The organism is Saccharibacillus deserti (genome assembly GCF_013618475.1).
Lineage (GTDB): Bacteria > Bacillota > Bacilli > Paenibacillales > Paenibacillaceae > Saccharibacillus > Saccharibacillus deserti.
The window spans coordinates 287,926-403,268 of the sequence record NZ_JABJVN010000002.1; the positions used below are offsets into that span (position 1 = coordinate 287,926).

95 protein-coding genes and 1 riboswitch (1 of these 96 running past the window's edge) are annotated in these 115,343 nt (G+C 57.0%); of the genes, 69 read left to right on the forward strand and 26 right to left on the reverse strand.

The genetic code is table 11. The features are described from left to right. Positions 1-228 precede the first annotated feature (228 nt). The 9 genes from HOP44_RS07385 to chrA all read left to right on the forward strand — a co-directional run bounded on the left by HOP44_RS07385 (position 229) and on the right by chrA (position 14,945). Entirely contained in the window at positions 229-2,643 is a 2,415-nt protein-coding gene (locus tag HOP44_RS07385; protein ID WP_172252020.1) for a hypothetical protein, read from the forward strand. Then, positions 2,640-3,569, forward strand: a complete 930-nt coding sequence (locus tag HOP44_RS07390; protein ID WP_172252022.1) for an ABC transporter ATP-binding protein — start codon at positions 2,640-2,642, stop codon at positions 3,567-3,569. The genes HOP44_RS07385 and HOP44_RS07390 overlap by 4 nt, the downstream gene beginning before the upstream one ends. Beyond that, positions 3,566-4,552, forward strand: a complete 987-nt coding sequence (locus tag HOP44_RS07395; RefSeq protein ID WP_172252024.1) for an ABC transporter permease — start codon at positions 3,566-3,568, stop codon at positions 4,550-4,552. The genes HOP44_RS07390 and HOP44_RS07395 overlap by 4 nt, the downstream gene beginning before the upstream one ends. A gap of 58 nt (positions 4,553-4,610) precedes the next feature. Beyond that, entirely contained in the window at positions 4,611-6,320 is a 1,710-nt protein-coding gene (locus tag HOP44_RS07400; protein ID WP_172252026.1) for a phage tail tape measure protein, read from the forward strand. Positions 6,321-6,365: 45 nt separating this feature from the next. Next, complete coding sequence (locus HOP44_RS07405; RefSeq protein WP_172252028.1) at positions 6,366-7,355, forward strand: AAA family ATPase; 990 nt, start codon at positions 6,366-6,368, stop codon at positions 7,353-7,355. Next, positions 7,352-8,254: a DUF58 domain-containing protein gene (locus tag HOP44_RS07410; RefSeq protein ID WP_172252030.1), complete on the forward strand. Its 903-nt coding sequence runs from the start codon at positions 7,352-7,354 to the stop codon at positions 8,252-8,254. The genes HOP44_RS07405 and HOP44_RS07410 overlap by 4 nt, the downstream gene beginning before the upstream one ends. Before the next feature lie 73 nt (positions 8,255-8,327). Next, positions 8,328-10,427, forward strand: a complete 2,100-nt coding sequence (locus HOP44_RS07415; RefSeq protein WP_172252032.1) for a vWA domain-containing protein — start codon at positions 8,328-8,330, stop codon at positions 10,425-10,427. After that, on the forward strand, positions 10,411-13,482 hold the full coding sequence (locus HOP44_RS07420; RefSeq protein WP_172252034.1) for a VWA domain-containing protein: 3,072 nt from the start codon (positions 10,411-10,413) through the stop codon (positions 13,480-13,482). The genes HOP44_RS07415 and HOP44_RS07420 overlap by 17 nt, the downstream gene beginning before the upstream one ends. Before the next feature lie 248 nt (positions 13,483-13,730). Continuing rightward, complete coding sequence (chrA, locus tag HOP44_RS07425) at positions 13,731-14,945, forward strand: chromate efflux transporter (protein ID WP_172252036.1); 1,215 nt, start codon at positions 13,731-13,733, stop codon at positions 14,943-14,945. 102 nt (positions 14,946-15,047) lie between these two features. Here the strand turns inward: chrA and HOP44_RS07430 are convergent, their stop codons facing one another. After that, positions 15,048-15,260, reverse strand: a complete 213-nt coding sequence (locus HOP44_RS07430) for a hypothetical protein (protein ID WP_172252038.1) — start codon at positions 15,258-15,260, stop codon at positions 15,048-15,050. Positions 15,261-15,473: 213 nt separating this feature from the next. On the opposite strand from HOP44_RS07430, the gene HOP44_RS07435 reads away from it, so the two are divergent. The 13 genes from HOP44_RS07435 to HOP44_RS07495 all read left to right on the forward strand — a co-directional run bounded on the left by HOP44_RS07435 (position 15,474) and on the right by HOP44_RS07495 (position 35,428). Continuing rightward, the gene (locus HOP44_RS07435; protein WP_172252040.1) at positions 15,474-16,277 is read left to right on the forward strand and encodes an alpha/beta hydrolase; all 804 of its coding nucleotides are present in this window, start codon (positions 15,474-15,476) and stop codon (positions 16,275-16,277) included. A 534-nt stretch (positions 16,278-16,811) separates the two neighbouring features. Beyond that, positions 16,812-17,822, forward strand: coding sequence for a LacI family DNA-binding transcriptional regulator (locus tag HOP44_RS07440; RefSeq protein WP_172252042.1), 1,011 nt, complete (start codon positions 16,812-16,814; stop codon positions 17,820-17,822). Positions 17,823-18,049: 227 nt separating this feature from the next. Then, complete coding sequence (locus HOP44_RS07445; protein ID WP_172252044.1) at positions 18,050-19,009, forward strand: ABC transporter permease; 960 nt, start codon at positions 18,050-18,052, stop codon at positions 19,007-19,009. Between the two features lie 18 nt (positions 19,010-19,027). Next, positions 19,028-19,936, forward strand: a complete 909-nt coding sequence (locus tag HOP44_RS07450) for a carbohydrate ABC transporter permease (RefSeq protein ID WP_172252046.1) — start codon at positions 19,028-19,030, stop codon at positions 19,934-19,936. Between the two features lie 69 nt (positions 19,937-20,005). Next, positions 20,006-21,622: a type 2 periplasmic-binding domain-containing protein gene (locus HOP44_RS07455; protein WP_172252048.1), complete on the forward strand. Its 1,617-nt coding sequence runs from the start codon at positions 20,006-20,008 to the stop codon at positions 21,620-21,622. Between the two features lie 209 nt (positions 21,623-21,831). Next, the gene (locus HOP44_RS07460) at positions 21,832-24,000 is read left to right on the forward strand and encodes a glycoside hydrolase family 3 N-terminal domain-containing protein (RefSeq protein WP_172252050.1); all 2,169 of its coding nucleotides are present in this window, start codon (positions 21,832-21,834) and stop codon (positions 23,998-24,000) included. Between the two features lie 64 nt (positions 24,001-24,064). Continuing rightward, complete coding sequence (locus HOP44_RS07465; protein ID WP_172252052.1) at positions 24,065-27,418, forward strand: GH36-type glycosyl hydrolase domain-containing protein; 3,354 nt, start codon at positions 24,065-24,067, stop codon at positions 27,416-27,418. A gap of 99 nt (positions 27,419-27,517) precedes the next feature. Continuing rightward, positions 27,518-28,495, forward strand: a complete 978-nt coding sequence (locus HOP44_RS07470; protein ID WP_172252054.1) for a LacI family DNA-binding transcriptional regulator — start codon at positions 27,518-27,520, stop codon at positions 28,493-28,495. A 202-nt stretch (positions 28,496-28,697) separates the two neighbouring features. Further along, the gene (locus HOP44_RS07475; RefSeq protein WP_172252056.1) at positions 28,698-30,164 is read left to right on the forward strand and encodes a carboxylesterase/lipase family protein; all 1,467 of its coding nucleotides are present in this window, start codon (positions 28,698-28,700) and stop codon (positions 30,162-30,164) included. Between the two features lie 131 nt (positions 30,165-30,295). Continuing rightward, complete coding sequence (gene tkt, locus HOP44_RS07480; protein WP_172252058.1) at positions 30,296-32,314, forward strand: transketolase; 2,019 nt, start codon at positions 30,296-30,298, stop codon at positions 32,312-32,314. A 315-nt stretch (positions 32,315-32,629) separates the two neighbouring features. Then, on the forward strand, positions 32,630-33,985 hold the full coding sequence (locus tag HOP44_RS07485; protein WP_172252060.1) for a glucose-6-phosphate isomerase: 1,356 nt from the start codon (positions 32,630-32,632) through the stop codon (positions 33,983-33,985). Between the two features lie 202 nt (positions 33,986-34,187). Then, positions 34,188-34,820 carry a YigZ family protein gene (locus tag HOP44_RS07490; RefSeq protein WP_172252062.1) on the forward strand — a complete coding sequence of 211 codons (633 nt, stop codon included), beginning with the start codon at positions 34,188-34,190 and terminating at the stop codon, positions 34,818-34,820. A gap of 5 nt (positions 34,821-34,825) precedes the next feature. Then, positions 34,826-35,428, forward strand: a complete 603-nt coding sequence (locus tag HOP44_RS07495; RefSeq protein ID WP_172252064.1) for a TetR/AcrR family transcriptional regulator — start codon at positions 34,826-34,828, stop codon at positions 35,426-35,428. Between the two features lie 90 nt (positions 35,429-35,518). Here the strand turns inward: HOP44_RS07495 and HOP44_RS07500 are convergent, their stop codons facing one another. Continuing rightward, positions 35,519-35,920 (reverse strand): secondary thiamine-phosphate synthase enzyme YjbQ, encoded by a 402-nt coding sequence (locus HOP44_RS07500; RefSeq protein WP_172252066.1) that lies wholly within the window; start codon positions 35,918-35,920, stop codon positions 35,519-35,521. Positions 35,921-36,199: 279 nt separating this feature from the next. On the opposite strand from HOP44_RS07500, the gene cysT reads away from it, so the two are divergent. From cysT to HOP44_RS07520, 4 genes are all read left to right on the forward strand, one after another. Next, entirely contained in the window at positions 36,200-37,018 is an 819-nt protein-coding gene (gene cysT / locus HOP44_RS07505) for a sulfate ABC transporter permease subunit CysT (protein WP_172252068.1), read from the forward strand. 2 nt (positions 37,019-37,020) lie between these two features. After that, positions 37,021-37,818 carry a sulfate ABC transporter permease subunit gene (locus HOP44_RS07510; RefSeq protein ID WP_172252070.1) on the forward strand — a complete coding sequence of 266 codons (798 nt, stop codon included), beginning with the start codon at positions 37,021-37,023 and terminating at the stop codon, positions 37,816-37,818. Between the two features lies 1 nt (position 37,819). Then, the gene (locus HOP44_RS07515) at positions 37,820-38,887 is read left to right on the forward strand and encodes an ABC transporter ATP-binding protein (protein ID WP_172197784.1); all 1,068 of its coding nucleotides are present in this window, start codon (positions 37,820-37,822) and stop codon (positions 38,885-38,887) included. 79 nt (positions 38,888-38,966) lie between these two features. Next, positions 38,967-40,181: a sulfate ABC transporter substrate-binding protein gene (locus tag HOP44_RS07520; protein WP_246369681.1), complete on the forward strand. Its 1,215-nt coding sequence runs from the start codon at positions 38,967-38,969 to the stop codon at positions 40,179-40,181. Between the two features lie 212 nt (positions 40,182-40,393). On the opposite strand, the gene HOP44_RS07525 is transcribed toward HOP44_RS07520, so the two are convergent. After that, positions 40,394-40,600: a hypothetical protein gene (locus HOP44_RS07525; protein ID WP_172252072.1), complete on the reverse strand. Its 207-nt coding sequence runs from the start codon at positions 40,598-40,600 to the stop codon at positions 40,394-40,396. A 149-nt stretch (positions 40,601-40,749) separates the two neighbouring features. On the opposite strand from HOP44_RS07525, the gene HOP44_RS07530 reads away from it, so the two are divergent. The 3 genes from HOP44_RS07530 to HOP44_RS07540 all read left to right on the forward strand — a co-directional run bounded on the left by HOP44_RS07530 (position 40,750) and on the right by HOP44_RS07540 (position 43,316). Continuing rightward, positions 40,750-41,529: an MBL fold metallo-hydrolase gene (locus HOP44_RS07530; RefSeq protein ID WP_172252074.1), complete on the forward strand. Its 780-nt coding sequence runs from the start codon at positions 40,750-40,752 to the stop codon at positions 41,527-41,529. A gap of 81 nt (positions 41,530-41,610) precedes the next feature. Continuing rightward, complete coding sequence (locus tag HOP44_RS07535) at positions 41,611-41,913, forward strand: hypothetical protein (RefSeq protein WP_172252076.1); 303 nt, start codon at positions 41,611-41,613, stop codon at positions 41,911-41,913. 188 nt (positions 41,914-42,101) lie between these two features. Then, positions 42,102-43,316: a hypothetical protein gene (locus HOP44_RS07540; protein ID WP_172252078.1), complete on the forward strand. Its 1,215-nt coding sequence runs from the start codon at positions 42,102-42,104 to the stop codon at positions 43,314-43,316. A 125-nt stretch (positions 43,317-43,441) separates the two neighbouring features. Here HOP44_RS07540 and HOP44_RS07545 read toward each other — a convergent pair whose 3' ends face one another. Next, positions 43,442-44,242 carry a Cof-type HAD-IIB family hydrolase gene (locus HOP44_RS07545; protein WP_172252080.1) on the reverse strand — a complete coding sequence of 267 codons (801 nt, stop codon included), beginning with the start codon at positions 44,240-44,242 and terminating at the stop codon, positions 43,442-43,444. A 42-nt stretch (positions 44,243-44,284) separates the two neighbouring features. Continuing rightward, complete coding sequence (gene lplA / locus HOP44_RS07550; RefSeq protein ID WP_172252082.1) at positions 44,285-45,289, reverse strand: lipoate--protein ligase; 1,005 nt, start codon at positions 45,287-45,289, stop codon at positions 44,285-44,287. A 258-nt stretch (positions 45,290-45,547) separates the two neighbouring features. Between lplA and HOP44_RS07555 the strand changes: the two genes are divergently transcribed. From HOP44_RS07555 to HOP44_RS07575, 5 genes are all read left to right on the forward strand, one after another. Next, positions 45,548-45,736, forward strand: coding sequence for a hypothetical protein (locus tag HOP44_RS07555; protein ID WP_172197802.1), 189 nt, complete (start codon positions 45,548-45,550; stop codon positions 45,734-45,736). A 37-nt stretch (positions 45,737-45,773) separates the two neighbouring features. Next, positions 45,774-45,998 (forward strand): hypothetical protein, encoded by a 225-nt coding sequence (locus HOP44_RS07560; protein ID WP_172252084.1) that lies wholly within the window; start codon positions 45,774-45,776, stop codon positions 45,996-45,998. 170 nt (positions 45,999-46,168) lie between these two features. Beyond that, positions 46,169-46,382, forward strand: a riboswitch (cobalamin riboswitch). A gap of 197 nt (positions 46,383-46,579) precedes the next feature. After that, positions 46,580-47,617, forward strand: coding sequence for an ABC transporter substrate-binding protein (locus HOP44_RS07565; protein ID WP_172252086.1), 1,038 nt, complete (start codon positions 46,580-46,582; stop codon positions 47,615-47,617). Beyond that, on the forward strand, positions 47,614-48,657 hold the full coding sequence (locus HOP44_RS07570; RefSeq protein ID WP_172197811.1) for a FecCD family ABC transporter permease: 1,044 nt from the start codon (positions 47,614-47,616) through the stop codon (positions 48,655-48,657). The genes HOP44_RS07565 and HOP44_RS07570 overlap by 4 nt, the downstream gene beginning before the upstream one ends. Continuing rightward, positions 48,654-49,574 carry an ABC transporter ATP-binding protein gene (locus tag HOP44_RS07575; RefSeq protein WP_172252087.1) on the forward strand — a complete coding sequence of 307 codons (921 nt, stop codon included), beginning with the start codon at positions 48,654-48,656 and terminating at the stop codon, positions 49,572-49,574. Before HOP44_RS07570 ends, HOP44_RS07575 begins: the two co-directional genes overlap by 4 nt. Positions 49,575-49,816: 242 nt before the next feature. Here HOP44_RS07575 and HOP44_RS07580 read toward each other — a convergent pair whose 3' ends face one another. After that, complete coding sequence (locus HOP44_RS07580) at positions 49,817-51,505, reverse strand: methyl-accepting chemotaxis protein (RefSeq protein ID WP_172252089.1); 1,689 nt, start codon at positions 51,503-51,505, stop codon at positions 49,817-49,819. 411 nt (positions 51,506-51,916) lie between these two features. Between HOP44_RS07580 and HOP44_RS07585 the strand changes: the two genes are divergently transcribed. The 3 genes from HOP44_RS07585 (at position 51,917) to HOP44_RS07595 (ending at position 54,683) form a co-directional block, all read left to right on the forward strand. Then, positions 51,917-53,317, forward strand: a complete 1,401-nt coding sequence (locus HOP44_RS07585) for an L-cystine transporter (RefSeq protein WP_172252091.1) — start codon at positions 51,917-51,919, stop codon at positions 53,315-53,317. Positions 53,318-53,579: 262 nt separating this feature from the next. Further along, complete coding sequence (locus tag HOP44_RS07590; protein ID WP_172252093.1) at positions 53,580-54,320, forward strand: queuosine precursor transporter; 741 nt, start codon at positions 53,580-53,582, stop codon at positions 54,318-54,320. A 60-nt stretch (positions 54,321-54,380) separates the two neighbouring features. Further along, entirely contained in the window at positions 54,381-54,683 is a 303-nt protein-coding gene (locus HOP44_RS07595; protein WP_343059810.1) for a Dabb family protein, read from the forward strand. A 102-nt stretch (positions 54,684-54,785) separates the two neighbouring features. Here the strand turns inward: HOP44_RS07595 and HOP44_RS07600 are convergent, their stop codons facing one another. Together HOP44_RS07600 and HOP44_RS07605 are read right to left on the reverse strand one after the other, a co-directional pair. Next, positions 54,786-55,880: a M24 family metallopeptidase gene (locus HOP44_RS07600; RefSeq protein WP_172252095.1), complete on the reverse strand. Its 1,095-nt coding sequence runs from the start codon at positions 55,878-55,880 to the stop codon at positions 54,786-54,788. Continuing rightward, positions 55,877-56,620, reverse strand: coding sequence for an MBL fold metallo-hydrolase (locus HOP44_RS07605; RefSeq protein WP_172252097.1), 744 nt, complete (start codon positions 56,618-56,620; stop codon positions 55,877-55,879). The genes HOP44_RS07600 and HOP44_RS07605 overlap by 4 nt, the downstream gene beginning before the upstream one ends. A gap of 603 nt (positions 56,621-57,223) precedes the next feature. Between HOP44_RS07605 and HOP44_RS07610 the strand changes: the two genes are divergently transcribed. From HOP44_RS07610 to HOP44_RS07620, 3 genes are all read left to right on the forward strand, one after another. Continuing rightward, positions 57,224-58,624, forward strand: coding sequence for an RtcB family protein (locus HOP44_RS07610; protein ID WP_425501828.1), 1,401 nt, complete (start codon positions 57,224-57,226; stop codon positions 58,622-58,624). 112 nt (positions 58,625-58,736) lie between these two features. Beyond that, the gene (locus tag HOP44_RS07615) at positions 58,737-59,963 is read left to right on the forward strand and encodes an ATP-binding protein (RefSeq protein ID WP_172252997.1); all 1,227 of its coding nucleotides are present in this window, start codon (positions 58,737-58,739) and stop codon (positions 59,961-59,963) included. A gap of 193 nt (positions 59,964-60,156) precedes the next feature. After that, positions 60,157-61,632, forward strand: a complete 1,476-nt coding sequence (locus tag HOP44_RS07620) for an alanine/glycine:cation symporter family protein (RefSeq protein ID WP_172252099.1) — start codon at positions 60,157-60,159, stop codon at positions 61,630-61,632. Positions 61,633-61,719: 87 nt separating this feature from the next. Here the strand turns inward: HOP44_RS07620 and phnE (HOP44_RS07625) are convergent, their stop codons facing one another. The 4 genes from phnE (HOP44_RS07625) to HOP44_RS07640 form a co-directional block, all read right to left on the reverse strand. Further along, on the reverse strand, positions 61,720-62,517 hold the full coding sequence (gene phnE, locus HOP44_RS07625; protein WP_172252101.1) for a phosphonate ABC transporter, permease protein PhnE: 798 nt from the start codon (positions 62,515-62,517) through the stop codon (positions 61,720-61,722). Next, positions 62,514-63,368, reverse strand: a complete 855-nt coding sequence (gene phnE / locus HOP44_RS07630; RefSeq protein WP_172252103.1) for a phosphonate ABC transporter, permease protein PhnE — start codon at positions 63,366-63,368, stop codon at positions 62,514-62,516. Before phnE (HOP44_RS07630) ends, phnE (HOP44_RS07625) begins: the two co-directional genes overlap by 4 nt. After that, entirely contained in the window at positions 63,365-64,156 is a 792-nt protein-coding gene (gene phnC, locus HOP44_RS07635; protein ID WP_172252999.1) for a phosphonate ABC transporter ATP-binding protein, read from the reverse strand. The genes phnE (HOP44_RS07630) and phnC overlap by 4 nt, the downstream gene beginning before the upstream one ends. Positions 64,157-64,357: 201 nt before the next feature. After that, the gene (locus tag HOP44_RS07640; protein ID WP_172252105.1) at positions 64,358-65,314 is read right to left on the reverse strand and encodes a phosphate/phosphite/phosphonate ABC transporter substrate-binding protein; all 957 of its coding nucleotides are present in this window, start codon (positions 65,312-65,314) and stop codon (positions 64,358-64,360) included. A gap of 394 nt (positions 65,315-65,708) precedes the next feature. Between HOP44_RS07640 and HOP44_RS07645 the strand changes: the two genes are divergently transcribed. Beyond that, positions 65,709-67,643 (forward strand): bifunctional 2',3'-cyclic-nucleotide 2'-phosphodiesterase/3'-nucleotidase, encoded by a 1,935-nt coding sequence (locus HOP44_RS07645; RefSeq protein WP_172252107.1) that lies wholly within the window; start codon positions 65,709-65,711, stop codon positions 67,641-67,643. Between the two features lie 122 nt (positions 67,644-67,765). Here HOP44_RS07645 and HOP44_RS07650 read toward each other — a convergent pair whose 3' ends face one another. The 4 genes from HOP44_RS07650 to HOP44_RS07665 form a co-directional block, all read right to left on the reverse strand. After that, positions 67,766-68,848 (reverse strand): FAD:protein FMN transferase, encoded by a 1,083-nt coding sequence (locus HOP44_RS07650; RefSeq protein WP_246369683.1) that lies wholly within the window; start codon positions 68,846-68,848, stop codon positions 67,766-67,768. A gap of 114 nt (positions 68,849-68,962) precedes the next feature. Continuing rightward, complete coding sequence (locus tag HOP44_RS07655; RefSeq protein ID WP_172252109.1) at positions 68,963-70,534, reverse strand: glycine betaine uptake BCCT transporter; 1,572 nt, start codon at positions 70,532-70,534, stop codon at positions 68,963-68,965. 102 nt (positions 70,535-70,636) lie between these two features. Further along, on the reverse strand, positions 70,637-71,620 hold the full coding sequence (locus HOP44_RS07660) for a Gfo/Idh/MocA family protein (RefSeq protein ID WP_172252111.1): 984 nt from the start codon (positions 71,618-71,620) through the stop codon (positions 70,637-70,639). A gap of 531 nt (positions 71,621-72,151) precedes the next feature. Next, on the reverse strand, positions 72,152-73,978 hold the full coding sequence (locus HOP44_RS07665; protein WP_172252113.1) for an ABC transporter substrate-binding protein: 1,827 nt from the start codon (positions 73,976-73,978) through the stop codon (positions 72,152-72,154). Positions 73,979-74,137: 159 nt separating this feature from the next. Here HOP44_RS07665 and HOP44_RS07670 point away from each other — a divergent pair, with 159 nt between their 5' ends. After that, a complete protein-coding gene (locus tag HOP44_RS07670) occupies positions 74,138-75,079 on the forward strand; it encodes a DMT family transporter (RefSeq protein WP_172252115.1) in 942 nt (313 codons plus the stop codon). Positions 75,080-75,096: 17 nt separating this feature from the next. Here the strand turns inward: HOP44_RS07670 and HOP44_RS07675 are convergent, their stop codons facing one another. Then, positions 75,097-75,999: an ABC transporter permease gene (locus HOP44_RS07675; protein WP_246369687.1), complete on the reverse strand. Its 903-nt coding sequence runs from the start codon at positions 75,997-75,999 to the stop codon at positions 75,097-75,099. A 45-nt stretch (positions 76,000-76,044) separates the two neighbouring features. After that, positions 76,045-76,854: an ABC transporter permease subunit gene (locus HOP44_RS22750; RefSeq protein WP_172252117.1), complete on the reverse strand. Its 810-nt coding sequence runs from the start codon at positions 76,852-76,854 to the stop codon at positions 76,045-76,047. 331 nt (positions 76,855-77,185) lie between these two features. On the opposite strand from HOP44_RS22750, the gene HOP44_RS07685 reads away from it, so the two are divergent. The 3 genes from HOP44_RS07685 to HOP44_RS07695 all read left to right on the forward strand — a co-directional run bounded on the left by HOP44_RS07685 (position 77,186) and on the right by HOP44_RS07695 (position 80,132). Next, positions 77,186-77,830, forward strand: coding sequence for a cyclodeaminase/cyclohydrolase family protein (locus HOP44_RS07685; protein ID WP_172252119.1), 645 nt, complete (start codon positions 77,186-77,188; stop codon positions 77,828-77,830). A 175-nt stretch (positions 77,831-78,005) separates the two neighbouring features. Continuing rightward, entirely contained in the window at positions 78,006-78,482 is a 477-nt protein-coding gene (locus tag HOP44_RS07690; protein WP_172252121.1) for a hypothetical protein, read from the forward strand. A gap of 6 nt (positions 78,483-78,488) precedes the next feature. Next, positions 78,489-80,132, forward strand: a complete 1,644-nt coding sequence (locus HOP44_RS07695) for a hypothetical protein (RefSeq protein WP_172252123.1) — start codon at positions 78,489-78,491, stop codon at positions 80,130-80,132. Between the two features lie 137 nt (positions 80,133-80,269). Here the strand turns inward: HOP44_RS07695 and HOP44_RS07700 are convergent, their stop codons facing one another. Beyond that, positions 80,270-81,259: an RluA family pseudouridine synthase gene (locus HOP44_RS07700; protein WP_172252125.1), complete on the reverse strand. Its 990-nt coding sequence runs from the start codon at positions 81,257-81,259 to the stop codon at positions 80,270-80,272. A 158-nt stretch (positions 81,260-81,417) separates the two neighbouring features. Beyond that, on the reverse strand, positions 81,418-81,855 hold the full coding sequence (locus HOP44_RS07705; protein WP_172252127.1) for a carboxymuconolactone decarboxylase family protein: 438 nt from the start codon (positions 81,853-81,855) through the stop codon (positions 81,418-81,420). Between the two features lie 418 nt (positions 81,856-82,273). On the opposite strand from HOP44_RS07705, the gene recQ reads away from it, so the two are divergent. After that, the gene (recQ, locus tag HOP44_RS07710; protein ID WP_172252129.1) at positions 82,274-84,223 is read left to right on the forward strand and encodes a DNA helicase RecQ; all 1,950 of its coding nucleotides are present in this window, start codon (positions 82,274-82,276) and stop codon (positions 84,221-84,223) included. 169 nt (positions 84,224-84,392) lie between these two features. Here recQ and HOP44_RS07715 read toward each other — a convergent pair whose 3' ends face one another. The 3 genes from HOP44_RS07715 to mnmL all read right to left on the reverse strand — a co-directional run bounded on the left by HOP44_RS07715 (position 84,393) and on the right by mnmL (position 87,330). Continuing rightward, positions 84,393-85,496 (reverse strand): alpha/beta fold hydrolase, encoded by a 1,104-nt coding sequence (locus HOP44_RS07715; protein ID WP_172252131.1) that lies wholly within the window; start codon positions 85,494-85,496, stop codon positions 84,393-84,395. Positions 85,497-85,751: 255 nt separating this feature from the next. Then, entirely contained in the window at positions 85,752-86,363 is a 612-nt protein-coding gene (mnmM, locus tag HOP44_RS07720; protein WP_172252133.1) for a tRNA 5-(aminomethyl)-2-thiouridylate-methyltransferase MnmM, read from the reverse strand. A gap of 4 nt (positions 86,364-86,367) precedes the next feature. Further along, entirely contained in the window at positions 86,368-87,330 is a 963-nt protein-coding gene (gene mnmL, locus HOP44_RS07725; protein ID WP_172198820.1) for a tRNA modification radical SAM protein MnmL/YtqA, read from the reverse strand. Positions 87,331-87,594: 264 nt separating this feature from the next. Between mnmL and HOP44_RS07730 the strand changes: the two genes are divergently transcribed. Both HOP44_RS07730 and trmB read left to right on the forward strand, forming a co-directional pair. Beyond that, on the forward strand, positions 87,595-87,780 hold the full coding sequence (locus HOP44_RS07730) for a hypothetical protein (RefSeq protein ID WP_172252135.1): 186 nt from the start codon (positions 87,595-87,597) through the stop codon (positions 87,778-87,780). Positions 87,781-88,140: 360 nt separating this feature from the next. Further along, positions 88,141-88,941, forward strand: a complete 801-nt coding sequence (trmB, locus tag HOP44_RS07735; RefSeq protein ID WP_172252137.1) for a tRNA (guanosine(46)-N7)-methyltransferase TrmB — start codon at positions 88,141-88,143, stop codon at positions 88,939-88,941. Between the two features lie 414 nt (positions 88,942-89,355). On the opposite strand, the gene HOP44_RS07740 is transcribed toward trmB, so the two are convergent. After that, positions 89,356-90,498 (reverse strand): MGDG synthase family glycosyltransferase, encoded by a 1,143-nt coding sequence (locus HOP44_RS07740; protein ID WP_172252139.1) that lies wholly within the window; start codon positions 90,496-90,498, stop codon positions 89,356-89,358. Positions 90,499-90,614: 116 nt separating this feature from the next. After that, positions 90,615-91,142, reverse strand: coding sequence for a phosphatase PAP2 family protein (locus HOP44_RS07745; protein WP_172252141.1), 528 nt, complete (start codon positions 91,140-91,142; stop codon positions 90,615-90,617). A 225-nt stretch (positions 91,143-91,367) separates the two neighbouring features. Between HOP44_RS07745 and HOP44_RS07750 the strand changes: the two genes are divergently transcribed. The 13 genes from HOP44_RS07750 (at position 91,368) to HOP44_RS07810 (ending at position 105,291) form a co-directional block, all read left to right on the forward strand. Then, entirely contained in the window at positions 91,368-91,574 is a 207-nt protein-coding gene (locus tag HOP44_RS07750; RefSeq protein ID WP_172252143.1) for a hypothetical protein, read from the forward strand. Positions 91,575-91,690: 116 nt separating this feature from the next. Continuing rightward, positions 91,691-92,929: a glycosyltransferase family 2 protein gene (locus HOP44_RS07755; RefSeq protein WP_172252145.1), complete on the forward strand. Its 1,239-nt coding sequence runs from the start codon at positions 91,691-91,693 to the stop codon at positions 92,927-92,929. Positions 92,930-93,226: 297 nt separating this feature from the next. After that, positions 93,227-93,724, forward strand: coding sequence for a translation initiation factor IF-3 (gene infC, locus HOP44_RS07760; RefSeq protein ID WP_172198829.1), 498 nt, complete (start codon positions 93,227-93,229; stop codon positions 93,722-93,724). A 12-nt stretch (positions 93,725-93,736) separates the two neighbouring features. After that, on the forward strand, positions 93,737-93,937 hold the full coding sequence (gene rpmI, locus HOP44_RS07765; protein WP_172198830.1) for a 50S ribosomal protein L35: 201 nt from the start codon (positions 93,737-93,739) through the stop codon (positions 93,935-93,937). Positions 93,938-93,970: 33 nt separating this feature from the next. Further along, the gene (rplT, locus tag HOP44_RS07770) at positions 93,971-94,330 is read left to right on the forward strand and encodes a 50S ribosomal protein L20 (protein WP_172198831.1); all 360 of its coding nucleotides are present in this window, start codon (positions 93,971-93,973) and stop codon (positions 94,328-94,330) included. A gap of 395 nt (positions 94,331-94,725) precedes the next feature. Next, positions 94,726-95,763, forward strand: a complete 1,038-nt coding sequence (locus HOP44_RS07775; RefSeq protein WP_172252147.1) for a BMP family lipoprotein — start codon at positions 94,726-94,728, stop codon at positions 95,761-95,763. A gap of 109 nt (positions 95,764-95,872) precedes the next feature. Beyond that, positions 95,873-97,414 (forward strand): ABC transporter ATP-binding protein, encoded by a 1,542-nt coding sequence (locus HOP44_RS07780; protein WP_172252149.1) that lies wholly within the window; start codon positions 95,873-95,875, stop codon positions 97,412-97,414. Further along, positions 97,411-98,487 (forward strand): ABC transporter permease, encoded by a 1,077-nt coding sequence (locus HOP44_RS07785; protein ID WP_172252151.1) that lies wholly within the window; start codon positions 97,411-97,413, stop codon positions 98,485-98,487. The genes HOP44_RS07780 and HOP44_RS07785 overlap by 4 nt, the downstream gene beginning before the upstream one ends. Before the next feature lie 3 nt (positions 98,488-98,490). Then, a complete protein-coding gene (locus HOP44_RS07790; RefSeq protein ID WP_343059834.1) occupies positions 98,491-99,462 on the forward strand; it encodes an ABC transporter permease in 972 nt (323 codons plus the stop codon). A gap of 742 nt (positions 99,463-100,204) precedes the next feature. Further along, entirely contained in the window at positions 100,205-101,965 is a 1,761-nt protein-coding gene (gene ilvB, locus HOP44_RS07795) for a biosynthetic-type acetolactate synthase large subunit (RefSeq protein ID WP_172252155.1), read from the forward strand. Between the two features lie 2 nt (positions 101,966-101,967). Beyond that, positions 101,968-102,465 carry an acetolactate synthase small subunit gene (gene ilvN / locus HOP44_RS07800; RefSeq protein ID WP_172198865.1) on the forward strand — a complete coding sequence of 166 codons (498 nt, stop codon included), beginning with the start codon at positions 101,968-101,970 and terminating at the stop codon, positions 102,463-102,465. Between the two features lie 177 nt (positions 102,466-102,642). Then, on the forward strand, positions 102,643-103,635 hold the full coding sequence (ilvC, locus tag HOP44_RS07805; RefSeq protein WP_172198867.1) for a ketol-acid reductoisomerase: 993 nt from the start codon (positions 102,643-102,645) through the stop codon (positions 103,633-103,635). Positions 103,636-103,743: 108 nt separating this feature from the next. Then, a complete protein-coding gene (locus tag HOP44_RS07810) occupies positions 103,744-105,291 on the forward strand; it encodes a 2-isopropylmalate synthase (protein ID WP_172252157.1) in 1,548 nt (515 codons plus the stop codon). A 207-nt stretch (positions 105,292-105,498) separates the two neighbouring features. Here the strand turns inward: HOP44_RS07810 and HOP44_RS07815 are convergent, their stop codons facing one another. Continuing rightward, the gene (locus HOP44_RS07815) at positions 105,499-106,479 is read right to left on the reverse strand and encodes an aldo/keto reductase (RefSeq protein WP_172252159.1); all 981 of its coding nucleotides are present in this window, start codon (positions 106,477-106,479) and stop codon (positions 105,499-105,501) included. A gap of 336 nt (positions 106,480-106,815) precedes the next feature. Here HOP44_RS07815 and leuB point away from each other — a divergent pair, with 336 nt between their 5' ends. The 8 genes from leuB to HOP44_RS07855 form a co-directional block, all read left to right on the forward strand. Next, positions 106,816-107,895, forward strand: a complete 1,080-nt coding sequence (gene leuB, locus HOP44_RS07820; RefSeq protein WP_172252161.1) for a 3-isopropylmalate dehydrogenase — start codon at positions 106,816-106,818, stop codon at positions 107,893-107,895. Between the two features lie 129 nt (positions 107,896-108,024). Beyond that, on the forward strand, positions 108,025-108,570 hold the full coding sequence (locus tag HOP44_RS07825) for a peroxiredoxin (RefSeq protein ID WP_172198875.1): 546 nt from the start codon (positions 108,025-108,027) through the stop codon (positions 108,568-108,570). 234 nt (positions 108,571-108,804) lie between these two features. Beyond that, on the forward strand, positions 108,805-109,224 hold the full coding sequence (locus tag HOP44_RS07830; RefSeq protein WP_172198877.1) for a hypothetical protein: 420 nt from the start codon (positions 108,805-108,807) through the stop codon (positions 109,222-109,224). Between the two features lie 217 nt (positions 109,225-109,441). Further along, positions 109,442-110,416, forward strand: a complete 975-nt coding sequence (locus HOP44_RS07835) for an AAA family ATPase (RefSeq protein WP_425501829.1) — start codon at positions 109,442-109,444, stop codon at positions 110,414-110,416. Beyond that, entirely contained in the window at positions 110,417-111,568 is a 1,152-nt protein-coding gene (locus HOP44_RS07840; RefSeq protein ID WP_172252165.1) for a DUF58 domain-containing protein, read from the forward strand. Further along, positions 111,565-112,854 (forward strand): DUF4129 domain-containing protein, encoded by a 1,290-nt coding sequence (locus HOP44_RS07845; protein WP_172252167.1) that lies wholly within the window; start codon positions 111,565-111,567, stop codon positions 112,852-112,854. The genes HOP44_RS07840 and HOP44_RS07845 overlap by 4 nt, the downstream gene beginning before the upstream one ends. 128 nt (positions 112,855-112,982) lie before the next feature. After that, positions 112,983-114,125, forward strand: a complete 1,143-nt coding sequence (locus tag HOP44_RS07850) for a DUF58 domain-containing protein (protein WP_172252169.1) — start codon at positions 112,983-112,985, stop codon at positions 114,123-114,125. After that, positions 114,122-115,343, forward strand: the 5' portion of a protein-coding gene (locus HOP44_RS07855) for a hypothetical protein (protein WP_172252171.1). Its footprint extends 26 nt past the window's final position; the window shows 1,222 of its 1,248 coding nt (coding positions 1-1,222); the start codon lies at positions 114,122-114,124; its stop codon lies beyond the right edge, outside the window. Before HOP44_RS07850 ends, HOP44_RS07855 begins: the two co-directional genes overlap by 4 nt.

Genomic DNA, 115,343 nt, shown 5'->3' on the forward strand with positions numbered 1-115,343 from the left:
CAGATTTGATTCGGTCAAGGTACTGGGCGACAATAATTATTTTCGTAACAAAAGAACGCGCGGGACCGTCTTAGTAAGGGGACGTCCGTGCGGAGTGCTTGTTTCCATATTTCGCAGCCGCAAGGCGCACATTCGGCCTGTTGAGTGCTCAACAGGCCGCTGTCGTTGTTCGGGATGTAAAATTTAGCTATTTAAGGGTCTGAACTTACGAAACGAAAGGGGAATATTATGTTGGGATGGATGATGCGCGCGGCCAGAAGCGGCTTGGCGCTGCTGCTGCCTCTGGCGCTGATCGCGGCGCTGCTGCCGATTTTTCCGGCCGGGGCGAATGCCGCGGCCGACACAACGGGCGGACTTCGGGTATCGGCCGAATTCGGTTACGGAGGCAAGATCAACGACGGCCGTTGGAATCCGTTGAAAGTAACATTGACCAGCGATACCGATCTGACGGGAGATTTGGTCGTCCAGGTATCGCCGCAGAACGGCATGGGAGAAAGTACATATGTACGCCGCGTCGAAATTCCGGCCGGAACGTCGAAGGAAGTGACCTTTGCGGTACCCGGAGGCTCCTACTCGCGCAATACGAGCATGCTGCGCTTTTATCCGGGTTCGGTCGAGAAAGGAGAATCGCTGCCGTTTCGCGAAGGCCGCGCGTACTTGTCGAGTTCGAGTCAGTTCGGCGGGATTGTCGGCGTTCTGTCGTCCGATCCCGATACGATGAATTTCTTGAGTCTGCTGCAGGGCAGCGGGCAGACCGTCAGCATGGTGCCGCTTGAAGCGGGCGATATCGGGGAAAATCCGCTGCTGCTGGACGGGCTCGACGTCCTGGTCATGAACGACTTTGCGGCGGATACGCTGAACGAGAAGCAGGCGGACGCCATCCGCACCTGGGTAGAACGGGGGGGATCGCTGCTGCTTGGCGGAGGAGCCGGCTATGCCAAGACGGCGGCGGGGTTCGAAGACCTGTCGCCCGTCGAAGCGTCCGGCGGTACCTCCTCCGTATCCGCGGCGCCGCTGGCATCCGGAGGCGAAGGCAAACCGCTGCCTGCCGGATCGTCGCTGACGGCGGCCAACGCTGCGGCCAAGCCGGAAGCCGATGTGCGCTACGGCACGCCGGATCGGCCGCTGGTTGCTTCGATGCCGCTGCAGGCGGGACAGGTCTGGTACGCGGCGTACGATCTGTCGCTCGAACCGCTGTCTTCCTGGGCGGGAAGCCCGGCGCTGTGGGGCAAGCTGCTGCAGCCCGATCTGAACGCTGCGGGAACGGGGAGCACGGGCGTTCCGAATACGTCTTTTGCTTCCTCTTCGTACAATGTCTCGAGTGCGCTCGATTATTTCCCTTCGCTGCATATGCCGAAACTGAGCGTGCTGGTCTGGATGCTGCTGATCTATCTGGTGGTTGTGGCGCCGCTGCTGTATCTGCTGCTCCGCAAATTCGATAAACGGGAATGGGCCTGGGTGTTTATCCCGCTGGTTGCGATCGTCTCGAGCGGGGCGATCTATATGACGGGTTCTTCCGACAAAACGAACGAGATCGCGCATACCTTGAGCTATGTGACGCTTGACGGCGAAGGCCAAGGCGTGCGCCGGAGCGCAACGGCGCTGTTCGTACCGAGCAGCGGCGAGTATACGGTCGATTTCCCGGCAGGCACGCAGTTGGGAATCATGACCACGAACGGCGGCTGGACCGTCAACAACGGCGAAGTGACCGGGCAGCTGGACAACTTTGTCCGCGAAGAACCGGAGGCCAGCCGCCTGCGCCTCGGAAACATGTCGTATTGGTCCGTCGCCAAGTTTACGGTGGAAGAACCGGGCAGCCTGGATGAAGGCAAATGGACACCGAACCTGACGGTCGACGCAAAAGGAGAGATCAGCGGCGTCATCGTCAACGAGACGGACCGGCGGATGGAAGATATGGCTCTGGTGGCCGGCGGCAAACTGTACAAGATCGGCACGCTTGAGCCCGGCAAGGAAGCTTCGATCGGCAAAGGGTCAACGATGTCTTCCAACTATTACGATCTGGGCAGCATGCTGTTCGCTTATCCGACAACGGGAACCGATGCCTATAACCGCCAGCGTTCGATGACGCAGAATATTTCGGTAAACGGACCTCTGGTCGGAAGCGGCATGCAGAATGCTTTTTTGATCGCTTTCAGTGAAGATTCGGAAGATATTCTCAATGTCGGCGGCAAAAAGGTCGCAAACGACCGGCTCAGCATGTATACCCAGCCTGTTTCGATCGACATTTTGCAAAACGGAGAAGTCAATATCCCTTACGGATACACGGGGGGAACGGTCATTCATACGAATACGACGCAGGTGTCCGATGACGGCATGGGGCGTATGAGCGCTTCGCCGGGAACGATGACACTCGGCTATACGCTGCCCGATTTGGGAGACGTCGATTACAAGCAGCTCGATATCCGTCTGCCGGACGGCGTACAGCCGACGACCCGGCTTGAAATATGGAACGAAGCCGCAGGCGAATGGCGTTCGATCAATTGGAAAAGCGGGTCGGCCTCTTATAAGAAAGCCTCCGATTACGTAGCGAACGGCGACCTGGTGCAGATTCGCGTAAGAGTCAGCGAATGGACGACCATGGCGCTGCCGGAGATCAAATTGAAAGGATCGGTGCAGCCATGATCGAAATCAGTGAACTGAGCAAGCGCTACGGCAGCTTCCAGGCGCTCGACAAAATCAGCATGACGATCGGAGCGGGTACGGTATTCGGCTTCGTCGGCCCCAACGGAGCGGGCAAATCGACCACCATGTCGATTCTGGCGACGCTGCTGCTGCCCGATTCCGGTACGGCCAAAGTCAGCGGCTACGACGTTACGCGCCATCCCAAAGAAGTTCGGCGGCGGATCGGCTATATGCCCGACTTCTTCGGCGTCTATGACCGGTTCAAGACCGACGAATACCTGCATTTCTACGGAGCGAGTTACGGGATCGCACGGACCGAGCGGGAGAAATTGATTCCCCAGCTGCTCGAACTCGTCAATTTGTCGGACAAAAAAGAAGCTTATGTGGACGGCTTGTCGCGCGGCATGAAACAAAGATTGTGTCTGGCGCGCAGTCTTGTGCATGATCCGGAAGTGTTGATTCTCGACGAGCCGGCTTCCGGACTCGATCCGCGGGCGCGGATCGAAATGCGCGAAATCCTCAAAGAACTTAAACGCATGGGCAAAACGATCATTATTTCCTCGCATATTCTGCCGGAACTTGCGGAAATGGTAGACGAGATCGGAGTGATCGAACACGGACGCATGGTCGCTCAGGGCAAAGTGTCCGATATTCAAAGCCGGATGCGGGTCAACCGGGTGCTGCATATCCGTACGCTCGGCCGGCAGGAAGAGCTGGCGGTCCGTCTTCGCGACGAAGAGCATGTGAGCCGTGTACTCGACGATGCCAACGGGATTCAGGTGCACTTCAGCGGAGAAGATGCCCAGCAGATGCATCTGCTGCGCCGCATCATGGACTGGGAATACGAAGTGGTTTCTTTTAACGAAGCCCAAACCAACCTGGAAGACGTCTTTCTCGAAATCACGAAAGGAGGGGCGGCGACATGAGTACTCCAAAAAGACCGGGCGGACTGGGAAGCCTCTGGATCAACCCGGTGCTCGACAAAGAATTCCGGCTGAGAATGCGCACACCGCGTTCGTTTATCGCGCTGCTTGCCTATGTGTTCGTATTGGGCGGGCTTGCCATCGGATTTATTTATGTGACGATGGGCTTCCAGAATTCCCAGGCGGGGATGCGCTTCGATCCGACGACAAGCCGTCTGCTGTTCTATGTGCTCAGTATCGCGCAGCTGGTGCTGATCGCTTTTATGACTCCGGCATTGACTGCGGGAGTCATCAGCGGAGAACGGGAAAAGCAGACGCTGAACATTCTGCTGACTACGCAGCAGAGTTCGTCCGCTATCGTGCTGAGCAAGCTGGCGTCCTCGCTGGCGTTTATGGTACTGATCGTGCTCGCCACGCTTCCGATCTACAGCGTCGTGTTTCTCTACGGAGGCATCTCGCCTTCGCAGCTGATCCTGGTGTTTCTGTTCTATCTGTTTACGATGCTGCTGCTTGGCGCGATCGGCATTTTGTGTTCGACGCTGTTCAAACGTACGATTATGGCGGTCATTATGGCTTACGGCATGACGCTGTTTATCTTTGTGGTGACAGGTGTCGCCTATCTGCTGCTGTTCGCCGTCGTTCAGCAGACTTATTACAGCGGAACGGTGCCGCCCAAATACTCGTGGGTTGGATTTATCCTGGGGCTTAATCCGGCCGGAGCCCTGATCAGTATTTTCGAACCGGGTATCTCCAAGCAGGCTTTCCTCGTCAACAGCGGCAATCTGCAGGACGATGCGCCGATTGCATTGTGGCTGGAATTCCTGCTGGTCTATGCGGTCGTAACCGCCGGAGCGCTGTGGATCGCGATTCGCCGTATCCGGCCGGTACGCCGCAGAAAAGCGGAAGACGAGGAAACGGTGCAGGGCGAAGAAGAATCCGCCGTGGCCGAAATGAAATCCGTACCCGGCAAGTCCGATCGGTCATAGGCGTACGCAGCGGGGGACCGAACCGTTAAGCCGCGAAGGAAAAAGGAGGGACACCGATATGGAAAACATCTTGTCCGCGATCGCAAAGGTAAGGTTGAGGCTTCAGATCTTCCGGATGTGTACTTTCGCGCTGCGCGGCTTGACCGCCGGACTGGCCGCGGCCGCTCTGGTGTTGGCCTTCGCACGGTTCGTACCTATGGCGTACGCTCTTCCGGGCGCGCTGGCCTGCCTTCCGATCGGCGCGCTGCTCGGCGCGGGCGCTGCCTGGATCCGGCCGGTGCGGACGGAAGAAGCCGCGCGCGCGATGGACCGTGCCGATCCGGCGGAAGAACGCCGCGATCTGATGACGACGGCTCTTGAATTTGCGGACCGGGATTCGGCTGCGGCGAACTGGCAGCGGGCACAGGCCGAGACGTACGGCCGCGAATTTGCGGCCAAACGCAAAGAACGGCTGCCTTTTGCGGTGAAGAGCGGGCGAGCCTCCGTTTCTTCGGCCGCTCTGCTGGTTGTATGCGCCGTTCTGCTGCTGCTTCCGAATCCGATGGAGGGCGAACTGCGTCAGCGGGAACGCGAACAGGCGCTGATCGACGCCCAGCAGAAAAAAGCCGAAGCGCTGGCGAAAGAATTGGAGCAGGCGCCGATCGAGCCCGAAGCCCGGGCTCCGCTGGCCGAAACGGCGGCGAAACTCGCGGAAGGGCTGGACGATTCGCGCCGGTCCGAGCAGGCGCTCAAACAGATGGAGCAGGCGATGAAGGAACTCGGACGCCAGGCGGACGAAGCGGCCGAGAGCCAGCGGGAACTTCAGGACTGGGGCCGCCGCCTCGCCGCCCAGCAGGCGCTGAAAGAAGCCGCCCAGCAGGGAGAAGAGGCGCCGAAACGTGCGGAGGCGCTGAAGAATGCGATCGACAAACTCTCCAACTCGCAGAAAAAAGAACTGGCGGATACGCTGAAGAATTTGGCCGAACAGGCTCCTGCGGAAGGGAAAGAAACGGCTGCGCTTCAGGAGGCGATGAAGCGGGCGTCCGAAGAACTGTCGAAATCGCTCCAGCTGTCGGATGAACAAATCCGCGAGCTGGCCGAGAAACTTGCGGCGGCGGCCGGCGAATCGGGAGAACTTGGCAAACAGAGCGATCTGGCTGCCGCCGCTGCGGCGCAGATTGCCCAAAGCGGGATGGAAATAGCCGGAGAACTTGCGGCATCCGGCGTATCGCTGTCCGATGCCTGGGGCAGCGGCGGCACGGCCGAGGCGTTGGCCGACGCCGGGGGCTCCGGCGAAGCCGGTGCGGGAGAACCGGGCGATTCCGAAGGTTCTCCCGGTGAAGGAACCGGCGGCGAAGGTTCGGGAAGCGCCGCGGCCGCAGGCGGTCAGGGCTCGGGGTCGCAGGGAAGCGGATCCGGCCAGGGATCAGGCCAAGGGGCGGGTCAGGGCTCGGGCGGAGGTTCGGGTTCCGGAGGCGGCTCCGGAGGTAGCGGTTCGGGCCAGGGCGGAAGCGGAGCCGGCTGGGGCAGCGGCGGCCGCGAGCAGGTCGCCACACCGCGCGATCTTCAAGGCAGCGGCAATATCCAGTCCGACAGCGGGCCTTCGAGCGGCGGAGACAAACAGACCGGAGGCGTATCGCCGACGATCGACGGGGTCAGCCGTCCGTACGAGGAAGTATACGGCGAGTATTCCGAACGCGCCAAGGAATCGCTCGGGCGCAGCGACCTGCCGCAGAGCGTGCAGGGATTGGTCGAAAGTTATTTTACGGAAATTCAGCCGGAATCCTGAGAAAATCCGCTTGTTCCCGTTTCACGAGTTGAAAGGAGAGAAAATATGCTGCAGCAAACCGATCGAATCGAGGCTTGGAGAAAAACGATGGAGGACGTGCGCGAGGAAATTGCGCAGGTGATCGTCGGGCAGAGCGAAACCGTCGAACAGATGTTGTGGTGCGTATTTGCAGGCGGCCATGCCCTGCTTGAAGGTATTCCCGGACTGGGCAAAACCATGCTGGTCCGTTCGACGGCGGACGCGCTGGATCTTCCGTTCTCGCGGATTCAGTTCACACCCGATCTGATGCCAAGCGACATCACGGGCACCGATATGATCCATTTCGAGAATGCCGGCGGGGTAACGAGCGAGTTCCGGCAGGGACCGCTGTTCGGCAGCATCGTACTGGCCGACGAGATTAACCGGGCCACGCCCAAGACGCAGAGCGCACTGCTCGAAGCGATGCAGGAGAAGACGGTCACGATCGGCGGCGTCACGCATCGTCTGCCGGAACCGTTCTTCGTCCTGGCTACGCAGAATCCGCTGGAGAACGAAGGCACGTATCCGCTGCCCGAAGCGCAGTTGGACCGTTTCCTGCTCAAGCTGGATGTCGACTACCCGTCGCCGGACGAGCTGAAAGAAATCATTCGCCGCACGACCGCACCGCATCAGCGGCAGGCGGTCAAGCGTGCGGACGCCGCTGCACTGATGGAGATCCAGCGCGGTGCCAAAGAGGTGCTGGTGGCCGAAGACGTACTCGATTACGCGGTGCGTCTGCTGATGATGACCCATCCGGATCAGGCGGATGCGCCGGAATCGGTCAAGCGCTATGTCCGGTTCGGTTCGGGACCGCGCGGGCTGCAGGCGATGATCGCCGTATCCAAAGTCCGCGCGGTCATCCAGGGCCGCATGCACGTCTCGAGCGGAGATATCCGGGCTTCGGCCAAGCCCGCCATGCGCCATCGCCTGCTGCTGAATTTCGAAGGACAGGCCGAAGGCGTCTCGCCGGACACGCTGGTCGACGATGTTCTCGCCCGGCTGGAGTCTTCGAGATGAAGCCCGAGGAACTGCTTAGCGCGCAGTGGACTTCGCAGTTGGACCGGTTGACCTTGTCAACGGCAAGACGGGTCCGGGGGACAAGGCAGGGAAGACGGCGTTCAAGAGAACTTGGCGCTTCGCTCGAATTTGCGGATTATCGGGAATACTCGCCGGGCGACGATGTGCGGCGTTTCGATTGGAGTGTCTACGGCAGGACGGGACGCAAAGTGGTCCGGCAGTATCTGGATGAGCAGGAGCTTCAGGTGACGCTGTATGTGGACTGCTCGCAGTCGATGGATTTTGCCGACGAATCTTCGCCATCCAAGCTGCTGCATGCCTCGAGGCTTGCCGCCAGTATCGGCTATATGACGCTTGCGGCGTATGACCGGCTTGGCGTCTACCGGATCGGAGAAAAGGTCGGCGAAGGGCTGCCGCTGCTTCGTGGCCGTCCCGCCGTATATCGCATGCTGAACTTTTTGGCCGGATCGGAGGCGCAGGGCCGGGGCGATCTAGCCGAAGCATTCGCCGAGCGTTCCCGGCTGCCGAAGCTGCCGGGCATGACCTGGATCTTCTCCGACTGCTGGACCGAACGCGGGGAAGAAGAAATGGAAGAAGCGCTGGCGCGGCTTCAGGCCGCCCGGCAGGAAGTGGTCCTGGTGCAGGTCGTAACCCGCGGGGAAATTCAACCCAAGCTGCGCGGCGATCTCAATCTGATCGATGCGGAGCTTGGGACATCCAAGGAAGCCGCGCTTACCGGCCGGCTCGTGGAAGCGTACGAACGGGAATTCGCCGCGTATCGGGGACGTTTGGCCGAATACTGCGCACGTCGGGGAATCGCCTATATACTCGCGCCGACCGATGTTCCGGTCCGGGAAACGGTGCTCGGTACGCTGCGGGAGCAGGGGCTGGTCCGCTAGGCTGGCTGCAGGTTTCCGGCAGGGAGCCAGGTATCGACGCCAAGGCGACCACGAATGAAAGGAGGTGCGGGGAATGGGAATCGGTTCTTGGGCGGGGCTCTGGTTTGCACTGGGGATTCCGGTCATCATCATCATGTATTTGTTCAAACGCAAGTTTATCGACACTCCGGTTTCCAGTCATTTGTTATGGCGGAGGGCGCTGGAAAATACCGAAGCGAACCGTCCCTGGCAGAAGCTGCGCAGCCGTCTGCTGATGTGGCTGCAGCTGCTGGCGGCGGCTCTGCTCGCTTTTGCGCTGATGCGGCCTTTTCTGTGGACGGAAGCCGGAAGCGGGGGGCATACGATCGTAGTGGCCGACGTTTCGGCAAGCATGAATGCCCGTTACCCTGCGGGGCCAGGCGGCGATTCGCTTGAAGCTTCCGCCGCGGCGGCAACGAGGCTCGATGAGATGAAGCGCAGCATTCTGGCGGATACGCGGCAGTCGGGAAGCGGGCTAACGCTGATCCGGATGGGAGGCAGTCCCCAGGTTGTCGAATCGGGCGCTTCGGACCGGACATCCTGGGAACGTGCAGTCGAATCGCTGTCGGCCGATTACGGCCGGACCGCTTACCGCGAAGCGATCTCGCTCGCGTCGGCGGTGGCCGAAGGGCAGGAAGAGGCCCGAATCGTCGTCTATACGGATGCGCAGTGGAATGAGCGTACGGACGATCTGCCGGTTTCGGCGCCGATCGAAGTGCGCCGGATCGACGGAGCGGGCTACCGCAACGCGGCGGTCGAACAGTTCGGGACGGACGGGAGCGGCCGGTTCGTCGGCGTTATCGCGAACACCGGCAGCGCGGCGCTCGAACTTCGGGCGGAACTGTCCGGGGACGGACGCCGGCTGGCGGAAGAGAGTCTGAAGCTTGCGCCGGGCCAGCGGAAGACGGTCACGTTCGGCGCAGCGGAAAAGGCCGACGTATACCGGTTGGGCCTTGCGGATGCGCCGGACGATTATGCGGCGGACGATGACGCTTTCGCTTTTGCGGAAACGGGCGGTACGGTAAAGGTACTGCTGCTGTCGGACGGCAATTTGTTTCTGGAAAAAGCGCTGCGGCTCTCGGGGGCCGAAGTGACCCGCTTCGATCTGTCGGGCGGCGCGCCCACAGCGCAGAGTGCGGAAAATACATCCGGAAATTCGGAAAACGCAAACGGAACAGACGCGGGAACAACGGAAAAAGCAGCGCCTCCGCTGCCGGAAATCCGGCCGGATCTGGTGGTGGTCGAAGGCCAGCTTCCGTCCGCCCTGCAGAGCGGCGAATGGAAACGGCTGCTGGCCGGCGCTGCGGTCTGGACGATCGGCGGCGCACAGGATACGCAGCAGCCGGCCGGGCGGCGGGTGGAAGTATCCGCGCACCCGGTTACCCGGTATTTGACGCTCAGCGAACCGTATTTCGGTCCGCTGACCCGGGACAAGCCGGCCGGACTGACGCCGGTCATGAAGATTGAAGAACGCCCGGCTATCGCGGCGGGCATGGAGAACGGCCGGCGCGCCCTGTGGTTCGGTTTCGATCTGCAGAGCGGCGACCTGCCGCTAAACAGCGAATTCCCGGTACTGGTCAGCAACGCGGTCACTTGGTTGTCCGGCGGCCGCGGAGGGGGTCTCGGCCGCGTCGTATCCGGGGCGGCCGTGGATGTGCCGATTGTGCCGGGCGCTGAAGACGCCGTCTGGCGTCCTCTGCAGGGACTCGCGTTCGCAGCCGGAGCCAAGATGATCGAAGCCGAAAAAGGAGTAAAAGCCGCAGGCGGATCGACGGAAAGCGAAGCGGGTTCGAACGAGCGGCCCGGTGCTTCGGAGCCTGCCGGGAACGCGGCGGGATCTTCGACGCTTCCCAGTTCTTCGCAGCCGGCTCCCCCGGTTCCGGGTTTGTATGCTTTTGAACAAACGGGCCGCGGACTCGGCGACGCTCCGGTCTATCTGCTTGATGTACGGCCGGATGCGTCGGAGTCTGCGGCACCCGCCGGAGAAAATCCGATATTCGGCGGTGCTGCGGTCGATTCGGACGGAGCGGCGCCCGACCGGGCGGCGTCCGGAGACAATCGGGGGCGCTTTGCCCTTACGGCTCTGCTGGCGGCGCTGATCGCCGCGATTATGCTGACGGAATGGGGGGTGTACCGACGTGGGCGTTCAATTTGATCATCCCTGGCTGCTGCTTCTTCTGCTTCCGCTTGCGGGATTTGCCGTATTCGCGCTGCGGGGCCCGGCAAGGATCTCGATGTTTCGGCATCGGCTGGCCGCCTCGCTGCGGACATTGTCCCTGCTGCTGCTCGTGCTGCTGCTGGCCGGCGTGCAGCTGTACACCGTCCAGCGGGAGCACGAAGTGGTCTATGCCGTCGACCGTTCGTCCAGCGCTTCTTCCGCAGACGACGACCGGCAATGGATCGAATCTTCGCTGCGGGAAAAAGGAGCGGATGACCGATTCGCCCTGCTCTCTTTCGGCCGTGACGCTTCGGCGGAGCAGACGATGAGCGGCACTTCGCCGCTTGGGGGGCTGGATGCCGCCGTCGATGAAGATTATACGAATGTACAGCGCGCACTCCAGCTGTCTTCGGGAATGCTCGGCACCGGCGATCCGCGTATTGTGCTGATCAGCGACGGCGAAGAAAATATAGGCAGCATGATCGAGACGGGGCGTCTGTTGAAAAACAGAGGCATCGCGGTGGACGTTCTGGACAAGCCGGATCAAGTTGAGCGCGATGCCTCCGTGGACTCGCTTACCCTGCCGGGCAAGCTGTATCTCGGCGAAGCGTTTACGGTCGAAGCGCAGCTGCGCAGTACGTTCTCGGGAACAGGAGAAATCCGCCTGTACGAAGACAATGTGCAAATCGGGACGCAGACCGTTCGGGTAGAGCGCGGCGAGAACAGCGTACTGCTTCAAGGTCTGGCCAAAAAGCCGGGCCTGCACCGCTACCGGGCCGAGCTGGGCATTCCGGGCGACGGGCAGTCCGCCAACAACGCCGCGTTTGCTTTTACCCGGGTGGCCGGCAGTCCTTCCGTTCTGATCGTCGAAGGCAAGCCGGACACTTCTTCCAATATCCAAAGCGCGCTTAATGTGGGTCTGATCGATACAACCGTCATTCCGCCTTCGCTGCTGCCTTCGCAGATTGCGGATTACGCCCAATACGACAGTATTTTGTTCAACAATGTGTCGGGCGACTCGCTCGGACAAGCCAAAATGGACGCGATCGAAACGGCGGTCCGCAGTTACGGAATCGGCTTCATGATGAGCGGAGGCGATCAAAGCTTCGGATTGGGCGGCTACTTCGATACGCCGATCGAGCGGGCGCTGCCTGTCTCGATGGAACTGGAAGGCAAGCGGAAGATTCCCGAACTCGGCCTGATTCTGGTGATCGACCGATCGGGCAGTATGAGCGGCAGCAAGATCGAGCTGGCCAAAGAAGCGGCTATGCGTACCGTAGAGCTCATGCGGGCCAAAGACACGGTAGGCGTCGTCGCTTTCGACGATGCGCCCTGGTGGGTCGTCGAGCCGAAGAAGCTGACCGACAAAGAAGACGTGCTGCAGCAGATCCAGTCGATTCCGAGCGGAGGCGGAACGAACATCTATCCGGCGATGGCCTCCGCGGGCGAAGCGATCCAAAAGATCGATGCGCAGCGCAAACATATTATTCTGCTGACGGACGGACAGTCCGCAGGCGGAGGGAATTACGACGAACTGCTTGCGGAATTGGGCGAAGGCAACGTCACCGCATCGAGCGTGGCCGTCGGTTCGGACGCGGACCGCGGCCTGCTTAAACGGATCGCGGAGCTGGGCAAAGGCCGATTCTACGACGTGCAGGACGAAACAACGCTGCCTGCGATCTTCAGCCGCGAAGCGGTGCTGCTCGCCCGGACCTATGTCGTCGACAAGCCGTTTACCCCGGCGGTGGCGGATGCGGGAGACTGGGCGGGGCTGTTTGCGGAAGGTCTTCCGCAGATTAACGGCTATGTCGCGGCGAGCGCCAAACCGTCGGCGCAGACGGCGCTGGTCAGTCCCGAACCCGATCCGCTGCTGGTCAAATGGCAGTACGGTTCCGGTCGAAGCGTGGCCTGGACAAGCGATCTGACCGGGGAATGGTCGGGGCAGTGGGTATCTTGGGAGAAGTTTGCCAATGTATTGACCCAGACCGTCAAATGGACGTTCCCGCAGTTTGCCGCTTCGCCGTACCGGATCGAAACGGCAATGAGCGAGGGAGGCACCGAGCTCAGCGTGACGGCTGCGCAGCAGGGAAACAGCACGCTTCCCGGCGAGCTGCTCGCTTCGGTCGGAGGCGACGAAACCGGAGGAAGCAAACCGGTGAAGCTGGTGCAGACCGCTCCGGGGCACTATACCGGCATCCTGCCGGTGAGCGATCCCGGCGCCTACCTGCTTAATCTGTCGCCTGCCGACAGCGAAGAAGCGGCCGGTCTTCCGGCCGCGACAGGCACGGGTCTGGTTATCCCCTACTCGCCGGAATACCGTATCGCTTCCGCTTCCGACCAGGGAGCGCAGCGCCTCGCGGAGCTGGCGCAGCTGACCGGAGGGCGCGTCCTCTCCTGGGACGATCCGGCTGCGGTCTACGCGCAGCCGGCCGCCCCGCACAAACAAATGCGGGATTGGACTTCGCTGCTGCTGGCCGCCGTGCTGGCCTTGTGGATCGCGGATATCGCGATCCGCCGCCTGGCCGTTCCCTGGGAACGGGTCGCCGCCGTACTGGCGGCTCCGTTCACGGCGGCCGGCCGGCGCAGCTTCGCCGCAGACAGCGAAGCCGCTCCCGCGGAGGACGGCGCGCTTGCGCGCCTGACCGCCGCCAAGCGGCGGAGCACGGGCTTCCGCGGCGGCGAGAAACGCGCCGCCGAGAACGCCGCCGCGCCGCCGCAGGGCGCGGCCGACCGGGCCGCCAAGCGGCCGGCCGAGGCTCCCCGCGCCGAAGGCGGGGAGCCGGGGTCCGCGGCAGGCGGGGGCATCGCCTCCGCCGTGGACCGCGTCCGCGCGGAGCGCGGCGCCGGCCAAGCGCAGCCGACCGACCGCTCCGCCGGCATGGCGGGCGCGCGAAGCGCAGCGCCGGGAGCCGCGGGCGAAGCCTCCCGCGGCGGCTCGAAGCCGCCTTCTGCGGCTTCGAAGCGGCCGGATCGGCCGGAGAACGACGCGCCGGCTGGCGGCGGCAGCGCCATGGAGCGGCTGCTGGCCGCCAAGAAGCGCAGCGGACGCTAAAGACGCTGCCGCGGCGCAGAGCAGAGAACCGTTTGAAAGAAACAGACCGCCGAGAACCTTCGCTTCCGATCGGAAGCGGCCGGGTTTTCGGCGGTTTTTGTATTCTTTTCGGCTGATTCGAAGGTGACATCTATCGAAAAAAGTGCCGGATTTACAAAAACCGTTTCTTTTTTTGACAAAAAAGACTGGAAAAGATCGGTCCTTCTCGCTATAAAGGAAGAAAAGGCACCAAGGAAGGAAGAGTTTCCATGAAGATCGATACGAATCCTTCATCCAAACCGCTGCCCGGAACATCGGCCAGGCTGCTGGAAATTTTATCGGTATCGGCCAAACTGGGTCTGACTTCGTTCGGCGGACCGATTGCCCATCTGGGTTATTTTCGCGAGGAATATGTGCGCAGGCGCAGCTGGCTGGATGAACGAAGTTACGCCGAACTTGTCGCGCTGTGCCAGTTTCTGCCGGGGCCGGCCAGCAGTCAGGTCGGGATCGGAATCGGGATCGTGCGGGGAGGTCTGCTCGGCGGGTTGGCGGCCTGGATCGGATTTACGCTGCCGTCGATTCTGCTGCTGATCGCGTTTGCCGTGTTTGTCCAGCATTTCAATATAGCGGGAGCCGGCTGGATTCACGGATTGAAGATCGCCGCGGTTGCGGTCGTGGCCCAGGCACTGCTTGGGATGGGCAGAAGCCTCGCGCCGGATCGCGCACGGGCGACCTTTGCGGTGCTCGCCGCCGCAGCCGTGCTGCTGTGGCCGTCGGCTTTTATCCAGATCGCGGTCATTGCCGCGGCGGCAGCCGGAGGTCTGCTGCTCCTGCGTGCGCAGGAGCCCGATATTCCCGAGCTGTCCGTTCCGGTCGGCAGGAAGTTTGCCGTCTTCTGTCTGATCCTGTTTGCCGTACTGCTGCTGGGACTGCCGATCCTGCGCGCTTCGGGAAGCGGAATCGGGCTGGGATTGGCCGACGGTTTCTACCGGGCGGGGGCACTGGTATTCGGCGGCGGACATGTGGTGCTGCCTCTGCTTGAACGGGAAGTCGTTCCGACGGGCTGGATCGGCGCAGGCGACTTTTTGGCCGGTTATGGAGCGGCGCAGGCCGTTCCCGGCCCGCTGTTTACGTTCGGGGCTTATCTGGGCTGGATGATCGGCGGCCTGAAAGGGGCATTGATCGGTACGGTCGCCATTTTTCTGCCCGCTTTTCTGTTGATCGCCGGTACTCTGCCTTTTTGGAGCACGCTGCGGCAGAATAGAAGGGTCCAGCAAGCTCTGCTTGGAGTCAATGCGGCGGTCGTCGGCATTCTGCTGGCTGCCCTGTACGATCCTCTTTGGACTTCGACCATCCGTTCGGCTGTGGATTTCGCAGGAGCGGCGGGATTGTTTGCACTGCTTGTGTTCTGGAAAACGCCGCCCTGGATCGTGGTGGCGCTTGGAGCGGCGGGCGGATGGATACCGGGGATGTTTTACGGATAGCGGTTTTCGGTTCGGATCCGGCGGAAATATGGACGGAAATAGACATTCCAAAAAGAGCGGACCCCATGATTGCGGCCGCTCTCTTTTTTTGGAGTATTCGTATTAACGTCTCAGCTCGTAGAATTCGCACTGCTGCCGGTCGTAATAATCGAGATCGCTGACGCTCGACTGGACCGCGACCATGGAAGAGTCAAACCGGATAATCAGCCCTCCCGGGTTGATCATCTCGTCGTCGCGGAATACCCGGACGGTTCTTTCCTGCTCCAGGGTTTCCTGGAAATCCGTATCCGTTTCGAGCCTTCGGTTGGTAGCCATGTCCGTCCTCCTCTCGGTATCGGTTCTTGTTTTGCTGCGCGGGCATATGAAGTTATTTTAACACAAAACAAAACGGGAAGAACGATGCACCGGCCGATTGTCGAAGTCGAGCAGAGACCAAGCGCCTCTATTTTTGTCGAAACCCCTTTCGGTCGGGCCAATAGCGCGTATAATAAAACGGAAGCAGGAAGCGAATTTCAGGAGGGTGAACGAATGAATGCCGTAATATTATGGCCGGACGGCGCACCGGACGCTGCCGGAACGACCGATGAAGACGTGCCTGCGATTTTTCCTTATCTGGTGGAAGGAGGAGGCCGGGCGGCCGTAATCGTTTGCCCGGGCGGCGGATATGAGTTTCGCGCCGATCACGAAGGAGAGCCGATTGCGCTCTGGCTGAACACGCTGGGAATCTCGGCTTTCGTTCTGCGCTACCGCGTGGCTCCTTACCGGTATCCGAGCGCGCTGTCGGATGTTCAGCGCGCCGTGCGCACGGTGCGTCACCGTGCGGAAGAGTTTGGCGTCGATCCCGACCGCCTCGGCGTACTGGGCTTCTCGGCCGGCGGACATCTGGCTTCGACGGCCGGGACGCTGCATGATGCGGGAACTGCGGATGCGACCGATCCGATCGAACGGTATTCCAGCCGGCCGGATCTGCTGATGCTGTGCTATCCGGTGATTACGCTGAGCGAACCTTATACCCATGAAGGATCGCGTACGGCGCTGCTGGGTGCGGATGCATCGCCTGCGGACATCGATGCGCTGTCGAGCGAACGCAATGTGACTGCGGATACGCCGCCGACTTTCCTGTGGCACACTTCTGAAGACGGTCTTGTTCCGGTAGAGAACAGCCTGTGGTTCGCTTCGGCTCTCGGGCGCAGCGGCGTGCCGTTCGATCTGCATGTCTATGCTCTCGGCGGACACGGTATGGGGATGGCCGGCGGGGATGAGCATGTCCGTCATTGGACAGGCCAATGCGCATCGTGGTTAAAACTCAACGGATTTGCCGACCGGGTGTGACCGGACGGAGTCGGACCGCATTTGTACAGCAAGAAGGCCCCGCCAAGAAGCGGACCGCCTTCTTCTTTTTTTGCCGGCATAAGTGTGGAAAGGTTCTTGTTTTGCGCTGCGCATTTTTTGCGAAATGGTGATTCAGCAAAATTCGGACAGGTGAATGAACAGTGAAAAGGAGGTGGAAACGTTTCCTGCAAAAGAAGGGAAACATTCGATTCGAGGGTATTCCTGACAGCGGCACCAATACAAAAAACAAATTGGAACCGCTTACCTGTTCTTATTTTGACGGAACGCCCGGTTTTACTGCCATGACGAGTCCATTCGTTCCCGGAAAGCGGTTTTTCGTTTTGCGAATTTCAAAAAAACCGTATTGACACTTCTAATATTCGGGTTTATGATGTGTATCGAAACGATTCGACGAGCTTAGAAAGCGTTTCCTGAATTGCGGGAAACGTTTCCTATGAATTTCAAACGTTCATGGAGGCACCGGCTTGCGAAGTCTTACAGACGTTCTACAACCGAGGTGAAGCGGCAAACGAGATGAACATCAAGGACATTGCGAAAATTTCCGGCGTGGGCATATCTACGGTATCGAGAGTGCTCAACAACAGCGGCGTAGTCAGCGATACGACCCGTGCCAGGGTGCTGTCTGTGGTCAAGAAGTACAATTATGTGCCCAACAGCAACGCACGCAACCTGAAGAAGATCCAGTCCAACACGATCGCATTGATGGTGAAAGGCATTTCCAATCCCTTTTTCGCCAACATGATCAAGGAAGTCGAACGTCAGGTGCATCTCCGGGGCTGCCCGCTGATGATTCAGCAGGTTGAAGACGGAGTGGATGAAGTCGGTGCGGCCATGCAGCTCATCAAGGAAAAGAATCTGTACGGCGTCATTTTTATGGGCGGGACGTACGATCATTCCGAAGAAGAGTTCCGGCAGCTCGGCGTCCCTTTTGTCCTGACCACGATCACCACCTTGAAGGACGTTGATCCGTCCGCTTTTTCCAGCGTATCGATCGACGATGTGCAGAGCGCCTACAAAGCGACAAGCTATCTGATTTCGCTGGGGCATCGCCACATCTGTTTTCTGGCCCGATTTCCTTTCCGGGAGAATACGATCGGCAGCCGACGGCTGCTTGGTTACAAGAAAGCGCTTGAAGAGCACGGAATCGAATACGATCCGGCGCTCGTTGAAGATTGCGAGTACGCGCCGAGCTTCGGCTTCGCGGCCGCCAAACGCCTGCTGAACAAAAATCTGGGCGTTACGGCCATGTTCGCCGCTTCGGACGCGATTGCGATTGGCGCCGCGAAAGCGGTTCTCTCCTCCGGCCTGTCCATTCCTGGCGATGTTTCGGTCGTCGGATTCGACGGCATCGAAATGGCGGAATACTATCATCCGTCGCTCGATACCGTCAGTCAGCCGGGAGTCGAAATGGCCCATGTCAGCGTCGAGATTTTGTTCGATCTGATTGCGGGAGAGACGGCGAACCGACATGTGGTATTCGAATCCATGCTCGTCAAGCGCGGCTCCAGCCGGAAGATCAATTGAAGGAGCAGGGGAGCCGGGGAGCCGGGCTTCCCGCCGCCCCTTCCGGCATGAAGCGGTCACCGGAACGTTTCGCATCGGAGATGCAAGCAACCGCTTGCTGAAACCGCTCCCGCGGAATCGGCCGTTGTCCTGCGCTGATCGAAACGATTCGTCTGTAGGGCAGACAGCGGCTCGGCCGTTTCTTTTTCAAAGCATTATCAGACCCAAGTAGAGTGAGGAGATGTCGTGTGAAACCCGCAGCTATATCCCCGGGCTCGTCCAAAGGGGAACAATCGAAGTTCAAGAGATTATTCGTAGAGATCTGGAAGTACCGAATGACGTACACGCTGCTTATTCCCGGTTTGATCTGGCTGATCCTGTTCTCGTATCTGCCGATGGGCGGATTGTCGCTGGCCTTCAAGCATTATCGCGCGAACGACGGCATTTGGGGCAGCGAATGGACCGGATTGGAAAACTTCATGTACGTATTCCGCGATCCGGCGTTCCTGGACGCGGTATGGCGGACGCTGTACGTAAACATCATCAAACTGTTCATTACGTTCCCGTTCCCGATCCTGCTCGCCCTGCTGCTGAACGAGCTGCGGATGAGACGTTATAAGAAAGTGCTGCAAACGGCCTTTACGTTCCCGCACTTCCTGTCGTGGATTATCGTATCGGGTATTATCATCAACGTGTTGGCCTATGACGGTTTCGTCAACAGCCTGCTTGCGCTGCTCGGTCTGCCGACGATCAACTTCCTCGGTTCCGAACAGAACTTTTATCCGATGATTATCCTGACCGATATCTGGAAGTCGACCGGTTGGGGCGCGATCGTGTTCCTGGCAGCCATCTCCGGCATCGATCAGGAACAGTACGAAGCGGCGCAGATCGACGGTGCGACGCGGATGCAGCAGATGTTCCGGGTCACGCTTCCGAATATCATGCCGACGGTAACGATCATGTTCATCCTGTCGGTCGGCGGACTGATGTCTTCCGGCTTCGACCAGATCTTCAACTTGGCGAACGCCGCCACGCAAAACGTATCGCAGGTACTCGACGTATACATCTATCGGATCACGTTCCAGTCCTCGACGGACTTCGGGTTCTCGACCGCGGTCAGCTTGTTCCGTTCCGTAGTGAACATGGTCCTGCTGCTGCTGGCCGACCGGGCGGCGAAATGGATGGGCGGAGACGGCCTGTTCCGATAAGAGAGGAGAACGAACCCAATGAGTACTTTGGCGAGAAAAACAAAAAAAGTAAAAGTGGGCACAAGCCGAATGGGCCTTATGGATTACATCATTTTCGTAATTCTGACGCTCGGCGCCCTGTCGATCCTGGTTCCGTTCTGGAACGTCATCATGATTTCGTTCGCAACGCAGAAAGAATACGCCGCGAACCCGCTGCTGATGTGGCCGAAAGATCCGACGCTCGCTTCCTACAAAGCGCTGTTCGCGGACGGAAGTATCGGAACCGGCTACTGGAACACGATCAAACTTATGGCAGCGGGCCTACCGCTGAGCCTGTTCTTGACGGTGAGTATGGCCTACGGCCTGAGCCGTCCGAAATTCCCGGGCAAAAAGCCGATTTTCTTCCTTATTTTGTTCACCATGATCTTCAACGGCGGCATCGTGCCTCTGTACCTGGTCATGAGAGACCTGCATCTGACCGGTTCGCTCTGGGCCGTCATTCTGACAGGGAGCTTCAGCGTATTCAACATGATTCTGATGATGAACTATTTCCAGGGGCTGCCGGAATCGCTGATGGAATCCGCGAGACTCGACGGCGCAGGCGAATGGCGAATCCTGGCCTCTATCGTTCTTCCGCTGGCCGCTCCGATCATGGCGACCATCGCCCTGTTCTACGGGGTCGCGTTCTGGAACAGCTGGTACGATGCCATGATCTTCCTGCGCAAGGCCGATCAGCTTCCCCTGCAGAATGTGCTGCGGGCGATCATCGTCGAATCGCAAACCAATGCCTCCAACGCGACCAGCGTCGGCCAGGGCATGACGCAGTCTTTCTCGACGGGTATGAAAATGGCGGCGGTATTCGTAACCATGGTTCCGATCATGGCTTTCTTCCCGCTGCTGCAGAAGCACTTCGCCAAAGGGGTATTGACAGGGGCTATCAAGACCTGATGATACGATAATAGATTTGCAAGGGTACAAAAAGGCTTTTCAAATCTTATTGAACAATGGGGGTAAAACATGAAAGCGAACAAGATGTTTTCGGTCAAAGCGCTGTTTCTGCTTGCACTGTCCGTCATGATGGTGCTTGTAACGGCCTGCGGCAGCGGCGGTTCCGGCGATTCCAAAACGGGAACCGCGGATGCCAAGAACGAGGATGGAACGTACAAAGACACTCAGACCATCTCGTATGCCAGCGTAACGGACGTATCGAAAGCCAAAATGGATGACAAGTTCCACAAATTCTTTACCGACAAATTCAATATCAAATGGGATTACAACTACATCGACTGGGATTCCTGGCCGGAAAAAATGCGTCTCTGGATCAACTCCGGCGATCTGCCGGACTTCGCGAGCTGGAACTACGTGAACGGGGACGCGATGAACTATATCGACCAGGGCCTGTTCTACAAGTTCCCGGACGACTGGAAAGAGCGTTGGCCGGAAACCGCCAAAGCTTACGCAACGACGGGTCTGGGCGACCGTCTCGAAGAAAAAGTCGGCGGCACTTACGTTCTGCCTAAACCGGTCTACTTCAAAAACCAGCCGGCCGATCCGCTGCTGAACCAAATCGGCGTCGTCGCAATCCGCAAGGACTGGGCGAAAGAAGTCGGCTTCGAACTGAAAGATGCCTATAAAATGAGCGAACTGATGGAATTCGCCAAACTGGTCAAAGAAAAAGACCCGGGCAAAGTCGGTTCCAAGATGGTCCCGATGTCCTTTAACGCAGGCGATCTGCTGACCGGATTCATGATGGCGAACAACGAGCACTCCCGCGTCGAGTCCGCTTTCTACAAAGGCGAAGACGGCAAATACAAATGGGGACCGGCGGATGAATCGACTCTTGACGGCCTGAAACTGATGCAAAAAGCTTACAAAGACGGTCTGCTTGATCCGGAATTCTATACCTGGAAAAACAATGAAGGACGCGACGCGTTCAGAGTAACAGGCGTTTCCGCAGTCGGCGGCCTGGGCGGTCTGGCTTCGTACAGACAAGAGATGGATACCGACATGAGAAAGAACCTGAAATTGGAAAGCTCCGACGTGGTGCACGAAGCGCTGGTTATTGGCGAAGACGGCAAATACCGCAATCTGGAGCAAGTCAACTTCTGGTCGTCTCTGGTGTTCTCGCCGGACATCTCTCAAGAAAAATTCGAGCGGATCATGGACATGGTTGAATACTCCGTATCCGACGACGCGCAGCGTTTGCTGAATCTGGGCTTCGAAGGCGAGGACTGGAAAGAAGAAAACGGCGAGATCGTAAGTACGCTGCCGGAAGGCACCACGCTTGAAGACAAATACCCGGGCCGTTTCGAAGGTCTGTATGTCTTGGGTGACGACTTCAGCGTGATCAACCCGGCAATCAAAAAAGAATTCCGCGAGCGTTCGGTCGAACTGTACAAAGAAAAAGCGAAAATGAGCACCGATGCGAACGGCGCGATGGCTGCCTACGATTGGGACTTCCAACTCTATAATTCCAAAGCGAAAGACCAGGCGAACTTCACTTACGAAACCGAATACGCCAACCTGATTCTGCAGCCGGGCGATCTGGAAGCCAACTGGAAGAAGTGGGTAGAAAGCAAGCAGTCGATCGTTCAACCGGTAATCGAAGAACTGAACAAAGAATTCGCGAAATAAAAGAGATATAACCAGCAGCACTCCGGCCCGGGAAGCATTACGCCTGTCGGACCGGCCTTATGAAAAACCCGGTGCGCGCGGAAGTTCCGCACGAACCGGGTTTTCTTCTTCTAGGGCATGTACGCAAGCCGCAGGCAGGTTATCGGTTTGCGTACACGCCGTAAATGAAGAAACCAACCATTACATTTAGAAAGCTTGGAGGACTCGGTATGGACAATCAGCAGCTTCTCGATCTGATCGGCACGATGACGCTGGAAGAAAAAATCGCGCAATTGGTCCAGCTCGCCGCACCTTTCTATGAAGGGGCCAACGACGGGGGCCAGATTACCGGACCGATGCAGGCGATGGGAATCACGGATTCCATGGTCGCAAGCAGCGGCTCTATCCTGGGCTACGCGGGCGCGTCCGGCGCGATCGCCGTACAGGAAGCTTATCTTCGAAACAATCCGCATGGAATTCCTCTGCTGTTCATGGCGGATATTGTGCACGGCTTCAAGACCATTTTCCCGGTGCCGCTTGCTATCGGCTGTTCCTGGGATACGGAACTGGCCGAGAAAAGCGCGGAGATTGCGGCGCGCGAAGCGGCCGTTTCCGGTATACATGTAACTTTTGCGCCCATGGTCGATCTCGTCCGCGATCCCCGCTGGGGACGCGTCATGGAATCGACAGGCGAAGATCCATATCTGAACAGCCTGTTTGCGAGGGCGTTCGTCCGCGGCCTGCAGGGTGAAGACCTGAAGAACGAATCCGAGCGCGTCGCCGCGTGCGTGAAGCATTTCGCCGCCTACGGCGCTTCGGAAGCCGGCCGCGACTACAATACGGTCGATTTGTCCGAACGCCAACTGCGCGAATATTATCTGCCGGCTTACAAAGCCGCGCTCGACGAAGGCTGCGAAATGGTCATGACTTCGTTCAATACGATCGAAGGCATCCCGGCCAGCGCCAACGAGAAATTGATGCGCGGTCTGCTGCGCGAAGAATGGAAGTTCGACGGCGTACTGATCTCCGACTGGGGCGCCGTGAAGGAATTGATTCCGCACGGCGTCGCCGAAGACGAACGCGAAGCGGCTTACCGCGCTATCCGCGCCGGCGTCGATATCGAGATGATGACCGCCTGCTACGTGCACGAGCTGCCGGGTTTGGTACGGAGCGGAAGCGTGGACGAAACGCTGATCGACGAATCGGTCCTGCGTATTCTTCAGCTCAAGAACAAGCTGGGATTGTTCGACAATCCGCATCGGGGCGCAAGTCCCGAGCGCGAAGCGGAAGTGGTCTTCAGCCGCGAACACCGCAAGGCGGCGTACGAACTGGCGACGAAGTCCACCGTCCTGCTCAAGAACGACGGCGTGCTGCCGCTTAAACCAGAAGCGAAGGTGGCGCTGATCGGTCCCTTTGCCCAGAGCGGCGATATTCTGGGACCTTGGTCTTGGGAAGGTTCGACGGACGATGCCGTCAAGCTGGGCAGCGCGCTGGCCGAACGCCTGGGCGAAGGCCGGCTGATTGTCGCCGAAGGCTGCGGTATCGAGACCGGCACGCCGGAGCAGCTCCGGCAGGCTCTGGAAGCGGCGGCTCAGGCCGACGTAATCGTATTGGCGCTTGGCGAAGCCTCCGAGATGAGCGGCGAAGCCGGCTGCCGGACCGATATCCGTCTGCCGCAGGCACAGCTTGAATTGGTTGCCCGGATCGCCGGGATCGGCAAGCCGTCCGCGGCCGTCCTGTTCAACGGGCGTCCTCTTGATCTGCACGGCGTATACGACAAGCTTGGCGCGGTCGTCGAAGCCTGGTTCCCGGGCAGCGAAGGCGGAGCGGCGGTCGCGGACATCCTGATCGGTGCCGTGAACCCGTCGGCCCGCCTGAGCATGTCTTTCCCGCATTCGGTCGGCCAGGTGCCGGTCTATTACAATCATTTCAATACGGGCCGTCCGCTTGGAGCGGAAGACGCCCAGGTCCGCTACGTCTCGCAGTATCTCGATGCACCGAACGATCCGCTGCTGCCGTTCGGGTTCGGCTTGTCGTATACGACGTTCGAATACGGCAGCTTGAAGCTGTCGTCGGAGCGGATGACGAACGATTCCCGACTTACCGTCAGTGTCGACGTCACCAATACCGGCGGCCGCGCCGGCACCGAGACCGTGCAGCTGTATATCCGCGATATCTCGGGCGAAGTCGTGCGTCCGGTACGCGAATTGAAAGGCTTTGTCAAGCTGGATCTGGCGCCGGGAGAGCGGGGAACCGCCGTCTTCACCCTCGGTGAAGAGCAGCTTCGCTACCATCATTCGGATCTGAGCTTCACAAGCGATCCGGGCCGGTTTGACGTTTTCGTCGGCCGCAGCAGCCTGGATACGCTGCAGGGTTCGTTTGTGCTGGCCGACAGCTGACTTTCGAACGAAACGACTGCCCGCACAAGATTGAAAAAAGATAGATATAGGAGTGAATTCATTCATGACGACGATCGCAAATCCCAATTCGAAATTCAGCGTTCAGGCGGGAAGCCTGAACTTCACTTTCTGGCCGAGCGGCGACCTGTACCAGGCGCTTGGCGGACGTACCATGCTCAATCAGCTGCTGTCGAGCCCGCTCGACGGATCGCTCAACAATCTGTACCTGCGTTTTCACCGGGAATCCGGCATTTCTTTCTATCCGCTGCTCGGGATCCGTTCGGCCAGCAAAGTCAGCCGCGGAGACCGCAGAATCGTCTGGGAAGGACGCGCCGAGAATGTCGACTACACCGTTACGTTTGCCGTGACGGATCGTGATGTCTGGTTCTGGGATGTGAAAGCCTCCGGCGACGGAGTCAATATCGACCTCGTCTACGGACAGGATGTCGGCAACGCCGATCCGGGCGCGGTGCGCAGCAACGAAGCGTATCTGTCGCAGTATATCGACCACACGGTGTTCGAAGACGAGAGCAGAGGGTATGTCGTCTGCTCCCGCCAGAACCAGCCGCAGGGCGGAGCGTTCCCGTACATGCAGCAGGGTTCGCTGACCCGCGCAGCCGGTTATTCGACCGACGGCTTCCAATTCTTCGGCAAATCGTACAAAGAAACGAATGTGCCGGAATCGCTGACCCGCGGCCAGCTGGCAAACGAAGTGTACCAGTACGAATTCGCCTATACGGCTCTGCAATCGGAACTTGTGGCCCTGAGCGGCGAAGCGCGCTTCGTCTTCTACGGTCTGCACCGTGCCGACCATCCGTCCGCGATCTCCGAGCTCGAATTCGCGGGCGACGTGCAGTCGGCCTGGGAATCCTACGAAGCGGAACCGTCCGGCGAGCTGGAATCGCTCCCGTCCGTATCGATCAAACCGTCGATCGGCGAACCGCTGCAGACGCTTGATCTGACGGAAGAAGAAGTGGCGGGCCTGTTCCCGAACCGCTACCAGGAAGAACGCGAGAACGGCAAACTGCTGGCTTTCTTCACGGATACGTACGAACATGTGGTATTAAAAGAAAAAGAACGCCTTGTCGAGCGGCCGCACGGCCATATCCTGATGAGCGGCGGCAACGTGGAATTCGGCGTACCGGTACTCGCAAGCACATCCTACATGTACGGCGTGTTCAACTCGCAGGTCGTTCTGGGCAACACCAACTTCAACAAAATGATGAGCAATATGCGCAGCGCGCTCAACGTGCCGAAAACGGCCGGACAGCGTATCTATATCGAGCTTGAAGGACAGTACCGCCTGCTGACGATGCCGTCGCTGTTCGAGATCGGGTTCAACTACGTCCGCTGGACGTACAAGACGGAAGCCGACACGATCATCGTAACGGGCTTTACCACCGTGGACAGCCCGGAAGTCCGCCTGAGCGTGAGCTCGCAGAGCGGCAGAGCGTACCGTTACCTGGTGACGACGCAGATCACGATGAACGTGAACGAATACGAATTCCCGCTGCATATGACGGAGCAGGGCGGCGTACTGACCTTTACCGCCGACTCGGCTTCGCTCAGCGCAGGCTCTTACCCGGAACTTGCTTTCCGGATGAAAGTGGACGGCGCTTCGGGCGCAGTGGGCGACGAGACCCTACTTGCCGAAGGTATCGACTCGGGCGACGCTTCGCTTGTGACGCTTGCGATCGAACCGAGCGCGAACTGGACGCTTACGCTTCAGGGACTGCTGGACGGCGCGGAGATTCCTTTTGCCGAACGTTCGCTGGACGAAGAAATCGTCAACTACCGGGCATTCTACAAAGACGTCATGAACGGATTCAATCTGTCCAAAGACGGCAGCAGCACCCACGAAGATTTGTTCAAGGTGAACGCGCTGGCCTGGTGGTACACGCATAACATGCTCGTCCATTACTCGTCCCCGCACGGCCTGGAGCAGTACGGCGGAGCGGCATGGGGAACGCGCGACGTCTGCCAGGGACCGGTCGAATACTTTATGGCGACGCAGAAATACGGACAGGTCAAAGACATTCTGAAGACCGTCTACTCGCACCAGTACGAAGACGACGGCGCATGGCCGCAGTGGTTCATGTTCGACAAATATTTTGCCATCCAGCAGGAAGAAAGCCACGGTGACATCATCGTCTGGCCGCTCAAAGTACTGGGCGACTACTTGAAAACGACGCGGGACTTCGGCATTTTGTCGGAAAAAGTACCGTATACCGTCAAGCACGAATTCGGTTTCACCCAAGACGAGCATACGATTCTGGATCATGCCAAAAAAGAAATCGCCTATATCAAAAACAATTTCCTGCATGGCACGTTCCTGTCTTCGTACGGGGACGGCGACTGGGACGATACGCTCCAGCCGGCGAACGCCCAGCTCAAGCAGTACATGGTGAGCAGTTGGACCGTTGCTTTGACGTACCAAACGGTCAATGTGCTGTCTTCCGCGCTGCGGGATGCCGATGCGGCGTTTGCGCAGGAATTGGCCGCCATGGCCGAAGGGATCCGCGCCGACTTCGGACGCTACATGCTGAACACGGACGTCATTCCGGGCTTCGTGTACATGGAAGAAGCCGACAAGCCGAAGCCGATGCTGCATCCGAGCGACACGGAGACGGGCATTTCCTACCGCCTGCTGCCGATGACGCGCAGCATGATCGGGGAACTCCTCACGCCGGAGCAGGCGAAGGCGCATTACGAGCTGATCAAGCACGAGTTCTTCTGCCCGGACGGCGTGCGTCTCATGAACCGCCCTGCCCAGTATGCGGGCGGCGTCAGTACCCACTTCAAACGCGCCGAGCAGGCTTCGAACTTCGGACGCGAGATCGGACTGCAGTATGTGCACGCCCATATCCGCTACGTCGAAGCGATGGCGAAACTGGGATTGTCCGACGAGACCTGGAACGGTCTGGCGATTATCAACCCGGTCGGCATCAAAGACGTCGTACCGAACGCGGAGCTGCGTCAGAGCAATTCCTACTTCAGCAGCTCGGACGGCAAGTTCAATGACCGCTATGAAGCGCAGGAGCGCTTCGGCGAACTGAAAAGCGGCGATGTAGCCGTCAAGGGCGGATGGAGAATCTATTCCAGCGGTCCCGGGATCTACATGAACCAGCTGATCGGCAACGTGCTGGGCATTCGTCAGGACGGCGGGGATTTGATCGTCGATCCGGTGCTGCCGGCTTCGCTCGACGGTCTGAACCTGGACTTCAGCTACGACGGAATTCCGGCTACGTTCGTCTACCGGATCGGCACAGGGATCTCGGGTGTCGTGAAATTGAACGGCCGGGAAATCGGCCAGCGTGCCGGCGATAACCGTTACCGCGAAGGCGGGATCCGGATCGGCCGCGCCGAATTTGAAGCCGCGGCGGCTCCGAAACGCAACATTATCGAGATTTTTGTGTGATATTATAGAAAAACAACAAGGCGATCTTGACGGATCGCCTTTGTTGTCTGTTATATGGGTATAGGTAGAAAAAGGCAACCAGACAGGGGAGCGAGCAGATTGGTTAGTATCAAGGATATCGCCAAAAAGGCGGGAGTATCGATTTCGACGGTGTCTTACGCGTTAAACGGCAGCAGCAAGGTGACGGACGAGACCAGTTCGCGTATCCTGGCCATTGCCGAAGAGCTGAATTACGTACCGAATGCTGCGGCGCGCACGCTGAAGAAGCGAGAATCCCGTATCATTGGCGTATTCTTGACCGATTTTCGCGGCGAAGTGTACGGCGATCTGTTGGACGGTGTCAAAGAGGTGCTGAACCGCGAAGGGTACGATATGATCGTCTGCAGCGGCATTCAGTCGCATCGGATGCTGCCGGAGCGGATGATCGACGGGGCCATTATTCTCGATTCCGGCTTCGACAGCGAAGAAATTTTGCGTTATGCGGACCGGGGCCACCGGATCGTCGTCTTGGACCGGGAGCTGATCCATCCGAATATCAACCGGGTCCTGCTCGACAACCATTCGGGCGCCGAAGCGGCCATGCGTTATCTGCTCGACCACGGACACCGCAATGTGTATGTGGTCACGGGGCCGGAAGATTCGTACGATTCGAATCAGCGGCTTGCGGCCGTCAGGCAGATTGCAGACAGCAATCCGGAGATCAAGCTGACGGAGATTCGCAGCAACTTCGAGAAAAAGGGCGGCGTGCTTGCCGCGCAGCAGATTATCGAAGAATACAAAGAACCGGCCGCGGTGTTCTGCCTTAACGACGAGATGGCAGTCGGCATATCGAACGCGCTGGCCGGCAAGGAACTCAAAATCGGCGAACATATTCATTTGATCGGTTTCGACAATATCGAACTGACCCAATATTTGCAGCCGAGACTGGCCACGGTCGATTACTCGCGGGCCAAGTGGGGAGCGGCGGCAGCCGAACACCTGCTCAAGATTTTGGCCGGAAATCAGATCGAACATGAGCGCCTACAGGTCAAATTGGTCGAAGGCGGCTCGGTCGGCACGTTGAAGCGGCCGGTATAAAAGCTCCGCAGCCGACCCGTTTGGGCGGTTTGGCCGTGCATCGCTGCCGGATTAGGCGCGCTTTCCCGTTTGGGGAAAGCGCGCCTTTTGGGCTGCGCACAAAGATCTTTTCGTTCGTCTCATTTGAATGGGCCCCGCGCCGTATGTTTAAATGAAGAAGACAGGAAATCAGTCGTTCGATGCGGGAAAGGCAGGAGAGACGATGGAGAATATAGTGATAGAAACGAAGCAGGGCGCCCTGCGCGGCGCATCATGGAACGGTGCCTCCGTGTGGAAAGGAGTGCCTTACGCAAAGCCTCCGTTGGGAGAGCTGCGTTTCCGTGCTCCCCAAGCCCCTGAGGTTTGGGAAGGGGTTCGCGATGCCCTGGCATTCGGGCCGATCTGTCCGCAGCCGAAGCCTCCGGAAACGTCGCTGTTCGGTTCGGATCACCCCGGCATGTCGGAAGATTGTCTCTATTTGAATATATGGGCGCCCGAAGGCGAACGCACAAATCTGCCGGTCATCGTCTGGATTCACGGAGGAAGTTTCACTTCCGGGGCCTCGAGCCTTCCGCTTTACGACGGTACCCAGCTTGCCCTGCGGGGCGATTGTATCGTCGTCACGGTCAATTACCGCTTGGGGCCGCTCGGATTCTTGCACCTTGCTCCGCTTGGAGAAGGATTTGAATCGAATGTCGGACTGTTGGATCAGGCGGCGGCGCTAAAATGGGTAAAAGAACATATCGGGGCGTTCGGCGGCGACTCGGGCCGCGTAACGGTGATGGGAGAATCCGCCGGATCGATGAGCATTGCCGCTCTGCTGGCCATGCCGGCGGCCAAAGGGTTATTCCATCAAGCCGTGATGCAAAGCGGCGGAGCCCAATGTCTGCCTGCGGCTGCGGCCGAGAGCGTATCCGCCGCATTTCTTCGCCGCCTGGGCGTGGACGGAGGCAATCTCGAGCGGCTCAAAGCGGTGTCGCCGGAAGAACTGCTCATTGCCGCAGCCGGACTGGAAGAAAGCGGCGAAGAGCTTCCGTCGCTGCCGTTCCAGCCGGCCGTCGAGCCGGCGACGCTGCCGGTCGAACCGCTGGAGGCGGTATCCGCCGGCGAAGCCGCCGGCATTCCGCTGATCATCGGCACCAACCGCGACGAAGGGCATTTCTTTTTCATGGACGAATCGCAGCGGATGGGACCGGAAGCTTTCACCGGCATGCTTCGCGCTCTGACCGGAGCGGAAGATGTCGGGGAATGGCTGCTGCATTATCCCGCCACGCTTGAAGGACAAGCCGACGCGATGACCGATCTGTATTTCTGGCGGTCGGCTCTGGCTTTTGCTCAGGCGCAGTCGCAGCATGCTCCCGTATGGATGTACCGCTTCGACTGGACGCTGCCGGGTCACGTTTTCTTCGGAAAAGCGGTGCATGCCGCCGAGATTCCGTTCATGTTCGGCAACATGGTTCTTCTGCCGCGAATGGGTATCCGCCTGGAGCCGGCCATGCAGAATCTGTCCGACGCCATGCGCGGAGCCTGGCAGGCTTTCGCGGCTTCCGGCAGCCCTTCGACCCCGCTGCTGGCGTGGGAACCTTACGATGCACAGAGCCGCACGACGATGATTTTCGACACTTCGGTCGTGCCCCAGCAGGATCCGGAACGTGAAAAGCGGGAGCGGCTGTTTGGCCTGAACGTGTAAAATCCGTTCAAATTTCCGGCTTTGTTTCGAATCCTATGGAAATGAATGTTTCAAAATGATATACTGGACCACAGGAGTCTTCACAATCCGTTTGCGGTTCTGCCGGAAACGACCGAGGAGGATATAAGAACATGGCTAACAATATTAAAATCGACGATTTGTCGATTGCTACCGTACGGACCCTTTCGATCGATGCGATCGAGAAAGCGAATTCCGGCCACCCGGGCATGCCGATGGGCTCCGCACCGATGGGTTACCAACTTTTCGCCAAAACGATGAACCATAACCCGTCCAATCCGACCTGGGTAAACCGGGATCGCTTTGTCCTGTCCGCGGGGCACGGTTCGATGCTGCTGTACAGCCTGCTGCACCTGTCGGGCTACGATCTGCCGATGGACGAGATCAAACAGTTCCGCCAATGGGGAAGCAAAACGCCGGGTCACCCGGAGTTCGGCCATACCGCAGGCGTTGACGCAACGACGGGACCTCTGGGCCAAGGCGTAGCCATGGCAGTCGGCATGGCGATCGCCGAAGCGCATACGGCTTCCGTGTACAACCAGGCCGATTTCAAAATCATCGACCATTACACATACGCGATCTGCGGCGACGGCGACCTGATGGAAGGCGTTTCGCATGAAGCGGCTTCGATGGCCGGCCATATGCAGCTCGGCAAACTGATCATGCTCTACGATTCCAACGATATTACGCTGGACGGCGAAGCTTCCTTGTCGCTGACGGACAGCGTCATGAAGAGATTCGAAGGTTACGGCTGGCAGGTTCTGCGCGTCGAAGACGGCAACGACGTTGACGCTCTCGAGAAAGCGATCGAGCAGGGCAAGATGGATACGGGACGCCCGACGCTGATCGAAGTCAAAACGATCATCGGTTACGGCAGCCCGAACAAGCAGGGCAAAGGCGGTCACGCCGGTCCTCACGGATCGCCGCTCGGCTCCGACGAAACCAAGCTGACCAAGGAATTCTACAATTGGGTCTATGAAGAAAACTTCTACGTGCCGGACGAAGTCCGCGAGCATTTCGCCAAAGTCAAAGAAAAAGGCGAATTGGCGAACAAAATCTGGGATGACCAGTTCGAGAAATTCCAGAACCAGAATCCGGAACTTGCCGCTCAATTCCTGATGGCGTTCAATGCCGACCTTCCGATCGGATGGGACGAAGAACTGCCGAAGTATGCAGCAGGCGACAAAGAAATGTCGACGCGCGTGGCTTCCGGTAAAGCGCTGAACGGCGTCGTACACCGCATTCCGCAGCTGTTCGGCGGATCGGCGGACCTGGAAAGCTCGACCATGACCCACCTGAACGATATTACTGTGTTCACGCCGCAGGAACGCGCGGGACGCAACATCTACTACGGCGTACGCGAATTCGGCATGGCCGGAGCGATGAACGGGATTGCCCTGCACGGCGGGATCAAAGTATTCGGCGGTACGTTCTTCGTATTCACCGATTACCTGCGTCCGGCAATCCGCCTGGCTTCCCTGATGGGACTGCCGGTCACTTACGTGCTGACGCACGACAGTATCGCCGTAGGCGAAGACGGTCCGACGCACGAACCGATCGAGCAGCTGGCTTCGGTACGCATCATTCCGGGACTGACGGTCATCCGTCCTGCCGATGCCAACGAAACTTCGGCCGCGTGGGCTTACTCGCTGCAGAACAAGAAGAACCCGGTAGCTCTCGTTCTGACCCGCCAAAACCTGCCGATTCTCGAAGGCACGGTCGAAGGCGCTTGGGAAGGCGTGTCCCGCGGCGCTTATGTCGTATCCGATGCAAAAGACGGCAAGCCTGCCGCCCAGATCCTCGCAACGGGTTCGGAAGTCCAGCTGGCCGTCAAGGCACAGGCCAAGCTGGCCGAAGAAGGTATCCAGGTTCGCGTAGTCAGCATGCCAAGCTGGGATCTGTTCGAGAAACAGGACAAAGCTTACCGTGATTCCGTGATCCTGCCGGAAGTGAAAGCCCGTCTGGCTGTCGAAATGGCGAGCCCGTTCGGTTGGGAACGTTATGTCGGCGACGCCGGCGCGATTCTGGGCATCGACACGTTCGGTGCTTCGGCGCCGGGCGGCAAAGTGATGGAAGAGTACGGCTTTACGCCGGAAAACGTCGTGTCCAAAGTCAAAGAACTGCTTCAATAAAACCAAGAGCGGCCGTTTTGCCATCCGGCCGGAACCTGTCGTTTCCGAACGGTTCCGGTCAGGTGGCAGACTCGCTTCTCCCGCCCCTGCGGCGTCCGTGCGAAAGAGCGCATCCGGTGATGAACTCCGGCCGGATGACGACAGGGGCGGTTTTTTATGGAAAATTCCGTTTTCGGGTTAGACCCTGGAAGGCGATTTTCTTCGGCGGAGTGTGACCGGTTCGGCTTGTCAGTCCCCCTGAAATCCAGTATGCTGGTTCTGGATGTTGAGAGATTTGACCGCATAAGCAGCAAATTTAGAGGAGGCTTTTTCATTATGGCTAAAAACGTTCATTTCGATTACAGCAAAGCACTTGGGTTCGTCGGAAAGCACGAAGTCGACTATTTCGCGGAGCCGATCAAGCTTGCCCATGAACAGCTTCACAACAAAACGGGTGTAGGTTCCGATTACCTCGGCTGGATCGACCTCCCGAAAGCTTACGATAAAGAAGAATTCGCCCGGATCAAGAAAGCGGCGGAAAAAATCCAAAGCGATTCCGAAGTGCTGATCGTGATCGGCATCGGCGGTTCGTACCTCGGCGCGCGCGCCGCGATCGAGATGCTGACGAACTCGTTCTATAACGTGCAGGACAAGTCCCAACGCAAGACGCCCCAGGTGTTCTTCGCGGGCAACAGCATCAGCTCGACGTACCTGTCGCACCTGCTGCAGTTGGTCGAAGGCAAAGACTTCTCCGTCAACGTGATCTCCAAATCCGGCACGACGACGGAACCGGCGATCGCTTTCCGTATTTTCCGCGCGGCGCTTGAGAAAAAGTACGGCAAAGAAGAAGCCCGCAAGCGCATCTATGCCACGACGGATACCGCCCGCGGCGCGCTCAAGAAACTGTCGACCGAAGAAGGTTACGAATCGTTCGTCATTCCGGACGACGTAGGCGGACGCTACTCCGTACTGACGGCTGTCGGCCTGCTGCCGATCGCGGCTGCCGGCGTGGATATCGACGCGATGATGCAGGGTGCGGCAGACGCGTCCGACGAGTTCTCGAACCCGAACGTGGCCGAGAACGAAGCGTATCAGTACGCGGCTGTCCGCAACGCACTGTACCGCAAAGGCAAAGGCACCGAAATCCTCGTGAACTACGAGCCTTCGCTGCACTTCGTATCGGAATGGTGGAAGCAGCTGTTCGGCGAAAGCGAAGGCAAAGACTTTAAAGGCATCTATCCGTCTTCCGTCGATTTCTCGACCGACCTGCACTCGATGGGCCAATTCATTCAAGAAGGCAGCCGCAACATCTTCGAGACCGTGATCCAGGTAGAGAACGTCTCCGAGCAGATCACGATCGAAGAAGATCCGGACGATCTGGACGGACTGAACTTCCTCGCGGGCAAAACGATGGATTTCGTCAACAAAAAAGCGTTCCAGGGCACGATGCTGGCGCACACGGACGGACAAGTTCCGAACCTGATCGTCAACATCAAAGACTTCAGCCCGTATACATTCGGCTACCTCGTGTACTTCTTCGAGAAAGCCTGCGGCATCAGCGGCTACCTGCTCGGCGTGAATCCGTTCGACCAGCCGGGCGTTGAAGCGTACAAGAAAAACATGTTCGCCCTGCTCGGCAAACCGGGCTTCGAGAAAGAAAAAGCCGAACTGGAGTCGCGCCTGTCCGAATAATTATGCGGAATATTGCTGACATGAATCTTTACGTCAGCGTGAATTCCTGTTTTAATAAGAGAATAACCACCGGTTAATTCGCTTCACGGCGGTTAACCGGAACCAAGCAGAAGAAAGCAGTTCACCCGGGTGCATCGCGTTAATGGCGCGTATGCAGAAGATGGGGAACTGCTTTCTACTATAAGGAAGGTTCGGATCCATCATGCTGGAACGCTACCAAACGGTCAGACAAGAAGGACAGCAGGAAATCGTTATTCGAAAGTCGCGCTTTATCGGACATATTCGTCCCGTTGGGAATGAAGAAGAAGCAAACGCTTTTATTCAGGAAATCAAGAAACTTCATCGCGGGGCCACCCATAACTGCTCGGCTTACCTGCTCGGCGAACGCGATGAAATTCAGAAACAGTCCGACGACGGAGAACCAAGCGGAACGGCCGGCAAGCCTATTTTGGAAGTGCTCAAGAATCGGGAACTCAAAAACGTGGCGGTCGTCGTGACGCGTTACTTCGGCGGGATCATGCTGGGCGCGGGAGGGTTGATCCGGGCTTACGCGGACGGAGCTGTGGCGGCAGTCGAAGCCGGGGAAGAAATCACTCGCGTGCTGCATACGCAGGTGTTCGTTACAATCGATTATACCTGGCATGGCAAAGTAGAGAATGAACTGAGAAGCCGCGAAGTCAGAACGGGCGAGACGCAGTTTACGGACAAGGTTACCGTTCTTTGCCTGCCGCCTGCGGGCGAAGCCGATCTTTTCGTTTCCTGGATCACGGATCTGACACAGGGTCAGGCCGAAGTGACGAAAGGGGACTCGGTTTACTACATCGAAGGGGAATAACGACTATGGCGAGAAGAGCAGTAGAGCAGGAGTTGTCGCGGGAGCGAATCCTTGAGGCAGCCAGACATTTGTTCATCACGAAAGGATACCGGGCCATTTCCATGCGCAGTATCGGGCAGCATCTGGGATACAGCCATGGTTCGCTCTACTATCATTTCAAAGAAAAAGCGGAGCTGTTTTACGCCATCGTCATCGAAGACTTCGGTTATTTGTCCAGCTGTCTGAACGGGGTGATGACAGGGCCGGAAACGGAAGAATTCACGCGTACGGAGCTGCTGCTGTTGGAATTTATCCGTTTCGGTCTGGATCATCCGCATCAATACGAAATCATGTTCATGACACGCGACGAAGAACTGCTGGCTTACTGCCGAAGCGAACAGAGTCGATGTCTGGAATTGTTTGCCTCTATCGTACGCGGACATCTGAATCAAGCTGCGCATACGGAAGAGTCGCGTAAGAGCGTTCCTTTGAGTCTTTTCTTGTCGGTGCACGGTTTCGTGTCTTACTACATTCAGGAAAAAGTTTCGTTCGAGGAGATTCGGCCGGCAGCGGTCGGTCACGTGCGTATTCTATGCGAAAATTTGCATCTGCCCGCTTCAGGGCGCTGAATGATTGCCAATAGAACGCTTCGATGCGTCGATGTAGGAAAAGACCCTTATCTTTCGGATAAGGGTCTTTTTGGTGTGAGTTTCCGAAAGTTACCCGGCCACAAGCTTCACTTTGAACGTCCGTGAGCGGGGACCGTCGAATTCGCAGAAATAAATGCCCTGCCATCTGCCGAGCACCATACTGCCGTTTTCTACAATGATCGTCTGCGAAGAGCCGCAGGTGATCGCTTTCAGATGGGCGGCCGTATTGCCTTCCGCATGGCGGTATTTCGGATGTTCCCACGGATAGACCTCGCCTAGGATCATCAGAATATCGCGTTTGACATCGGGATCGGCATTTTCGTTGATCGCGATTCCGGCCGTCGTATGCGGACAGTAGACCATCGCAATCCCGTTCTTGAGACCGCTCTGGCGAATCCATTCTTTGACCCGGGGCGTAATATCCACAATCTCGTCCCGATGCGATGTCGACAGCTCGAATGTATGCAGCATACTCCAACTCCTCCTTGACGCAAAGCGGCTTGCCGCCGATTTGCTTTCTTCTTTTGTATTACCCTCATTTTTGGGAGTTGCTCCGGCTTCGTCAATCGTTTGCGTGTTTGTCCGGGCGTTTATTTCCTTTTGGTAAAAAGGTGATTGACGCTGATCGTTAACCCTGTTACATTATGCAGTAAGTTAAACCGAGTAGACTAATAGGAATAATGCAGTGGAGTTGTCGGAACGGATATCCACACCGTCCGCCGCGGCAGCTTCAAAATGGAGGAATAGCCGGTGCAAACGTCATGGCTGCGTCACAAAGGCTGGACCTACGGTTTTCGTACGACGGTCCTGCTGTATTTTGTCGTATTGATTGTGCTTCCGATCGCAGGCGTCTATGCCTATGCGTTTACCGAAGGATGGATGCCGTTCTGGGAAAGCATCGCCGACCCGATCGCTTGGAAAGCCGTCCTTCTTACGCTTAAGCTTGCCTTGATCGCGACCCTTGTCAATGTGCTGATCGGTACGATGATCGCCTGGGTGCTGGTCCGCTACCGGTTCCACGGAAGGGCGGTTCTGAACAGCCTCGTCGATCTGCCGTTCGCTCTGCCCACTGCCGTTGGGGGACTCATGATCCTGCTGCTGCTTGGCCCGAACAGCTGGATTGGCGGCATCGCGGAGAAGCTGGGCTTTACGATCGTTTTTCACCAGCCTGCTATCGTGATCGCGATGGTGTTCGTAACGTTTCCGTTCGTCATCCGCGCGATTCAGCCGCTGCTTGAAGAGATGGACGCTTCGGCCGAAGAAGCTTCGTATACGCTTGGGGCGTCGCGCGCGGCGACCTTTTTCCGGGTCATTCTGCCGCAGATCGCGCCGGGTATCGTCGGAGGCGCTATGCTGGCATTCTCTCGCGCGCTGGCCGAATTCGGTGCCGTCGTGCTCGTTGCGGGCAACATTCCGGCCAAAACGCTCACCGCTTCCGTATTCATCTACGGCGAAGTCGAGAGCGACAATAATCTGGGCGCGGCCGCCGTATCGGTGCTGCTGCTGACACTTTCGCTGCTGATCCTTTGGTTCATTAACCGGGTGCAGCGTCGGGGAGGGAGAGCATAAGCATGAGAAAATTGTGGATCCTCCTGACCTATCTCGTATTCGCCGTGCTGTTGGTCGCGCCGCTGGCCAAAATGGTGCAAAGCGCGTTCTCCAACGGCTGGACGGGCTTCGCCGAGTCGATCGGCCGGCCCGAAGCGCTGCACGCGCTGATGATGACCGGTCTCGTCGTGCTCTGCGTAACGGTGCTTAACGGCATCTTCGGCATCATGACCGCGCTCTATCTCGTTCGGGGGAAATGGCTCGGCCGCCGGCTGCGCAGCGTCATGAACAGCATCGTCGACCTGCCTTACGCGGTATCTCCCGTCATCGGCGGACTGATGATCGTACTGCTGGTCGGACCGGATACGGCGATCGGCGCTTTTTTCGAGAAGATCGGGGTCAATATCGTCTACGCTTTCCCTGGCATGGTCATCGCGACGCTGTTCGTGACCTTTCCGCTGATGGTGCGCGAAATCATGCCGGTACTCGAAGAGATCGGCGACGACCAGGAGCAGGCTTCGGCCACGCTCGGCGCTTACGGCTGGACGACGTTCCGCCGCGTGACCTGGCCTTCGATCCGCTGGGGCGTCGCCTACGGGGCGGTGCTGACGGTCGCGCGCTCGATGGGAGAATTCGGCGCGGTGCTCGTCGTCTCGGGCAATATCATCAACCGGACGCAGACGGCGACGACGCTCGTGTACCAGGACGTGGAAAACTTCAATATCGCGGCGGCCGGAGGGCTTGCGCTGGTTCTGGCGGCGTTCTCGGCGGGTCTGCTGCTGCTGATGGAATGGACGAAGAAAAGAAGGGAAGTGCATTAGGATGCAGCATGTGGAGGTTCGCGGGCTGGATAAGCATTTCGGCAGTTTCCATGCGGTAAAAGACGTCTCGTTCGATATTCAAAAAGGACATCTGATCGGTCTGCTCGGTCCGAGCGGCGGCGGCAAAACGTCGATCCTGCGCATGCTGGCGGGACTGGAAAGCCCCGATGCCGGCGAGATCCTGTTCCATGGCAAAAGGGTCAACCACCTGCCGCCGCAGGAGCGCGGAATCGGCTTCGTGTTCCAGAACTACGCGCTGTTCAAGCACATGACCGTGCACGAGAATATCGCGTACGGCCTAAAGGTGCAAAAAGCGTCCAAAGCGCAGATTCGCGAGCGCGTAGCGGAACTGGTCGAGCTCACCGGACTCAAAGGTTTCGAGCAGCGTTATCCTCAGCAGCTGTCGGGCGGACAGCGCCAGCGGGTCGCTTTTGCGCGCGCGCTTGCGCCGGAGCCTCAGCTGCTGCTGCTCGACGAGCCGTTCGCGGCGATCGACGCCAAGATCCGCCAGGAGCTGCGTTCGTGGCTGCGCGAGCTGATCGAGCGCGTCGGCATCACGTCGATCTTCGTGACGCACGATCAGGACGAAGCGATCGAAGTGGCGGACGAGATCATGGTCATCAGCCAGGGGCAGGTCGAGCAAAAAGGCACGCCGTGGGACATTTACAAAGAACCGGCTACGCCGTTCGTTGCTTCGTTTATCGGCGAGTCCACACAGATCGAACATGCGGTCAAGCTGCATGGATTCGATCTGGCCGCCCAGACGGACGGAACCCGCGCGCTGATCCGTCCGGAATACGTCGAGGTCGGCCGTCCGAGCGAGTTTCCGCTGCTGTCGGCGACCGAAGAAGGCGTCGTGCGCCATCTGCATTTCCGCGGCAGCCAGTGGCTGGTCGAAGTGCAGGTCGGCGACCAGCGCCTGATTACGTACCGTTCGCTGGAAAAAGAACCGCTGCAGATCGGAGATCCCGTACGCGTGATGGTGCACCGGGCTTATCTCTACAACCGTCAGCGCAGCTGGATCGCGGAAAATCGCTACAAAGTCGATCCGATGTCGATGATGATCTAATCCGGCGTCACGATGAAATTTGGCGGGCAGCAGATTGGATTCCGGCAAAAGACGCATAGAAGGCGGAGGTGTGAAGCGGATGAGACTCGAACGTAAACCGGGCAGAGCTATTCCGGGCCAAAAACTTGCGGCCCAAAGCGAGGCGGCGAGCGGGATCGACGGAGTGAAACTTAAAGGCGGCGGCGATCCGGCAGCATTTGAACAGGACAAAGCGTCAAACAAGCGAGGCGGACGCGCTCTGCGCAAGCGGCTGCCGACGTTCGCGGCGTCGCTTGTCCTGCTGGGCTCCCTGCTGGCCGGCTGCGGCGGGGAAACAGGGCTTGCGGAGAGCGGAGGTGCGCCGGCGCCCCAGGGCGACGTGACGCTTGTTATCGGCGCTTACAGCGTCGTCAAAGATTCCGTGCAGGATATTATTCCGTTGTTTCAGCAGAAGTGGCGAGAAGAGACGGGACAGACGGTTGTATTCGAAGAATCCTATGAAGCCTCCGGTACGCAGGCCCGCGCCATTGTCGGCGGATTCGAAGCCGATGTCACGCTGCTGTCGCTTGAAGGCGATATCGACAAGCTGACCAAAGCCGGACTTGTCGACAAGACCTGGAAAAACAAACCGGAAGGCGGCATGATTACCCGTTCCGTTGCCGTGATCGGCACCCGGGAAGGCAATCCGCTCGGAATCCGCAGTTTTGCCGATCTGGCGAAGCCCGGAGTCAAGGTGTTGTACCCGAACCCGAAGACGTCGGGCGGGGCGCAGTGGGACATCAACGCGATCTACGGAGCGGGACTTAAAGAGTCGGAGCGCGAAACGGGAGCAAAAGATCCGGCTTTCGCCAAAGCGTTCCTGCAGTCGGTGCACGCCAATATCGAATCGCTCGACAAAAGCGGCCGCGCTTCGATGGCGGCGTTCGAATACGGGGTCGGCGATGCGCTGGTGACTTACGAGAACGAGCTGGTTGCCCGAATCCATCAGGGCGCCAAGTACGGAGTCGTCGTACCGGACGATACGATTCTGATCGAGAATCCCGCTGCCGTCGTCGACGAAAATGTCGACAAGCACGGCACGCGCGATGTTGCGGAAGCTTTTCTGGATTTCCTGTGGTCCGAACAGGCGCAGCGGGTATTCGCCGAGAACGGATTCCGGCCCACGGATCCTGCCGTGTATGCGGAATTCCAAGCGGATTACCCGGAGCCGCCGGGATTGTTCGATATCGATTATCTGGGCGGTTGGAGCGAAGTGCGGGAGAAGCTGTATTCGAAGCGGGGAGTTTGGTATGAGGTATTGGCGGGGGTGAGCTGATTTCGATCGTCGCCCGGGGTCGTTTTCCTCCTCTTTGATTGGAACAAGGGGCTGCGCCAGACAGCGCGGCGCGTTATGTGCGATGCATGCAAAAAAGCGTCAGAAGCGGGGAGTCCCCAAGCTCTGACGCTTTTTTATGCCGTACTGCGCTGCTGCCTATGCCAAACGGCAGGTAGGTATGGGCGCAAGCAGGTAGAGAGCGGTATCGCGTTTTATTTTCGGCCCCGGCGCATGCCGCTGAGTTCGAACGTCATATAGATGACGCCGCCGATCACGACGCCTGCGATCAAGGCTGCGACAAAAGACGAGGTCATAATGGACACGTAATGGGCGCCGGAACGGGCATTCTGGAAAATACCGAGGATCAGCACCAGAACAAACGGAATCCAGAAAGATCGGGAAGTGAAGAATTTTTTCATGAGGTCTCCTTAGTTGCGAATTCAATGGTTTCATTTCTTATATTATAACGGAGGAACGGCTCTGCGTCTGCGGCGGATTGTTTTTGGAGCGAAGAAAGTCGGGTATAATCGGGAGAAGGCGAACAGGATGGGTAAGGAAGGTGAGACAAATGGAAGAAGATCGATTGGTATTTTGGGGAACCGGGGACGCGATGGGCGTTCCGCGGGTCTACTGCGAATGCGGAGTATGTGAAGAAGCCCGGACGACAGGAGTCAATCGGAGGTTGCGTTCGCTGGTTGCGGTGGAGCAGGGAGACCGCCGGTTTCTGATCGACTGCGGTCCCGATTGGCGGATGCAGATGGAAGCCCGGGGCATCCGCACGGTAGATACGATTCTGGTCACTCATGCCCATTTCGATCATATCGGCGGGCTGCCGGAATGGGCGGACCAGTGCCGGTGGACCGGAACCAAAGGGGTTTTGTATGCGCCGCAGGAGGTGCTGGAATCGATCGGGGAACGTTATCCGTGGCTGAATCGGAATCTGGAGCTGCGCCCGGTAGAGCCGGGACTTGTGCTTGGAGGCTGGAAGATCTTCGGTTGGAGGGTCAATCACGGCCAGAACGGGTATTCCTATGCATATCGGCTTGAAAAAGAAAACTTCGCCTGGGTCTACTGTCCGGATTCGATCGGATTGGCCGACGAGGAAATGCAGCCGATGCGACAAGCCGATTTGCTGGTGCTGGGAACAAGCTTTGTCCAGGAAGACGCGGAGTATTCGACCCGTTCGGTATACGATATGCGCGAAGCCGCCGAACTGATTGCAATAGTCGGTCCGGCCCGGACGCTGTACACGCATATGTCGCATGATGTCGATCTGAATCGGCTGCCGAAGCTGCCGGCGAATGTCTCGGCGGCGAAAACCGGTATTGCCGTGAAGCTGGAGCGGTGACCGGGTAACCCTGGATCGAGGCAGGCAGGAAGCAACAGTTTTCAAATCTCAAAAACCGAACACATACGGAGGGATACGATCATGACGCACGATGAACAGGAAGAACGCAGAGACCACCAATCGCCCGACCCTACGGATGACGAAACGACCAACCTCAGAGACGACGGTTCGATGCAGGAACGCAAGGTCGAAGCGGAGACGTCGGAAGACGAACGTCCGGATGCCCATGCCGGCAACGTTCCGGGACAAGTCGATCCGCGTATGGCCCAAGCGGCCGCGGAAATCAAGGAAGAGCATGCCGACGCCGAAGCGCCCGCCGCGATCGACGAACCCGGATTGGATCGTTTGAGCCGCGAACAGAAAGCGGAACATACGGATCAATAAAAGATTGCCGGTCATCCTGACCGGCAGCGGCAATCGATTAAAAAGCCCAAAGCTCAAAAGCTTCGGGCTTTTTGACGTGCGATTTGAAGAATCTTTGCAGAAAACGTTTCGCGGTTGTGCAGGAATAGGGTAAGCTATCAGGTAGGTGGATTCCCGATAACGGATAAGATTGGAGGCAATACCCGCATATGCAAAAAGAAACAGAAAGTAAGCCGCAGGCAAGCCACGCCCAGACCGGTTTTTCGGGTTGGATCCGATTCCTGGCAGTTCTGGTGAGCGCGGTCCTGCTGTTCCCGGGGACTTTGATGCTGCCCGGCAGCCGTGCCGCAGGGGCAGAAATTGCGGCGGGGACGACGATCGGAGCGGCCAAGCTGAAGTCGATCAGCCGGGTGTCGTTTTCGGTGCGTGACGACAAAAACAAGCCGTACACCGTATACGTTTTTTCGGACGACGAAGGGAAAACCGTCGCTTCCAAGGACGAGACCTGGCCCGGCGCGCAGGAGGGCAGCGTCGTCTATTTCGGGACATACCGGGCCGCTCTGGTGAAACAGGGAGAACAAACCGGAAAGGTCCAAAGCGTTCCGCTATCGCTCGAAAGCGTCAATAAAGCCCGTCAAGACAGTTTCAAGCTGCCCGGAAACGGCAAAGGCAGGCCCGATCTGCTGTTTCTGGGCGAGCCGAACGGCTCCGATACCGATACTTTTTCTCCGTATTTCATCGCGAACGGGGTGCTGCATTCGCTCGATTTCGTGGACGCGCAGGGAAAGAAGCAGGGCAAAAGCATCGCCGCCGCTCCGTACCGCGGCGTAAGAGGATTGGGTAACGGGCGGATTCAGACCCGGGTATACAGCAGGGCGGACTCACGTTATTACTTCAGTACATATCAGCTCGATCTGCCGACGCTTAAGCTGCGGCGTGTCGACGACCTTTACCGGTATTCGGGAGAATGGCCGAATATCGCCGGAGCCCGGTACAACCTGGCTTCGCTGATGAACAGCGCGCGAAAGCATGTTCTGCCGTCCGATCCGCGGGTCAAGTTTGGCATGACGGCGGCGCAGGTCCGGTCTTTGAAAGGAACGCCCGAAAAGAAAAGAAGCGACGAATGGGATAACTATATCGGCTACGGAAACAGCTGGATCGGATTCGACAACAGCTGGGAAGAAGAGGTTCTGCCGGATCGGACGTTCGTTCAAACATTTGCGCTCGATTTGGCGACCAACGAAGAGGATACGTATATAACGCCGGAGCAGGTGCGGGAATGGCTGGGCAAACCGGACAGCGAATATGATAGTCCGGGCGAAGGCGGCTCCGGCTATCGAATCGGCTACGAATGGCAGGAAGGCTCGATCGTGTTCGATTACAAGGGCGACGGGGCGCCGATCGACAGAGTCACGATTTATTAAGTGCGAATGAACAAGTCCGCGCTCCGGCTCTGCTGGATATGATGGGGATACGCAGGCCCGAAGCCGCGCAGAAAAGCCGGGAAGCGTCGCTTCCCGGCTTTTTTTGGTTTGTCCCGAAGTCGGATTTACCGGCCCATTACGAACTTGTCGATCACGACTTTGACGCCGTCGTCGTTATTGCCAAGCGTGATATAGTCGGCGATCGCTTTGAGCGGTTCGATGGCATTGCCCATGGCTACGCCGAGACCTGCGGCTTCGAGCATCTCGTGGTCGTTCCAGGAGTCGCCGATCGCGATCGTTTCTTCAAGCGTGCAGCCGAAGTAGTCGGCGAGGAAAGCAAGCGCATGGCCTTTGGTGCCTTCATGATGCATAATTTCGAGGAAATGCGGCTTGGACTTGGTGATATGCACCTGATCGCCAAGCAGTTCATGCAGTTTCGGAGCCAGTTCGTCGAGGAAGTCGGGATCGTCGATAATAAGCATTTTCGGCGTCGGCTGCGAGAACAATTTTTCGAAATCCGGCTCCAGGTAGAAGCGGGTATTGTTCAGCTGCGAATAAGCGATGAGCTTCTCGTTTTCTTCGCGCGCATACAGTTTGTCGTCGATATACGTTTGCAGATGCAGATTATGGTCCAGGCAGTATTTGCCCAGTTTCAAAGCCGCTTCGACCGGAACATGGCGCTCCAGCAGCACTTTGCCGTCGATCAGGTTTTTGACCAGTGCGCCCTGGTACGTAATGATCGGAACATTGAGTCCCGTTTGGGCGGCGAGCTGTTTGGCGGAAGCGTAAGCGCGGCCGGTAGCCAGCGTCACGACCACTCCGGCGGCAACCGCTTCTTCCAGCGCGGTCTGGGTCGCCGGCGTTACCTGTTTGTCGTCGTTAATCAGGGTGTCATCGATATCGATTGCAATCAATTTGTAAGTCATGGTTTCTCTCCTGTCCGAATCTGTATGGGGTTCTGTCTGTATTCAATCCTGCAGAAATACGAGTCCGACGAAATCTTCCGTTTCGATATTGCCGAAGTAATGTTTCAAATCGACGCCTTCGAGCGCCGCGCGGATCTCCGATTCTTCGTAACGTTTGCCGCGCAGCAGAGCCGCCACTTCGGACGCGTCCCCCACGCCGAAGAAGTCGCCGAAAATGGTAATCTCTTCGATCCGCCCGTTTTTGACGTCCATGCGCAGATCGATGATGCCGACCGGGAATTTCTTGGCATGCTTGACGTTGTATTCCGGCGACTGGCCGTAGTTCCAATCCCAGTTCCGGTAGCGCTCTTCGGAAATCTCGTGGATCTTTTTCCAGTCTTCTTCGGTCAGTTTGTATTCGGGCACTTCATTCGGCTCCACTTTGAAAATATGGCGCAGAATATGGTCCCGGAACTCGTCCATCGTCAGCTTCTCGTTCATGAACTCCGAGATATTGGCGACGCGGCTGCGGACCGACTTGGTGCTTTTGGATTTGAACTTTTCGGGATTCGCTTTCAGCGCCGAATGCACGTTGTCCAGTTCGGAGTCGAACATGAGCGTCCCGTGGCTGAACATGCGCCCTCGCGTGGAGAATTGGGCGTTGCCCGAAATTTTCTGTTCGCCGACCTGAAGATCGTTGCGGCCGGAGAGCTGGGCTTCGACGCCCATATCGCGCAGCGCTTCGGTCATCGGTTCGGTGAATTTGCGGAAATTGTGAAACGACTGGCCGTCGTCCTTCGTCAGGAAGCTGAAGTTCAGGTTGCCGAGATCGTGGTAGACCGCGCCGCCGCCGGACAGCCGACGCACCACGTGAAGATGGTTTTCTTTGACGTACTCGGCGTTGATTTCTTCGACCGTATTCTGGTGCTTGCCGATAATGATCGACGGTTCGTTAATGTAGAACAGCAGATAGCTTTCGCCGTCCATCGGCAGATGACGCAGCACGAATTCTTCGATGGCCAGGTTGATCCGCGGATCGTGAATGCCCTGATTGTCGATAAAAAGCATGGTATGGCCTCCCGTTTCGATAAAAATTTCGCCGAAGCGAATGCGTAGAAGTGAATCCTTCGTTTTGACCTTTACTTTGCCTATCCCATTGTAAACCAAACAAATTGCCGAAGACCAGTCTTTGGGACCGATTGGCGCCGGGGAAAAGGACTTTTTTCGTTTGACGGAAGAGCGGACGGGTAATACATAACTATCCCGACCCAACACCAATAAGCGAAGGACGCGCAAACCGTTCGTCGCAGCAGGAGGTTGAATACGATGGATGACAAAGCCAAAAGCCTGCTGGATCACAAGAAAGAACACGATCACAGCGGGGAACTGAAGCATTTTGTCGAGAATCAGGTCGAAACCGCGGATTCGGCGATACCCAGTCGGGTAGACGCCACCAAGGACCAGCGGATGGATCAGCAGAACAGACTCAAAGACCAGCAAAATATGCGCAGATAACGACATTCTACGAAATGCAGCCAGGAGGTTGAACAACATGGACGAAAAAGCCAAAGCACTGCTGGATCAGAAGAAAGCGAATGAACAAGGCGGCGAGCTGAAAAAGTTTGTGGAGAACCAAGTGGAAGGCAACGGCAGAAATGTTCCTTCGGATATCTCGGCGACCAAAGACCAGACGATCGACCAGCAGCATCATATGAAAGACCAGGAAAACCGGATGGCCAATCATACCGGCAGCCGGGGTGCCGATCCCAAAGTGTGAGGCGGGATAGGAGCGGGCTATTTTCCGTCCCCGCGAACAGCAGAATCCGGAACGAACAGCAGTACCCCGAGCAAAGCTCCGGTTGTTCTCCTTAGGGAGACGCCGGGGCTTTTTTTACGGCCGCCTTGTCACGATCCGCCGCATCCCCTATAATCGGAAGGCGATAACTGAAGAAGTACAGCTGCCGAGGTCCTGCCAGGCCCGCTCACGGAACACTTCCAAGCAGCGGAGTCTCGCAGGTTAAAAGGGAAGCCGGTGCAAATCCGGCACGGTCCCGCCACTGTAACACGGGAAGAATCCACGATGCCATTGCGAATACGCGAGAAGGCGGATTGCCGTTACCATCCCGTGAGTCAGGAGACCTGCCCGGCAGACCGATTGCAGGTCCCGTCTTCGAGGAAAAGACGCTCCGCGCACGTACGCCGAAATGGATTCGCCCCGCCCGCCGTTTTTTCGGTCAGGGCTACGGGGTTTCTTGGCGTGCGTTCCCGAAGCAGCCCTTTCCGCCGAACCGGCCGGATTGGGCTTTTTTGTACGGAGAAGCGGGATTGTGCCGAAGATCTATTCAAGGGGGAAGTATAATGACAAACGAAACGAACGCTCACCAGACAAAGACTGCGGTATCCGCAGGTATCCGCAAAAGCCTGCTGACCGGCGCATGCGCGCTGCTGCTGGCAGTGGGCCTTGCCGCATGCGGCGGCCGCACGGCCGAAGCGCCGCATCCGGCGCCATCCGAGACGCAGGCCGGGCAGGAAGCGCCCGCTCCGGCACAGCCGACGCAGGCGAGTGACGCCGCGGCGCAAACCGTATATCCGCTCAAGCTCCAGGATGCCACCGGAACGGAAGTGACATTCGACAAAGCTCCGTCGAAGATCGTGTCGCTGGCCCCGTCAGAAACGGAAACGCTGTTCGCTTTGGGACTGGACGCGCAGATCGTCGGCGTATCGGATAACGACGATTATCCGGAAGCGGCGAAAAGCAAACCCAAAATGGGCGGTTTCGAGCTGAATACCGAAGCGATCGTAGCGGCGCAGCCGGATATCGTCTTCGTCGCCGATCTGACCGATGACGCGACGGTCGAATCGCTGCGCGGATTGGGATTGACTGTATTCAAGTTCAACCCCGATACGTTGGAAGACGTCCTGCACGGCATCTCGGTGTACGGCGAGATTACAGACCGCCAGGCCAAGGCCAAAGAAGTGACCGACAAGATGCGAGCGGAGATCGGGAAAGTTCGTACGGCAGCCGCTTCGATCGAAGACAAAGACCGGAAAACGGCTTATCTGGAGTTTTCGCCGGGTTGGACGGTCGGACGCGGCGAATTCATGAACGAGCTGATCGAAACGTCCGGAGCCGTCAATGCCGCCGCGGATACGGAAGGGTGGAGCGAAGTCGATTCGGAAGCGATTATCGCCGCCGATCCCGATGTCGTACTGTACAGCCAGCTGTCCGTCGATCCGAAGACGCTTAAGGAACGCAGCGGATGGAAGGGGATAACCGCGATCCGGGACAATCAATTGTTTGCGATAGACGACAACCTGGTGAGCCGTCCCGGTCCCCGTCTAACGGAAGGTCTGATCGAGGTCTTTTACACGCTTTATCCGGATAAGCGGCAATGATTCGCAGGCTGGGCGGATACGGGGCGCTCGCTGTCGCCATGCTGCTCGTCAGCCTTGTGCTGACGCTGCGGATCGGATCGGTTAATCTGCCCGCCGGCCAGATCGCAGGCATTCTGCTGCACGGACTGCCCGGGATCGGGCAGGGGTTCCCGCAGACCTGGGACGACTCCGCGGCGCAGATCGTGCTGCGAGTCAGGCTGCCGCGCATCGTGCTTGCGATGCTTGTAGGCGCGGCGCTTGCGGTGGCGGGCGCCGCGTTCCAGGGCGTCCTGCGCAACCCGCTCGCCGATCCGTTCACTCTCGGCGTATCGTCGGGTTCTTCGCTTGGCGCGGCGCTTATTATCTTTTTTGGGCTGCGTACAGCCTGGATCGGGCAGTGGACGCTGCCGCTGACCGCATTCGCAACCGGTGCGATCACGCTGTTTGCGGTATTGGCGCTGGCAAGAGACCGGGGCAAACTGCCGGTACACGGCTTGGTACTGGCCGGTGTCGTCATGCAGTCGTTTCTCGGCGCGGCGGTTACTTTTCTGTCCGCGCTGTCCGACCGCCCGGTGAATGAGATCCTGTTCTGGACGATGGGCAGCCTGAACCTGCGGGGCTGGAGCTATTCGGCCATTCTGCTGCCGTACGTGCTGCTCGGGGGTGCTTTTCTTTGGGCAAATGCGGGGGCAATGAACCTGTTTGCGCTCGGCGAGCGCCGGGCGGGACAGCTCGGGCTGAACACGGAGCGGACCAAGACCCGGGTGCTGCTGGTCGCGACCCTGGTCGCGGCGGCCGCCGTATCGGTCTCGGGCGTCATCGGGTTTGTCGGACTCGTGGTTCCGCATATGATCCGGCTGATCGCCGGACCGGATTACCGGCTGCTGGTGCCGTTGTCCGCGCTGGGCGGTGCCCTATTCCTGATGTGGGCGGACACGCTGGCCCGCTCTTTGCTGGGGGGCGCGGAGATCCCGCTTGGCGTCGTTACGGCATTTGCCGGCGCGCCGTTCTTCGCGCTGCTTCTGCAGCGAAGCAAACGCGAGAAAGGAGCCGTGGAATGAAGACCTGGCCGAAACTTCGGAACTTGAGAAATCGCGGCAGACAAGAAGCGGCCGAAATCCCCGGGCTGCAGGCAGACGGGGAAGACTCCCGTCCGGGAGAAGAGCCGCCCGCAATCGAGCTGCGCGGCGCCGCCTGTTTCTACGGCCGGCGGCAGGCCCTCCGCCCGCTTGACTGGACGGTCCGGCGCGGCGAGTTCTGGGCCGTGCTCGGTCCCAACGGCAGCGGCAAGTCCAGCCTGCTGGCGCTGATCTCCGGCGCGGAACGCCCGTCGACCGGCGAGGTCCGGCTGGACGGCCGTCCGCTCGCGGATTACGGGCGCCGCGAACGGGCTCGGCGGCTGGCCGTGCTGCCGCAGGAAGGCCTGCCGCCGCTCGGCATTACGGTACGGGACGCGCTTGAAATGGGGCGCTTCCCGTACCGGGACCGCTTCGGCCGCGATCGGGACGCCGCGGCCGCGCGGAAGCGGCTCGCCCGCATCGCCGGGCGGCTGGAGCTGACGGCGCTGCTTCCGCGCCGCCTGGATGAACTGAGCGGCGGACAGCGGCAGCGCGCCGCGCTCGGCCAGGTGATGGCGCAGCAGCCGGAGATCCTGCTGCTGGACGAGCCGACGGCTTATCTGGATATTTATTATCAGCTCGACGTCATGGAACTGGTAAGGGAATGGCGCGCGGAAGAGGGCCTGACGGTCGTGGCCGTGCTGCACGACCTGAATCTGGCCGCCCAGTATGCCGAGCGGATGCTGCTGCTGCAGGAAGGAACCGCAGCGGCCGAAGGCACGCCCGAAGAAGTGCTGACGCCGCAGGGAGTCGGCAGGCTGTTCGGCGTAGCCCCGCCGATCGTGGTGGAACGCGAAGAAATCGACGCGCCGCAGCTTCTGTTTCGCGCCGGCGGTTCGTCGCGGCCGGATTCTCGGTAAGAGAGCCCCGGCGATTTGCAGCAGGGTTTTTCGATTCTTATGCAGATTAGGCAAGACCCGCCTGCAATACTTGCGAGAGGAACGTCCATTTCTATGCGTTCGAGATATGGCAAAAAGGCCGGAGAATCATTCTCCGGCCTTTTTGCGTTCCTGCCGCTTCGTTCGTTTCGTCGTGCGGTATTCCTGAATTTCCCGATTGATCGCAATGTGGTTTGACTTGGATGCCTGTCCGGCCGCCCGGTTCAGATCTTGAAGCGCCGTACGACTTCTTCGAGTTCGTCGGCTTGTCGGCCGAGTTCGCCTACCGTGCGCGCATAAGATTCCATTTCTTCCAGTTGGCGTGCGCTGCCGGCGGAGACTTCCCCGACACGAGCTTGTACATGTTCCGTAATCCGAGCCGTTTCTTCGACCGAAGCACTGACTTGTTCGCTGCCGGCCGAGACCTGTTGGGTTGAAGCGGACACTTCCTGGACGGATTGGTTGAACTGCTGCATCAGGCTCATCAATTCGTCGAAAGCCCCGCCTGCGCTGCGAACCGCTTCGGCGCCCGACATGATTTCGTGATGGACCGAGCCGATCGCTTCGACGGAACGTTCCGAGTTCTCGCGCAGCGCCGCCAGCGACTGTTCGATTTGTCCGGTGGCTGCACGGGACTGGTCGGACAGCTTCCGGACTTCTTCGGCGACGACAGCAAAGCCTCTTCCGTGCTCGCCGGCGCGGGCGGCTTCGATCGAAGCGTTGAGCGACAGCATTTGAATCTGTGCGGAAATGCTGGTGATCGCCTGCAGCACTTCCGTGATCTCGTCCGAACGCGAACCCATCGATTCGATAAAAGCGCGAGCCTGTACGGTCGTTTCCTGAACCCGGTTCATCTGTTCGACGGCTTGTTGGGCCCGTGCATTGCCGGACACCGCTTCCTGGGAAGCGCGGGCAATCTGCTCGTTTACTTCGGCAGCCGCTTCGGCAATCTGCTGGATACCGCCGCTGATCTCTTCCATGGCTTTCGCATTCTCCGCGGTGCTGGAAGCGACCGTTTCGCTGCTCTCCGCGATTTCCGCGGCAGACGCAGAAGATTGTCCGCCGATTTCGTAGAGTACTCCGATCCCCCGGGAAAGCTGCACGGAATCGCTTTTGACCCGGTCGGTCGCTTCGAGAACCTGTCCGATCATACTGCGCAGATTGGTGGTCATCTGCTGGAACGCCGAAGCGAGCTGCGCGATTTCGTCGCGTCCTTGTACTTCGATATTTTCCTGCAGATCGCCTTCGGCAACAAGCCGGGCATGCTTGACCAACCGCCCTAGCGGCTTGGTCATCTGCCGGCTGACGGCAGCCGCGATCAATCCGCCGAGAATAATAACGACAAGGGTAATGCCGAGGCTTGTGAGCAGGATGGCCTGCGTCACCTGCGTGACAAAGTTGGCGTCCAGCGTACCGGCAATCAAAAGCGTTCCGCCGGGGATCGCCAGATAACCCTGCAGATCGGCATTGTCGCCGCTTTGATTAAGCGGAGTAATTACCGGTTCCTTGCCGCTTTTCAGAGCCTGCTGCATAAAGGGGGTGACCGGAAGTTTGGCTCCCGCTTCGAGTTCCGAGCCGTTGCTGGCCAGCACCACAGACGCTTCCTTGTCCTGAATATTCACAATATAAACGTTTTCGAGACGGAACTCGGCTGCCGAATCGTTGAGATAAGTCTGGATCTTCATCGAAGCCGCCGCATTGGCTTTGGCCGCCATTCCGGCTTGGGTCGAATCGAGTCCGCCCGCAATTTCAGAGACGCTCAAATCCAAGGTTTTGCTGAATTCGGGTATAATCCGGCTGTGCAGGGTATTATTGAATATGAAGAAAAAACTTCCGCAAAGAAGCAGGCTTACCGCAAGGATGATGCTTCCCGACAAAACGATGATCTTACGGCTGATGGAACGGTTTAGCATGATGAACTCCCCCTTTTTGATCAAACGAAAGCAGTACTGAGCAAGGTGCCGGCCGTCTGCAGCGAGCAACCAAAAGTCGCGGATTCTCCAAAGAATCGGGACTAAAGGTGCTTTAACAGCGGTTTTAGATAGGTCTTAAGGATTGCGAAAAAAACAAAATATACGAACGTTGGACTTAACTAATCCATATCATACATGAGAATAGACAAATTTGACCAGATTCATGTAAGCTCTTTTTACAAATTCTGAATATTCCCGTATTTGGTGCGTTTTTTACTGAAAAAGTCCTATAAAATTAAATGTACAAAAATGATCGGAATAATGGTACTATGAGTACGAATTAAAACCCGGCTTTTTACGCACGGGCAGTTGACCGCTGTTCGAATACAGTCAGAGAGAGGGATTGGACGAATGGAAACCTTTTTTGTAATCTTGAATATCGCGGGATTGGCGGGATTGGCCGTGCTGCTGTATATCATGCAGAAACGCCATGTCTCGTTCAGCAAGCGGGTCTTTACCGCACTGGGTCTGGGCATTCTGCTCGGCGGTGCGCTTCAATGGATCTATTCCGCCGAGTCGGAAGTCGTCTCGCGTTCGATGGATTGGTACAGCCTGCTCGGCAGCGGTTACGTCGGGCTGCTGCAGATGATCGTCATTCCGCTGATTATGGTCTCGATCATTACGGCCATCATGAATATCAAAGGTGGCAAGAAGCTTGGCAAGATCAGTGCTTCGGTACTGATTACGCTCGTACTGACGACGGCGATCGCCGCGACGGTCGGCATCGTATCCGCCATGGCGTTCGGATTGAACGCCGAAGATCTGCTGGCCGGACAAGGTCAGGCGGAAATTGATCGCGGAGCATCGCTGGAATCGAGACTCGGCGACGTGGAAGGAGTATCGCTGCCCGAACAGATTCTGTCCTTCATCCCGACCAATCCGTTCGCGGATATGACAGGGGCCCGTCCTTCCTCGACGCTTGCCGTCGTTATTTTCTCGGCCTTTATCGGTTTGGCCGTCCTGGGCCTTGACCGCAAAAACGCCCAGCAGGCGGAAACGTTCCGCGGTATGGTCAATGCGGTACACGGCGTCGTGATGCGCATTGTAACGATGATTCTGCGCTTGACGCCGTACGGCATCCTGGCGCTGATCGCCAAGATGATGGCGACGACCGATCCGGCGGGAATCGCCAAGCTGGCCGAGTTCGTCATCGCTTCGTACGTGGCGCTGATCGTGATGTTCGTGATTCACCTGCTGATTCTGCTGCTGTTCGGCATGAACCCGGTCACTTATGCGAAAAAAGTTCTCTCGACGCTGATCTTCGCCTTCACCTCGCGTTCCAGCGCGGCGACCATTCCGCTGAACATCGAGACGCAGACGAAGAAGCTCGGCGTATCCGAAGGCGTGGCGAATCTGTCCGCAAGCTTCGGCGCGACTATCGGCCAGAACGGCTGCGCTGGGATTTATCCGGCCATGCTGGCTGTGATGATCGCTCCGGCTGCGGGTGTCGAAGTGAATATTTCCTTCATTCTGACCCTGATCGCCGTTGTCGCGATCAGCTCGTTCGGTGTAGCCGGTGTCGGCGGCGGAGCGACATTCGCAGCTTTGATCGTGCTGTCGACGATGAACCTGCCGGTCGCTTTGGCCGGTCTGCTGATCGCCGTCGAGCCGCTGATCGATATGGGCCGTACCGCTCTGAACGTCAACGATTCGATGGTAGCGGGTGTCGTAACCGGCAAAGTCACGGGCGAGATCGACAAGAAAACGTTCGATTCTCCCGATACGCCGGAACTTGAAGCGGCACATGCCTGATTCGGTATCGAAGATAAGCTCTGACCAACCTGTTTGATAGAAACGGCCTTCGGGCCGTTTTTTTGTTCGGTGGATCCTTCGTGTTCGGCAGGCTCAAAAAACAGTGGTATAAAAGCGGCCGCCATGGTAAAGTGATACAGGACTTCGGGTGCCGGATCATCGGTGCACGGCGTTTTTTGGCGTGCTTCCTGTCGGGAGCTTCGAAGATCCGATTACGCGGTTCGTAACCATCCCGCGATACCAAAACTAGGGGGCTTATTCGGTGTTCAACTTCACTTGGGGCGTTTTTTTCGTCCTGGTCAATTTTGCGTTCTTCCTGCTCTGTTTCAAGTTTTTCGGTAAAAAAGGACTGTATGCCTGGGTCGGCGTGGCAACCGTGATCGCCAATATCCAGGTAACCAAAACGATCGATATGCTGGGGATCACCATGACACTCGGCAATGCCATGTATGTGAGCGTCTATATGACGACGGATCTGCTGAATGAGCGTTACGGCGTCAAAGCCGCGCGGCGTGCGGTATGGTTCGGATTTTTCATGCTGATTATGACGACGGTCATCATGCAGATGGTGCTGCGCTTCCAACCGTCGGAAGTCGACTTTGCCCAGGGACCGATGGAAGCCTTGTTCGGACTTCTTCCTAGACTTGCGCTCGGTAGTCTGACGGCTTACCTGGTCAGCCAGCTGCTGGACGTTTATCTGTATGCGGCGATCCGGCGCAAATTTGCCGCGTCGCACCAGCTGTGGATTCGCAATAACGGCAGCGGCTTCATCAGTTCTTTTATCGATACGCTGATCTTCTGTCTGATCGCGTTCACCGGTCCGGAGTACGGAAGTTTTTCGATCTGGCTCCAGCTCTTCATTTCGACCTACGTGTTCAAATTTATTCTGACCGCAGCCGGTACGCCTGTACTCTATTGGGCGCGCGGCATGAAAGTGCCGGCCGAAGAAGCCGATTCCGGCCTGCCGCCCGTTTCTCCCGAGAAGATTGGGGTAAAAGGATAAACGTATGCATCGCCCGTCGATGCGGCAGTACTTCATCTAACCGAAGGAGGCGTTTGGCAAGTGAGTGCAATCCTACACATGGTGACGTTTACCCTGCATACCGGCAAAGATAATGAAGAGGCGGAAGCCTTTTTGGAGGAAAGTCGGAAAGTTCTCACCGGGATTCCGGGAGTCGGGAACTTTGAAGTGCTTCGCCAGGTTAGCACGAAAAATGAGCACGATTACGGCTTCTCGATGAAATTTGCCGACCAAGGCGCGTACGAAGCTTACAATGCCCATCCGGTGCACGTGAAATACGTCGCCGAAGTTTGGGAATCCAAGGTTCGCAGTTTCCGGGAGACCGATCTGGTCGCCTGGGAATAGCGGGACTTGGATTCACACGGAATATGAAAAAGAGAGGCCTCCCGATAAATCGGGAGGCCTCTTTGCTTTGCAGCTTTAAGATCCGGCTCCGGCTTAACGGCGTCAGCCGATGACGGTCAATTCTTTGGGGAAAGTCGTAAGCACATCCACGCCGTCCGCGGTTACGATAACATCGTCTTCGATCCGGACGCCGCATTCGCCCGCCACATAGATGCCCGGCTCGACCGTAAAGCACAGACCTTCCGTAACGAGTTCTTCGTTGGCTCCGTGAACGGACGGATATTCATGCACATCCATGCCTAATCCGTGCCCCAGGCGATGCATAAAGTAAGGCCCGTATCCGGCTTCGGCAATGACTTCGCGCGCGGCCGCGTCGACCGAAGCGAGCGTGACGCCCGGACGGGTGAGCGCGATCGCGGCCAGATTTGCGGCGAGCACCGTTTCGTAAATCTTGACCGATTCGTCGCTAGGGCGTTCGGCCACGGCGAAGGTGCGGGTAATATCCGACGCATAGCCGTCCAGATAGACGCCCATATCGAACATGAGCATATCGCCGGCCGCGATTCGGCGTGAGCCCGGATTGCCGTGCGGCAGCGCCGTTTTGTCGCCGGTGAGCACCATCGTATCGAACGAAGGGCCCTGCGCGCCGAGTTTCTTCATTTGATACTCCAGTTCGGCCACGATCTCGATTTCGGTGACGCCCACGCGCACATGCTTGATTCCTTCGGTCAGCACCGCTTCGATCAGATGGACCGCCCGGCGCAGCTTTTCGATTTCTTCCGGCGTTTTGGCGGCGCGCAGCGCGCTCAGTACACCGCCCACATCGGCGTAGGTCGAAGCGTGAAGCGCCGCGTTCAGACGTTCGAACCGGGCGACCGACAGATGGTCTTTTTCGATGCCGAACGCACCCGAAATACCGCCGATCCAGCCCTGCAGCAGAGCGTACGCATCGTCGGTATCGCTGTGGGTACGAATCAGCGGAACGGAAGATTCGGCTTTGGCCGCTTCCAGATCCAGTGCCGGCACGACCAGGAACGGTTCGTCGTGCTTGGGAACCGCAAGCCCGAGAAACCGCTCGTGCGGATCGGAGAAAAAACCGGTCAGGTAGCCGACGTGTTTCGGATCGGTAATCAGCACGCCGTCGAGCGACTGCCGCTCCATATGGGTTCTGAGCTGTGTCCAGCGGTGATCGTTCATTCTTTATCCACTCCCGTAAATGATCTTTTTGCGATTTTTTGCAAACCGCCGCGTACGTCGCCTTCGAACAGTCCGCCGTGGTAGCACAGCACCCGCTCGATATCGAGTTCCAGCAGTTGATTCAGCGAAGCGGCGGCCTGATCCATGTTCAGCGTAAAACGCGGTTCCGACAGTGCCAGTTCGCCGTCCGCGATCCGCAGCGCATCGCCTGCGATCAGCAGTTTCTCGTCCGGTACATAGAGGCTGATATGCCCCGGCGTATGTCCGGGCGTATGCAGCACACGAAGGCCGCCCTGCAGCGGAAGCTGCTCTCCATGTTCCAAGACTCGCGTTACAAGGCCCGGAACGAGGGAGCTCAGCATCTGCTGCATCGGCTCGCGCCGCTCCGGCGGCATCTTCTCAAGCTGCCCCGGCTGCAATTTGATCAGCGGCTTCTCGCCTTCGAGATAAGGACGCTCATCGCCGTGCGCCCATACTTCGACGTGCGGCAGCCGCTCCAGCACGTCAGGCAGCGTGCCGATATGATCGGCATCCTGATGGGTCAACAGGATGCGTTTGATCGATTCGGGTGCCAGGCCGGCTTGGCGAATATGCTGTTCCAACTGTCCGTACATGCCGGGCAGTCCCGTATCGACCAGCGTCAATCCGTCTTCGTCGGCAAGCAGGGCCGCATGGAACACGCTTACCGTTTCTCCGTTTAACGTCAAAGCCAGATCTGTTATTCCCGTTGTAATTTTCATGAGTATCGCCGGATGACCGGCCGCACCTCCCCTAAATTTCGGTTATCGCGCCGCACCTGTTCGTACGGAGCTTACGCTCTTTATTATAGACCATGAAGCGGAGAGGAGCCAAAAATACAGCGTGCTTCCAGTATCAGGGTTGACATTTTTCATAAAGACAAGCTATGATAAGTTTACTATTTGGCAAAGGAGGATGGCAGCAATGATCGTCGTTAACCGTTTGAAAGCTCATTTGACAATCGAACAACATTCTTTCGTTCTGCCTGTCCTCGACGGGTGCGGTTTGGTTTGACTATTTCGGTGCCGCCGATTCTTTTCCTGCGAAGGGTTTACCTGAACAGGATAACGGGTCGCGGCTTCGCGGTCTGCTGATGTTTTCCGGTCAATTTCGATTGACGGTGAGATCCGGCAGCCGGGAATTTCCGTCAATCGTTCAGGCCCGACCGGCATAGCCGCGGACGAGAGTTCGCGGCTTTTTGTTATGCTTTTTTACCTGTATACCTCCCGATTTGTCCAAATAGAAAGGAATGGATTTTTATTTTAAACCCTATAAATCAACACCTGCTGAAGACTCCGGCTGAAGCCGGAACTTATTACCGCGAAGTGCGGCTGCCCAGCGGCAGTGTGCATGTGTACGCGGATGAAGAGATGTACGCGGGACTCGATCCCCGGATTTTCGAGATGGCCGGGCGCAACCTGCAGATTCCGGGTATCCGTTATATGGGCTATACGCCGGATGTTCATGTAGGCGTCGGGACATGTATCGGTACAACGGCGGTCTGGGACCAAGAAGGCGGAATGGTCTCTCCATCGATCGTCGGCAGCGATATCGGCTGCGGGATGAGAGTCCATCTGACCAATCTGCACCGCAGCGATATTCAGGATCTTCGGCTGCGCCGCAAGCTCGTCAACCGGATTGAAAAATATCTGCCGATGGAAGCGCACAAGCGCGGCGCGTTCTCCGATCTGCGGATGGACCATATCGTGCAAAAAGGACTCAAAGGACTGCCCAGCAAATATTTGCCGGAAAGCGTGTCCGCCAAACGTTCGCCTTCGCTGACCCATGCGGAGCATGCGCGGTTTGCTTTTGATCCGGAAGAGTTGAATGCGGTGTCCGACAACTACTGGGTCAAAGGACTGCGCCAGCTGGGAACGCTTGGCGGCGGCAATCATTTTGCGGAAATTCAATATATCGAGATCGCGGAAGAAAACCGTGCGATCGCCGAACAATGGGGGCTGCGCGACGGCCAGGTTGTGGTCATGGTCCATTCGGGCTCGCGCGCCTGGGGAGCGATGGTCAGCCAGCATTATACCTCGATGGCGGCGCGCGCCATGACACGGCTTGGTCTGGGGACGGATGATCCGAGACTGGTTTTCGCACCGCTGGATTCCCCGGAAGGACGCCGCTATACGGACATGATGGCTTCGGCGCTCAACGTCGCGGTAGTCAACCGCCACCTGATCGCGTATGCGATCCGCGAAGCGTTCCTTGACGTATTCGGTTCCAAGTTCGAAATGAATATCCTGTACGACCTGATGCACAATTACGCTTGGGAAGAACGGCACGGCGAACGCGACTATTTCGTCCATCGCAAAGGAGCGACGCGTGCGCTGCCGCCCGGCCATCCGGATAATCCCGCCGTTTACCGGGATACCGGCCATCCGGCGCTTATTCCCGGCTCGATGGGAACGGCTTCCTACATTATGGCCGGCCTGCCCGGCGGGGTGGACAATTATCATTCGATCTGTCACGGTGCCGGCCGAATCCGTTCGCGTACCGCAACCAAAAAGTCGGTGACCGTGGATGAATTCGCCGCCGCTCTGAAAATCGGAACCGAAGAAGAAGTGATCGTCAATCATAACTCGCTGGGCGTGATTCTGGATGAATCTCCGCAGGCCTACAAAGACGTCGATCGGATTGTCGGCAGCGTTACGGGAGCGGGACTCGCTTCCATCGTCGCCAAATGCAAACCGCTTGCGGCAGTGAAAGGAGCAAAAGTTTAATATGGAACACAAAGTCAAAGTACGGTCAAATCAGGATCTGCCGAGCGGAGGGCAGGTGATTCCTGCCGCTCAAGAACGCGCGATTGTCGCTTACGAGCCGGGCAATCCGAATATGGCCGAATATGAATCTTATGCCCGTGTGACCCGCGGGATCGAAAGTATGCTCGAGGAACGATACGGCTTGACGTACACGCTGTACGCAAGCGACGACGGCAACCACGATTATTGGGAACTGCTTGAAGAAGATGTCAAAAAAGGCGCTCCCGAAGTGGAGTGTGCCGGCCGGATCTATGAAGGTATCGAAGGGCGGACATTCGCTTACGACGAAGACAGCAGCACGCCGGAGTACACGATTCATCCGGCTATCCGCAACAATGTGTTCGTGTATCCCGATCAGGGCGTAGCGCTGGCGCGTATCCCGATGTTCCGTCAGCACGGGATTTACAGCGAAGATTTTGTATTTGCGACGGGCGACGAAGCGATCAGCTCTTTCCTCAGCGGGGTACGCAGCCGTCAGCGCAACCGCGACAAAGACCGCATTACGGTCTTTACCGATACGAATAACGGCATGCAGCGGGAAAGCGAGCCGATCACCCGTGCGGTATCGCGGGACGACGTTATCCTGCCCGAGCCGCTCAAAAAAGAAATTTACCGGTCGCTCGATCAGTTCTTCGCCTCGGACCGGAGCTTCTACCGCAAGCACAATCTGCCGTTCAAACGGGGGATTCTGCTGTACGGCCGTCCCGGCAACGGCAAGACGACGCTGGTCAAATCGATCGCCGGCAGCGTGCAGGGACCGGCCGCTTATTGGCAGATCACGGAGTACACGTCGAGTGTATCCGTGCACGAAGTGTTCGAGACGGCTGCCCGGCTTGCACCGATGGTTCTGGTGATCGAAGATATCGATTCCATGCCGCAGGGCGTACGTTCGTTCTTCCTTAATACGCTGGACGGCGCAACGTCAAAAGAAGGCATCTTCCTGATCGGAACAACCAATTATCCGGACAAGATCGATCCGGGCCTGATGAACCGGGCGGGGCGTTTCGACCGTTCGTACGAAATCAAGCTGCCGGACGCGGAACTGCGCCGTGTCTTCCTGGAACGCCGCGGGCTGCTGGAGTTCGTCTCGCCGGAAGAAATGGACCATGCCGTATCGCTGACCCAGGGATTCAGTATGGCACAGTTGGGCGAGCTGTATGTATCGGCCGCTCTGGATTGGAACGAGCGGGGATCGGCGGACATGGCCGCGATCGTTCGGTCGATGAACGGAGAACTGAGCAAAGAGAAAAAAGGAAGCTGGCTGGACAGCCAAAACGGCGGAATCGGCTTCCAGCTGTAATCTAACCTGTCATACACTCATAAAAATATAAAAACACTTACTAATTTAGTTTTAGTAAGTGTTTTTTTGTAAAAATCATATCTTCTTATGAAAATATAGCTCCCATACCTATTGTCATTCTTTTTTTTCTTGCCTATAATGCGTCGTAAAGGCTGGGCAGCAAGCAGAAAAAGAGAGAGAGTGGAGGCATTCTATGGAACAGTTTTTTAACGGGTTGTCAGCAGTGCTCTGGAGTACGCCGGTCATTTATACGTGTCTGGCAGTAGGTTTGTTGTTTTCGATTCTGACGCGTTTTATGCAGGTACGGCATTTTGGGGAAATGATCCGATTGATGTTTCATGGAAAAAGTTCGGCTGCGGGAGTCTCTTCGTTTCAGGCTTTGAGTATCGCGCTGTCGGGCCGTGTCGGAACAGGGAATATTGCGGGCGTCGGAACGGCAATCGGGTTGGGCGGACCGGGAGCGGTATTCTGGATGTGGGCGATCGCGTTTATCGGAGCGGCAACCGCTTATGTGGAATCGGCGCTCGGCCAGGTATACAAAGTAAAACAGGACGGGCTGTACCGGGGCGGACCCGCGTATTACATAGAAAAAGGGATCGGCTGGAAATGGTTTGCGTTGATCTTCGCGCTTGCGGCGCTTCTGTCGATGAGCCTGCTGATGCCGGGTGTCCAATCCAATTCTATCGCCGTGGGTATGAATAACGCGTTCGGGATTCCGACTTGGGTAACGGGAATCGTAGTGGTCGTACTGCTTGCGGTTATTGTATTCGGAGGCGTTCGCAGTATTGCGAAAGTGGCGGAAATCGTGGTGCCGTTTATGGCGATCGCCTACATGCTGATGGCGGCTGTCATCATCGTCATGAACTTCGATAAAATCCCCGATGTGTTTGGTCTGATTTTCCGCAGTGCATTTGCTTCCGATGCCGCCTTTGGCGGTTTGATCGGTTCTGCGATTGCGTGGGGAGTCAAACGGGGGATTTACTCCAATGAGGCGGGACAAGGAACCGGGCCTCACGCGGCTGCAGCCGCTGAAGTTTCCCATCCGGCCAAGCAAGGCTTGGTACAAGCTTTTTCCGTATATATTGACACGCTGCTGGTCTGTTCGGCAACTGCGTTCATGATCCTGTTCACCGGCATGTATAATGTCGCGGACGGAAACGGAGGCTTTATCGTCGAATTCCTGCCGGGCGTGGAAGAAGGAGCGGGTTATACGCAGGCGGCGATCGAATCGGTGATTCCGGGACTAGGTGCAGGATTTGTCGCGATCGCTTTGTTCTTCTTCGCTTTTACGACGATCATGGCGTATTACTATATAGCGGAGACCAATCTGGCCTATCTGTTCAGAGGAAAAAAGCTGTTTTGGCCCGGCATCGTACTGAAAGTTGTTCTGCTCGGCGCGACTTATTACGGAGCGGTCAAAACGGCGGCATTAGCGTGGACGCTGGGCGATATCGGACTCGGTCTGATGGTCTGGTTGAACGTCATTGCGATTCTGCTGCTGGCCAAGCCTGCGCTCAAAGTTCTCAAGGACTACGAACGGCAGAAGAAAGAAGGTTTGGACCCGGTCTTCGATCCGGAAGCGCTCGGGATACGCAATGCGGAGATTTGGCATGAGATCAATCCGATCCAGCCCGTTTCGACAACAGGTAAACCGGATATACAAAAGTAAAAGAGTAAGCGTAAAAAGCCCCTTCTTCGCTGTTGGCGAAGAAGGGGCTTTTTGTTGAGCGCACAAATCGGTCAACCGATTAGAGGATTAAATAATGCGGCGGCGGAGCCAGCCGGAGATCAGGTCGATCAGGATAACCAGTACGACGATGCCGAGCAGGATCACGCCCACACGGCTCCAGTTGCGGGTCTGGAGAGCAAAGATCAGCGGAGTACCGATCCCGCCGGCGCCGACAAGGCCCAGAACGGTCGCGGAGCGGATATTGATCTCGAACCGGTACAGCGCGTACGAGATGAACTGCGGGATGACCTGCGGAAGAACGGCGAAACGCAGCACCTGCATTTTGCTTGCGCCGCAGGCCTGCAGCGCTTCGCGCGGACCGTCGTCGACCGCTTCGATCGTCTCGGAGTACAATTTCGCCAGCATGCCGATCGAGTGGACGCCGAGTGCCAGTACGCCGGCGAATGCGCCGGGACCGACGGCGACGATAAACAGGATCGCCATGATGATTTCCGGGAAGACCCGGATGACCGTCAGCACGAACTTGCCGCTGCCGGAAATGACTTTCAGACGGCTCATATTGGCCGAAGCCCAGAAGGCGAACGGAATACAAAGGAACGCCGAGATGAACGTGCCAAGAATGGAGATCGTCAAAGTCTCCAGCAATCCGCGCAGCAGATCTTCGCCTTCCGGCAGATAGACATAATCCCAGTCCGGATGGGTGAACCCGTCCCAGATCGAGGCTATAACCTGAGCGCCGTATTCCTGGAAGCCTTCGAATTTAAGACCGGACAGCGACCAGATGAACAGGAGAATCAGGGCGGCCCCGATCAGCCAGTTGCGAATAATCGGACCGCGGGTTTTGGAAGGAATGGTTTGATTCATAGCAATTTCCTCCGTAGATAAGTACTGGCGTAATCGATCAGCAGGACGACCAGGAGTGTAATCAGAATAATGATCGAAGCGCGGTCATAACGCAGCGAGTTCAACTGCTGATCCAGATGCAGACCGATACCGCCGGCGCCGACGAAACCGAGTACGGCAGCTGCCCGCACGTTGACTTCGAACGCATAGAGCACATACGAGAAAAAGTACGGCAGCGCCTGCGGAATCACGCCGAATACGATCAGTTGAATTTTGTTGGCGCCTACGGAAGTCATCGCTTCGAGCGGACCGGGATCGATCGCTTCGATCGCTTCGTATGTCAATTTGGCTACAAGGCCAAACGAGAAGAAGACGAGCGCAAGCATACCGGCGAATGCGCCGATCCCGAATACGGCAACGAAGATGGCGGCGAACAGCAGGTCGGGAATGGTCCGAACCAGGTTCAGCACCATGCGGACCGGAATGCTGACCATTTTCTTCGGAATCACGTTGGTAGCGGCCAGCAGCGCGACCGGAACGGCCAGGATCGATCCGATTACGGTTGCGGCGATCGCGATTTGGACCGTTTCGATCATCGGTTCCCAGATATCTTCGGCGTAACTCCAGTCCGGCCGGACCATTTCGCCCAGAATCCGGTTCATGTTGTCCCGTGCGTTAACGCTGAACAGATCGAAGAAATTCGCATCGACCTGATAGAAGCAGGCAATCAGTACGATCAGGAACAGCAGCCATGTGGCAAGCATCTTGTAGCGCTGCGGCCCTTTCGAGTCCAGAGTAGGCGCCGGTTTTTTGGAAGGCGGAGGAGGCGGTGCGCCCACTTCCGCCGATTCCGGCGTAGGAGCAGGCGTCATACGGTCACGCCTCCTTTTGCAGCCTCGGCCGCCAGCAGCTCGTCCTCATTGATCGGACGGCCGTAAATTTCGGCGAACTTGGCATCGGTCGCTTCGGAGACCGGACCGTCGAATACGACTTCGCCGGCGCGCAGGCCGATGATACGGGTCGCGTATTCGCGCGCCAGATCGATAAAGTGCAAATTGACGATCGTCGTGATCTTCAGCTCGCGGTTGATCCGCTGCAGATCGTCCATGACCTGGCGGGTCGTCAGCGGATCCAGCGAAGCGACCGGTTCGTCGGCCAGAATGACTTTGGGTTTCTGGGCCAGGGCACGTGCGATCGAGACACGCTGCTGCTGGCCGCCGGACAGCTGATCGGCGCGGATATACGCTTTCTCGCGAATATTGACGCGGCTGAGCGCGTCCAGTGCAATCTCGGTGTCTTCTTTTGGAAAGTAGCCGAACATCGTGCTGAACGTGGAGTGGTAGCCGACGCGGCCGGACAGCACGTTCCGCAGAACGGTTGCGCGCTTGACCAGGTTGAAGCTCTGGAAGATCATGCCGATATCGCGGCGGATTCGGCGCAGCTGCTTGCCGCCCGCGCGGGTTACCGACTTGCCGTCGATCGTAATCTCGCCGGAACTGATATCGTGCAGACGGTTGATGGAACGCAGCAGCGTCGATTTGCCGGCACCCGACAAACCGACGATCACGACAAATTCGCCCTCGTTGATCTTCAGGTTGATATTGTTGAGGCCGATCGTGCCGTTGGGATACTGCTTGACTACATTTTTGAATTCAATCATCATTGCCCGCTTTCTCCGATTTCGATCTCCTGCCGCTGCAGAAGGAACCGGTTGAATTTGCGCGTGCTCCAAACGCCGCACAGCGCCGCTTGCGGCTGTAAAAACCGCAAGCGGCGCTGCATGGAGAACCCGGATGAACGCGTTCAGATCGATTTTACCGAAAGTATACCATAGTGCCGATGAAGCGGTGAAGACTTAAACCTATTCGATCTTTTGGCCGACCGCTTCCGCGGATTCGCGAACGATCTTGAAGTTGGCGTCGTCGCCTTTTACATAACCTACGTGTGTGTACACGTCGTTGATAATTTTTTGGCCTTCCGGATCTTCGCCCAATGCGATAAACGCGTCGGAGATTTTCGTTTTCCATTCGTCCGTCATGTCGCTGCGTACGCTGACGGTGTCGTTCGGAATCGGGTCGGTCGAGAACAGGATTTCCGTTTTGTCGAATACGTCCGGCACGTCGCCTTTGACCGTGTTGCGCGCATCTTGGAAGACGGCAACCGCATCAACTTGTCCGTTCAGCAGAGCCAGTACGGCTTGGTCGTGGCCTTTGAGCGTTACGCCTTCGACGTCTTTGGCCGGATCGAGGCCTTCTTTGATCATGGCTGCTGCCGGGAATACGTAACCGGCGGAAGACGTTACGTCCTGCCAGCCCATTTTCTTGCCTTTCAGATCTTCCAGCGTTTTGATTCCGGAATCTTTTTTCACGAGGATCAGGGACTTATAGAAGTCGACTTTCTCTTCGGTTGGTGCGCCGGTTGCTTCTTCAACGCCGTAACGCTGGGCTTGCAGCAGCAGATCGGCCGATTTTCTTACATCGTGAGCCAGTACGTAAGCGTTTGGAGGCAGGAAGCCTACATCGACTTGCTTGGCGGACATGGCTTCGATAATCGTATTATAGTTGGGAGAAACACTGACTTTTACGGGAATGCCCAATTTGTCGCCGAGTAGTTTTTCCAGCGGCTTCGCTTTGGCTTCAAGCGTCTCCGCGTTTTGCGAAGGAACGAATTGTACGGTAAGTTCTTTTGGCGTGTAGCCTTCTGCCGTCTTGCCTTCATCGGTGGACGTTCCGCCCGCTGCGTTATTGCTGCTTCCGCATGCTGCCAGGCTCGCCGTAATCGCTACAGACATGCAGATCGTAAGTACTTTTTTGAACAAAATCTTTTCCCCCTCAGGTTTGGTTGGTTATGTGTGTTGCATGCTCGCGGCTCGAAGCCGACAAACAGAAGTGTACCAGCATTTTCCTCGGGATGAGTAAAGTTGGAACGCGATTTTTGTTAAAACCATGTAAAACCGAAAGCCGTCCCTTGCGAAAAACACGCCGAAGTGTCATCCTATTCAAGCCGGGGAAATGGGAAACGCTTTGTCTGACTGCCCAAATAAGCGAACGATCAAGCATCCAATGTTAGTTAATGTTTTGCTTTTTCTTTAACTACCACCGGTAAATAAAGCTTCAACAAAGATAATATCACAAAAAACGAAAATTGCACGGGTTTTATCTGAAAAAGTCACGGTAAAAATTTGAAAAAATATCCAAACGAAAAACCGTGGAATGAAATCTTACACACTGGAGGAGAGTAAACTGAGTATTAAAGCGAGCCTCAGAGTGCTTGAAACGACGGACCTGCATGTTCATATGATGAATTACGATTATTACGGAGACCGTCCCGTACTGGAGTACGGATTCGCGCAGACGGCTGCCCTGATTCGCCAGGCGAGAGCGGAGCGCAGAAACGTGCTGCTGTTCGATAACGGCGATCTGCTGCAGGGCAATCCTATGGGGGATTATGTGGCATCCGGCGGCATTCTGGACCGAACCGGGCGGATTCACCCGGTGTACGAAGCGATGAACAGTCTCGGCTACGATGCAGCGACGCTTGGCAACCACGAATTCAATTACGGGCTGGAATATCTGGGTCAAGCGCTGAAAGGTTCGGCTTTTCCCTATACGAACGCCAACTTGTATCTGGACGGAGAAGAAGGAGCGAACGGTCCGCACTATCTGCCTCCGTATCTGCTGCTCGAACGCACGATCGAAGACGAGCAGGGCGGGATTCATCCGATCAAGGTCGGCGTTATCGGTCTGGTGACTCCGCAGATCATGAATTGGGACAAAGCCAATCTGGAAGGCCGGCTGCAGGCGGAAGATATGGTGGAAGCGGCCAAAACGTTCGTGCCGAAACTCAAAGCGGAAGGAGCGGATCTGGTGATCCTGCTCGCCCACTGCGGCTATGAAGAAGTGGAAGAAGCGCCGATGACGGAAAACGCGGTGCTTCATCTGAGCGGGGTTCCGGACATCGACGTTATTTTGTTCGGGCATGCGCACAAAGTTTTCCCGGGACCGGCTTTTGCAGGCAGGGAAGGCGTCGATCTTGCGAGCGGGACGATCAACGGTATTCCGGCGGTCGAAGCGGGCTACGCGGGCGACCATCTCGGCGTCGTCGATCTGGAACTGGAATGGATCGGCGGAGCTTGGAAAGTGACGGCCGGCCGCGCCGAAGCGCGTCCGGTCTACGATGCAGCGAAGGCGGCGCCGCTTGTGCGGACGGACGAACAGGTGGCGGAGTGTCTCGGCGAAGCGCATGCGGGCACGCTGTCCTATATCCGCACCGCCGTCGGCGAATCGACGGAGCCGATCGACAGCTTCTTCGCTCTGGTCTCGGACAGTGCTTCGGTGCAGATCGTCAACGACGCGCAGCGCTGGTATTTGCAGCAGGAACTGCGGGGTACGCCATACGAAGGACTTCCGGTGCTGGCGGCCGGCGCGCCGTTCAAGACGGGAGGGCGATACGGTCCGGCGTACTATACGAATATTCCGGCCGGGCCGCTTGCGGTCAAGCATATCGCGGACCTCTACAATTATCCCAACACGCTGTGCGCCCTGCTGCTGACCGGGGCGGAGATCAAGGAATGGCTGGAATGGGCCGCGGGCCTGTTTCTTCGGATCGATCCGCAGGGCGGGAACGGTCAGAGTTTGATCGATCCGGATTTCCCGTCGTTCAACTTCGATATTATCGACGGGGTTTCGTATACGATCGATATCTCGCAGCCGGCCAAGTACTCGGCTTCCTGCGAGCTGCTGCACGCGGAAGCTTCGCGGATCGGCGATCTTCGCTTCGAAGGACGTCTTGTGGAAGCGGACGAACGCTTCGTGATCGCGACCAACAACTATCGGGCATTCTCCACGCCGGTCGCCAATCCCGACGGACAGCGGATCATCCTCGCTTCGCCGGACGAGAACCGGCAGATTCTGACCGATTATATCCGCAGCTCCGCTTCTCTGGCGCCGAAAGCGGATCACAATTGGAAGCTGGCCGGCGTGCCGGCCGGATTGAAAGTCCAGCTGCTCTCGTCGCCGGACGCACGCGCAAACGGACTGCCTTCGGGTATTGCTTTTGCCGGTATGGCGGACGGGGGCTTCGCCCGCTTTGATGTCGAAGTGTCCGCCCTGGGCGGGAACCAAGAGGCGGTCCTCCCAATTCAATAAACCTCCCGATCACTGAAAAAGAGCCCGTTTCGCGAAATCGCGAAACGGGCTCTTCGGGTTGGGCAGGAACGGCGTATGCCCATGAATAGGACGAGGACTTCGCAGCCGGACGAGAAAGCCGTTTACTCGTCCGCCATCCGGTAAATGGCGGAACTGAGCTTGATACGGCCTTTGAGTCCGCTGGTCGCATGGATTTGGTTGTCGTCCATGATGAAAAAGGCTTCCACACCGGGCTGCTGCTCGATATAGGCCATGCCGTCTTCCAGCCCCATCACGAAAGCGGCGGTGGACAGGGCATCGGCATCCGTCGCTTTGTCGCTGACAATCGTGATACTTTTCAGGCCGTTCTGGGTGGGATAACCGGTACGCGGATCCAGAATATGGTGATAGCGTACCCCGTCTTGGATAAAGAAGCGTTCATACACGCCCGACGAATCGATGGTCTCGTCGTTGATCTGGATCTTGCCGAGCCGGCTGCCCCGATTCTTGTCCGGGTCCTGCAGACCGACATTCCAATCCGCGCCGCCCGGTTTGCCGCCGACGGCTATGATGCTGCTGCCGCCGAGGTTGATCAACGCGCTGTCCAGCCGGTGGTCATGCAGATAGGCGGACACCTGGTCGGCCGCGTACCCTTTGCCGATCGAACCGAGATCGAGGACCATGCCCTTTTTTTCGAGTTTGATCGTACGGTTGGCTTCATCGAGCGTTACGCTGCGGTAGTCCGTCAAGCTGCGCGCTTTGTCCAGATCCGGCTTGGCAGGAACTTGGGCGCCTTCGTGACCGATATCCCACAGATTGATCAGAGGGCCGATTGAAGGATCCAGCAGGCCGTTCGTATCTTTGGCGTACTGGAGAGCCATTTTTACGACATCAAAAGTCCCCCGGGAGACCTTGACCGCTGATTTTCCCGCTTCGGCGTTCACTTTGTACAGATCGCTTTTTTCGTTCGTCCGGCTGAGCTCCAGATCGATTCTGCCGAGCAGGTCGCGAATCCCGTCTATATGCTGTTCGGTCGCCTTTTCGTCATAGATTTTGATCGTCGCTACCGTATCGTATACGTAGAAAGTCGCCGACAGGGGTTGAGCCTGTTCGGTCTGCGCCGCTTGGGCCGTTCTGCCCGACTCTTGGCCGCATCCGCTTAATACCGTAGTCAAAATCACAGCGGCAGCCGCCGTTTTTATCATTTTCCCCGTAGATTTTCGCATCTTCAAGTCACCGTCCTGTCAGAATAGGCGTTCACCGTTTGCCGTTTCGACAAAGTCTTGTGAAATGTCCCACATTCATCATACTCCAGGCAGCAACCCAAAAGAGAACGGAAATTAGTCAAATTTTTGATTGTTTTTGATGGAAAGATCTTTTTCTCCTGCGGCAGCGGCATCCAGCATGGATCTGTAATCGGCGATCATCCGTTTCTCGCGTTTTCTGTTCTCCCGGTCTTCTTCGGACAGGGCTTTGTAGAGAGAGACGCACATGCCGATCATAATAATGGCGAAAGGCAGAGCGACCACAATAGAAGCGGTCTGCAAGGCTGTTAAGCCCCCGCTGATCAGCAGTACGACTGCGATCGACGATTGAACCAAGCCCCAAGTGATCTTGATTTTTGAAGAAGGATTGAGATTGCCGTTTGAAGACAGCATACCCAGTACGAACGTAGCGGAATCTGCCGAAGTAATAAAGAACATGGCAATCAGCAGCAGCGCAATTAAAGCGGCAATAGATCCCAGAGGAAGGTTTTGCAGCATCAGGAACAGCGCGGAAGTGACGTCTTCCTTAACCGCTTCGGCAAGTCCGCTGTTTTGGAAGCACTCGGAGTAAATGCCCGAACCGCCGAATACGGCGAACCAAAAACAGCCGAACAGGCTGGGAACGAGCAGAACGCCCAGAACGAACTGACGAATAGTGCGTCCCCGAGATACACGGGCGATAAAGGTACCGACAAACGGTGCCCAGGAAATCCACCAGGCCCAGTAAAACAGTGTCCAAGCGGCGACCCAGGTGCTATCGGAGAACGGCGTCATACGCAGGCTCATCTGGATCAGATTTTGTACGTAGCCTCCAAGCGTAACGGTAAAAGTATCGAAAATGAAAGCGGTAGGGCCGACGAACAAAACGAACAGCATGAGAACGACAGCGACAGTCAGGTTCACATTGCTCAAAATGCGTATGCCTTTGTCAAGTCCGGTCGTCGAAGAGATCAGGTACAATACGGTCACAACCGCGATAATAATCACCTGAACGACGGTGGTGCTGGCATAACCGAATATTTGCTGGATTCCTCCTGCGATCTGCAGCGTTCCCAGGCCGAGCGACGTCGCTACGCCAAAAGCGGTTGCGATGACGGCGAGCACATCGATGGTCTTGCCGATCGGCCCATTGACCCGGTCGCCGAGCAGAGGAACGAATGTGGAACTGATCAGTCCTTTGTAGCCTTTTCTAAACTGGAAGTAAGCGAGTGCGAGCGAGATGACCGAGTAGATCGCCCAAGGATGCAGTCCCCAATGGAAAAAGGAATAACGCATGGCGATTCGTGCCGCCTGCGAGGTACCGGGCTCCGTATCTTCCGGCGGATCGATGTAATGGGATACCGGCTCGGCGACTCCCCAGAACACCAAACCGATCCCCATACCTGCACTAAACAGCATGGCAAACCAAGAGGTTGTCGAGTATTCGGGTTCATCTTCGTCTTTGCCCAATTTGATGAGGCCAAAACGGCTGAACGCCAGATAGAGTGCGAAAATCAAAAATCCGAAAGCGGAAAGCAGATAAAACCAGCCGAATTTTTCTGTGGAAAAGTCCAAAGCCATCTGCGCAGTGCTTCCCAGCTGATCGGGAAACAGAGCGCCCCATAAGACAAAAGCGAGAATAATCGCCAAAGCGACGGCGAAAACCATAAATTTAACCCCTTCCGAGTATGTATTCCTGATCGAGCATGGACCGGTCAGGCCTGCTGACAGTGATTTACCCAGTAAGGGAATAAACGAAAAAAAAGCCGATCAGAGATCGGCGGCGTAGACAAGTCCGAACTGTCGGCGGGCTTCTTCCATGACTTCGGCAGCGGCGAGCGAACAGTCACGGGAATTGACGGATGATTCGGAGGCTCCCGAGCGAATCACGTCGACGAATTCCTGGATTTCATAACTCATGACCGGCTTGCCGGCCGGCTCGCTGATATCTTCGATACTGCCGTCGCGGTAGCGGATCTGCACGCTGCCCGGCTCACTGATCTTGTCGATCAGAATGCTGCCGAGTTCCCCTTGAATCTCCGAAGGTACGAGCGAATCGGTGATTTTGGAGAACATTACGACCGCATCCATATCCGCATAGCGGGCCAGCAGGCTGCCTTCGCCGTCTACACCGGATTCCAGCATATAGGCATTCGCTTTGACTTCCTGCGGCCGGCCGAACAGCAGCACCATCGGATAGATACAGTACAGGCCCAGATCCATCAGCGCTCCGTTGGAGAACTCCGGCCGGAACGCGTTGAGCACCATGCCTTCCTTGTAGGCGTCGTAGCGGGAAGAATACTGGCCGTAGTTGGCGAAATAACGCCGGATCGGCCCGATCTTGTGCAGATTCTCCCGCAGCAGGGCAAAGGAAGGAAGCAGCGTCGTCTTGACCGCTTCCATCAGCACGGCACCGCCTTCTTCGGCGGCCGCAAACATCTCGCGGACTTCGCGGCTGTTGGAAGCCATCGGTTTCTCGCACAGGACATGCTTGCCGTTCTTCAGAAACAAGACGGCCTGCTCCGCGTGCAGAGAGTTGGGGCTCGCGATATAGACGGCGTCGATCCGGTCGGAAACGGCCATTTCATCCAGGTCCGTAAACGTAGCTCCGATCCCGTAACGGTCCGCGAATTCCCGCGCGCGTCCTTCGGTCCGCGAGTAGACCGCGGCCAGTGCAAGCCCATCCGCCTGCCGCGCCGCGTCGATAAAGCGTTCCGTAATAAAATTCGTGCCGATCATCCCGAATCGAATCATGAAGTAATCCACTCCCAGCTCATGTATTGAAAATACCGATAACATTCCCGTTTATCATAACATGATTCGTCAATTTAGGATTCCATATTTTTGACGTTGCGCAGCGTCGATTCAGCGCTTTCTTCATTGGACTTTGGAATGATGGACAGATTTCCATGGGGTTCGAGAACAAAGCGTGAATCTTTTTCATGGAATCGCGGCCCTGACTTCTTGCGATCTGCCATAATTCATCATGACTCATCCGTGCTTTTTCATCGCGTCGGACAGAAAATGACCGTCGTGGTCAAGCAGCGTGGGTGCCGATTTGACCGCTTTTTCGAATGGTCCGAAATGCGACGTCAACCAGAAAACGGGAAACCGCATGCCGACCAGAACCGGATAGGCTGTCAGCCCATCGTTCAGCGTAATCGATTGGTTTAGCAGAATAGTGGCAAGTTATAAGCGAGTACGCCGATCAGCAGCGTTCTGCCGATGAATTCCCAACTGTTGAATAATAGGTTCCAACCTCCTCTCGATGCCCGATTACCCGGTTTATCCGCGCAGCCACATTGTTCGATAATCCGGAAAGGCGTAGGGACTCAAGCGGACGTCCTGAAGCCGGGAATCGTACACCGTATGTTGAAAGGTGGTATACAGCGGGAGCCATACGCCGGCGCGCTCCAGTTCTTCCATGATGCCGTCCAGCCGCCGGCGTCTCGCTTGAGGCTCGGGTTCGCTTCTGATTTCCGCAACCTCGGCATTTAATGCCTCAAGCTGCGGCTCGGCAAGCACATTTTGCAGGACACCGGAAAGTTCGGACAGCAGCGCGAGTTTGGACAATTCGGGAGAAGGGTGAAGCACAATGCTACCCAGCAGAAGATCGGCGGGTTCATCGAAAAGAGTCCATTGCCCGAAAGGCAGTATGCCGGACTCGCAATCGATTCCGCCGCGTCCGAGTTGTTCCCCAACCCATTCCAAGTCTTCGGCATGCAGCGGCATATCGTAGGAAGAGAGGCGGAGCGGACAGCAGCCCGGCTCCGAATAGGACGGATGAACGCGCAATGGCTCGGCAGCTGTCTGATCGACTTCGGGCAGGCGGAAGATCAGGGCGGTCTCCTTGTGGGAATGGTCGAGCTTGATCAGGTCCGGTGCGCTGCCGGAAATGCGATATAAACCTTCAAGAGGCTGGCGGTTGCCGCCCAATGCCCGAGCCGGCTCCCTTTCCCTGATCAATCGGGCTGCCTTGCTGCGGAATTCCCGGCTGAGCTGCGGACCGTTTTTTTTAAAATTGAATACCAAAAATTTAAGTTCCAGCTTTTCTCGCGATAGTTCAAATTCTTTTTTTCGGGAGTCCGTACTCTTTTCACGGAAAGGCACAAAGCCAATTTGATCGGCGCCGGGAATGCTGCCAAAGTCGGCAAGCACCCACATGACCACTTTGTCCAGGTGAGGACGTCCCAGAAAGTAATGGTCGAAAGCTTTGATCGTCAATCCATTGGTGCTGCGGTGCGTCAGGACATAAGGACCGCTTCCCGAAAAGGGCGGCGCATGCAGGGCATCCTCGCGAACAATGGAAGAGGAGGGAAAGGCTAGAATGTCCGCCAACAACGGTTCGGGAACGGAAGTTTCGATTTTAAGTTTGTAAGGTCCGTCCATTTTGATCCTGGATAGATTGCTGTACCAGTGCCTGTGCGGCGAAGCCGTATCGGAACTGCGAAGTCGCTTAAGCGTGAATGCCGCATCCCGGGCCGTTAATTCCGAACCGTCATGAAAAAGAACGCCTTTTCGCAAATAAAAAGTCCAGCGGGTATAGTCTTCGGAATGTTCCCAAGCATGGGCGATATGAGCGGTCGCGCTTCCGTCTGCCGCCGGCAGCAGAAGAGGATCGAACAACTGTCCAATCAGATGGTACTCGGTTTGGCGTACGGCAAAAGCCGGATCAAGCGGACCGGCCGCCCGATAAAACGAAAAATGCAGCGATTCCTCGATAACCCTTCGACCGCCGCGCTCGGCTGCTTCCAATCGGTATCCCATACGCTGCGAAAGCCAAGCGGCAAAACGGCGTTCCGCCGCCGCGCTTGTCGACAGCGAGGAAAAGGCGCGTTCGAGATGGCCCGAATCAAAGTCTTTGCAGCTTCTCGCGAAAAGAAGGTCTTCCGGAGAGATCAGAAGGTGCAGACGCGAACGTCGGCTTCTGCCGCTGCCGGGCCGCCACGTGGCCCACCCTGCCGACTCCCATTTCCGCAGCAGAAATACGGTATTTCGGGTTGTGCAGCACAGCAGTTCGGCAAGTGCTGCAAGCGTAACGGAAACTTCGCTGCGGCGGTATTCGGCGGGAAGTTTCTCATAAAGATAAATATAATGGTCTTCGGGCTGCACGAAATCGCTCCTTTGCAAAAGGGTGAAAAGATTTGCTGTCCGTTATTCGCTTTTTCTTCATCCTTAAACGAACCATAATCAAGCAGACGGCAGTCGCGGGCATTTTTGCGGCACTGCCGATCTTAAGCCGAAATCCGGGCGTCGAAAGGATGAAACGATATGCTGAAGCGGATGCTTGCTTTGAGTATGGCCGTTCTTGTGACTTGGATCTGGTCGTCTTCTTATTTTCTCAACGTTTATGCTTTTGAACAAGGAATCGGTCCTTTTACCCTGTCGGGTTTGCGTTTTCTGATCGGTTCCGCTGTCCTTGGCGTTATCTTTCGGCCGAATTATCGGGAGAAAAGGGCGAATGGCAGGGAAGCGGCAAATCGTCCGAAAAAGCGTCCGCCTCTTTATGTATGGCTTCTGCTGGGAGTTTCGGGTTATGCGGCGGCGCAGGGGCTGCAGTATGCGGGTCAAAAGCTGCTCGAGCCGACGCAGGTATCTTTGATTCTAAGCATGGGCAATACGTTGATGGTGCTGGCAGTCGATCGACTCGGCGCCGGAGAATCCCGGGACGGGGTTACCGTTCCGGGAGCGCTCGTCATGATTGCGGGAGTCGTTTTGTTTTATTTCCCCTGGGATTTCGGCGGGGGGAGCGCTTCGGGAATCGCGCTCGTGCTGCTTTCGTCAGCCGGTTATGCGCTGCACTTGACGCTCAATCGTCGGATGCTCGCCAATGCCTGGTCGGATCCTTTTCTGCTGACGCTTGTTCCGATGGCAATCGGCGGCGCCATTCTGTTAAGCTGCGGCTTGGCATTCGAAGAAGCGCCCCGCCTTAGCGGAGCGCTTGTCGGAGTCGTGCTGTGTCTCGGAATCGTGAACGGAGCGGCGGCTTTTTTGCTGTGGACATGGAGCCAACAATTTCTGACCGCGGGCGACAGCGGATTGATCAACAATTTGATGCTGCCCGAAATCGCGCTGCTCGAAATCGTTCTTTTTGACCGAAGTTTCGAGGCCTGGCAGTGGGCCGGAATTATTCTGGTGCTGGCGGCCGTCATTTGTGTGCAGGTAAGCAGGCAGCTTCGCGTTAGCCGCGCAGCTGGCGGTCGTTCCTCTTGAGATCGCGTCCGCGCCTTTTATTTGCCGCGCCCCAGGCCGTTGAAGTGCCTGCGCAGACCTTCCCCCAGCAGGTTAAACGCCAGCACGGCATAGACGATTGCGCAGACGGGAACCATTACGGAGGCGAAGCGTCCCACACCCAGGTCGGACACGTGGTCCGAGATCATGGAGCCCCAATCGTGCGCAGTATTGACGAATTCGAACTCGTTGTTCATGCCCGCTTCGGCCGATCCCGGATTCAGATAAACGGTCAGCACGCCGAGCTGGCCGATCAGAATCAGCACCTTTCCGAGATCCAGGCAGAAGTTGACGATCATTTCCGGCAGCAGCGCTGGTATGTAATAAGCTTTGAGCAGGCGGAGCGGCCGAAGCCCCAGCGCCCGTCCGGCTTCCATATAAGACTCCTGCGAGATCGAGGCGGCCTGCTGGCTGACGATATAGCCGACGCGCCCCGTTTCGACCAGAGCCATAATGCCGATCATCCAGTAGAGCCGTCCCCCCGAGTAAAGGAAGAACGGGATTGCGGCGAGCAGCACGGTCATCAGCAGGGCCGGCACGGAGGAGAACAGCTGATTGAGCCAGGTCAGCAGCGCGTGGGCCGCTCCGCGTTTGCGCCGGGCCAGCAGGCCCAGCGGGATGCCGATCGCGTAGCGCAGCACAGATACCGCGAAGACGATTAACAGCGTCACCCTTGCGCCGATCACGATCCGGCTGAGGTTGTCGACGCCGAATTTGCTGGAGCCGAGCGGGTTCTGCCAGGACAGCGGATACGGCGCCTTGTTTAGATGGCCGTCTTCCATACGGAACCGGACTTCTTTCAAATTGCGGTCGATAAAAGGCAGATAAGGACCAAGCAAGGCGATCAGCAGCAGGAGGGCCAGCATGGCCGCGCCGGTCCACAACAGGACGTTTTTTTTCAACTCCAAACTTCCTTTCCGCGGTCTTTTCCGAGCGCAAAAGACCGTTTATTGGACGGATACCCGCCTCCGGGCCAGATAGCCGATCAGCTGGAATACCAGCGTCAGCAGCATAAAGCCGAGGGCAGTGCCGATGATAACCCCCGGTTCCACGCTGCTTGCCGAAGAGGCAATCTTGTTATAGCCGATCGCCTGGAACATCCGGTAGGATATGCCGGGTACGTTGCGCAGCGCTTCGATCAGAAGCAGACTCGACAGGATATAAACGCCGACCGGCATAAAATGGGTTAGGACGCGCCCGGCCGCATTGCTCATGACATGGCGCAAAAAGACCAGACGTTCCGGCAGGCCTTTGGCCCGGGCCGTTTGGATATACATCTTGCCTTCTTCCGACGCGATCGAAGCGGAAGTCACTCGGGCGATATAGAACACGGGATAGATCGCGGCCAGCACGGTGGGAAGGACGAACGCTTCCCAGCCTGCGCGGGCAAAAAACTGGATGCCCAGCTCCTGATGATGAAGCAGGTACCGCCTGGCGATCAGCAGCAGGAAAAAGTCCGGCAGCGCCTGCATCAGCCAGGTGGTACCACTGCCGAGCAGGGCGAATCGGGTGCGGGACAGGGCATAATCGAGCATGCCTTTCGGAATCCCGAACAGAAATCCTGCCAGCAGGGCGCCGAAAATGACCGGGAGGCTTTCCAGCAGAGCGGCCAGCACGACCGGGCCGACGGACTCGCCGTAGCGGGTTTCGCCGAGCGAGCCGTGCGCGAACAGATTGGCTGCGTAAGTTCGGATACTTTCTCCATATTCGTGCCAATTCAGGCTGCCGTCGGGGATGATCCAATAGTCTTTCGTCACAGTGACGGTAAAACTCCTCGGAATAAGGGCGACAAAAACCACGAAGGTGAAAACGGCCAGGCAGGTGAAAAACGACCGAAGCATAGGTTTGACCAGAAAACAGCTCCCCTTTCCAAGTGTTGGAATAAATTGAACAGCGGATTATTCGCTAGTTTAGACGAAGAAGAACGTCTTTACAAGCGAAAAAAATAAATTTGTAAACAAACCTGACATATAAAACGATATAGCATTTTTGCACGTCTTTATTGGATTTGGGGTAATGAAAACAAGACTGCCGGAAACGTCCTGCAAGGGAAATTGAAACCGGGAAACAGAAAAGGGGAGAACCGAAATGACTCAGAAAAGGCCGTGGGATATGACGATCCGAGAATTCGTCGAGCGGGCCGGAAGTTCCAAAGCCACACCGGGCGGAGGAAGTACCTCCGCCCTGGCGGCGGCGCTCGGATCGGCGATGACTTCGATGGCGGCAAGTCTGTCGCACCGCGGGCGCACGCCGGAGCAGCAGGCCGGAATGAACGAGGCCGAACAGGAAATGCAGGGAATCGCAGCCGAATGCGAACGATTGATGAACGAAGATATGCGCAGCTTCTCCGCTTATCTGGAAGCAAGCGAAGCGGGAGACGAAGATGACGAAGCCGTTGCCGCCGCAGTCGGGCGCACGATTCAGGTGCCGCTGGATCTGATGAAAGTCTGTGTTCGGGGACTTCGCGGCGCACGCGGCATTGCGGATGCAACCCGTTCGCATGTGCTGTCCGATCTCGGAATCGGACTTGTCATGTTTGAAGCGGCAGCGCGCTCGGCCTATTTGACGGTCAAGATCAACCTGTCCGCCTGCCGGGACTCCCGCACGCGCGAAGCTTACGGAGACGAAGCCGACGTACTGCTGCTGGAAGCCCAGAAGCTCAAGGAACGGGGGCTGAACGAAGTCACGCGCGCGATCGAACGCGGCGCGGAAGAGAGCCGGGGCGTGGACTGACCGAAATCGAAGGCGGATAGCGCGGGAACCCGAGGAATGGCATAATGGAGAAACAGGACCGGAACCCCCGCTTCCGGGAGGCGGCCGGTCTTTGATTTGCGGACGGAAGCCTTTTGAATGAAAATTCATTCGGGAGGCCGTCCGATACAAGGATAACGAACAGGGAGATGAACCTATGCACGGCGGACTGCCGGATGAAATCATAAGCGGAGAACATACTCCCGAACAATGGAAGCGGCGACGGGCGGAACTGGAGCGTTGGGCGGACCGCGAGAAGATTCGCCGGGCGCCCAAGCGGCTGTCTTGGCTGAATGGCGTCGAAGTGGATACCGAACTGCTGGAAGCGCTTCGGCTGCTGAATGAGGCCGGCGTACAAACGGAATTTTCCTGCGCCGGTGTCAGTCCGCTGGACGAGCCGGACGAACATTCGCTGTATGCGTACGTAACGCTGGTCGAGAGCCGGGCGGCGCAGGCGTTTGTCGATTATGCGGCAGTTCGGATGGGGCGGCGTCTGCTCGTCTCCTATGAGTCTTCTCGCCGCCGCTACGACTTGTCTTCGTTCATGCTGGGTCAGAACCGTTCGTTCTGTCTGCTGCTGGAGAACTGCGCCCGGGAATATGCCCGCGGCGCCTATCGAAAAGGAGGGAACTGATCCATCATGCTGAGTCTGGAGAAAAGAAGCAGGCAGGTTGTCGGGAAAATGGCCGCCCAGGCGGCGGGCCGTGAGCGGCTGCCGAGCGGTTTGTGGTTCCATGACGATATACGCCATAATTTCTATTACGCTTCGTATTTGTACGCCGCCGCAGAGGATCCGGAAATTCGGGTCCGGTTCGACCGGGAACAAGCCAAAGCCACGGCGGAAGACGTATTGGGGCTTGTGCTCGATCTGCAGGATCGGGGAGCAGACAGCAGAACCTACGGCCATTGGCCGCTGCATCTGGGCGACGACCCGCGGACCGCCGAGCCGAATCCTCTGCCGATCGAATTGATGGGCAGCCTGATGCTGTATTTCGTCGAGCGGTGCGGCGATTCGCTGGCGCCCGGACTGCTGGAACGGTTCGAAGCGGCATTGAAAGCCGTCTACGACAGCCGGTTCTACGATCGCCCGCTGCACGAATACGGACATCACGAAGCCAAGCATACGGCGGCCAAGCTGCTGTTCGGCACGCGTTACGCGGACAAGGATCTGCTGGAAGACGGACGCCGCTCGCTCAAGAGGCTGCTTGCGCGGTTGAACGGGCGCGGCATGCACGAATACGGTTCCCAGCCGTGGTTCTGGCATTGGGTCCAGGCCTTCACCTGCGCCCGCCTGCTGCTGGACGACGCGGAGATTACGGACGATCTGAACCGGATACTGGATTATCTGTGGCGCGAGCGCTCGCTGCATTATATCGGCGGCGCCTGGGCCGGGCCGCATGCCCGCCAGCTGGATTCGGATACGCCCAAAGACGGGAATGTCGTCTTCGATTATTTGCAGTATGGGGATTTCCGGCTTCCGCCGCAGCTGGCGCGGGCGGAATACGCGGGATTCCTGTTCTACGAAGCGCCGGAAGAAGCCCGGATCGCGGCGATGGACCGTCTCGTACCGGTCGAAGTCAAGAAGAAGATTCTCAAGCCGCAGGCGGACGGTTCCGACCGTGCGCTGCACAGTTATACGTACCTGACCGACAGCTACGCGGTCGGCGGGATGTGGGAACGCTCGGAAGAGTTCGATAACGAGCAGCATCGCTGGGATGTGACGCTGCCGCTGTCTTACGAACTGGGCAGCGTCGTGAACCAGGCGTACTTTTTGCATCCGGCTCCCGGGGGTTCGGCGGACGATCTGCGGCACGCCAGCCGGTTCGAACATATTTTGCCGGATCGAGGCGTCGTTATGGCCTTGTATCCGGTGCCCGATCACGAAGACCCGACCCTGGTCGGCGTCCTGCCCAAAGGCGAATGGATCCGTGAAGAGCGTGCCGTCTTCGTGCAGGCCGGAGGTGCTTATCTGGCCGTTTATCTGCGGCACGGTTTCGAAGCGGAAGAGAGCGGCGACCGGATTCTGGTGCGCAGTACAGGGCCTTGCGGTGCCGTGGTGATCGAAGCGGCAAGTGTCGAGGAAGCGGAAAGTCTCGATGTCGAAGACCTGGAAGGGTTCGCCGAACTGATGCGCGGCCGTGCGCCTGTGTTCGGCGAAGACGGCCGAACTGTCAGCTATCGCAGTCTGCACAGCCGCCGCTTGGAGCTTGCGCTCGGAGCGGACGGCGAAGCGCAGGCATCGATCAACGGCGAAGAAGCGGGATTTTCGGATTACGCTGTCTAAGGTCCCGCAGGATCCGCCGCATACCCGGGTATGCCAAACAGTCACGTTCCTTGGAGGAAGGTGACTGTTTGGGCTGTGCAGAGCGCGGGAGTTCCGAACGGATTACCGCTTCGGGATCTGCCGTTTCGCCGCTGTTGTTAAACCGGTTCGCTTTCGTTAAAAGGCGAGAGAAAAGCTTTGGGTACTTCCGTTTCGAAGGTGGAGGTTCTGCCGGTGGTCGGGTGGACGAAACTCAGTTTGTGCACATGCAGGCCGAGACGGCCGAGGATCCGCAGCGCCGAACCGTATTTCTTGTCGCCGACGATCGGATGTCCGATGTCCTCGAACTGGGCCCGGATCTGGTTCTTGCGGTTGGTCTCGGTCGTCACTTCGAGCAGCGACGCCTGGCCGTTGGCCCGAAGGCGTTTGTAATGGAGCACGGCACGCAGACCGTCGCCTTCGGTGCGGCTGGCGTACATCTTGAGCGTTTTGGTCTCGCGCAGCCAGGAAGTGACCGTATCGGACTCCGCTCTTACCTTGCCTTCGACAAGCACGGTATACGCCTGTTTGGCGGTTCCGGTATTCCACTGCTCCATCAGCGCTTCCTTGGCGGCCGTGTTTCTTGCCAGCAGCATCACGCCGGAAGCATCTTTTTCGAGCAGCTGCAGCGCGAACAATCGGCCCTGCTGGTCGTTCTGGCGAATATGGCCCATCAGCTGGCGGTATACGGTATTGTCTTCTTCGCGCGAAGAAGACATGGACAGCAGACCGGCTTCTTTGCGGATCACGATGACGTCTTCGTCTTCATGCAGGATGCGCAGGCCGCTCAGTTTGACTTTCGGTTTGGCGCGCTCTTTGCCGACGACTACGGTCTGGCCGGGCTGCAGCGGATGATCGTACAAGGTGACGACGGTGCCGTCGACCCGGACCTGTCCGTGCGCCAGCACCGACTTGACGGAATTGCGGCCCATGCCTTTCAGATGCTCGAGCAGAAAAGCCAGAAGTTCGGCCGGCTGCGAGACCGTAAAGCTGCGGGACTGCGCTTCGGCCTTTTGACGGCGCGCTTCTTCGCGGACGGCGAAGGAACTATCTTTTTGGACACCGGGGGGACGTTTCTTGCCGCCCGGTCGTTTATTCGTATAAGCCATAATCGGATAAGCTCCATTCTGGAAAAAGGATCGTAGGGCGCAAACGGCCGTTCGGAAAGCCGGAAAACAAGCCGTCCGGGCCGGGAATCGCCGAATTCACTATACCAGAGCCGCCGTCAAAAGGCCAGGGATAACGGGATCGGGCTGCGTGCCTGCCGTCAGACCGGCATCAGCCGGGTCGCGATCGCGATCCGGTTCCAGCCGTTGATCGCGACCAGAGCCATGATCAGTGCGGCCGTGCCGCTTTTCCCGAACCGGATGATGCTTTCTTCGTAGATCTCGTCGGGCACGCCGTGTGCCTCAAGACGCGTGACGGCTTCCGTCAGCGCCAGGGCCGCACGCTCCTCGCCGCTGAAGAACGGAGCTTCACGCCAGGCCGGCAGGATATGGATACGCTGCTCCGTCTCGCCCAGCCTGCGTGCATCCTGCGTATGCATGTTCAGGCAGAAGGCGCATCCGTTCAGTTGGGAAGCGCGAATCTTGACCAATTCCGCAATCGTTTTGTCGAGGCCCGTTTGGGCGATCGCCGTTTCAAGTTCCAGCATTTTTCCATAGAGGTCGGGAAGTTCCTGCTGCATGTTCATTCGCTGCTGCATCGTGATTCAATCTCCTTTGGGAATAAAAGATATAGAAGAACGAGGCTGCGGCCTTTCTATTGCGGCCGCTTGTTCGCCCTGCTAAACCGAAGACCAAACAGCCCAAGCGAATGTGACGGATTTTGAAAAAAGAATATTTGTTCGCGTGCGGCGGTTGCCCGATCGGGGGATGCCCGGTAAAATATAGAAAGAACGCATCGATGACGCGGCGGAGAGCGGTCCGGCCGATCCCGCGTCCTTGCCGAAGCTTCCGAACGAACAGCGGCATACCGAAAATGCGCAGTCCCGGAGAACGCCTTATGCGGGGAGTCGGGCAGCATTCGTACATGCCGCGATAACGGACTTCCTGCCGGGTGCCGAAGAAGAGTGAATATACGGGAATGCCGACCGAGGCATTCCCTTTAAGGAGTTTTGCATAATGGCTATCGAAGAAACGAAGCTGATGGAGCAGGCCGGGGAGCTGCTGCAGAAGTATTACGGCTATCCCGATTTTCGCGAAGGTCAGAAAAAAATCGTCGAAAGTCTGCTGACGCGCAGCGATACGCTGGGCATTATGCCGACCGGCGGCGGTAAATCGATCTGCTACCAGATTCCCGCGCTGATGATGGAAGGCCTGACGCTGGTCGTCTCGCCGCTGATCTCGCTTATGAAAGACCAAGTGGACGCGCTTGTCACGAACGGAATCGCGGCGGCCTATATCAACAGCACGCTCAGCGGACGCGAAGTGAACGACCGGATCCGTGCGGCGCAGCGCGGCGAGCTGAAGCTGCTGTACGTGGCGCCGGAGCGTCTCGAGCTGGACTGGTTCCGCGAAGAGATGTCCAATCTGCGGATCGACTGCGTGGCCGTCGACGAAGCCCACTGCGTCTCGCAGTGGGGGCACGACTTCCGGACGAGTTACCTGGCCGTCGCGCCGTTCGTCGATTCGCTGCCGCACCGTCCGACCGTGGCCGCTTTTACCGCGACGGCGACGCCGCAGGTCATGGACGATATCGTCCGGCTGCTGGAGCTGCAGGGAGCCAATACGTTCGTTACCGGACTCGGGCGCGACAACCTGGCGTTTTCCGTGCTGCGGGGCGAGAGCAAGAAAGACTACATTTTCGACTATGCCAAAACGCATGCAAGCGAAGCGGGGATCGTCTATGCCGCAACGCGCAAAGAAGTGGATGAGCTGTATTCCAAGCTGTCGATGCAGGGTTTGGCTGCGGGGCGCTATCACGCGGGCATGAGCGACGCGGAGCGCGAAAGCGCGCAGGAAGCTTTTCTGTACGACGATGTGCGGGTAATGGTGGCGACCAATGCGTTCGGGATGGGGATCGACAAATCCAACGTCCGCTACGTCATCCACTATAATATGCCCAAAAATATGGAAGCCTATGTCCAGGAAGCGGGGCGGGCGGGACGCGACGGCGAGCCGAGCGAATGTATCCTGCTCTTCAGCGCGCAGGATATCGTCGTCCAGAAATTCCTGATCGAGCAGAACGGGCAGGAAGAAGAACGGCGTCACAACGAATACCGCAAGCTGCAGCAGATGGTCGACTACTGTTACACGACCCGATGCCTGCGCAGCTCCCAGCTGGATTATTTCGGCGAAGAACATGCGGATGAACCGTGCGGAACCTGCAGTTCGTGCCGAGACGACCGCGAAATTATCGATATTACGGTGGAGGCCCAGAAGATTTTCTCCTGCATCTACCGGATGAGAGAGCGTTTCGGCGCTTCGATGGTGGCGGGCGTACTCAAAGGCTCGCGCAACAAAAAGGTGCTGCAGTACAAGTTCGACCAGCTGTCGACGTACGGCATGATGAACGGCAAAACGGAAAAAGAAATCGTCGACATGATCAACGTCCTGGCTTCGGAAGGATATTTGGAGCTGACCGAAGGGCAGTATCCCGTCGTCAAGCTGCGTCCGCTGGCCACGGAAGTGCTCAAAGGCGGCCGTCAGGTGTTCCAGCGCGAAGCCCGCAAAGCGTCGTTCACGGCGGCTTCCGGTTCGCGGAACAGCCGTCCGCGCGCGGACGCCAAGCTGTCTGCGGTGGAGATCACCATCTTCGAGCAGCTGCGCCTGATTCGGCGCGAGCTGGCGGAGAAAGAACATGTGCCTTCCTATATCATCTTCAACGATGCGACCTTGAGCGAGATGAGTATCCACAAACCGAGAACGGAATTCGAGATGCTGCGGATCAAAGGCGTGGGCGAAGTGAAATACCGCAAATACGGCCGGCCTTTCCTGGAGTTTTTCCAGAACCGGGAAAGCGATGCCGGCGGCGGAAGTTCGGATGTCGACGACGGAGGCTATTACGATATGGAAGCTCCTCCGGAAGACGACTCCAGCCTGTTTGCCTATTACGAGGATCACGATTCCTGAGAGCGGGCCGAAGGAAGAACCTGCCCGGGAACGAAAACAGGCGCGGAGCCGCAAAGACGCCTCCCGGGCATTCCGGTTTACCAGAAAAAGCTTCCCGCATACTGCGGGAAGCTTTTTTATTGTGGAAAGGTGCAGAAGGAGAGGCTTCCGAGGCTTCCTGCGTTCCGATTTATTTCTCCGCCGCCGGGAAATGGCCGTCCAGCCAAGCGATCCAATCCGCGATCACTTCGCGGCGGTTGGTCTCGAATACAAGCTCATGCCGTGCTTCGCGGTACAGCCGGCAGTCCAGATCCGCGAGTCCGCGCTGTTCGTAAGCGTTCTTCAAGCTTTCCAGCGCGGGTGCCCCGCCTACGGGATCAAGCTCGCCGCAGCAGAGCAGCACGGGGGAGTCCGGGTCGATTCGCCGGATAGATTCCGGCTGCTGCAGTTCCAGCAGCAGCTGGAAGAAGTCGCGGTAGAAGCCGCAGCTGAACAGCGTCTGCCCGTAATGGCGCGCAAATTGATCGACGGCTTCTTCGTCCCGCGACAGCCAGTCGAAGCGGGTGCGGCGCGGTTTGAAGCCGCGGCCGAACGGGCCGAAGACAAGCGCGTTCAACGCAAGCGAAGCGAACGCGGGCGAGAGCAGCCGCGCTTCGGCGGCGGCCAGCGCGCCGCCGAGCTTCAGCGGCAGCGCCGCACGTTCGCCGCCGAGCTTCAGCGGCAGCGCCGCACGTTCGCCGCCGATTCCCGTCAGGATAAAGCCGGCGTATTCCGCCGGACGGTCGGCCATCAGCTTCCGGGCGAGAAACGAGCCCATGCTGTGGCCCAGCAGAACGACCGGCGCCCCCGGGTGGCGCCGGCGAATCTCCGCCGCGACCTTGAGCAGGTCGCGGCCCATGCCGTTTAGCGCGTCGGGCCCTGCGTAGCCCTGGCGCAGCGGTCCGGCCGGCGTATCGCCGACCGTGCGGCCGTGGCCGCGATGGTCGCCGGCATACACGGCATAGCCCGCCGCGTTCAGGGCCGCGGCGAGTTCGGCGTAGCGGCTGCCGTTTTCGCCCATGCCGTGCGAAATCTGCACGACCGCCCGCGGCTGTTCCACGGGCCAAGCGCTGACGAAGACCGAAACTTCGTCGGCGCCTTCGAGCATGAACGAGCTGCCCGGATCGGCTGCCTGTCGGGGCAGGGGCTGCTGTTCATCCTTGCCGCTTCGCCCCGGCGTTCGGGCCTTTCTCGCTTTCGGGAATTTCGGCTTGAGCGCGAATCGCGCCGAATCGCCGCTTCGTTGGCTGCGCATGGTGTGATCCCTCCCGGATATCTGGATGTCTGTCTTTCCGGCTTGGCCGAAGACGTCTTCATGCTGATGTATACCCGTTTTTGAAGGAATTCGATTGCGAATCGGCCAATAGGCACAAAGAAAAGCCGAAAACCCACTAGGAGCGGCGCTCCGGATTTTCGGCTGGATCTGCTTATTCGTTTGCGTGTTACAAGTCGTTTGTACCCTATAAGCCGTTTGCACGCTATAAGCTCCGGCTTCTTCGCGGCAGATCGGCTAAATCTTTTCGACCGCGATCAGATAAGGGGCTTCCGGCCGCTGCGGCTGCCGGTAGACAATCACCCTCGCCGCGGAGACAGGCAGACCGCCGGCCCAGGCTTCGACGGCCAGCGATTCGGCGCCGCCTCCGTTATGCCCGGGATACAGCACCGCGGTCAGAATGCCTTTGGGACGCAGCAGCGACAGCGCCGCTTCCAAAGCGGGCAGCGTCGATGCCGGCGTCGTCATGACGCTGAGGTCTTCGGCTCCCGGCAGATAGCCGAGATTGAACATGACCGCGCCGACCCTGCCATGGGATTCGGCCGGCAGCGCCTGCACCATTTCCGCGTGGCTGCGCAGCAGCAGCTCGGCATAAGCGATCCTGCCGCCCGCTGCAGAGCGCCGGCCCGGACGGCTGTCCTGCGCTTCCTGCTCCAGACGCGCCCGCGCCCGATCCAGCGCGCTCTGCTGGATATCGAATCCGTAGACGCGCCCGCGGGCTCCGGCAAGCCGGGCCAGAAACAGCGTGTCCGCACCCGTGCCCACGGTAGCGTCGACAGCGATCTCGCCGGGCTGCAGCCTTTTTTGGATCAGCTGCTGGGCGAAGTTAAGCACCGATACGAATCCCATACGATCAACCTTTCCAGTGCTTGCCCTGCCAGGTACCGCGACGTTTCAGCTCGTCATCGATCCCGTTCAGCACTTCCCATTTCTTCAGGCTCCACATCGGACCGACAAGCAGATCCCGCGGCGCATCGCCCGTCAGGCGGTGTACGATCATCTCCGGAGGAAGCATCTCCAGCGTATCGGCGATCAAGCCGATATATTCGTCCCGCTCCAGCAAACGGAGCAGTCCGGCTTCGTACTGCTTGACCATCGGCGTTTTGCGCATGAGATGCAGCAGATGGATCTTGATGCCCTGCACGCCCATATGGGCGACGGCGCGTCCGGTATCCAGCATCATTTCGTGCGTTTCCTGCGGCAGACCGTAAATGATATGCGCGCAGACCCGGATTCCCCGTGCGCGCAGCTTGGCAACCGCTTCTTCGTAGCAGGCCGTATCGTGCGCCCGGTTGATAAGCACGGAAGTCGATTCGTGGATCGTTTGCAGCCCCATTTCGACCCACAGATAAGTTCGTTCGTTCAATTCGGCCAGATAATCGATAACCTCGTCGGGCAGACAGTCCGGCCGGGTAGCGATAGCAAGCCCGACAACGCCCGGCTGCTTGAGGATTTCTTCATAATATTCGCGCAGCGTCTCAACCGGCGCATACGTATTCGTATACGCCTGGAAATACCCGATATATTTGGCGCTCGGCCATTTCAGATGCTGGCGGTCGCGGATATTGTTGAACTGCGTAACGAGATCGTCGCGGCGGCTGCCGGCGAAATCGCCCGATCCGCGTGCGCTGCAGAAGGTGCATCCGCCTTTGGCGATCGAGCCGTCACGGTTGGGGCAGGAAAAGCCGGCATCGAGCATGACCTTGAATACTTTGTCTCCAAATTGGTCGTGCATTTCGGTATTCCAGGTATGGAATCGCTTGTCGCTCCAGAGCAGCGGCGCTGCCGGTTCGATCGTCGGGATAAGGGAAGACATGGGTCGAACTCCTTTCGGTATCAGTCAATCTTTAATTCTAGCAAAATCGGCGGGAAGAAAAAACATCAATTCGGTGAACACCGTTTTGAACCGAAAAATAAAGTTAAAAAAATAAATTTTGCGCTTGATATATATTACATGGATGTGTTATATTTATCTCGAGATCGGAAGACGGGTTAAACAGCGTGGCATCAACAATGGTAACGCTATCAATGAAGCCCGGCACAAGCCGATTATTTTATAGAAATGAAGAGGTGATTGACGATGACAACTCAATTTGCAGCGAATCATGCGGACGAGAAAGTATCGGTTGAACTGACCCGCGAAGAAGCGTTGGCGCTGACCGGCGTACGTTTCCACAACGGACATAAGATTGAAGTGGATGCCCGCAAGAAAATTCGTACTGCTTTTGAAAAGGCATTCGATATTGCCGAGGATCGCGCGGAATAAACGAGACTGGGGTTCGAACACGTGCCCTTTCGGTTAACCGGATTATCTGTCCCGGCATAGATGAGCGGCTTCGGCAAACGTTTTGTTCGCCGGAAGCCGCACCAGGAAGCCCTTCCTCGAGGAAGGGCTTCCTTTTCGCGCGGAAAGGCGCTGGCGGAGCTCGTCGTCCGTTTTTGATCTTTACTTTTGGCGGGAACTTGGGCACAATAAGGCGGAGGCTGGCCCGGAAGCGGACATCTATTCGAACGAAGCGGGAGGCGGGCAGCAAAGAAAATCGGAATCGTCGGCAGAGCATTGCGCCGGCAGCCGAGGATCGGGTTTGCAGCCGCCGAGCCGAGATTTTTATAGCGGAGGAATGACATGCGTTTACGCGGAAGAAAAGGAATCCGGGAAAACCTGGAGGCACAACCGGAATTGGTTGTTCTCGAACCGGAACAGTATAAGGGACGTTGGGCCGAGCTGTTCGGCAACGACCATCCGATTTACGTGGAACTTGGAATGGGCAAAGGGCGCTTTATCAGCGGCACAAGCGTACGCAATCCCGAAGCGAACTTTATCGGTATCGATATGTACGACGAGCTGGTTCGCCGGGCAAGCGAGAAAGCGAGAGCGGCTTGGGCGGAACTCGGTCACGAGACTCCTCCCAGCCTGATGCTCGCGCGCGCCAACGTCGAGAAGCTCGAAGATATTTTTGCGCCGGGCGAACTGGAACGCATTTATTTGAACTTCAGCGATCCCTGGCCGAAAAAGAAACATGCCCGCCGCCGTCTGACGCATCCCCGTTTCCTGGAGATGTACAAGCGTGTGCTGAACACGGACGGACAGATCCATTTCAAGACGGATTCGGAGACGCTGTTCGAATTCTCGCTGAATTCGTTTGCGGACTCGGGGCTGCAGATGACCAATATCAGTTTGAACCTGCACCGCGACGGCATCAACGAAGAACACGTCATGACGGAATACGAGCATAAATTCATGGGCAAAGGCATGAATATCCATCGCTGCGAAGTCGTGATCGGCGAGCGTGCGCTCGAACGCTACGACGAGATCCGCATGGAGCCTTACCGCATCTCGCCCGACGAGAGAGCGGCCCTCGCCGCCGAAGAAGCCGAGGAGCAGGTACAGGCTTCCGGAGACGAGAAGTCCGGGAGCGAAGCCTGATCTTTGCTCTACTCTTTGCGCTTTGCAACCAAGGGCAGGCCGTTCACGGGAAGTTTTACTCCCGAACGGCCTGCCCTTTTCCTTCCGCTCTTTTTCCCTATCCCAAAAAACGGCCGAAGAAGCCGGCATTTTCGGCCTTCAGGTCCGTTTTTGAAAAAACTCCATGGCAGAGGGAAAGATCCGTGCAGGCGTGAAACGTTCGCCTTTGAAATCAGGCAGCTGCCTGCTTAATCTCATTCAGCTTTCCGATTGAAGCAAGCGAGCCGCAGCCTTTTGAAAAAGGGACTTCGGAAGCATAGGCTAACGGATCTTACTCGGCGCTTCTTCAAGCCTCCCAGTGAGTCAGATCTGCCAATCCCTGCCCATCCAGCGAATTCCTCGCCCAAAAAAGAAAAGGCGCCTTCCCTGAATCGCTCAGAGGGGCACCTTATTCGTCGTTTCCAATATTTCGATAATGCGCTTGGCGCTCTGCATCGGCCGCAGCTTCTCGATGTTCAGCCGGCTTTCCGCGCGGCGCCTCGCAAGCTCCGCATATTCATGCTCGTCCGTGAGGCGCGACATCCATTTGCCGACTACCTCAAGCGAAGACAGCCGTTCTCCCCAACCTTTGCTGGTGAAGTATTCGCAGTTTTCTTCTTCTTGGCCGGGAAGCGGGTTGTGGAACAGCATCGGAATGGCTTTGGCCAGTCCTTCGGTGCAGGTCATGCCGCCCGGCTTCGTAATGAGCAGGTCGGAAGCTTCCATCAGCTTGTCGATTTCTTTGGTATAGCCGATCACGTGGACATTCTCATGCTGGAAACGGGGATCTTTTTTCAGCTTCCGCATCGCTTTTTCGTTGCTGCCCACGCAGAAGACCAACTGGATATTCTGGCGCCACCGGGTCAGGTAGGGATTGAGCACGTCTCCGTTCATCAATCCCCAGCCGCCGCTCATGACGAGCACGGTAGGCATATCCTTGAGTCCCATTTCCTGCAGGATGCCCGCTTTGACCGGATGTTCCCAGAAGCTCGGATGAACGGGAATACCGGTCACGTCGATCCGCAGCGGCGAGACGCCGCGCTGCAGAACCTTGGTTTTGACTTCCTGCGTGGAAACCAGGTAGTGGTCCACGCCCGAACTGATCCAGGTTCCGTGCGCGTCGTAATCGGTAATGACCGTGCAGAGCGGAACTCGCAGGCCCAATCGTTTGAGCCGGGAGATGACCGCGCTCGGAATCGGATGCGTGCAGACGACGAGATCCGGTTTGAGCTGCTCGACGACTTCGCGCGCGTGCGCGTAGAAAAGCCGGTGCAGAGCGAGCGTGGTCAGACGGTTCAACGATTTCTTGTACTGCTGTTTGTACATCATGCTCACGAACCGGGGTTGGGTAACCACCGTTTTCTTATAGGCGTTGATGAACAGCGGCGCGACTTTGGGGTTCAGAAAGCTCCCCAGTTCCAGCACCCGCGCCTGAACGTCGGGAGAAAGCTTGCGAAGGCTGCCGGACAGGGCGTAGGCGGCCCGCGTATGCCCGGTGCCGAAACCTTCCGACAGAATCAGCACTCTGTATTTGGACACGTTTTTCGTCACCTTTTTCGCAAAGGCCCGCTGCCGTCGTCCGTGACGCGGAAAGTCGGGCCCATTTTTCGGTTTGCCTGTTTTTGCAGGCGGCTACCCTTCCTACGATAGCCGCTTTAAGGCCATAATGCAACCGTAAGCCAAGCGGTCAAAGAGCCGATCACTCCCCCTGCCAGCACGTCGGACGGATAGTGCAGGCCGAGGTACATGCGGGAGGTTCCTACAATTAACGCGACCGGAAGAAGAATGGCCGTTGTCCAGGGAATCAGGATCATGATCGGGACCGTGACCGAGAAGATGGCCGTCGTGTGTCCGGAAGGAAACGAATGGTCCACAAGCGGATTTCGGAACGTGTTCGTTTCCGGCAGCGCAAGATGCGGCCGCACGCGCGGATAAAGCTTTTTGACGATCGCGACCGGCACGTGGCTGACGGCGAGCGCCACAAGCGAATGCAGAGCCGCCGAGTTCCATGGAGCCGGGGCGAGCCAGGAGGCGAGGACGGTCGCCGTGATCGTGAAGGTGGCGCCGCCCAAATGCGTCAGGTAATAAAGCAGGATACTCAAGACGCGGTGGTGCAGACGTCCGTTGACCCATTTGAAAAGGCGCTGGTCCAGTTGGCTCAGCTTAATCAGCAGGCTACGCATAAGATACCTCCGGAGAAAGAGCCCGGGCGATTGGAGAAGGCGACGGGGCTATCTTTTTTTGCTGCGAAACGACGGTTTCCATAGCGGGTGGCAGTTTTGACTCTATCAACCCCGAATTATACAATGATTCAAGGGAATTATAATAGGGTTAAAAAAAATTAACCGAATTTGCCCAACTTTTATCATCTTTCCCGCGTTTATTATTAAAGATGGGAAGAACGGGAGGTGGGCGAATCCCGAGAGTCCAAAGCTTTTTCAAGGCCGAAAGCTCGAAAGCCGGCGATATCCGTACGAAATGGCGCTGCGGAAGCGAAACGGCAGGGTGCTGCGGCGAATTTGAAGGCAAGGGCTTCTTTTTTTGCCCCGCATCACGAATTCACGCTTTTGACAAATGTCCGCAAAATCGCCAGAATCGAAAAGAACGATTTCTAACCGTCCATAAACCAAACAGGGTCATGCAAGGTCGCTACGGAACACAAGGCACAGAAAACACAAAAAAAGAATCTTTCTGTGAACATAGGGGTAACAAAAAGGGGGTTCAACCAATCATGCTGCAAGGAATATTCATGACGCTCCAGGTGCTGCTGGCCATAATCGGAGTGTATCAGTTTGGTTTCGCACTGTTCGGATTGTACAAAAAGAAAAAGCAGAAACCGTTTGAACCGCAAAAGTCGTTCGCCATTCTGGTGGCCGCTCACAACGAGGAGCAGGTCATCGGGGCGCTCATGGAAAACTTGAAACGTCTCAAGTATCCGAAGGAATTGTACGACGTATTCGTCATTTGCGACAACTGTACGGACAAAACGGCGGATATCGTGCGCGAACACGGCTGGAACGCCTGCGTACGTACGAATCCCAACCTTCGGGGCAAAGGATACGCCATCGAGTGGATGCTGGAAGAGCTGTGGAAGCTCGACCGCGAATATGACGGCATCGTGATGCTCGACGCGGACAACCTGGCCCATACGGACTTCCTGCTCGGCATGAACGACGATCTTTGCCGGGGAGCCCAGGTCATTCAGGGTTACATCGATACGAAGAACCCGAACGATTCGTGGATCACGGCCGCTTACGGGATTTCGTATTGGTACATCAACCGGTTGTGGCAGCTGTCGCGCCATAATCTGAACATGGCCAACTTCCTCGGCGGCACGGGCATGTGTTTCGACAACAAGCTGCTCAAGGAAATGGGCTGGGGCGCAACAAGCCTGGTCGAAGACTTGGAATTCACCATGCGTTGCGTCGCACTCGGCGTATATCCGAAGTTCAACTACCACGCGAAAATTTACGACGAGAAACCGCTGACGTTCAAAGCTTCTTCCGTTCAGCGCCTGCGCTGGATGCAGGGACACTTCACGGTGGCGCGCAAATACTTCTTCCCGCTCCTATGGAAAAGTATCCGTGATCGCAGCCTGGTCAAGTTCGACATGGCGCTGTACGCGGTCAACGTGTATATCGTACTGCTGACGCTGATGCTGACCGTCGTGCTCTACGGCGATATCGTTCTGTTCAAAGGCCCGCATCTTGTGACCATGTACACGTACATGCCGCTGTGGGTAGCGGCCGGTGCCATCGTGGCCCAGGTCGCCGTATTCTTCGTCGCCATGATTCTGGAAAAGGTCAAATCGTGGAAAGTGTATGTGTACATGCTGCTCTTCCCGATCTACCTGCTGTCGTGGTTCCCGATCACGTTCTATGCGTTCTTCACGCAGAACAACAAGCAGTGGAGCCACACCAAGCATACCCGGGTCGTCCGACTGGACGAAATGCAAAGCGAACAAAGCTAAACGGCAGCCGGAAAGCCGCACAAACAATTTTCGAAAAAGGTCTTTACAAGTTCGAGTCTTTCCGGTATAGTAGTCAAAGTGTTGTTTAACCATTAGGATTCAAAAGCAGAAGCTCCGCTTCTCACCTGCCCGGCATTGTCGGCTGGTTCCCGATCCGATCGTTTATGAAGAGTTTTTCCTCATGAAGATTGAAGATCACCGGGATGCGGACAGTTTGTCCGTATCCCTTTTATTATGGGCAAATAAGCCCTTGCAACAAACTCGATTCGGAGGTGGACGGTTATTAGTAAGGACCATATGATCAATGAGGAAATCCGGGCGCGCGAAGTACGCCTGGTAGGCGCGGAAGGCGAGCAGATCGGAATCAAGCCGATTCGTGAAGCGCTTCAGATGGCAGCAGACCTGAATTTGGATTTGGTGAACATGGCGCCACAAGCGAAACCGCCGGTTTGCCGGATCATGGATTACGGCAAGTTCCGTTATGAGCAGCAAAAGAAAGACAAGGAAGCCCGCAAAAATCAGAAGATCGTCGAGCTCAAAGAAGTTCGCTTCAGCGCGAACATCGAAGAAAACGATTATCAGACGAAATTCCGCAACGTGGTGAAGTTCCTCGAAGCCGGCGACAAAGTGAAATGCTCCGTGCGTTTCCGCGGCCGCGAGATCACACACGCATCGCTCGGCCAAAGAGTGCTCGAACGCGTTCGGAACGAAGTGGCGGAATTGTCCGTCGTCGAGCGTCAGCCGAAGCTTGAAGGCCGCAGCATGATTATGATTTTGGGTCCGAAAAACCAATAGGGGGAAAGTACAATGCCTAAAATGAAAACACACAGCAGTTTGAAAGGCCGTTTCAAAATTACCGGTACCGGTAAAGTTACCCGTTACAGCTCGCACAAAAATCACCTGCTCTCGCACAAATCCAAACGTGCAAAGCGCAACCTGAAAGCCGATCATCTGATGGCTTCGGGCGACGTTAAGCGTCTGGCACAAGGACTCAAGCAACTGAAATAGTTTTCAACATAACCGACTGGGAGGTCTTTAGATATGGCAAGAGTGAAGGGCGGATTTGTAACACGTCGTCGTCATAAAAAAGTATTGAAATTGGCAAAAGGTTATTTCGGTTCTAAACACCGCATTTTTAAAACGGCAAAAGAACAGGTCAACAAATCGTTGATCTATGCTTACCGCGATCGTCGTCAGACGAAACGCAACTTCCGCAAACTGTGGATCGTGCGTATCAACGCGGCAGCACGCCAAAACGGTCTTTCGTACAGCAAAATGATGCACGGCCTGAAACTGGCGGGTATCGACGTAAACCGTAAAATGCTGGCTGATCTGGCTGTAAATGACCTGACGGCGTTCAACACGCTGGCATCCGCAGCAAAAGAAAAAGTCAACGCTTAAATCAAGCGTAAACGAGGCTCTTTACCCGAAATGCGAATTTCGCGGTAAAGGGCCTTTTGTATGTTCTGAAAATGATGAAAGAAGATAAAATCTCTTTTCACATTATTTAGCACTTTAAAGCGTTTTAACAATGTTTCCTTAAACGATCAAAGGGATTGTTCGTTATTAAGTCACAACGGATGTGAACTATCCCGGTCGTAAGCGGTTCCAGTTCAAAAAAAACGAATTTTGTGTTGGAATTCGATTTTTAATAGTAGATTTTGTAGCGGACTGAATGTATAATCTGTAAAGCGAAAGCATCCTGTTGAGAGAGACGCTTGCGGTTCAGTCCAGACCGTTCATACAACCGGCGCTCGCCTTATGCAGGCAAAGATTCTAAGGGGGAACTATCCAAAATGAAAAAAGCTGTAAAATTCTCGCTTTTCATGCTGTTGGCCTTCTCGCTCGTTCTGGCCGCATGCGGCAACAATAAAAGCGGCGGCACCACTTCGACCGGCAGTGAAGGCGAAGGCGGCAAGACGGGCAGCGACATCAAGATCGGTATGGTTACCGATACGGGTGGCGTAAACGACAAGTCGTTCAACCAGACCTCTTGGGAAGCTCTGCAAGCTCTTGAGAAAGAGCAGGGCATCAAAGTTCAGTACCTGCAAAGTACGGGCGAAGCCGATTATCAGCCAAACCTTAATAAATTTGTAAAAGGCGGATACGATCTGACTTGGGGAATCGGTTTCGCGTTGGAAAAGGCACTGGGCGAAATTGCCACCCAAAATCCGGATTCCAACTTCGCCATTATCGACGCGGCAGTTGACGCTCCGAACGTAGAATCCGTTCTGTTCTCGGAGAATGAAGGTGCGTTCTTGGTCGGCGTTATTGCCGGCAAAATGACAAAAACCAATAAAATCGGCTTTGTCGGCGGTGCAGAATCCCCGACCATCAAGAAGTTCGAAATCGGCTTTAAAGCGGGTATTGAAGCAGTTAACCCGAAGGCTGAGTTTACGGCTCTTTATGCAAGTGGATTCGACAAGCCCGACGAAGGTAAAGCAGCAGCATCTACGCTTTACAACGATGGCGTAGACATTATATTCCAAGCTGCCGGTGGCACAGGCAATGGCGTATTCAACGAAGCCCAAGACCGCAAAGGTCAAGGCGTATGGGTTATCGGTGTAGACAAAGACCAATCGATCGATTTCGGCAACGAAATTACGCTGACTTCCATGATCAAACGTGTAGACGTTGCGATCAAGACCGTATCGCAGCAAGTTATTGACGGAACATTCAAAGGCGGCACAACAACCGTTCTCGGACTCAAAGAAGATGGCGTAGGCATTGCTGATACATCCAGTGCCAACGTGCCGCAGGAAGTTCTTGACGAAGTTCAGTCTTACAAAGAAAAAATTGTCAGCGGCGAAATTACGGTTCCTACTGTAAAATAATCGCTCCTTACAATAATAGAATTTGTGACAAGGCCGGTTCCTTGAACCGGCCTTGTCGCTACGTTTACCGTTAAATGCAGGACCACTACGAAAGATAAAGGGTGATCTTATGGCTGCTGCAGCACCGGTTGTTGAGTTAAAGCAAATTACAAAGCGTTTTCCCGGAATCGTTGCCAACGATTCAATCAGCATCAAGCTGCATAAAGGCGAGATTCATGCCCTGCTCGGTGAGAATGGTGCAGGTAAATCGACGCTGATGAACATCCTTTTTGGGCTGTATCAGCCTGACGAAGGACAGATTGAAATCAATGGACAGATTGTAGCGATTGACAGTCCGAACAAAGCGATTGATCTGGGAATCGGAATGGTGCATCAGCATTTCAAATTGGTTCAACCGTTTACGGTCACTGAAAATATTATTCTGGGTATGGAGCCTTCCAAAGCCGGTATACAAATCGATTATAAGACTGCTTCGGAGAAGGTTAAACAGCTGTCCGACCAGTATGGTTTCCGGGTTGACCCAAATGCGAAAGTCGAAGACATCTCGGTCGGCATGCAGCAGCGTGTCGAAATCCTCAAAACGCTTTATCGCGGCGCGAATATTCTAATTTTCGATGAACCGACCGCCGTATTGACTCCGCAGGAAATATCGGAGCTGATCGAGATTATGAAGCGGCTTGTCGCCGAAGGCAAATCGATCATTCTGATTACCCATAAACTGAAAGAAATCATGTCCGTGTCCGATACGGTCACGATTATTCGTCGGGGTAAAGTGATCGATACCGTACAAACAAGCGATACCAGTCCGGCTGAACTAGCCGAGAAAATGGTCGGTCGGAACGTCTCGTTCAAAGTAGACAAGATACCGGCGCAGCCAAAAGAGAAAATCATCGAAGTCAACAATGTATCGATGAAAAACAAAAACGGTGTGTCTGTGCTGGATGGTATGACGTTTGATGTGCATGCCGGCGAAATTGTTGGAGTCGCGGGTGTTGACGGCAACGGGCAAACAGAAATTATCGAAGCGCTGTCAGGGCTGCGCAAGATCGACAGCGGTTCAATTATGCTCAACGGCAAAGAAATCGGCAGCCATACGCCTCGTCAGATTTCGGAAGCCGGCGTCGGCCATATTCCGGAGGACCGGCACAAGCACGGTCTTGTACTGGACTTTTCGGTTAGTGAAAATATGGTACTCGAAAGCTATTATAAGCAGCCTTATACCAAGCGCGGCTTCCTGAATTTCCGCGCAATCAACGATCTGGCAAAGCGCTTGGTTGAAGCTTTCGATGTGCGCACACCGAGCATTCATACCAAATCCCGTTCGCTGTCCGGCGGCAATCAGCAGAAAGCGATTATTGCCCGCGAAATCAACAAAAATCCGGACTTTTTGATTGCTGCGCAGCCGACACGCGGTCTTGACGTAGGCGCGATCGAGTTCGTGCAGACCCAGTTGATCCGTCAGCGCGATCAAGGCAAAGCCGTTCTGCTCGTTTCGTTTGAACTGGACGAAATTTTGAACGTTTCCGATCGAATTATCGTCGTATACGAAGGCAAAGTGATTGGAGAAGTACGTCCGGAAGAAACGAACGATCAGGAGCTGGGCCTTATGATGGCGGGCAGCCGTCAGGTTCAGGGAGGAGTTAAAGCATGAATAAATTTCTGAAATGGTTTGCGAGCGATTCGTTTATCGTTTCGCTGGCCGCTATCTTCATGGGTCTGCTGCTGGGAGCTGTTGTGATGTTTATCGGTGGCTACAACCCAATCACTGCTTATATGGCTCTGCTGCAATCAGTCTTCGGTTCTTTGGACGGATTCGGCGAAGCGCTGCGTGAGATGGCTCCGCTCGTACTCACCGGTCTTGCCGTTGCTTTCGCGTTCCGGGCAGGTATGTTTAACATCGGCGCAGCAGGACAAGTCCTGATGGGAATGACCGGAGCTTCGCTGATCGGGATCAAAGTGACCGGTCTTCCTGCAATTATTCATGCACCGCTTGCAGTCATCGTAGGCGCACTGTTCGGAGGTCTGTGGGCGGCACTCGCCGGTTATATCAAAGCCAAACGGGGCGTCAACGAAGTTATCACAACCATCATGTTGAACTGGATTGCTTTATTTCTTTGCAACTATATCGTTCGAACGTTCCTGCTGATGCCGGGCAGCCAACGTTCACTCGACGTTGAGTCTTCGTCCTGGGTTTCGATTGGCTGGCTGTCGGAAATGATGGGCAATGCCCGCGTTCACTGGGGAATTCTGATTGCTATTCTGGCTTCAATCTTTTTCTACTATTTCCTCTGGAAAACGAAACAAGGCTTTGAAATTCGTGCAGTCGGCAGCAACCCTGAAGCCGCTCGATACGCAGGAATTAACGTGAACAAAAATATTGTTAAAGCGATGTTTATCAGCGGTGTATTGGCCGGTCTGGCAGGCGCGTTTGAGACATTGGGCGTATTCCATTATCAAAGCATATACTCCTCACTGCCGCAGTATGGATTCAACGGGATTGCGGTAGCGTTGCTCGGGATGACCCATCCGTTTGGCGTATTGGCCGGTGCCGGATTGTTCGGTATGCTGACGTACGGGGCTTCGGGAATGAGTTTCGAAGCGGGTGTACCGTCGGAGATTATCCAGATTGTCATCGGTTCGATCATATTCTTTATCGCGGCTCAAGGAATTGTACGCTTTATTCTTAAACCTGTTTACAAGCGTAAGAAAGAGAAGGTGTTGTAAATGATCGATCTTCTTACATTCGGCAACCTGATCAATACGACGCTCGTCTTCTCGACCGCCCTGATCTTTGCCGCACTCGGCGGCCTGTTCTCGGAGCGTTCGGGTATCGTCAATATCGGTATCGAAGGTCTGATGGTATTCGGCGCTTTCGCTGCCGCAGTGGGAACGCATTATGCGGAAGAAGCCGGAATGGGCGCGTCCGCTCCCTGGATAGGCCTGCTGACAGCGGTCGTCGTGGGCGTATTGGGGGCCTTGATCCACGCCGTTGCGACCATTACGTTCAAAGCGGATCAGACGATCAGCGGTGTCGTCATCAACTTCCTGGCGACGGGGATCACCTTGTACCTGGTGAAGCTTCTGTTTGACGGCGCAGGTGAAACTCCGCTGCTGGCGAACCGTCTGGCCAAATTGAGTTTCCCTGATATTGCGTCAATTCCCGTTATTGGACCGATCCTGGGAACGGGTCTTCTGAATTCGTACCCGACTACTTTTATTGCCATTATTCTCGTATTTGTGACGTATTATGTGCTCTATAAAACGAAGTTTGGTCTGCGGATGCGCGCTGTCGGCGAGCACCCAAGCGCAGCGGACACAGTAGGCGTCAATGTCAATCGGATGCGCTATATTGGCGTTATGCTGAGCGGAGCACTGGCAGGTCTCGGCGGCGCAACCATTACGCTGACGACGACCGGACTATTCTCGCATACGACAATTTCCGGCCAGGGCTTTATCGCTATTGCAGCGCTAATCTTCGGCAAGTGGAATCCGCTTGGCATCTTCGGTGCAGCGCTGTTCTTCGGTTTTGCGCAGGCGATCCGGAACTATGTACAGCTGTTCGAATGGTCGGCCAGCATCCCGCAGGATTTCATCCTGATGCTGCCGTACGTGCTGACCGTTATTGTACTGGTTGTGGCTGTCGGCAAATCGAGAGCTCCGGCAGCTCTTGGGGAAGCTTACGACCCCGGCAAGCGTTAATCCCGAAAAGAAGCTTCCTGCAGGCTTTTCGCGTCCTTGCGGCGACGACAAGTGCCTGTATAGGATGACGAATTCGCAAGTCTTTAACCGCTCTTCTACCGGATTTTCCTGGTGGGAGAGCGGTTTTTTTGTCCTTGCCTGACGGACGTCGGGTCTGTGTTGAAAGGATGCTTTAATTCGTATTTTTATTTTTTGTTGAAAATAGGTGTTGACTTCGTTAAAACTAAAGTCATATAATAACCCTAACATTCAGCAACAAGCAGTGAGAATAACTGATCGGCTATGAAGAGGACGAAGTTTTAAGGGCTCTTTTGCCAGAGAGCGGGGAAGTAGTACGCTGTAATCCACCGCCAAAATCCCTTATATACGAGCTCACCTCGGAGCCATTTTCCTGAAAAGCGAACGACGATCCGTTTTGCGCGGAGAAGAGGCGTTCGGCAATTAGGGAAAATCGTGGGGTTCGCGTTATGGACCGCGAGTTTGGAATCGAAGGTTTCGATTTCTGACCCGCTTGAGGCTGTGCACCGAGAGGTGTCGGCAAATTTGGGTGGTACCACGTGAGGATAATAACCTTTCGTCCCTCGAAGCAGATTTTCTGCTTTGCGGGGCGGAAGGTTTTTTGGTTTTTATAACGACTGCCTGACGCGGATCCGCCCAACGAAGAACGGGAAAATCCGTTTTGGCGGCCCTTTGCAAATTGACGATGTAAGATTGATGTGATCTTTGGGAGGAGGAAGTAACGATGAGCGCGCAAATGCCAGAAGCAAGATCGACGGAAGAATTGAAAGAAAAATGGGTGGATAAACAGGAAGTCCTGACCGGTTCGGATATCCTGCTTCGCAGTCTGGTCCTCGAAGGCGTAAAGTGCGTATTCGGATATCCCGGAGGAGCGGTGTTGTATATTTACGACGCCATGTACGGCTTCAAAGACTTCCATCATCTGCTGACCCGCCACGAACAAGGAGCGATTCATGCGGCCGACGGTTATGCACGCGCAGCCGGCGAAGTCGGCGTCTGTATTGCCACTTCCGGCCCCGGAGCGACCAACCTCGTTACCGGTATCGCGACAGCCTATATGGACTCGACGCCTCTGGTGGTCATTACCGGCAACGTCGCTTCCACGCTGATCGGAACCGACGCTTTCCAGGAAGCCGACATCACGGGGATCACGATGCCGATTACCAAGCACAGCTATCTGGTTCGCAGTGTCGACGAGCTTCCGCGGATCATTCATGAAGCGTTCCATATTGCAAACACGGGCCGCAAAGGTCCTGTCCTGATCGATATTCCCAAAGACGTATCGGCCGCAATGACTTTGTTCCAGCCGCATACGGAACCGGTAGCGCTGCGCGGATACAATCCGCGGATGATGCCGAACAAGCTGCAGGTGGAACGTCTGGCCGAAGCGATCTCGCAGGCCGAACGTCCTTTGATTCTGGCCGGCGGCGGCGTGGTCTACTCCGGCGGACATGAAGCCCTCCTGGAGCTGGTCGAAAAAACGGGTATCCCGATTACGACAACCCTGCTTGGACTGGGCGGTTTCCCGAGCGGCAACGAGCACTGGCTCGGCATGCCGGGGATGCACGGAACCTTCGCTTCGAACATGGCGATTCAGGAATCCGACCTGCTGATCAGTATCGGGGCACGGTTCGACGACCGGGTAACCGGCAAACTCAACGGATTTGCGCCGAAAGCCAAGATCGCGCATATCGATATCGACCCGGCCGAGATCGGCAAAAACGTCAAAACGGACATTCCGATCGTAGGCGATGTCAAAACGGTACTTGAACTGCTTAACAAGTCGGCAAAACGCGCCGAATTGGCGGACGAATGGCGCTCGCAGCTTCAACAATGGAAAGCGGAGAAGCCGTTCCGTTATAAAGACGAGTACAAAGAAGACGAGATCGGGCTGAAGCCGCAGTGGGTGGTCGAGCTGCTGAACGAGACGACCAAAGGCGAAGCGATCGTGACGACCGATGTCGGACAGCATCAAATGTGGGCCGCCCAGTATTACAAATTCAACAAACCGCGTTCGTGGATCACTTCCGGCGGCCTGGGTACGATGGGCTTCGGTCTTCCTTCCGCAATCGGGGCACAGATGGCTCAGCCGGAACGTCTGGTCATCTCGATCAACGGCGACGGCGGCGTGCAGATGTGTTCGCAGGAACTGGCAGTCTGCGCAATCAACAATATCCCGGTCAAAGTCGTTATTTTGAACAATCAGGTACTGGGCATGGTGCGCCAATGGCAGGAACTGATCTACGACAACCGGTACAGCCATATCGACCTTTCCGGCAGTCCGGACTTCGTGAAGCTGGCGGAAGCCTACGGGGTCAAAGGCCTGCGAGCGACCACCAAAGAAGAAGCCCGCGCCGTGTGGCAGGAAGCGCTGGATACTCCGGGACCGGTCGTAATCGACTTCGTGGTCGAGAAGGGCGAGAACGTGTATCCGATGGTACAGCAGGGCAAGACGCTGGATCAAATGCTGATGGGGGACGAGTGACCATGACGAATACGACGCAGACCAAACATACCATTGCGATCTCGGTGAACGATCAGCCGGGGGTCCTGCAGCGGGTATCCGGATTGTTCGGCCGCCGGGGATTCAATATCGAGAGCATCACCGTAGGGCAATCGGAAGAACCGGGACTTTCCCGGATGGTGATTGTCAGCACCGGAGACGACAAAACGATCGAACAGATCGAAAAGCAGCTGTACAAGATTATCGATGTCATCAAAGTCGTCGATTTGAGCGCCAATCCGATGGTCGGCCGGGAACTTGCCCTGATCAAAGTCAAATCGGAACCGGGAACACGGCCGGAAATCATGGGCCTGGTCGAAACGTTCCGGGCGGCAGTCGTGGATATCGGCACGCATAGTCTGATGGTACAGGTTGTCGGAGATACGGAAAAAATCGATGCGATGATCGAACTTCTGTCTCCTTACGGAATCCGGGAACTTTCCCGCACCGGGGTTACCGCGATGATCCGGGGCAACGCCTGAACGTAAACACCTGATCGGCATTTGATAGAACCCACATAAGAACGTCGGCTCGACTCGCCTTAACGGGCGGGGAGCTGAACGGAACCGCGGGTACGCGCTTTGTTCCGCGCCGGTTCCGCTGAGCTACCCGCTTGTTTGGGCAGGGTTGAGGCTTTATACACAAAGGAGGAAATAAGAATGGCAATTACGACTTACTACGAAAATGATGCGGACCTGAACGTACTTCAAGGCAAAACGATCGCGATTATCGGCTACGGAAGCCAGGGACATGCGCATGCGCAGAACCTGCGCGACAGCGGTCTGCAGGTCGTTGTCGGTCTTCGCGAAGGCAAATCGGCGAACAAAGCAAAAGAAGACGGGTTCGAAGTCCTCTCGGTTGCCGAAGCGACCAAGCGCGCCGATATCGTTCAGATCCTCATGCCGGACGAAACGCAAGCCTCCGTGTATAAAAGCGAAATCGAACCGAACCTCAAATCCGATGCGACCCTGCTGTTCGCGCACGGCTTCAACGTTCACTTCGGTCAGATCGTCGCCAAAGAAGGCAACGACGTCCTGCTGGTCGCTCCGAAATCGCCGGGCCACATGGTTCGCAGAACGTATGAAGAAGGCTTCGGCGTACCGGGCCTGATCGCGATCCACCAGAATGCTACGGGCAAAGCGAAGGATATCGGCCTGGCTTATGCCAAAGGCATCGGCTGTACACGTGCAGGCGTCATCGAAACTTCGTTCCGCGAAGAAACCGAAACCGATCTGTTCGGCGAACAAGCGGTCCTGTGCGGCGGCGTGAGCGCGCTGGTCAAAGCCGGATTCGAAACGCTGACAGAAGCCGGCTATGCGCCGGAAATGGCTTACTTCGAATGCCTGCACGAGCTGAAACTGATCGTCGACCTGATGTACGAAGGCGGTCTGTCGACGATGCGCGATTCGATCAGCAACACGGCGGAATACGGCGACTACGTAACCGGCCCACGGATCGTAACGGAAGACACGAAGAAAGCCATGAAAGAAGTGCTGACGGATATCCAACAAGGTAAATTCGCGCGCGACTTCATGCTGGAGAACCAATCGGGACGCGCGTTCCTGACGGCTACCCGCCGCAACGAATCCGAGCATCAGCTCGAGGTCGTAGGCGCACAGCTGCGCGACATGATGCACTGGATCAAGAAGTAAGAGTCAGCCAATAAGGAAACGGGGCTATCCCGGGCCGCGTGAAAAACGTGACCGGGGCAGCCCTTTTCCGTCTTACCATTCTTTATCCAAAAAAAGGAGGCGCAATCCGTGCGAAAAATTCATATCTTCGATACGACGCTGCGTGACGGCGAACAATCGCCCGGCGTCAACTTGAATACGCGTGAGAAAGTCGAAATCGCGCATCAACTGGAGAAACTGGGCGTCGATCGAATGGAAGCCGGTTTCCCGGCCGCATCGCCCGGCGATCTGGCCGCGGTGAACGCCGTAGCCCGCGCAGTCAAAAATGCCAGCGTCGTCGGATTGTCGCGTTCCCGGGAAGGCGATATCGATGCGGTCAGAGAAGCGCTGAAAGGCGCGGTCGATCCTTGTCTGCATGTCTTCCTGGCGACTTCGCCGATCCACCGGAAGTACAAGCTGAAGATGGAGAAGCATCAGGTGCTGGAAGCGGCCCAGTCCGCGATTCGGTATGCGAAGAAATATTTTTCGAAAATCGAATTCTCGCTTGAAGACGCAGGCCGGACAGAAGCCGATTTCCGCGCCGAGATGGTCGCCATGGCGATCCGAGAAGGCGCTTATGTCGTGAATATTCCGGATACGGTCGGCTATTTGAATCCGGCCGAGTACGGTGCGATTTTCCGTCACCTCAAAGAAACCGTGCCGGGGATCGAGAAAGTGCAGCTGAGCGCGCACTGCCACGACGATCTCGGCATGGCGACGGCGAATACGCTGGCCGCCATCTTGAACGGAGCGGATCAGATCGAAGGCACGATCAACGGGATCGGCGAGCGTGCGGGCAATACGGCAATCGAAGAAATCGCGATGGCACTCGAGACCCGCGGCGATTACTTCGGTGCCAAGACCGGTCTGGTGCTGAGCGAAATCGCGCGGACAAGCCGCTTGGTCAGCAAGCTGACCGGCATGAATGTACCGGGCAACAAAGCGATCGTCGGAGCGAATGCCTTCGCGCACGAATCGGGCATTCATCAGGACGGCATGCTCAAAGAGAAAACGACGTACGAGATCATGTCGCCGGAAACGGTGGGCTTCAAAGAAAGCAAGCTTGTCCTGGGCAAACATTCCGGCCGTCACGCTTTCCGGGAACAGCTGCTTGAACTGGGCTATACGCTGGAAGAAGCGCAGTTGAACGAAGCTTTCGCCAAGTTCAAAGATCTGGCGGACAAGAAAAAGGAAATCACCGACGACGATCTGCTTGCGCTGCTGGAAGAGCGTCTGCCGGATGCGCCGGAAAAATACGCGCTGGAGTCGCTGAGCTTCTCGTTCGCAACCGAAGCGGCCCCGAAAGCCACCGTTACCGTATCCGTCGAAGAGGAAGGCAGCCGTACAGCCGAAGCCAGCGGCAACGGTACGGTGGATTCGATCTACAATGCAATCGATCAGGCCGTCGGCGAAGAAGTCACGCTGGTCGACTATTCGATCCAGGCGGTTACGCTTGGCAAGGATGCGCTCGGCGAAGTGCACGTGACCATGCGGCAGGGCGAGATCGAGGTTCGCGGCCGCGGTGTCAGCACGGACGTGCTTGAAGCGAGCGCCCGCGCGTACGTCGATGCGCTTAACCGTCTGGCAGCCAACCGTCGTCTGCCAAGCGGACGCAAAGGCGCCGAGAAAGTCTGGTAGAACGGGAACGGGCATCGAAGAAGTTCCTGCTTCTGCACAAGGCGCGGCACCGATCCCCCGGAGCCGCACCTACGCAAAAGGTCCCGCAGTCCGAAGTTCGGACTGCGGGACCTTTTTGCGTGTACCTCTGGTTTTTATGTGCCTACAGCCAACCCGGCGTCCCGCTGCGACTCCGGGTCGGCTTTTCGGGCTATGCCCTATGGAGCCTTACCAGGCGTAGGCGTTCGGAGCGGACCCGCCCGGGCCGGGGAAGATTTCGTCCAGACGTTTCAGCTCGGCTTCGCCCAGCTTCAACTCTACGATGCGAAGAGCATCTTCGAACTGCTCGATCGTACGCGGCCCGATAATCGGCGCGGTAACGGCCGGATTGGCCAGCAGCCAAGCCAGCGCAACCGTATCCTGCTGCTCGCCCAGTTCTTCACTCAGCGTCTTGAACTGCTCCAGCTGTTCTTTGTGTTTGTCCACCAGCTCGGCGTTGCCTCCGCTGCGCGAACCTTCGATCTTCTTGAGCGCGTTGCGTCCGAGCAGTCCGCCGGCGAGCGGGCTCCACGGAATTACGCCGAGACCGAGCGCCTGCGAAGCGGGCAGCACTTCGAGTTCCGGTTCGCGGGTCAGCAGGCTGTATTTGTGCTGTTCGGAGATCAGTCCGAGGAAGCCGCGTTTCTCCGCTTCCTTTTGTGCAACGGCGATATCCCAACCGGCAAAGTTGCTGGAGCCGACATATCCGATCTTGCCCTGGTTGACAGCCACTTCAAACGCGCCCCACAGCTCGTCCCAGGTAGCGTTGCGGTCGACGTGGTGCATTTGGTACAGCTCGACGTGGTCGGTCTGCAGACGCTTCAGCGAGCCTTCCAGGTGCCGGCGGATCTTGTAGGCGGACAAGCCGCGATCTCCGTTCGGCCCGTCGTTTTCGTCGCCCATGCCTCCGTAGACTTTGGTCGCCAGGACAACTTTTTCCCGGCGGCCTCCGCCCTGTTTGAACCAGCGGCCGATAATCTCTTCCGTCAGGCCGGCATTGTCTTTTCCTCCGTAAACGTTTGCAGTATCGAAGAAATTGACACCGGCGTCAAGCGCCGCGTCCATGATGCGGAACGATTCTTTTTCGTCGGTTTGCCCTCCGAAATTCATGGTGCCCAGACAAATTCGGCTGACTTTAAGCCCCGACTTTCCCAGATACGTGTATTCCATGTTGTTCGCTCAGCTCCTCGATAAGTGGTTTGGCCAAACAGCTTTCGGATCCTATTACCCTATTTATTGTAACAATCCATCGAATCAGAATCAAATTTCTTAAGGTAAGCGCAAATAGTCCAAAACGTTTTCGGTAAACGCTCTTTTTCGGTGCCGCCAAGCTTGTTCCGTCGTTACTTAATAGGCAAAACCTATGAAGGTCATAGTTTCTATATCTTGGTCAATCCCTGACGGAGTATGTTACTGTTTTTGAATAAAGGTTTGCACCCGGAAGCGGCGACGGAAGGCGCGAGCGTTTCGCCGGCGGGAATTTGATGAGAAGAGGAAGTGCGACACATGGCTGAGACGAAAAAGATCGCGGTAATCGCAGGAGACGGCATCGGGCCGGAAGTGGTGGCGGAAGCGGAAAAAGTGCTGAAAAAAGTCGGCGAAGTGTTCGGCTATACGTTCGAAACGGAGCACGCGCTGTTCGGCGGTATCGCAATCGACCAAAAAGGTACGCCGCTGCCCCAGGAAACGCTCGACGTGTGCAAACGCGCCGACGCCGTGCTGCTGGGCGCGGTCGGCGGACCGCAGTGGGACAACAACCCGAAAGAGCTGCGTCCGGAGACGGGCCTGCTCGGTATCCGCAAAGAGCTCGGCTTGTTCTCGAATCTGCGTCCGGCCGTCGTATTCGACTGTCTCAAAGACGCTTCCACGCTGAAACCGGAAGTGCTGGAAGGCACCGACCTGATGGTTGTGCGCGAGCTGACCGGCGGCATCTACTTCGGCGAGAAGTTCCGCCGCGAGACGGAATTTGGCGAAGAAGCGGTCGATACGTGCGCGTATAACGTCACGGAGATCGAGCGCATCGCCCGCCAGGGATTCGAGATCGCGATGAAACGACGCAAGAAGCTCGCTTCGGTCGACAAGGCGAACGTGCTCGAAACGTCGCGTCTGTGGCGGGAAACGGTCATTCGCGTGTCCGCGGATTATCCGGAAGTGGAACTGGAACATGTACTGGTCGACAACTGCGCCATGCAGCTGCTGCGCCGGCCGTCGAGCTTCGATGTCATCGTAACGGAGAATATGTTCGGCGACATCCTGAGCGACGAAGCCGCGATGCTGACCGGTTCGATCGGCATGCTGGCATCCGCTTCGCTCGGCGAGGGCAGCTACGGCCTGTACGAGCCCGTACACGGTTCCGCGCCGGATATCGCCGGACAAGGGCTGGCGAACCCGATCGCGACGATCTTGTCGACCGCGTTGATGCTGCGTCTGACGTTCGGTTACAGCGAGGCGGCCGACGCGATCGAGCGGGCCGTGGCGGAAGTGCTGGACGCCGGACACCGCACGAGCGACATCGCCGCGGGACGCGGCAACGCACTGTCCACGACGCAAATGGGCGAGCTGATTCTCAATGCAATTCGCAAATGATAATTATTATAAATAAATAAGCGTTACAATCTTGACTTCGAAAAATCCCGGTGATAACATAGTGTCATGGTTTCAGAATATGCAGAAAACATCCGTCACCGGGTGTCATTTTGAAGGAGGATTTACACAATGGCAGAACGTTTGGTAGGCAAACCGGCTCCGGCCTTTACAATGGAAACTGTATCCGGAGACGGGCAGGATTTCGGCAAAGTATCTCTTGAAGATTACCGCGGCAAATGGCTCGTATTCTTCTTCTATCCGCTTGACTTCACGTTCGTGTGCCCGACTGAAATTACGGCGCTGAGCGACGCTTACGGCGATTTCCAGACGCTGGATACCGAAGTTCTTGGCGTAAGCATCGATTCCGTGCACAGCCACAAAGCATGGATCGCGGCTCCAACGGAAATCGGCGGTCTCGGCAAAATCAACTTCCCGCTCGCTTCGGATATCACGAAAAAAGTGGCTAGCGACTACGGCGTCCTGATCGAAGAAGAAGGCGTAGCTCTGCGCGGCCTGTTCATTATCGATCCGGAAGGCGAACTGAAGTACCAAGTCGTGAACCATAACGACGTGGGCCGCAGCGTAGAAGAAACGCTGCGCGTGCTTCAAGCGCTGCAATCGGGCGGCCTGTGCCCGATGAACTGGAAACCGGGCGACCAAACCCTGCAAGGGTAAGGCTGCGCATCGATCCGTCGATGAGCTGCGGTTATGAACAAAGTCTTCTTTTCGGCCTCGGTCGGAAAGAAGACTTTTTTGCATCTTTTTATCTGGTACCGTACAAATTTACGTGCTAAGATGAGGCCATGAAACCGTCAAAATAGACAGTTCAAATTTAAACATTATTCAAAGTTCCGTCGATGGGTTGATTGTTAACATAGGTATAAGCCAACATAGGAAGGGTGAACAGCCATGAGTTTTTGCTGCGGAGCCAGTATGATCGGAACAAAGGGAACGCTGACCCACTACCGGACGCAAGTTCACAACGTTCCTCTGCTGTATTGTCCAGTGTGCCAACGGATGGAAGTTCATTACAAAGTCGAGAACGAATATGAAATATTGGCCGAATATGCGCATGGCGACGGCGAATCGGAAATCGATTTCCAGGATTACATTCTGGAAGACGATGCGGAGATTTTCGCCAACTGCGTCAGTATCGAAAGCGACGACAAACTGGAATCGGTTCGCAACCAGATCGATTTGTCCTTGGATCTGCTCGCCGTTGCGAAACAGATGGGCGACAAACGCTGGCAGCTGGAGCTCAAGCGGCGCCTTGCGGTGATGAGCCAGAAGCTGGAGAAGATTCAGCAGAACAGCAACGGAAAAGCCTGAGCGATTCTTTGCCCGAATAAATTCAACAACCGGAAGCGATCGTACCCGATCCTTCCGGTTTTGTTTTATCATCGACTGCTAAATTTGGAAAAGGCTATCGTCTTTGTTAAAATGAATAATGAGGAAGAAACAGGAAAACAATAAGCTAAAGCTTCGTTACATAAGCCGGAATGCGTTATTTCGATTTGTACGGAAGCCGCCGCAAAAAGACGGAGGAATGTTCATGCCAAACGTACAGGAACTCGCTTCGAAACTCAAACAAAATATTGGAACCGTTATCGTGGGGAAAGATGCGGAGGTCGATCTGCTGCTGACCGCCCTGCTCGCTTCGGGCCATGTCCTGCTTGAAGATGTACCCGGAACCGGCAAAACGATGCTGGCCAAGAGTCTCGCTTCTTCGCTCAGCCTGACTTTTCAGCGGATCCAGTTCACGCCCGACCTGCTGCCGTCCGATCTGACGGGCATTCATTTCTACAATCAAAAAGACGGCGAGTTTCATTTCCGCCCCGGACCGCTGTTTGCGCGCATTGTACTGGCGGACGAGATCAACCGGGCGACGCCGCGTACCCAGTCGAGTCTGCTCGAATGCATGGAGGAGCGGCAGATCAGCGTAGACGGAGAGACCATGAAACTGGAACAGCCGTTCATGGTATTGGCTACGCAGAACCCGGTCGACAACCAGGGGACTTTCCCTCTTCCGGAAGCCCAGATGGACCGATTCATGATCCGTATGAAGCTCGGTTATCCGTCGGCTCCGGAAGGCCGCGAAATTCTGCGCCGCACCGTGCAGGTCGGCGGACTGTCCGCGGACTCGGCTGCGCTGACAGCTACGGCGGAAGAAGTATTGGAAGCCCAGCAGGCCTGCCGCCGCGTCACGATCGCCGACGATCTGCTCGACTATATCGTGGCGCTTGCCGAAGCGTCGAGAACCCATCCGGAGCTTGCATTGGGGATCAGTCCCCGCGGGACGCAGTCCCTTCTTCGCGCCTGCCAAGCCTATGCGGCGCTCAAGGGACGCGATTACGTGCTGCCCGACGATATCAAAACGCTGCTCGTCCCGGTCTGCGCCCATCGTCTGGTGCTGAACAACCGCTACGGCCTGCAGGATAATCCCGCCGAACGCATACTGGCCGAACTGACGGACAGCATCCCTGTTCCGAGCGAAAAGGGACTCGAAAGCGAAGTGAGATAAATGGCGCTGTTTGGGCTGCTGCTCTTGGTCGGACTCATTGTGATTGTGCAGGGATTGCTGCTCGGCAGGCCGGCGCTGGCCCGGCTCGATTACAAGCGCGATTTCAGCAAATATGCCTGCCGGGCGGGAGAGAAGATCGAGATGGTCGAGACGCTCTCCAACCGCAAGCCGCTGCCGGTACCGTGGCTGAGGCTGGAAGCGATGCTGCCTTCGGCCCTGCTGTTTGCGCGCAGCGACGATACGAATGTCAGTGAAGGCAACATTTATCAGAACCATACCAGTTTGTTCACCCTGCCGCCCCGAACCAAGATTACGCGTACGCACCGGATCGTTTGTCAGAGCCGGGGCATTTATCCGATCGAATCGGCAACGATGACGGGCGGAGACCTGTTCGGGTTGTATGCGCCTTCAAAAAAGGTCGAGCTGCATATGCGGATGGTTATTTATCCCCGCCTGTTGGGAGACGGCGAACTGCCGATCTCCTGGAAAACGTGGCAGGGAGAACTTGCGGTCCGCCGCTGGATCGTCGAAGATCCGTTTCTGTTTACGGGAGTCCGGGAATATGCGCAAGGCGATGCGATGAACCGGATCCATTGGAAAGCAAGTGCGCGTACGGGGCAGCTTCAAGTGCATAAAAGCGGTTATTCCGCCGATCCCCGCGTCATCCTTCTGCTGAACGTCGAAGATTCGGAGTCCATGTGGAGCGTCGTGACCCGGACCGGGTTGGTCGAGCGGCAGCTTTCGCTTGCGGCGACCTGTGCCGCTTCTCTGATCGGGCAGGGAATGGCCGCAGGATTTGCGCACAACGGCGGTTCCCAGCTTGGGGAAGACGGCTGCCGCCTGGAACCGGATTACGGTCCCGTCCATTTGAATCGGCTCATGGAAACGATGGCCGCATTCGAACTGAAGTCCCGTCTGCCGTTTCACGAGCTGCTTCAGCTTGAAGCGCAGCGCGAGTTCAGGGAACCGATCGATTATCTGGTCGTGACGGCCCATCGCTCGGAGAAGGTCGAAGAAGCGATCGCTTCGCTGGAACGGCTGGGCCATCGGGTCGGAGTTACCGGGTTTACGGCAAACGAGCCGGGCCTGGTTTCGTCCGGTGTCCGCTCCTCGCAGCGGCGCGGTCCGGCATCTGCAGAGGAGGCCGTATGATGACCAAGTCGGAACGTTCTTCAAACCGGACGGCATCCCTGCCGCTGTTAAAAGGCTTCGGACGTCCAGCCGTTTATTCGCTGCTCGAAACGCTGTCGGCTTACGCGGCCGTGGTACTGTTGGCGCACTACGCATTGAAGCTGTCCGATCTGCTGCTGCTTCTGCTTGTATTCGCTGTGCATGTATTCGCCAATCTGGTCGGTCTGCGCCAAGCGGAAGGGCGCATGGCCCGCTGGCCGGCGCTGCTGCCTTTTGCCGCCGCCCTGCTGACCGCGCTCCTTCTACCGGGCGGATGGCTGCCCAAAGCCGCCGGAGCCGCCGCCCTGCTTCTTGCGGCGCTGCGCGGACTGCTCACGGGCCGGCGTCAACTGTGTGACAATATGCAGCTTCGGGTTCCGCTGACCGGGGTTGCCGCGCTGCTGATTTTGTATGTGGCCGCCGGGCGCCTACCCGATCTGGCCGGTTATCTTCCTCTGCTGTATAGCGTTTCCACGCTGATTCTGGCGCTGACGCTTCTGCTGTTGAATGGAGACCGGGTCCGGCATGCCGCCCAACAAGAAACGTCGGCTCTTGCCGGGGTACTGACCGCGAATCGGCGGTTGACCTGGATCGTGGCCGCCGTTATCATTCTGGCGGGGGTCATCGGCGGTCCGACCGGAGCGTTGAATGCGCTCCGCGAATGGTGGTTGTCCATCTTCGGAGGCACTCTTCCCGGAAGCCCTTCGCAGCCGGAGACCGCTCCGCAGATGCCCGGCGCCGACTATTCCCAACTGCAGGAATTAGGCGGCGCCAAAGAAACCCCTTTGTGGCTGAAGATCGTCGGGTACGTTCTGTTGACTTTATTCTGGCTGGCGGCGGGCCTCGGAATCTTTTGGCTGCTCTATCGTCTGTTCGGCCGCTGGCTGCCGAACGGCGTCCGCAACCTGATGCGGAACCTGGCTGCCAAATTCGGCATGATGCGCGACATCCGCGCTTCCCAGTCCGACAAGGCCTACACCGACAAAGCCGAGAAGCTTTCCGCCGAGAAAACGGGCGGGCTCAAACGCTTCTTCCGCCGCGGCGGCCGAGAAGCCGGGTATACCGGCGACGATCCGCGGCTGCGTTATCGAAGCGTGGTGCTGCAGGCTGCCCGCAAAGGATTCCCGCTTCGGCCAAGCCGGACTCCGGCGGAGAACGGGCGGGAGCTTGCGAATCATGCGCACAGCGATCTTTCTTCCACCGAGCTTGAACAGCTGGTCGATCGCTATAACGATGCGCGTTACGGCCCGGCGGACGGCCGGGATTGAAATCCCGGAGTACGGCATGCCCGTGCTCCGGCCGTTTATCGACTTTGCCTGCTTTTGTTCGTTCCGGTTACAATGGAGGAATAAGGAAATTCCGACGGAAGACCGTCTTGACGAAAGAGGGGAAAGGATTGGCTTTATTTTGGATGATGTTGGCAGGAACGCTGCTGGTTGCCGCGCAGGCCTGGCTGATCGGCCGCTCTGCCCTGCAAGGGATCCTCTACACCCGCAGTTTCAACAAAAATCGCTGTCATGCGGGAGACGAGCTTCAGTTGGTTGAAGTGATCGAGAACGACAAAAAACTTCCGGTTCCCTGGCTGCGCATGGAATCCGAATTCCCCGCCGCTTTTCGGTTTCGGGGAAAGGCTTCGATGAAACTGGAGATGGGCAGCGTCTATCAGACGCATACGAGCGGCTTTACGCTCATGCCCCGAAGGCGCGTCACGCGAAGGCATTTCGTGAAATGCGAAGGCCGGGGTGTTTTTCGGCTGTCCACGGTATTTATGACGTCGGGCGATCTGCTCGGTTTCGTCTTGCGTTCGCGTTCGGAGCAGATCAGCAACTCCCTGATCGTGTATCCGCGTCTGCTGGATGATCGGCATCTGCCGTACGATTGGCACAGCTGGCAGGGCGAATTTGCGGTGCGCAGATGGATTCTGGAAGATCCGTTCATGATCGAAGGTTCGAGGGAGTATGCGCCGGGGGATCCGATGAACCGGATTCACTGGAAAGCGAGTGCCCGAACCGGAGGACTTCAAGTGTACCGCCAAGGGCATACCGCCGATCCGCACGTTATTCTGGTCCTTGATATCGGCGATGTCGTTCCCGGGCTTCAACACGGCGGAGGAGAAGCGGAGGCCGAACAGGCCATCAGCCTGGCGGCGACCATGGCCGTTCGGCTGATTGCAGACGGCGTTTCGGTCGGGTTTACGCATAATGCGCACACGGTCTCCGCAGCGCGTATTCCTTCCGGCGCGGGTTCACTCCACCGTCATCTGCTGATGGAAGCGATGTCGGGGATCCGGCCGAAGCGCCGTCGGCCGCTCGCCGTATGTCTGGACGCGGAAGCGGCGGAACGGGGGGCTCCCTGCGATTACCTCGTGATCAGCGCATCGAAGGAGCCGGCCGTTTGGCAGGCGGCGAAACGGCTGGAGAGATTGGGACACAAGGTAAGCCTGATCGATCCCGGGAACGAATTGTCTGCCCTTTCCGCCAAAACGGCCGGAAGCCGGTCTTGGGAAGCGGCCTTGGACAAGGAGGGAGCCGGCGCATGAGTAAAACGGTTGGAAAAGCGCTGGCTGTCGCCGCAGGGGATACAGTCTTCCTGTACCCGTGGATCCTTCTATTGTCGCTGTATTTATTCGAATTGTCGCCTTATGCGGCGGCCGCGATCTGCTTCCTCAGCTTGGCGTGCGGAGCTGCGTCAGGCAGGCATCTGCCGCGTCAGACGGCTTATCTGGCGGCGATGGCCGTTCCGGCTGCAGCTTCCGTACTGCTCGCCGTTTTCGCCGGATTGGGGCTGCGCACGGCTCCGCTTCTGATCCTGCTGGGCGCAGCCGGTGTACGCGGCGTATACCGGGAGATCGGGGCCGCCGCCGGCCGCCGTCAGACCTTGGTCTTCGTCGGCGGACTGCTCGCGGGGGTTGTCGTCTATGCGGCAGCTCTGCGTACGGAGCTGATGCAGCCGTATGCGTTCTCCGTCTATGCGGCCTGCACCGGGATGCTGCTGACCCAACTGCTGCGCTGGAATGCGGGGAGAATCCGCGAAGCGATGGGCCTTTCCCAAGAAGCCGAGATTCCGCCGGGACGGCTGCTTCGAATCAATCGGGGATTTATGACCGTTCTGCTGCTGGCGATCCTATTGGTCGGCGGGGCGACCCAACTGTCCGTTGTGCTGGAATGGCTGTATCGTCTATGGCTGATGCTGCTGTACGGAGGTGTCGATCTCGATTATGTACCCGAGACGTCGCCCCCTCCTCCCGAACCTGCTCCTTCGTCCGAGCCTTATGTTCCCGAAGAAAAGCTGGAAGACAACGGAGAAGGCGGAGTGGATCGGTGGATCATCTACGCTGTCGCCGGAATCGTCGTGGCGGCTGTCGGGGCTTTTGCTTTTGTCCTGCTTCGTTTGGGCTACGAGATTTTGTCCAAGTGGCTGCCCGACTGGCTGAAGCGTCTGCTGCAGAATTTGCGGATCGCCGCGAAGTCTTCGGATCCGTCAGAAGAAGCGGCCTACGCCGATACAACCGAGAAGCTGGAGTCCAAAGCACCCGCCAGGAAAAAAGGATCTCCGCAGACGTCCACCGAGCCACCGGAAGGTGCGAGGCGCGAGTATGCCCGGTTGATTCGCGGCGCGATAAGCCGGGGATACCGGTTCCGCCCGTGGCTGACTCCAAGCGAGACGGGCAAAGAAATCGCCGGCAGCCCAGTTTATCGCGAACAGGAAGCCGGGCAGATCGAGGAGCTGGTGGAACGCTACAATCGGACCCGATACA

Excerpts from the sequence above, each read along its gene's own strand:
- HOP44_RS07385 (WP_172252020.1), top strand. The coding sequence starts at position 229 with ATGTTGGGATGGATGATGCGCGCGGCCAGAAGCGGCTTGGCGCTGCTG.
- HOP44_RS07390 (WP_172252022.1), top strand. The coding sequence starts at position 2,640 with ATGATCGAAATCAGTGAACTGAGCAAGCGCTACGGCAGCTTCCAGGCG.
- HOP44_RS07395 (WP_172252024.1), top strand. The coding sequence starts at position 3,566 with ATGAGTACTCCAAAAAGACCGGGCGGACTGGGAAGCCTCTGGATCAAC.
- HOP44_RS07400 (WP_172252026.1), top strand. The coding sequence starts at position 4,611 with ATGGAAAACATCTTGTCCGCGATCGCAAAGGTAAGGTTGAGGCTTCAG.
- HOP44_RS07405 (WP_172252028.1), top strand. The coding sequence starts at position 6,366 with ATGCTGCAGCAAACCGATCGAATCGAGGCTTGGAGAAAAACGATGGAG.
- HOP44_RS07410 (WP_172252030.1), top strand. The coding sequence starts at position 7,352 with ATGAAGCCCGAGGAACTGCTTAGCGCGCAGTGGACTTCGCAGTTGGAC.
- HOP44_RS07415 (WP_172252032.1), top strand. The coding sequence starts at position 8,328 with ATGGGAATCGGTTCTTGGGCGGGGCTCTGGTTTGCACTGGGGATTCCG.
- chrA (WP_172252036.1), top strand. The coding sequence starts at position 13,731 with ATGAAGATCGATACGAATCCTTCATCCAAACCGCTGCCCGGAACATCG.
- HOP44_RS07430 (WP_172252038.1), bottom strand. The coding sequence starts at position 15,260 with ATGGCTACCAACCGAAGGCTCGAAACGGATACGGATTTCCAGGAAACC.
- HOP44_RS07435 (WP_172252040.1), top strand. The coding sequence starts at position 15,474 with ATGAATGCCGTAATATTATGGCCGGACGGCGCACCGGACGCTGCCGGA.
- HOP44_RS07440 (WP_172252042.1), top strand. The coding sequence starts at position 16,812 with ATGAACATCAAGGACATTGCGAAAATTTCCGGCGTGGGCATATCTACG.
- HOP44_RS07450 (WP_172252046.1), top strand. The coding sequence starts at position 19,028 with ATGAGTACTTTGGCGAGAAAAACAAAAAAAGTAAAAGTGGGCACAAGC.
- HOP44_RS07455 (WP_172252048.1), top strand. The coding sequence starts at position 20,006 with ATGAAAGCGAACAAGATGTTTTCGGTCAAAGCGCTGTTTCTGCTTGCA.
- HOP44_RS07460 (WP_172252050.1), top strand. The coding sequence starts at position 21,832 with ATGGACAATCAGCAGCTTCTCGATCTGATCGGCACGATGACGCTGGAA.
- HOP44_RS07465 (WP_172252052.1), top strand. The coding sequence starts at position 24,065 with ATGACGACGATCGCAAATCCCAATTCGAAATTCAGCGTTCAGGCGGGA.
- HOP44_RS07475 (WP_172252056.1), top strand. The coding sequence starts at position 28,698 with ATGGAGAATATAGTGATAGAAACGAAGCAGGGCGCCCTGCGCGGCGCA.
- tkt (WP_172252058.1), top strand. The coding sequence starts at position 30,296 with ATGGCTAACAATATTAAAATCGACGATTTGTCGATTGCTACCGTACGG.
- HOP44_RS07485 (WP_172252060.1), top strand. The coding sequence starts at position 32,630 with ATGGCTAAAAACGTTCATTTCGATTACAGCAAAGCACTTGGGTTCGTC.
- HOP44_RS07490 (WP_172252062.1), top strand. The coding sequence starts at position 34,188 with ATGCTGGAACGCTACCAAACGGTCAGACAAGAAGGACAGCAGGAAATC.
- HOP44_RS07495 (WP_172252064.1), top strand. The coding sequence starts at position 34,826 with ATGGCGAGAAGAGCAGTAGAGCAGGAGTTGTCGCGGGAGCGAATCCTT.
- HOP44_RS07500 (WP_172252066.1), bottom strand. The coding sequence starts at position 35,920 with ATGCTGCATACATTCGAGCTGTCGACATCGCATCGGGACGAGATTGTG.
- HOP44_RS07510 (WP_172252070.1), top strand. The coding sequence starts at position 37,021 with ATGAGAAAATTGTGGATCCTCCTGACCTATCTCGTATTCGCCGTGCTG.
- HOP44_RS07515 (WP_172197784.1), top strand. The coding sequence starts at position 37,820 with ATGCAGCATGTGGAGGTTCGCGGGCTGGATAAGCATTTCGGCAGTTTC.
- HOP44_RS07520 (WP_246369681.1), top strand. The coding sequence starts at position 38,967 with ATGAGACTCGAACGTAAACCGGGCAGAGCTATTCCGGGCCAAAAACTT.
- HOP44_RS07525 (WP_172252072.1), bottom strand. The coding sequence starts at position 40,600 with ATGAAAAAATTCTTCACTTCCCGATCTTTCTGGATTCCGTTTGTTCTG.
- HOP44_RS07530 (WP_172252074.1), top strand. The coding sequence starts at position 40,750 with ATGGAAGAAGATCGATTGGTATTTTGGGGAACCGGGGACGCGATGGGC.
- HOP44_RS07535 (WP_172252076.1), top strand. The coding sequence starts at position 41,611 with ATGACGCACGATGAACAGGAAGAACGCAGAGACCACCAATCGCCCGAC.
- HOP44_RS07540 (WP_172252078.1), top strand. The coding sequence starts at position 42,102 with ATGCAAAAAGAAACAGAAAGTAAGCCGCAGGCAAGCCACGCCCAGACC.
- HOP44_RS07545 (WP_172252080.1), bottom strand. The coding sequence starts at position 44,242 with ATGACTTACAAATTGATTGCAATCGATATCGATGACACCCTGATTAAC.
- lplA (WP_172252082.1), bottom strand. The coding sequence starts at position 45,289 with ATGCTTTTTATCGACAATCAGGGCATTCACGATCCGCGGATCAACCTG.
- HOP44_RS07555 (WP_172197802.1), top strand. The coding sequence starts at position 45,548 with ATGGATGACAAAGCCAAAAGCCTGCTGGATCACAAGAAAGAACACGAT.
- HOP44_RS07560 (WP_172252084.1), top strand. The coding sequence starts at position 45,774 with ATGGACGAAAAAGCCAAAGCACTGCTGGATCAGAAGAAAGCGAATGAA.
- HOP44_RS07565 (WP_172252086.1), top strand. The coding sequence starts at position 46,580 with ATGACAAACGAAACGAACGCTCACCAGACAAAGACTGCGGTATCCGCA.
- HOP44_RS07570 (WP_172197811.1), top strand. The coding sequence starts at position 47,614 with ATGATTCGCAGGCTGGGCGGATACGGGGCGCTCGCTGTCGCCATGCTG.
- HOP44_RS07575 (WP_172252087.1), top strand. The coding sequence starts at position 48,654 with ATGAAGACCTGGCCGAAACTTCGGAACTTGAGAAATCGCGGCAGACAA.
- HOP44_RS07580 (WP_172252089.1), bottom strand. The coding sequence starts at position 51,505 with ATGCTAAACCGTTCCATCAGCCGTAAGATCATCGTTTTGTCGGGAAGC.
- HOP44_RS07585 (WP_172252091.1), top strand. The coding sequence starts at position 51,917 with ATGGAAACCTTTTTTGTAATCTTGAATATCGCGGGATTGGCGGGATTG.
- HOP44_RS07600 (WP_172252095.1), bottom strand. The coding sequence starts at position 55,880 with ATGAACGATCACCGCTGGACACAGCTCAGAACCCATATGGAGCGGCAG.
- HOP44_RS07605 (WP_172252097.1), bottom strand. The coding sequence starts at position 56,620 with ATGAAAATTACAACGGGAATAACAGATCTGGCTTTGACGTTAAACGGA.
- HOP44_RS07615 (WP_172252997.1), top strand. The coding sequence starts at position 58,737 with ATGGCCGAATATGAATCTTATGCCCGTGTGACCCGCGGGATCGAAAGT.
- HOP44_RS07620 (WP_172252099.1), top strand. The coding sequence starts at position 60,157 with ATGGAACAGTTTTTTAACGGGTTGTCAGCAGTGCTCTGGAGTACGCCG.
- phnE (WP_172252101.1), bottom strand. The coding sequence starts at position 62,517 with ATGAATCAAACCATTCCTTCCAAAACCCGCGGTCCGATTATTCGCAAC.
- phnE (WP_172252103.1), bottom strand. The coding sequence starts at position 63,368 with ATGACGCCTGCTCCTACGCCGGAATCGGCGGAAGTGGGCGCACCGCCT.
- phnC (WP_172252999.1), bottom strand. The coding sequence starts at position 64,156 with ATGATTGAATTCAAAAATGTAGTCAAGCAGTATCCCAACGGCACGATC.
- HOP44_RS07645 (WP_172252107.1), top strand. The coding sequence starts at position 65,709 with ATGAAATCTTACACACTGGAGGAGAGTAAACTGAGTATTAAAGCGAGC.
- HOP44_RS07650 (WP_246369683.1), bottom strand. The coding sequence starts at position 68,848 with ATGCGAAAATCTACGGGGAAAATGATAAAAACGGCGGCTGCCGCTGTG.
- HOP44_RS07655 (WP_172252109.1), bottom strand. The coding sequence starts at position 70,534 with ATGGTTTTCGCCGTCGCTTTGGCGATTATTCTCGCTTTTGTCTTATGG.
- HOP44_RS07660 (WP_172252111.1), bottom strand. The coding sequence starts at position 71,620 with ATGATTCGATTCGGGATGATCGGCACGAATTTTATTACGGAACGCTTT.
- HOP44_RS07670 (WP_172252115.1), top strand. The coding sequence starts at position 74,138 with ATGCTGAAGCGGATGCTTGCTTTGAGTATGGCCGTTCTTGTGACTTGG.
- HOP44_RS07685 (WP_172252119.1), top strand. The coding sequence starts at position 77,186 with ATGACTCAGAAAAGGCCGTGGGATATGACGATCCGAGAATTCGTCGAG.
- HOP44_RS07690 (WP_172252121.1), top strand. The coding sequence starts at position 78,006 with ATGCACGGCGGACTGCCGGATGAAATCATAAGCGGAGAACATACTCCC.
- HOP44_RS07695 (WP_172252123.1), top strand. The coding sequence starts at position 78,489 with ATGCTGAGTCTGGAGAAAAGAAGCAGGCAGGTTGTCGGGAAAATGGCC.
- HOP44_RS07700 (WP_172252125.1), bottom strand. The coding sequence starts at position 81,259 with ATGGCTTATACGAATAAACGACCGGGCGGCAAGAAACGTCCCCCCGGT.
- HOP44_RS07705 (WP_172252127.1), bottom strand. The coding sequence starts at position 81,855 with ATGCAGCAGCGAATGAACATGCAGCAGGAACTTCCCGACCTCTATGGA.
- recQ (WP_172252129.1), top strand. The coding sequence starts at position 82,274 with ATGGCTATCGAAGAAACGAAGCTGATGGAGCAGGCCGGGGAGCTGCTG.
- HOP44_RS07715 (WP_172252131.1), bottom strand. The coding sequence starts at position 85,496 with ATGCGCAGCCAACGAAGCGGCGATTCGGCGCGATTCGCGCTCAAGCCG.
- mnmM (WP_172252133.1), bottom strand. The coding sequence starts at position 86,363 with ATGGGATTCGTATCGGTGCTTAACTTCGCCCAGCAGCTGATCCAAAAA.
- mnmL (WP_172198820.1), bottom strand. The coding sequence starts at position 87,330 with ATGTCTTCCCTTATCCCGACGATCGAACCGGCAGCGCCGCTGCTCTGG.
- HOP44_RS07730 (WP_172252135.1), top strand. The coding sequence starts at position 87,595 with ATGACAACTCAATTTGCAGCGAATCATGCGGACGAGAAAGTATCGGTT.
- trmB (WP_172252137.1), top strand. The coding sequence starts at position 88,141 with ATGCGTTTACGCGGAAGAAAAGGAATCCGGGAAAACCTGGAGGCACAA.
- HOP44_RS07745 (WP_172252141.1), bottom strand. The coding sequence starts at position 91,142 with ATGCGTAGCCTGCTGATTAAGCTGAGCCAACTGGACCAGCGCCTTTTC.
- HOP44_RS07755 (WP_172252145.1), top strand. The coding sequence starts at position 91,691 with ATGCTGCAAGGAATATTCATGACGCTCCAGGTGCTGCTGGCCATAATC.
- infC (WP_172198829.1), top strand. The coding sequence starts at position 93,227 with ATGATCAATGAGGAAATCCGGGCGCGCGAAGTACGCCTGGTAGGCGCG.
- rpmI (WP_172198830.1), top strand. The coding sequence starts at position 93,737 with ATGCCTAAAATGAAAACACACAGCAGTTTGAAAGGCCGTTTCAAAATT.
- rplT (WP_172198831.1), top strand. The coding sequence starts at position 93,971 with ATGGCAAGAGTGAAGGGCGGATTTGTAACACGTCGTCGTCATAAAAAA.
- HOP44_RS07775 (WP_172252147.1), top strand. The coding sequence starts at position 94,726 with ATGAAAAAAGCTGTAAAATTCTCGCTTTTCATGCTGTTGGCCTTCTCG.
- HOP44_RS07780 (WP_172252149.1), top strand. The coding sequence starts at position 95,873 with ATGGCTGCTGCAGCACCGGTTGTTGAGTTAAAGCAAATTACAAAGCGT.
- HOP44_RS07785 (WP_172252151.1), top strand. The coding sequence starts at position 97,411 with ATGAATAAATTTCTGAAATGGTTTGCGAGCGATTCGTTTATCGTTTCG.
- ilvB (WP_172252155.1), top strand. The coding sequence starts at position 100,205 with ATGAGCGCGCAAATGCCAGAAGCAAGATCGACGGAAGAATTGAAAGAA.
- ilvN (WP_172198865.1), top strand. The coding sequence starts at position 101,968 with ATGACGAATACGACGCAGACCAAACATACCATTGCGATCTCGGTGAAC.
- ilvC (WP_172198867.1), top strand. The coding sequence starts at position 102,643 with ATGGCAATTACGACTTACTACGAAAATGATGCGGACCTGAACGTACTT.
- HOP44_RS07815 (WP_172252159.1), bottom strand. The coding sequence starts at position 106,479 with ATGGAATACACGTATCTGGGAAAGTCGGGGCTTAAAGTCAGCCGAATT.
- leuB (WP_172252161.1), top strand. The coding sequence starts at position 106,816 with ATGGCTGAGACGAAAAAGATCGCGGTAATCGCAGGAGACGGCATCGGG.
- HOP44_RS07825 (WP_172198875.1), top strand. The coding sequence starts at position 108,025 with ATGGCAGAACGTTTGGTAGGCAAACCGGCTCCGGCCTTTACAATGGAA.
- HOP44_RS07830 (WP_172198877.1), top strand. The coding sequence starts at position 108,805 with ATGAGTTTTTGCTGCGGAGCCAGTATGATCGGAACAAAGGGAACGCTG.
- HOP44_RS07835 (WP_425501829.1), top strand. The coding sequence starts at position 109,442 with ATGTTCATGCCAAACGTACAGGAACTCGCTTCGAAACTCAAACAAAAT.
- HOP44_RS07840 (WP_172252165.1), top strand. The coding sequence starts at position 110,417 with ATGGCGCTGTTTGGGCTGCTGCTCTTGGTCGGACTCATTGTGATTGTG.
- HOP44_RS07845 (WP_172252167.1), top strand. The coding sequence starts at position 111,565 with ATGATGACCAAGTCGGAACGTTCTTCAAACCGGACGGCATCCCTGCCG.